General features: G+C 59.8%; 83 protein-coding genes, 4 tRNA genes, 1 rRNA gene and 1 pseudogene (1 of these 89 running past the window's edge). 74 read left to right on the forward strand and 15 right to left on the reverse strand.

The features are described from left to right. Window positions 1–53: 53 nt before the first annotated feature. The 23 genes from rrf to AB8C10_RS01970 all read left to right on the forward strand — a co-directional run bounded on the left by rrf (window position 54) and on the right by AB8C10_RS01970 (window position 26,653). Window positions 54–170: ribosomal RNA gene (gene rrf / locus AB8C10_RS01860) — 5S ribosomal RNA — on the forward strand. A gap of 256 nt (window positions 171–426) precedes the next feature. Next, window positions 427–1,539 carry a hypothetical protein gene (locus AB8C10_RS01865; protein ID WP_368866655.1) on the forward strand — a complete coding sequence of 371 codons (1,113 nt, stop codon included), beginning with the start codon at window positions 427–429 and terminating at the stop codon, window positions 1,537–1,539. A gap of 188 nt (window positions 1,540–1,727) precedes the next feature. Further along, complete coding sequence (locus AB8C10_RS01870; protein WP_049338478.1) at window positions 1,728–2,765, forward strand: HAD-IIA family hydrolase; 1,038 nt, start codon at window positions 1,728–1,730, stop codon at window positions 2,763–2,765. Further along, a complete protein-coding gene (locus tag AB8C10_RS01875) occupies window positions 2,758–2,925 on the forward strand; it encodes a hypothetical protein (RefSeq protein WP_005506658.1) in 168 nt (55 codons plus the stop codon). The genes AB8C10_RS01870 and AB8C10_RS01875 overlap by 8 nt, the downstream gene beginning before the upstream one ends. 90 nt (window positions 2,926–3,015) lie before the next feature. After that, on the forward strand, window positions 3,016–3,744 hold the full coding sequence (locus AB8C10_RS01880; RefSeq protein ID WP_049340817.1) for a TlyA family RNA methyltransferase: 729 nt from the start codon (window positions 3,016–3,018) through the stop codon (window positions 3,742–3,744). Window positions 3,745–3,961: 217 nt separating this feature from the next. Continuing rightward, window positions 3,962–4,285, forward strand: a complete 324-nt coding sequence (merR, locus tag AB8C10_RS01885) for an Hg(II)-responsive transcriptional regulator (protein ID WP_303964325.1) — start codon at window positions 3,962–3,964, stop codon at window positions 4,283–4,285. A 32-nt stretch (window positions 4,286–4,317) separates the two neighbouring features. Then, on the forward strand, window positions 4,318–5,958 hold the full coding sequence (gene merA, locus AB8C10_RS01890; RefSeq protein WP_080977162.1) for a mercury(II) reductase: 1,641 nt from the start codon (window positions 4,318–4,320) through the stop codon (window positions 5,956–5,958). 333 nt (window positions 5,959–6,291) lie between these two features. Continuing rightward, a complete protein-coding gene (locus AB8C10_RS01895; RefSeq protein WP_368866656.1) occupies window positions 6,292–7,287 on the forward strand; it encodes an NAD kinase in 996 nt (331 codons plus the stop codon). A gap of 19 nt (window positions 7,288–7,306) precedes the next feature. Beyond that, complete coding sequence (gene recN, locus AB8C10_RS01900) at window positions 7,307–9,025, forward strand: DNA repair protein RecN (RefSeq protein WP_368866657.1); 1,719 nt, start codon at window positions 7,307–7,309, stop codon at window positions 9,023–9,025. 318 nt (window positions 9,026–9,343) lie between these two features. Beyond that, window positions 9,344–11,038, forward strand: coding sequence for a CTP synthase (locus tag AB8C10_RS01905; RefSeq protein ID WP_368866658.1), 1,695 nt, complete (start codon window positions 9,344–9,346; stop codon window positions 11,036–11,038). A gap of 161 nt (window positions 11,039–11,199) precedes the next feature. Further along, entirely contained in the window at window positions 11,200–11,874 is a 675-nt protein-coding gene (locus AB8C10_RS01910; protein WP_368866659.1) for an NUDIX domain-containing protein, read from the forward strand. Between the two features lie 93 nt (window positions 11,875–11,967). Further along, the gene (locus AB8C10_RS01915; protein ID WP_368866660.1) at window positions 11,968–13,308 is read left to right on the forward strand and encodes a tyrosine recombinase; all 1,341 of its coding nucleotides are present in this window, start codon (window positions 11,968–11,970) and stop codon (window positions 13,306–13,308) included. 94 nt (window positions 13,309–13,402) lie between these two features. Then, window positions 13,403–14,263: a ParA family protein gene (locus AB8C10_RS01920; protein WP_368866661.1), complete on the forward strand. Its 861-nt coding sequence runs from the start codon at window positions 13,403–13,405 to the stop codon at window positions 14,261–14,263. A gap of 191 nt (window positions 14,264–14,454) precedes the next feature. Continuing rightward, window positions 14,455–15,462, forward strand: coding sequence for a ScpA family protein (locus AB8C10_RS01925; protein WP_368866662.1), 1,008 nt, complete (start codon window positions 14,455–14,457; stop codon window positions 15,460–15,462). After that, the gene (scpB, locus tag AB8C10_RS01930) at window positions 15,455–16,492 is read left to right on the forward strand and encodes an SMC-Scp complex subunit ScpB (protein ID WP_368866663.1); all 1,038 of its coding nucleotides are present in this window, start codon (window positions 15,455–15,457) and stop codon (window positions 16,490–16,492) included. Before AB8C10_RS01925 ends, scpB begins: the two co-directional genes overlap by 8 nt. Before the next feature lie 81 nt (window positions 16,493–16,573). Then, window positions 16,574–17,728, forward strand: a complete 1,155-nt coding sequence (locus AB8C10_RS01935) for a pseudouridine synthase (protein ID WP_304192187.1) — start codon at window positions 16,574–16,576, stop codon at window positions 17,726–17,728. Between the two features lie 18 nt (window positions 17,729–17,746). Further along, the gene (locus AB8C10_RS01940) at window positions 17,747–18,916 is read left to right on the forward strand and encodes a prephenate dehydrogenase (protein ID WP_049337512.1); all 1,170 of its coding nucleotides are present in this window, start codon (window positions 17,747–17,749) and stop codon (window positions 18,914–18,916) included. A gap of 54 nt (window positions 18,917–18,970) precedes the next feature. Then, a complete protein-coding gene (gene cmk, locus AB8C10_RS01945; RefSeq protein WP_368866664.1) occupies window positions 18,971–19,663 on the forward strand; it encodes a (d)CMP kinase in 693 nt (230 codons plus the stop codon). 111 nt (window positions 19,664–19,774) lie between these two features. Continuing rightward, window positions 19,775–21,355 (forward strand): ribosome biogenesis GTPase Der, encoded by a 1,581-nt coding sequence (gene der, locus AB8C10_RS01950; RefSeq protein ID WP_049353025.1) that lies wholly within the window; start codon window positions 19,775–19,777, stop codon window positions 21,353–21,355. 240 nt (window positions 21,356–21,595) lie between these two features. Continuing rightward, window positions 21,596–21,669, forward strand: a tRNA-Pro gene (locus AB8C10_RS01955). 593 nt (window positions 21,670–22,262) lie between these two features. Continuing rightward, window positions 22,263–23,900 carry an L-lactate permease gene (locus tag AB8C10_RS01960; RefSeq protein WP_368866665.1) on the forward strand — a complete coding sequence of 546 codons (1,638 nt, stop codon included), beginning with the start codon at window positions 22,263–22,265 and terminating at the stop codon, window positions 23,898–23,900. Between the two features lie 494 nt (window positions 23,901–24,394). After that, window positions 24,395–26,017: an L-lactate permease gene (locus tag AB8C10_RS01965; protein ID WP_368866666.1), complete on the forward strand. Its 1,623-nt coding sequence runs from the start codon at window positions 24,395–24,397 to the stop codon at window positions 26,015–26,017. Between the two features lie 246 nt (window positions 26,018–26,263). Continuing rightward, window positions 26,264–26,653, forward strand: a complete 390-nt coding sequence (locus AB8C10_RS01970; protein ID WP_049337517.1) for a DUF1304 domain-containing protein — start codon at window positions 26,264–26,266, stop codon at window positions 26,651–26,653. 125 nt (window positions 26,654–26,778) lie between these two features. Here AB8C10_RS01970 and AB8C10_RS01975 read toward each other — a convergent pair whose 3' ends face one another. Both AB8C10_RS01975 and AB8C10_RS01980 read right to left on the reverse strand, forming a co-directional pair. Beyond that, window positions 26,779–27,567 (reverse strand): DNA-3-methyladenine glycosylase I, encoded by a 789-nt coding sequence (locus tag AB8C10_RS01975; RefSeq protein ID WP_368866667.1) that lies wholly within the window; start codon window positions 27,565–27,567, stop codon window positions 26,779–26,781. Window positions 27,568–27,781: 214 nt separating this feature from the next. Beyond that, window positions 27,782–28,393, reverse strand: coding sequence for a methylated-DNA--[protein]-cysteine S-methyltransferase (locus AB8C10_RS01980; protein ID WP_368866668.1), 612 nt, complete (start codon window positions 28,391–28,393; stop codon window positions 27,782–27,784). A 336-nt stretch (window positions 28,394–28,729) separates the two neighbouring features. Between AB8C10_RS01980 and AB8C10_RS01985 the strand changes: the two genes are divergently transcribed. Then, window positions 28,730–29,347 (forward strand): hypothetical protein, encoded by a 618-nt coding sequence (locus AB8C10_RS01985; RefSeq protein ID WP_368866669.1) that lies wholly within the window; start codon window positions 28,730–28,732, stop codon window positions 29,345–29,347. A 124-nt stretch (window positions 29,348–29,471) separates the two neighbouring features. Here the strand turns inward: AB8C10_RS01985 and AB8C10_RS01990 are convergent, their stop codons facing one another. Then, window positions 29,472–29,738: an N-acyl-D-glutamate deacylase gene (locus AB8C10_RS01990; RefSeq protein WP_368866670.1), complete on the reverse strand. Its 267-nt coding sequence runs from the start codon at window positions 29,736–29,738 to the stop codon at window positions 29,472–29,474. Window positions 29,739–30,129: 391 nt separating this feature from the next. Between AB8C10_RS01990 and AB8C10_RS01995 the strand changes: the two genes are divergently transcribed. The 7 genes from AB8C10_RS01995 (at window position 30,130) to grpE (ending at window position 40,013) form a co-directional block, all read left to right on the forward strand. Further along, a complete protein-coding gene (locus AB8C10_RS01995; RefSeq protein ID WP_368866671.1) occupies window positions 30,130–32,310 on the forward strand; it encodes a hypothetical protein in 2,181 nt (726 codons plus the stop codon). An 81-nt stretch (window positions 32,311–32,391) separates the two neighbouring features. Then, window positions 32,392–33,015 carry a hypothetical protein gene (locus AB8C10_RS02000; RefSeq protein ID WP_368866672.1) on the forward strand — a complete coding sequence of 208 codons (624 nt, stop codon included), beginning with the start codon at window positions 32,392–32,394 and terminating at the stop codon, window positions 33,013–33,015. An 83-nt stretch (window positions 33,016–33,098) separates the two neighbouring features. After that, complete coding sequence (locus AB8C10_RS02005; protein ID WP_368866673.1) at window positions 33,099–34,661, forward strand: Hsp70 family protein; 1,563 nt, start codon at window positions 33,099–33,101, stop codon at window positions 34,659–34,661. A 150-nt stretch (window positions 34,662–34,811) separates the two neighbouring features. Beyond that, complete coding sequence (locus tag AB8C10_RS02010) at window positions 34,812–36,161, forward strand: J domain-containing protein (protein WP_368866674.1); 1,350 nt, start codon at window positions 34,812–34,814, stop codon at window positions 36,159–36,161. Window positions 36,162–36,289: 128 nt separating this feature from the next. Further along, window positions 36,290–37,840, forward strand: a complete 1,551-nt coding sequence (locus AB8C10_RS02015; RefSeq protein ID WP_298594388.1) for an Hsp70 family protein — start codon at window positions 36,290–36,292, stop codon at window positions 37,838–37,840. Between the two features lie 54 nt (window positions 37,841–37,894). Continuing rightward, on the forward strand, window positions 37,895–39,145 hold the full coding sequence (locus AB8C10_RS02020) for a tetratricopeptide repeat protein (RefSeq protein ID WP_368866675.1): 1,251 nt from the start codon (window positions 37,895–37,897) through the stop codon (window positions 39,143–39,145). Between the two features lie 118 nt (window positions 39,146–39,263). Further along, the gene (gene grpE / locus AB8C10_RS02025; RefSeq protein ID WP_161800496.1) at window positions 39,264–40,013 is read left to right on the forward strand and encodes a nucleotide exchange factor GrpE; all 750 of its coding nucleotides are present in this window, start codon (window positions 39,264–39,266) and stop codon (window positions 40,011–40,013) included. Between the two features lie 422 nt (window positions 40,014–40,435). On the opposite strand, the gene glpK is transcribed toward grpE, so the two are convergent. The 3 genes from glpK to AB8C10_RS02040 form a co-directional block, all read right to left on the reverse strand. Then, window positions 40,436–41,992 (reverse strand): glycerol kinase GlpK, encoded by a 1,557-nt coding sequence (gene glpK / locus AB8C10_RS02030; protein WP_294625295.1) that lies wholly within the window; start codon window positions 41,990–41,992, stop codon window positions 40,436–40,438. Window positions 41,993–42,034: 42 nt separating this feature from the next. Further along, on the reverse strand, window positions 42,035–42,832 hold the full coding sequence (locus AB8C10_RS02035) for an MIP/aquaporin family protein (protein WP_368866676.1): 798 nt from the start codon (window positions 42,830–42,832) through the stop codon (window positions 42,035–42,037). 344 nt (window positions 42,833–43,176) lie between these two features. Continuing rightward, complete coding sequence (locus AB8C10_RS02040) at window positions 43,177–44,922, reverse strand: glycerol-3-phosphate dehydrogenase/oxidase (RefSeq protein WP_368866677.1); 1,746 nt, start codon at window positions 44,920–44,922, stop codon at window positions 43,177–43,179. 123 nt (window positions 44,923–45,045) lie between these two features. Here AB8C10_RS02040 and AB8C10_RS02045 point away from each other — a divergent pair, with 123 nt between their 5' ends. The 3 genes from AB8C10_RS02045 (at window position 45,046) to AB8C10_RS02055 (ending at window position 48,438) form a co-directional block, all read left to right on the forward strand. Continuing rightward, complete coding sequence (locus AB8C10_RS02045) at window positions 45,046–45,993, forward strand: sugar-binding transcriptional regulator (RefSeq protein WP_049359844.1); 948 nt, start codon at window positions 45,046–45,048, stop codon at window positions 45,991–45,993. 252 nt (window positions 45,994–46,245) lie between these two features. After that, window positions 46,246–47,622 (forward strand): 6-pyruvoyl tetrahydrobiopterin synthase, encoded by a 1,377-nt coding sequence (locus AB8C10_RS02050; protein ID WP_368866678.1) that lies wholly within the window; start codon window positions 46,246–46,248, stop codon window positions 47,620–47,622. 12 nt (window positions 47,623–47,634) lie between these two features. Further along, window positions 47,635–48,438 carry a transcriptional initiation protein Tat gene (locus AB8C10_RS02055; protein ID WP_368866679.1) on the forward strand — a complete coding sequence of 268 codons (804 nt, stop codon included), beginning with the start codon at window positions 47,635–47,637 and terminating at the stop codon, window positions 48,436–48,438. A gap of 181 nt (window positions 48,439–48,619) precedes the next feature. On the opposite strand, the gene AB8C10_RS02060 is transcribed toward AB8C10_RS02055, so the two are convergent. Further along, a complete protein-coding gene (locus AB8C10_RS02060) occupies window positions 48,620–49,546 on the reverse strand; it encodes a LysR family transcriptional regulator (protein ID WP_298457352.1) in 927 nt (308 codons plus the stop codon). Between the two features lie 509 nt (window positions 49,547–50,055). Here AB8C10_RS02060 and AB8C10_RS02065 point away from each other — a divergent pair. The 6 genes from AB8C10_RS02065 (at window position 50,056) to AB8C10_RS02090 (ending at window position 59,784) form a co-directional block, all read left to right on the forward strand. Continuing rightward, window positions 50,056–53,547: a bifunctional proline dehydrogenase/L-glutamate gamma-semialdehyde dehydrogenase gene (locus AB8C10_RS02065; RefSeq protein WP_368866680.1), complete on the forward strand. Its 3,492-nt coding sequence runs from the start codon at window positions 50,056–50,058 to the stop codon at window positions 53,545–53,547. Window positions 53,548–53,880: 333 nt separating this feature from the next. Next, entirely contained in the window at window positions 53,881–54,273 is a 393-nt protein-coding gene (gene gcvH, locus AB8C10_RS02070) for a glycine cleavage system protein GcvH (RefSeq protein WP_005506589.1), read from the forward strand. A 596-nt stretch (window positions 54,274–54,869) separates the two neighbouring features. Further along, complete coding sequence (gene ftsR / locus AB8C10_RS02075; RefSeq protein WP_005506588.1) at window positions 54,870–55,643, forward strand: transcriptional regulator FtsR; 774 nt, start codon at window positions 54,870–54,872, stop codon at window positions 55,641–55,643. Window positions 55,644–56,373: 730 nt separating this feature from the next. Then, entirely contained in the window at window positions 56,374–57,021 is a 648-nt protein-coding gene (locus AB8C10_RS02080) for a MerR family transcriptional regulator (protein WP_314604867.1), read from the forward strand. Between the two features lie 191 nt (window positions 57,022–57,212). Further along, complete coding sequence (locus tag AB8C10_RS02085) at window positions 57,213–58,025, forward strand: ParA family protein (protein ID WP_005507726.1); 813 nt, start codon at window positions 57,213–57,215, stop codon at window positions 58,023–58,025. Between the two features lie 301 nt (window positions 58,026–58,326). Further along, a complete protein-coding gene (locus AB8C10_RS02090) occupies window positions 58,327–59,784 on the forward strand; it encodes a mycothione reductase (protein WP_368866681.1) in 1,458 nt (485 codons plus the stop codon). Window positions 59,785–59,924: 140 nt separating this feature from the next. Here AB8C10_RS02090 and AB8C10_RS02095 read toward each other — a convergent pair whose 3' ends face one another. Next, window positions 59,925–62,099 (reverse strand): AMP-binding protein, encoded by a 2,175-nt coding sequence (locus AB8C10_RS02095; protein ID WP_368866682.1) that lies wholly within the window; start codon window positions 62,097–62,099, stop codon window positions 59,925–59,927. Window positions 62,100–62,248: 149 nt separating this feature from the next. Then, window positions 62,249–63,115: an alpha/beta hydrolase gene (locus AB8C10_RS02100; protein ID WP_368866683.1), complete on the reverse strand. Its 867-nt coding sequence runs from the start codon at window positions 63,113–63,115 to the stop codon at window positions 62,249–62,251. Between the two features lie 225 nt (window positions 63,116–63,340). Between AB8C10_RS02100 and AB8C10_RS02105 the strand changes: the two genes are divergently transcribed. Together AB8C10_RS02105 and AB8C10_RS02110 are read left to right on the forward strand one after the other, a co-directional pair. Beyond that, complete coding sequence (locus tag AB8C10_RS02105) at window positions 63,341–64,090, forward strand: lysophospholipid acyltransferase family protein (RefSeq protein WP_368866684.1); 750 nt, start codon at window positions 63,341–63,343, stop codon at window positions 64,088–64,090. Between the two features lie 321 nt (window positions 64,091–64,411). Continuing rightward, on the forward strand, window positions 64,412–65,776 hold the full coding sequence (locus tag AB8C10_RS02110) for a class II 3-deoxy-7-phosphoheptulonate synthase (RefSeq protein WP_294602652.1): 1,365 nt from the start codon (window positions 64,412–64,414) through the stop codon (window positions 65,774–65,776). A 134-nt stretch (window positions 65,777–65,910) separates the two neighbouring features. Here AB8C10_RS02110 and AB8C10_RS02115 read toward each other — a convergent pair whose 3' ends face one another. After that, entirely contained in the window at window positions 65,911–67,623 is a 1,713-nt protein-coding gene (locus AB8C10_RS02115; RefSeq protein ID WP_368866685.1) for a serine/threonine protein kinase, read from the reverse strand. A 247-nt stretch (window positions 67,624–67,870) separates the two neighbouring features. Here AB8C10_RS02115 and AB8C10_RS02120 point away from each other — a divergent pair, with 247 nt between their 5' ends. Then, on the forward strand, window positions 67,871–68,239 hold the full coding sequence (locus AB8C10_RS02120; protein WP_368866686.1) for an Rv2175c family DNA-binding protein: 369 nt from the start codon (window positions 67,871–67,873) through the stop codon (window positions 68,237–68,239). 118 nt (window positions 68,240–68,357) lie between these two features. Here AB8C10_RS02120 and AB8C10_RS02125 read toward each other — a convergent pair whose 3' ends face one another. Beyond that, window positions 68,358–69,590 carry a polyprenyl synthetase family protein gene (locus tag AB8C10_RS02125; RefSeq protein ID WP_368866687.1) on the reverse strand — a complete coding sequence of 411 codons (1,233 nt, stop codon included), beginning with the start codon at window positions 69,588–69,590 and terminating at the stop codon, window positions 68,358–68,360. A gap of 185 nt (window positions 69,591–69,775) precedes the next feature. Between AB8C10_RS02125 and dinB the strand changes: the two genes are divergently transcribed. The 24 genes and pseudogenes from dinB (at window position 69,776) to nrdR (ending at window position 101,916) form a co-directional block, all read left to right on the forward strand. Continuing rightward, window positions 69,776–71,167: a DNA polymerase IV gene (gene dinB, locus AB8C10_RS02130; protein ID WP_368866688.1), complete on the forward strand. Its 1,392-nt coding sequence runs from the start codon at window positions 69,776–69,778 to the stop codon at window positions 71,165–71,167. A gap of 172 nt (window positions 71,168–71,339) precedes the next feature. Next, window positions 71,340–71,741: a DUF3040 domain-containing protein gene (locus tag AB8C10_RS02135; RefSeq protein ID WP_005506566.1), complete on the forward strand. Its 402-nt coding sequence runs from the start codon at window positions 71,340–71,342 to the stop codon at window positions 71,739–71,741. A 545-nt stretch (window positions 71,742–72,286) separates the two neighbouring features. Continuing rightward, a complete protein-coding gene (gene mraZ / locus AB8C10_RS02140; RefSeq protein WP_368866689.1) occupies window positions 72,287–72,718 on the forward strand; it encodes a division/cell wall cluster transcriptional repressor MraZ in 432 nt (143 codons plus the stop codon). A gap of 105 nt (window positions 72,719–72,823) precedes the next feature. After that, the gene (rsmH, locus tag AB8C10_RS02145) at window positions 72,824–73,888 is read left to right on the forward strand and encodes a 16S rRNA (cytosine(1402)-N(4))-methyltransferase RsmH (RefSeq protein ID WP_070600421.1); all 1,065 of its coding nucleotides are present in this window, start codon (window positions 72,824–72,826) and stop codon (window positions 73,886–73,888) included. A 20-nt stretch (window positions 73,889–73,908) separates the two neighbouring features. Beyond that, window positions 73,909–74,898, forward strand: coding sequence for an amino acid ABC transporter ATPase (locus tag AB8C10_RS02150; RefSeq protein ID WP_368866690.1), 990 nt, complete (start codon window positions 73,909–73,911; stop codon window positions 74,896–74,898). A gap of 62 nt (window positions 74,899–74,960) precedes the next feature. After that, complete coding sequence (locus AB8C10_RS02155; RefSeq protein WP_070543344.1) at window positions 74,961–76,826, forward strand: peptidoglycan D,D-transpeptidase FtsI family protein; 1,866 nt, start codon at window positions 74,961–74,963, stop codon at window positions 76,824–76,826. A gap of 168 nt (window positions 76,827–76,994) precedes the next feature. After that, complete coding sequence (locus tag AB8C10_RS02160) at window positions 76,995–78,740, forward strand: Mur ligase family protein (protein ID WP_368866691.1); 1,746 nt, start codon at window positions 76,995–76,997, stop codon at window positions 78,738–78,740. Further along, the gene (locus AB8C10_RS02165) at window positions 78,733–80,352 is read left to right on the forward strand and encodes a UDP-N-acetylmuramoyl-tripeptide--D-alanyl-D-alanine ligase (protein ID WP_368866692.1); all 1,620 of its coding nucleotides are present in this window, start codon (window positions 78,733–78,735) and stop codon (window positions 80,350–80,352) included. Before AB8C10_RS02160 ends, AB8C10_RS02165 begins: the two co-directional genes overlap by 8 nt. 6 nt (window positions 80,353–80,358) lie before the next feature. After that, window positions 80,359–81,564 (forward strand): phospho-N-acetylmuramoyl-pentapeptide-transferase, encoded by a 1,206-nt coding sequence (gene mraY, locus AB8C10_RS02170; RefSeq protein ID WP_005507747.1) that lies wholly within the window; start codon window positions 80,359–80,361, stop codon window positions 81,562–81,564. Beyond that, complete coding sequence (murD, locus tag AB8C10_RS02175; RefSeq protein ID WP_368866693.1) at window positions 81,564–83,150, forward strand: UDP-N-acetylmuramoyl-L-alanine--D-glutamate ligase; 1,587 nt, start codon at window positions 81,564–81,566, stop codon at window positions 83,148–83,150. Before mraY ends, murD begins: the two co-directional genes overlap by 1 nt. A 149-nt stretch (window positions 83,151–83,299) precedes the next feature. Further along, window positions 83,300–85,486 (forward strand): FtsW/RodA/SpoVE family cell cycle protein, encoded by a 2,187-nt coding sequence (locus tag AB8C10_RS02180; protein ID WP_368866694.1) that lies wholly within the window; start codon window positions 83,300–83,302, stop codon window positions 85,484–85,486. 211 nt (window positions 85,487–85,697) lie between these two features. After that, window positions 85,698–86,798: an undecaprenyldiphospho-muramoylpentapeptide beta-N-acetylglucosaminyltransferase gene (gene murG, locus AB8C10_RS02185; protein ID WP_314657988.1), complete on the forward strand. Its 1,101-nt coding sequence runs from the start codon at window positions 85,698–85,700 to the stop codon at window positions 86,796–86,798. Continuing rightward, the gene (murC, locus tag AB8C10_RS02190; protein ID WP_368866695.1) at window positions 86,798–88,297 is read left to right on the forward strand and encodes a UDP-N-acetylmuramate--L-alanine ligase; all 1,500 of its coding nucleotides are present in this window, start codon (window positions 86,798–86,800) and stop codon (window positions 88,295–88,297) included. The genes murG and murC overlap by 1 nt, the downstream gene beginning before the upstream one ends. Before the next feature lie 9 nt (window positions 88,298–88,306). Further along, window positions 88,307–89,899 (forward strand): cell division protein FtsQ/DivIB, encoded by a 1,593-nt coding sequence (locus AB8C10_RS02195; RefSeq protein ID WP_368866696.1) that lies wholly within the window; start codon window positions 88,307–88,309, stop codon window positions 89,897–89,899. 196 nt (window positions 89,900–90,095) lie between these two features. Further along, entirely contained in the window at window positions 90,096–91,277 is a 1,182-nt protein-coding gene (gene ftsZ / locus AB8C10_RS02200; protein ID WP_005506541.1) for a cell division protein FtsZ, read from the forward strand. A gap of 149 nt (window positions 91,278–91,426) precedes the next feature. After that, a complete protein-coding gene (locus tag AB8C10_RS02205; RefSeq protein ID WP_439958517.1) occupies window positions 91,427–92,275 on the forward strand; it encodes a polyphenol oxidase family protein in 849 nt (282 codons plus the stop codon). 51 nt (window positions 92,276–92,326) lie between these two features. Next, the gene (locus AB8C10_RS02210; RefSeq protein ID WP_070667246.1) at window positions 92,327–93,160 is read left to right on the forward strand and encodes a YggS family pyridoxal phosphate-dependent enzyme; all 834 of its coding nucleotides are present in this window, start codon (window positions 92,327–92,329) and stop codon (window positions 93,158–93,160) included. 764 nt (window positions 93,161–93,924) lie between these two features. Then, a pseudogene (locus AB8C10_RS02215) lies at window positions 93,925–94,236 on the forward strand (cell division protein SepF); the annotation flags it as partial. A gap of 10 nt (window positions 94,237–94,246) precedes the next feature. Continuing rightward, entirely contained in the window at window positions 94,247–94,546 is a 300-nt protein-coding gene (locus AB8C10_RS02220) for a YggT family protein (protein ID WP_049326900.1), read from the forward strand. A gap of 503 nt (window positions 94,547–95,049) precedes the next feature. Beyond that, a complete protein-coding gene (locus tag AB8C10_RS02225; protein WP_294602710.1) occupies window positions 95,050–95,589 on the forward strand; it encodes a DivIVA domain-containing protein in 540 nt (179 codons plus the stop codon). Window positions 95,590–95,944: 355 nt separating this feature from the next. Beyond that, window positions 95,945–96,559, forward strand: a complete 615-nt coding sequence (lspA, locus tag AB8C10_RS02230) for a signal peptidase II (protein ID WP_368866698.1) — start codon at window positions 95,945–95,947, stop codon at window positions 96,557–96,559. A gap of 100 nt (window positions 96,560–96,659) precedes the next feature. Continuing rightward, window positions 96,660–97,646 carry an RluA family pseudouridine synthase gene (locus AB8C10_RS02235; protein WP_368866699.1) on the forward strand — a complete coding sequence of 329 codons (987 nt, stop codon included), beginning with the start codon at window positions 96,660–96,662 and terminating at the stop codon, window positions 97,644–97,646. A gap of 86 nt (window positions 97,647–97,732) precedes the next feature. Continuing rightward, on the forward strand, window positions 97,733–101,275 hold the full coding sequence (dnaE, locus tag AB8C10_RS02240; protein WP_368866700.1) for a DNA polymerase III subunit alpha: 3,543 nt from the start codon (window positions 97,733–97,735) through the stop codon (window positions 101,273–101,275). A 185-nt stretch (window positions 101,276–101,460) separates the two neighbouring features. Further along, window positions 101,461–101,916 carry a transcriptional regulator NrdR gene (gene nrdR / locus AB8C10_RS02245; protein ID WP_005506525.1) on the forward strand — a complete coding sequence of 152 codons (456 nt, stop codon included), beginning with the start codon at window positions 101,461–101,463 and terminating at the stop codon, window positions 101,914–101,916. A gap of 187 nt (window positions 101,917–102,103) precedes the next feature. Here nrdR and ppgK read toward each other — a convergent pair whose 3' ends face one another. Then, entirely contained in the window at window positions 102,104–102,955 is an 852-nt protein-coding gene (ppgK, locus tag AB8C10_RS02250; protein WP_294627040.1) for a polyphosphate--glucose phosphotransferase, read from the reverse strand. 134 nt (window positions 102,956–103,089) lie between these two features. Then, entirely contained in the window at window positions 103,090–104,001 is a 912-nt protein-coding gene (gene map, locus AB8C10_RS02255; protein ID WP_368866701.1) for a type I methionyl aminopeptidase, read from the reverse strand. A 259-nt stretch (window positions 104,002–104,260) separates the two neighbouring features. Between map and AB8C10_RS02260 the strand changes: the two genes are divergently transcribed. Continuing rightward, window positions 104,261–104,518 (forward strand): hypothetical protein, encoded by a 258-nt coding sequence (locus AB8C10_RS02260; RefSeq protein WP_368866702.1) that lies wholly within the window; start codon window positions 104,261–104,263, stop codon window positions 104,516–104,518. Between the two features lie 156 nt (window positions 104,519–104,674). Here AB8C10_RS02260 and panB read toward each other — a convergent pair whose 3' ends face one another. After that, complete coding sequence (gene panB, locus AB8C10_RS02265; RefSeq protein WP_368866703.1) at window positions 104,675–105,589, reverse strand: 3-methyl-2-oxobutanoate hydroxymethyltransferase; 915 nt, start codon at window positions 105,587–105,589, stop codon at window positions 104,675–104,677. Window positions 105,590–105,652: 63 nt separating this feature from the next. After that, the gene (locus AB8C10_RS02270; RefSeq protein WP_368866704.1) at window positions 105,653–107,485 is read right to left on the reverse strand and encodes a geranylgeranyl pyrophosphate synthase; all 1,833 of its coding nucleotides are present in this window, start codon (window positions 107,483–107,485) and stop codon (window positions 105,653–105,655) included. Window positions 107,486–107,910: 425 nt separating this feature from the next. Here AB8C10_RS02270 and glnA point away from each other — a divergent pair, with 425 nt between their 5' ends. From glnA to AB8C10_RS02300, 6 genes are all read left to right on the forward strand, one after another. Continuing rightward, window positions 107,911–109,251 carry a type I glutamate--ammonia ligase gene (glnA, locus tag AB8C10_RS02275; protein ID WP_049354867.1) on the forward strand — a complete coding sequence of 447 codons (1,341 nt, stop codon included), beginning with the start codon at window positions 107,911–107,913 and terminating at the stop codon, window positions 109,249–109,251. A 171-nt stretch (window positions 109,252–109,422) separates the two neighbouring features. Continuing rightward, window positions 109,423–112,776, forward strand: a complete 3,354-nt coding sequence (locus AB8C10_RS02280) for a bifunctional [glutamine synthetase] adenylyltransferase/[glutamine synthetase]-adenylyl-L-tyrosine phosphorylase (RefSeq protein WP_368866705.1) — start codon at window positions 109,423–109,425, stop codon at window positions 112,774–112,776. Window positions 112,777–113,140: 364 nt separating this feature from the next. Beyond that, window positions 113,141–113,213, forward strand: a tRNA-Gly gene (locus AB8C10_RS02285). A 47-nt stretch (window positions 113,214–113,260) separates the two neighbouring features. Beyond that, window positions 113,261–113,331: transfer RNA gene (locus AB8C10_RS02290), tRNA-Cys, on the forward strand. Between the two features lie 24 nt (window positions 113,332–113,355). After that, window positions 113,356–113,427, forward strand: a tRNA-Val gene (locus AB8C10_RS02295). A gap of 880 nt (window positions 113,428–114,307) precedes the next feature. Continuing rightward, window positions 114,308–115,343, forward strand: the 5' portion of a protein-coding gene (locus AB8C10_RS02300) for a hypothetical protein (RefSeq protein WP_368866706.1). 332 nt of this gene lie beyond the right edge of the window; 1,036 of the gene's 1,368 nt are visible here — the first part of the coding sequence; the start codon lies at window positions 114,308–114,310; its stop codon lies off the right edge, out of view.

A 115,343-nucleotide genomic window follows, 5' to 3' on the forward strand; every position in this document is an offset into this window, starting at 1 on the left:
GTTTTGTGTGTTTGCGTTCACTGTATGGTTTTTGGATAACAATCCCGTAGGTTTGCGGTGATTATAGCAAGAGGGAAACGCCTGGTTCCATTCCGAACCCAGAAGCTAAGGCTCTTTGTGCCGATGGTACTGCACTTTTGTGGGTGTGGGAGAGTAGGTCATCGCCGCTTTATTATTCAATAGCCCCGGCTTCGCCGGGGCTATTTTTGTTTGGGGAGGCCTAACCGCCTCCCCATTTGTCTTTAACATCCCATCAGTATGGGTGCACGGAAGCTGCTCTCTATACTAGAATGGTATGGCTTATGTTTAGGCATTAGCGGGTGTATCTAAGCACCCCTCATAGAGTTGATGCCTCAGGCAGCGGTTCGCCCGAATCGACTGCATACCCTACCCGCCCACACTGGCGGATACCTCCCAAGGAGATTCATGTCTGAGACCCCCCGTCACGAGTCTAACGGCTCCGGCCCCCGCCAGCACCGCAAGAACAGCGGAGGAAAGGACTTCCGCTCCAAGAAGGGCGGCAAGAACTTTGGCGGCAAGGGCGGTTTCAAGCGTAACGACCGCGGAGGCAAGAAGTTCGACGGTCGTCGCTCCGAATCCCGATCCAAGGCACCTCGCTCCAACGGACCCGAGGCTGAAGCACCCCGCGAAGAAGTACGCAGCATCGGTGGCCGTGCAGGCTACCGCCCCGCAAAGCCCAAGGCTCCGGAAATTGACGACGACATTACCGGTCGCGAGCTGGACGGTGCAACCTTCCGCCAGCTGCGTGCCCTGGAGCCCCGCAACGCTGAAACCGTTGCAAAGCACCTCGCCATGGCCGGTCGTTACCTCGACATCGACCCCGAATTCGCGCTGGAACACGCGGTCGCTGCATCCCGCAGCGCAGGCCGTATTGCGGCAGTACGCGAAGCAGTCGGCGTAGCCGCATACGTGGCAGAAGACTTCGAACTGGCGCTGCGCGAACTGCGCACCCACCGCCGTATCAGTGGCTCCGTAGACCACCTGGCACTGCTGGTGGACTGCGAACGTGCGCTCGGCCGCCTGCCCAAGGCACAGGAAATGATTGCTGAATTCAAGAAGGAAGAGCTGCCCGCCAACGTGCGCGTAGAGCTTGCCATCGTTGAATCCGGTATCCTCAGCGATCAGGGCAAGAAGTCTGAAGCTGTTGTAGCGCTGCAGATTCCTCAGCTGAACCCCAAGCGTGCCTTCGAGTACAGCCCCCGCCTGTTCAGCGCATACTCCGACGCGCTGGCTAACGCAGGCCGTAACCAGGAAGCAGAACGCTGGGCACGCCTCGCCTTCATGGCGGAAGCAGCACTGGGCCAGGGTAACTTCGCAGAACCCGAAATCTTCGATATGTTCGGTGAAGCAGGCCTCTTCGAAAAGGAAGAGAAGCCTGTAGAAATCACTGAGCCTGCAGAAGAGACTGCTGAAGCTTCCGCAGAAGAAGAAGCACCTGAGGCTCAGGAAGAGGTAGCGGAGGAAGAGAAGACCGAAGCACCCGAGGCTGAAGAAGCAGAAGAAACCTCCGCAGAATAAGACTGCAGAGGATCTAAGAATTCTGAATACTTGACCTAAGTGTCAGCGTGAAACCGCTGGACGCCACACCCAAGCAGGGGAGAGCGTCCAGCGGTTTTGCACATAATCGCCCGAAGGCACCAACGCTGGAGTGTCTAACAGGTACGATTAATAGCAACAACCGCCAGAGACCCCGAGAGGAACACTCTATGACCACGAACGCACTCCTATCCCGCTACGATGCCCTCCTCTCCGACCTGGACGGCGTAGTCTACGCGGGTCCCTTCGCCATCGAAGGTGCACCCGAAGCGCTCAACCGTGCCGAAGAAGAACTCAACGTACCGGTCATCTTCGTCACCAACAACGCATCGCGCTCCGTAGAATCCGTAGCAGAGCACCTGCGTGAACTGGGCGTGCACACCCGAGCAGAACGAGTCGTCAGCTCCGCACAGGCAGGCGCCGCACTGCTCGCACAGCACGTACCCGCAGGCTCCAAAGTACTCATCACCGGTACCGAAGCACTCGCCGACTGCGTGCGTGACGCAGGTCTGGAACCCGTACGTACCGAAGCAGAAGGCCCCGTAGCCCTCATCCAGGGCTTCAACCCGAAGATGGGTTGGGAAGACCTCGCAGAAGCCGCCTACACCCTCGCAAACCCCGATGTGCTGTGGATCGCAACCAACACCGACCAGACCATCCCCAAGGAGCGCGGTCAGGCGCCCGGCAACGGAACCCTCGTTGCGGCAGTGGCAACCGCCTCACGCCGCACCCCGCTTGTCGCGGGCAAGCCCGAAGCACCCATCTTCCACACCGCGGCAAAGGCCGTGAACTCCAGCCGCCCCGTCATCGTGGGTGACCGCCTGGACACCGACATCCTCGGCGCGAACAACGCAAAGATGGATGGTGCCCTCGTCCTCACCGGCGTACAGACCTACCAGGACGTCATCGAGGCCGTGCCGAACCAGCGTCCGACCTATATTCTGCGCACCCTCGAGGACTTCTTCGCACCCTACCCCGAAATTGAGGTGCTCTACGAAGGTTACGAAGTCACCGCAACCGGCCCCACCTGGCAGGCACGAGTCCGCGGTGAAAACCTGAGCCTGACCGGCCCCGAGATTGAAGACGCCGAAGCATTTGCGGGCAGCGAGAGCGAAGCCGAAGCATGGCGCGTAGCCTGCGCAGCATGGTGGGCAGCAAACCCCGAACAGGGTGCACGCCCCAACATCCAGGGGATCCCCGGTGCCTAAAGAACCGGAGACTAATAGCACGGCGGAGGAAACCGCTGAGCTTGACGCCGAATTTGAGCGCCAACTCGCGGCGACCCTCGCCATGGACCCCGTAGAGCGCGTCAAGCGCCTCGAAACGATGAGTGAGCAACTGGAGAAGGACCTCGAAAACCTCTCCTAGTTTGCGGCGGTGCCTCCTCAGACCAGCAATGCTCTGAGGAGCACTAGATAACCCGTCACCAGACGACGACAGAAAGAAGACAAGGACACCGTGCGCCTCGATAAATACCTGGTCGAAGCCGGATTCGTGAGCTCCCGAACCCTCGCCGCAAAACTCATCGCGGCAGGAGACGTGCAAGTCAACGGCAAGGTTGCGCGCAAAGCGTCCATGCTCGTGGGCCCGGAGGATACCCTCTACGTGCGCCAGAGCGAGCTGACCGAATACGTCAGCCGCGCAGGCCACAAGCTCGCCGGTGCCCTCGACGCGTTCCCCGAAATCGAGGTAGAAGGCAAGCGTTGCCTGGACGCGGGAGCATCCACCGGGGGCTTTACCGACGTGCTGCTTCGTCGAGGAGCCGCCCACGTAGCCGCCGTTGACGTCGGACACGGGCAGCTCGTGGACACGCTACGCGAAGAACCGCGAGTCGGCGTGTACGAAGGACTCAACGTTCGCTACATGAAGCCCGAAGACATTGGTGGGCAGGTCGAACTGACGGTTTCTGACCTCTCGTTCATCTCGCTGACCCTGGTTATGGAGGCGCTAGCGAACGCCACCGAAACCGGCGGCGACCTGGTGCTCATGGTCAAGCCGCAGTTCGAGGTCGGCAAGCACCGCATCGGACGTGGGGGAGTGGTGCACGAAGAATCCGCCCGCCGTGAAGCAGTAGAAAAAGTTCAGGCATCTGCGGTCAGCCACGGATTGCGTGTGATGGGTATGGAACCCAGCCCGCTCCCCGGACAGGACGGCAACGTAGAGTACTTCCTATGGTGCAAAAAATAAAGGGTCTTCGGAATATATAGTGGAATTACTTTCTTAATAGTTTAAAAACAACTGGTGTTTAAATCGGATTTTCTGGTGGGATGTTAGGATAATCAATAGTATTATATAAAAGTATCAATCACATACGAGTGATACTTTGGGAAAAAAATAAAATAGTCCAATTTACTTGACCGTGTACTATGGTACATGGTTTATAATATTCAGGGGGTGAAATAAGATGATTTATCGCATTAGTGAGTTTGCAGATAAATGTGGAGTTAATAAAGAAACGATCAGATATTACGAGCGAAAAAATTTATTACAAGAACCTCACCGAACGGAAGCTGGTTATCGGATATATTCATATGATGACGTTAAGCGTGTTGGGTTTATTAAACGAATACAGGAACTTGGTTTCTCTTTAAGCGAGATTTATAAATTACTTGGTGTTGTAGATAAAGATGAAGTTCGTTGTCAAGATATGTTCGAATTTGTTTCTAAAAAACAAAAGGAAGTGCAAAAACAAATAGAGGATTTAAAACGAATTGAAACTATGTTATAATAGAAACATTAACAAACGAAAGGAGCTTTTTTATGAATAAATTTAAGGTAAACATTTCAGGAATGACTTGTACGGGTTGTGAAAAACACGTAGAATCAGCACTTGAAAAGATAGGTGCTAAAAATATTGAGTCTAGTTATCGTCGTGGTGAAGCAGTATTTGAACTGCCCGATGATATTGAGGTTGAAAGTGCAATAAAGGCGATTGATGAAGCAAATTACCAAGCCGGAGAAATTGAAGAAGTATCATCACTAGAAAACGTGGCGTTAATTAATGAAGGCAATTATGACCTTCTTATTATTGGTTCTGGTGCTGCTGCCTTTTCTTCGGCAATTAAAGCTATAGAATACGGTGCAAAAGTTGGAATGATTGAGCGTGGAACGGTTGGGGGAACCTGTGTGAATATTGGCTGTGTTCCGTCAAAAACTCTTCTTAGGGCAGGGGAAATCAATCATTTATCAAAAGACAATCCGTTTATAGGTTTACAAACATCCGCTGGAGAAGTGGATTTAGCTAGTTTAATCACGCAAAAGGATAAATTGGTGAGCGAACTTCGGAATCAAAAATATATGGATTTAATTGATGAATATAATTTTGATTTAATTAAAGGTGAAGCAAAATTCGTTGATGCTAGTACGGTTGAGGTCAATGGGACAAAGTTATCTGCAAAACGCTTTTTAATTGCAACAGGTGCATCGCCTTCGTTGCCCCAAATTTCAGGACTTGAAAAAATGGACTATTTAACTAGTACAACACTTCTTGAGTTAAAGAAAATACCAAAACGATTAACTGTAATTGGTTCAGGATACATTGGAATGGAGCTTGGACAACTATTTCATCATTTAGGTTCAGAAATAACGCTTATGCAAAGAAGTGAGCGACTTTTAAAGGAGTATGATCCTGAGATTTCAGAGTCAGTTGAAAAAGCGTTAATTGAACAGGGTATAAACCTTGTCAAAGGGGCAACTTTTGAGCGTGTTGAACAAAGTGGAGAGATAAAAAGGGTTTACGTAACAGTAAATGGCAGTAGAGAAGTCATTGAATCAGATCAGTTACTTGTTGCCACTGGAAGAAAACCAAATACGGATTCTTTAAATTTAAGTGCAGCAGGTGTTGAAACTGGAAAAAATAATGAAATCCTGATCAATGATTTTGGTCAAACAAGTAATGAAAAGATTTATGCAGCAGGAGATGTGACTTTAGGACCACAATTTGTATATGTAGCAGCCTATGAAGGTGGAATTATTACTGATAATGCTATTGGTGGATTAAACAAAAAAATAGATTTATCGGTAGTTCCTGCTGTTACGTTTACGAATCCGACGGTTGCAACGGTTGGTTTAACAGAAGAACAAGCAAAAGAGAAAGGGTATGATGTGAAGACATCTGTATTACCTTTAGATGCTGTTCCAAGAGCAATTGTAAACCGTGAAACAACCGGTGTATTTAAACTAGTAGCAGATGCAGAAACACTAAAAGTATTAGGGGTTCATATTGTATCTGAAAATGCAGGAGATGTCATCTATGCAGCATCATTAGCTGTTAAATTTGGCTTAACGATAGAAGATTTAACAGAAACCCTAGCACCATATTTAACAATGGCTGAAGGGCTAAAATTAGTTGCACTTACGTTCGATAAAGATATTTCGAAATTATCTTGTTGTGCAGGCTAAGGGAACTTTTTTACAACTCCCTATTCAACGGTGTCGAAAGTAAATATAGTGCCGAAAATAAATAGTGCTAAGGCAGTCTGAGAGAAACCGCTCGGTAACGCAGGACGCGTTGAGGGCGGGGCTTTCTCAGGCTGCCGCGCTATTCGCAGGTATTTTTTACAGGTATTTTAGAGATACCCCAGCTGTACGCTATTCGAAATAATTTTCTAAAAATATAGCTCTTTAGAAAATCTTCGAGAACATATTCGGTATGATAGGTGTAGATACACCATCTCAACACCCTAGCATCACCGACCCAACACTGATGCTCAATACTGATGGGAGAGAGTCGTAATGGTAGAACAAGAAAGCCGTGCAACGCAGGAGACAGCTGCTACTGGCGCACGCCATGCTTACGGGGACTCTGCAGAGCAGCATCACCGAAAGATTCTCGTCTTCGCCCACGTGGGACGAAAAGAAGCACGAGATGCCGCCCGCCAGGCGTGCACCCAGCTCTACGAAGCGGGACTTGCGCCCGTCATGACTCGCTCTGATCTGGAGACTCTGAGTGAAAACTGGGACGAGCCCGTCCCCGTGCAGGTCGTGCACGAATCCGTGGCGCTCATCGATATTGAACTCGGTGTGGTGCTTGGTGGTGACGGCTCGATTCTTCGCGCCGCCGAAATGGTGCGCCGAACCAGCGTTCCGCTCATTGGCGTGAACCTCGGACACGTCGGCTTCCTCGCCGAATCCGAAGAGAGCGACCTGACCGAAACCGTTCGTTGCATCGTCAACAACGAATACACCGTTGAAGAACGCATGGCGATTGACGTGGAAGTCTGGAACGACGGCAAGCGCGTGCATAGCGACTGGGCTCTGAATGAAGCAAGCGTTGAAAAGGGTAACCGCGAAAAAATGATTGAAGTCATTATCGAGGTGGACTGCCGCCCGCTCAGCAGCTTCGGCTGCGATGGCGTGGTCATGGGAACCCCTACCGGTTCGACCGCCTACGCTTTCTCCGGTGGCGGCCCGGTCGTCTGGCCCGAAGTTGAAGCAATTCTCATGGTGCCGCTCTCGGCTCACGCGCTCTTCGCGCGCCCGCTGGTAGCAGCGCCGACCTCCACCCTGGCGGTAGAAATGATGCCCGGAAACGGCGCCTCCGGCGTGCTCTGGTGCGATGGTCGCCGAACCGTGGAACTAGACCCCGGCTCCCGTATTGAAGTGCGACGCTCCGAAAAACCGGTGCTGCTCGCCCGTATTCACCCGGCTCCCTTCTCGGAGCGACTGGTGCGTAAATTTGAGCTTCCGATCCGTGGCTGGCGCGGCCCGCAGGATACCGAGAAGCACTAAAGAAAAGGAATGAACGTTCGTGATTGAGGAAATCCATATTCGAGACCTCGGTATCATCACCGATGCGAGGCTCCCCCTCGAACCCGGATTCTCCGTGCTGACCGGTGAGACCGGCGCAGGTAAAACCATGGTCGTCACCGCCCTTGGTATGCTCCTGGGTGCCCGCTCCGACGCCACCAGCGTGCGCAATGGCGCCAAGAGCGCCCTTGCCGAAGCAGTGATTCGCCTGCCCCACGGGCACCGCGCCCTTGAGCTTGCCGAAGAAGCCGGCGGCACCGCCGAAGACATCGACGAACAGACCTCCGAGCTGCTTCTGGCACGCACCGTCAACGCATCGGGACGCTCCCGCGCCCACGTCGGCGGTTGCTCCGCACCCATCGGAACCCTGTCTCAGATTGGCCAGACTCTTGTTGCGGTCCACGGCCAGTCCGATCAGTTGCGCCTCAAATCTGCGGCAGAGCAGCGCCAGTCCCTCGACCTGTACGCCGGCGAAGAGCTCGCCAACCTGCTTGAGAAGTACCGCGAAAACTACGAGCGATACCGCGCCGCCGCCGCAGAGCTGAAGGAAGTGCGCGAAAACTCCCGAGCACGAGCCCTCGAAGCGCAGACCCTGCAGGGCGCCCTCGAAGAAATCAGTGCCGTCAACCCGCAGGCCGGGGAAGAAGAAGAGCTCAAAGCCGAAATGGTGAAGCTCATGAATGTGGAGGCGCTACGCATTGCCTCGGCAACCGCCTCCGCAGCACTGAGCGGTAGCGAATACTCCACCGGCGATGAGCAGAGCGTCATGAGCCTGCTCGATGCAAGCCGCTCCGCGCTACAGGCACAGGCAGATGCTGATGAAGAGCTTGCCTCCCTCGCCGCACGCGTCAATGAGCTGCTGATTCTGACCACCGACATCTCCTCGGATTTATCTTCATACATGGCGTCCCTGGATGTTGAAGGCCCCGAACGCCTGGCGCAGGTGCAGACTCGCCGCGCCCAGCTGGCGACCCTCACCCGCAAGTACGGTGCCGACATTGCCGAGGTCCTCGAATGGGCCGAAGAATCCCGTGCACGCCTCGAGACTCTGGTGGACGACCCGCAGCGACAGGAAACCCTGGAAACCGAGCTGGTGCAGCTACGCAAGGTGCTCGGCGCCCAAGCAGAAGAGCTGACCGCCCTGCGCCGTGCCGCCGCGCAGAAACTGGCGGACGCCGTCAGTGAAGAGCTCACCGCTCTTGCCATGCCGAACGCCTCCCTGGTTGTGGAGGTCGCCGAAGCTGAAAAGTTCTCGGTGCACGGTCGAGACACCGTGACCTTCATGCTGGCACCGCACCGAACCGCCGTACCGCGCCCGCTCGGTAAGGGTGCCTCCGGCGGTGAGCTCTCCCGAGTCATGCTCGCCCTGGAAGTAGTGCTTGCCGAAGTAGACCCGGTCCCGACCTTCATCTTCGACGAGGTGGACTCCGGTGTGGGCGGTAAGGCTGCCATCGAAATCGGCCGCCGCCTCGCTATGCTCGCCCGACACGTGCAGGTTCTGGTGGTCACTCACCTGCCGCAGGTTGCCGCCTTCGCGGATCAGCACATCCTGGTGCTGAAGAATGATGACGCGTCTCTTTCGAAGGTCAAGGTGCTTTCCGAAGAGGAACGCGTGGTGGAGCTGGCGCGAATGCTCTCCGGTCACGACCAATCAGAATCGGCGCGAGAACACGCCCGAGAGCTGCTGGCAGCCGGTAGGGAAGTACCGCAGGGACGCTAAACCTCGGCGAATAGTAGCGATGACCGAAGGTCAGGAAGAGGTACCTTTCGGCGAACAGACCACTAAAGATATTGAGAAACGCGAAAATGCCTCAGAAAGTTATCGGTGCATCCCGCACAGATGACCAACTGGGGCGCATGGAGGACAGAGGATGTGAGATACTCTGTGAATGCTCCTACACGTGCTTCTATACGGCGCGGCGGGAATATTAAAGCCCCGGCTCCGTTTACAGTGGTGATAAGGATAAATAGGGGAGGGTACATTGCCTGAGAGAATCCTCTCGCGGCATAACCCTCTGCTTGGATAGCAGACAAGAAAATGGTAGGCTTGAATTCCGTGGTGAATGAAAAAAATAACGCTCTGAATGCGTCCTCTAACGACAAGGTAACCCGCCAGATTTTCGTGACCGGCGGCGTTGCATCTTCTCTCGGTAAGGGCCTGTCGGCCTCTTCCCTCGGTCAGCTTCTTCGCGCACGTGGCCTCTCCGTGACCATGCAGAAGTTCGACCCCTACCTGAACGTCGACCCCGGTACGATGAACCCCTTCCAGCACGGTGAAGTCTTTGTCACCGACGACGGTGCTGAAACCGACCTCGACATCGGACACTACGAGCGTTTCCTGGACGAGAACCTCGACCAGTCTGCAAACGTGACCACCGGCCAGGTCTACTCCTCCGTCATCGCAAAGGAACGCCGCGGCGAATACCTCGGCGACACCGTCCAGGTTATCCCTCACATTACTGACGAAATCAAGGCCCGCATGCGTCACGCAGCGGAAATTGAAAACGCACCCGACATCATCATCACCGAAATCGGTGGTACCGTCGGCGATATCGAGTCCCTGCCCTTCATGGAAGCAGCACGCCAGGTACGCCGCGATGTCGGTCGCAAGAACGTCTTCTTCCTGCACGTCTCCCTGGTGCCCTTCATCGGCCCCTCCGGCGAGCTCAAGACCAAGCCGACCCAGCACTCCGTCGCAGCACTGCGCGGCCTGGGCATCCAGCCTGACGGTCTGATTCTGCGCTGTGAGCGTGAGGTCCCCGCATCGCACCGCTCCAAGATCGGTAACGCATGCGACGTGGACACCGACGCAGTCATCTCCTGTGCCGACGCACCCAGCATCTACGACATCCCCAAGACCCTGCACAGCCAGAAGCTCGACGACTACATCCTCGACTACTTCGGCATTGAAGCTCCCGCACCGGACTTCACCCAGTGGGACCGCCTGCTCGACGCAGTGCACCGCCCCGCAGCAGAGGTCAACGTTGGCCTGGTCGGTAAGTACATCGACCTGCCCGACGCATACCTGTCCGTCTCCGAGGCTCTGCGCGCCGGCGGCTTCGCAAACAACGTGAAGGTCAACATCAAGTGGGTTGCAGCGGACCTGTGCGCAACCGACGAAGATGCAGACCACCAGCTGCGCAACATGGACGCAATCCTCGTGCCCGGCGGCTTCGGCATCCGCGGCCTGGATGGCAAGATCGGCGCCCTCAAGTACGCACGCGAGCACAAGCTCCCGACCCTGGGCATCTGCCTCGGCCTGCAGTCCATGGTCATCGAGTACGCACGCAACGTACTGGGTCTGACCGAAGCATCCTCCACCGAGTTCGATCCGGAAACCTCCGTACCGGTCATCGCAACCATCGAAGAGCAGAAGCAGTTCGTCGAAGGTGCAGGCGACCTGGGCGGCACCATGCGCCTGGGCCTGTACAAGGCAAACCTCGTTCCCGGCTCTCAGGTTGCTAAGGCGTACGGTGCAACCGAGGTTGCAGAGCGTCACCGCCACCGCTACGAGGTGAACAACGAGTACCGCGAGCAGCTTGAAGAAGCAGGCCTGCGTATCTCCGGTACCTCCCCGGACTCCTCGCTGGTCGAGTACGTGGAACTGCCCGCAGAGGCACACCCCTACTACGTGGCAACTCAGGCACACCCCGAGTACCGCTCGCGTCCGACCCGCCCGCACCCGCTCTTCTCCGGCCTGATTAAGGCTGCTCTGGAGCGCCGCGGCGCCTAACATCCGTGGTACCTAACATCTAGGTACAAACGTTCAGCATCCCGCTCACCCCGCACAGGGGTCAGCGGGATGCTTTCGTTTAAACCCGAACGTGCTTTAAACCGTGCCCGTACCTGACGCGCCAAACGTAGCGGGGCTAAGAAGCCGCCTACAATGAAAGAATGAGCAACAACCAGCAGATTATTGATGCACCCTCCGAACGCACCATCCGCACCCGCACCGTGAAGTACAGCGGCTACGTGATCGAAACGACCGTTGAAGAGTACGAACTCAACAAAAACACCGTGCTGACCCGCGACGTCGTGGAAATGCCCGGCGCCGTCGCCGTGGCGGTCCTCAACGACAACAACGAACTGCTGATGCTCAACCAGTACCGCCACCCGGTGCGCATGAACCTCTGGGAAGTACCCGCCGGGCTGCTCGACATCGACGGTGAAGACCCCCTGGTCGCCGCGCAGCGCGAACTTGCCGAAGAGGCAGACCTGCAGGCAGACACCTGGAACGCTCTGACCGACTACTTCAGCAGCCCCGGCGCAACCAGCGAAGCAGGCCGCGTCTACCTGGCACGCAACCTCTCGGAGCTGCCCGCCGAAGAACGCAGCGAACGCACCGAGGAAGAAGCAGAAATGACCTACCGCTGGGTGCCCCTCGCCGAGGCAGTACAGCTGGTACTGGGCGGAAAGGTTCACAACGCGCTCGCTATCCAGGCGGTACTCGCCACCTACGCGGCTGCGCAGAAGAACTTTGAAGGCCTGCGCCCCGCCGAGGGCGGCTGGGAGTTCCACCCCTACATAGGGCAGCGCCGCGAAAAGCCGGAGAACTTCCGCAACCACTAAGAACCGAACAAGGGGGCGAGGGAGTAGCCCCGCCTACGGCAAACCCAAATATCAAGAGACCCAAATATCAAGAGAACCGGCAGAGGAGACAGCGTGAAGCAGGCAAAAAGCGCGGCGAGCAAGACACCCCGCGGCGCGGGTCTGCTTGGTGTGCCCTCTTCTGCCGGTTCCTCCGTGCTGGGTTCTTCTAACAGGGGTTCTTCTAGCCTGGGTGCTTCCCACCAGGAGGCGCAGACCCCGCTCCAGAGAGCCATTGACCAGTACCTCATCCACCTGCGCGTGGAGCGAGGAAGCAGCGAACACACCATCGCCTCCTACGCGCGTGACCTGCGACGATACAGCGCCTACATGGCGACCCTCGGCGTCATCGACCCCGAACGCATCACCACCGCGCAGGTGCGTTCCTTCTTGCGGGAACTCGCCGCCCCCACCGTGCCCCTTGCCGGATTCGCCGCCGGATTCGAAGCGGGGGAGAAGAACAACCAGAACGCGCAGGAAGCTCGGGAAGCGCAGGAAATACAGGAAGAAGCCGCAGAATCGCTGGCGCTGATAATCGCCTCCGAATCGGGGCGCGGTGCAGGAAACGGGCGTGTTGGAAAAGGGCGTGCCGGGCAGCCGGAGAAAGCCGGGGAGTCGGACAAAGAAACGGCAACCGCTGAAGGCGCACCGAGCCTGCCCCTACCCTTGGGACCGAACTCCATCGCCCGCACCATGGCGGCAGTCCGCGGCGCACACGCCTTCTGGGTCTCCGCACTCATCGTGCCCACCGACCCGGCGGCACCGGTCACCCCGCCCAAGAACGTTAAGCGCCTACCCAAAGCAGTCAGCGTAGAAGACATCCAGCGGCTACTCTCCGTACCCGACCGCGAAACTGCCACCGGGCTACGCAACCGAGCCATACTCGAATTCCTCTACGCCACCGGTGCGCGCGTGAGCGAAATGCTCAACGCCGATATCGACGACGTGCACTTCGAGGGAACCCTCACCGATGAAGACGGCAACCAGATTACTCTGCCCGGCTACGTTCGACTCTTCGGCAAGGGAAATAAAGAACGGCTCGTACCCATCGGTAGCTACGCCCAAAAAGCAATCCAAGACTACCTGGTGCGTGCCCGCCCCTCCTTCGTAGCGCACGGTAAAGGCACCGCCGCGCTCTTCGTCAACGGACGAGGCGGCAGACTCGGACGCCAAGGCGCCTGGCTCATCCTCAAAGAAGCCGCCGAAGCCGCCGGGCTCAGCTCCGACTTCTCTCCGCACTCCATGCGGCATAGCTTCGCAACGCACCTGCTACAGGGCGGCGCCGATATTCGCGTGGTGCAGGAACTGCTCGGGCATGCCTCCATCACCACCACTCAGGTGTACACCAAGGTCACGCCCGAGGGGCTCATGGAGGTGTACCGCATGGCGCATCCGCGTGCTCACGAACGGGGATAAAACCCCGTCAATCCGCGGAACAGCCGCTCTTGAGGTAACCTTATAGACAACGCTTAAACTTTAAAACTTCGAATTCATTGATGAAGGTGAACCATTGACTGAAGCTCAGGCTCAAGAACTCGGCCCCACCGGTCGACCCCTGCGCGTATACCCCGACCCGGCTCCGCTGAGTAGCCACGGTCCCGCCCGCATTATCTCTATGGTGAATCAGAAGGGCGGCGTGGGTAAGACCACCTCCACCATTAACCTGGGCGCGGCACTGGCAGAATGCGGCCGTAAGGTGCTGCTGGTCGACTTCGACCCGCAGGGTGCTCTCTCTGCAGGTTTCGGTGCGAACCCGCACGAACTGGACCTGACCGTCTACAACGTCATGATGGACCGCAAGGTCGACATCAAGGACGTCATCCTGCCCACCGGCGTGGAGAACATCGACCTGCTGCCCGCCAACATTGACCTTTCCGCAGCTGAAGTTCAGCTGGTCAACGAAGTGGCTCGCGAGCAGGTTCTCGCCTCGGCACTGCGCAAGGTCCGCGACGAATACGACGTCATCCTCATCGACTGCCAGCCGTCTCTGGGCCTGCTGACCGTCAACGCGCTGACCGCCTCCGAAGGCGTGATTATTCCGCTGATTTGTGAGTTCTTCGCACTGCGCGCCGTAGCGCTGCTGGTGGACTCCATCGAGAAGGTTCAGGACCGTCTGAACCCCGACCTCGAGATTGTTGGCGTGCTTGCCACCATGTTCGACGCGCGAACCATCCACTCCAAGGAAGTGCTCTCGCGCATCGTGGACGCATTCGGCGACAAGGTCTTCGACACCGTCATCAAGCGCACCGTGAAGTTCCCGGACGCATCGGTGTCCGCTGAGCCGATTCTCAGCTACGCCTCCAGCCACCCCGGCGCGGAAGCATACCGCCAGGTGGCACGCGAACTGATTTACAAGGGCGGCGCACGCTAAAGCCCCCTAACCTATACGCCCTCTGCTGAGGTGACTCTCACCCTTGAGTCGCGCCGGTAGAGGGCGTATAATTGTGTGGATTCTAAAGACCCCGCACACTGCTTACGCCGAAAAAATAGGCGAAGTAGCAGCCGCATCTGAGACGGCACCACAAAAGCCGGGGAGAATAAACCTAAGGAGAATAGGTCTTTATGACCACGAACGTCGCTGCCGTGAGGGTACCGACACCGAACGCAGACACCGCCGCGAACGCCCGGACTGAGGGCCGCGGCCTGCAGAACCCGGAACGCGGTTTCACCCTCACCCTCAGTAATTTTGAGGGTCCCTTTGATCTTCTACTGACCCTGATTTCGCGCCGCAAACTCGACATCACCGAGGTGGCGCTCGCAGAGGTCACCGACGAGTTCCTCGCATACCTGCACGCCCTCTACGCCGAGGGCACTGAACGCGCGCTCGACGAAGCCAGCGAATTTCTGGTCACCGCCGCAACCCTGCTGGAACTCAAGACCGCACGCCTGCTCCCGCAGCATCGTGAACCCCTCGAAGAGGATGTTGCACTGCTAGAAGCGCGCGACCTGCTCTTCGCCCGTCTGTTGCAATACCGTGCCTACCGCGAAGTTGCCGATATTTTTGCCGAACGCTGGGCGCAGGAAGCGCAGCGTTTTCCCCGTGAGGTAGCCCTCGAAGAACGATTCGCTCAGGCGCTACCCGAACTGGTCTTTACCGGAGGCGCCGAAGAGTTCGCCCGCATCGCCGCCGCCGCGCTGAGCCGAACCCCCAAAGAGCCCGAACCGGAACCCGAAGAAATCGTTGAAGAACTCAACGACCACCTGCACGTTCCGCTGACCACCATCGCGGCTGAAGAACACTACATTCTGCACAGCCTGCTCGATACCGCGGCGCGGGAACTGAGCTTCGCCGAATTGGTACAGGGATCAGGCGACCTAGAAATCGCGGTGGTTCGTTTCTTGGCGCTGCTCGAGCTCTACAAAGAAAGCGCCCTGCACGTAGAACAGGACGCGCCGCTCGGAGCCATTCGGGTGCGCGCGAGCGCGAGTGCCGCACAGTTCGTAATCCGCGAAGACACCGCAGATGCCGCAGGCACTCAGGATGCGCACGAAATCGGTGAAGCACCTGAATCACCCGAGGCGAACGAATCTGAAGCTAACACGGAACCGGTAGAGGAGGATTATGAGTAATCACGGCTCACGCTTTGACCGTGAATTCACCCCTGACGACCTTGCCATCGTGAACATGGGCTACTGGGATCCGAACGCAGACGAAGATTCGGAACAGGCTGACTCGGCGCCGGCAGAGGCTGAAATCTCAAAGCCTGCTGAGGCGGACGCTGAGCCGGCTGAGTACGAGGTAGCGGCAGCTCCTCTGGATGAGGTGACCGAAGACGCTGAGGTTACCGAAGATGCGGAGGAGGCTGAAGCCGCTGAAACGGTAGAGGACTCCGATGGTTCCGACATTTCCGACAGCTCTGGGGAATCGCAGGAAACTGCATCCCGCGAGTCGAAGGAATCGGTAACGAAACCGGTAGCGAAATCGGCAAAGATTCCGGCGGGAGGCCCCTCCACCGCACCCAGTGTGGCGGTCGATGCCGAAGCCGAATTCTCCAAGGTCGAGGCAATCCCCGGCGGCGTCAAAAGCGCCATCGAAGCAATCCTAGCCGTTGCCGAAGCGCCCGTGAGCGTGCGTGAACTCTCCGCCGCGCTCATCGTCAGTGAACGAGCTGTTGAGCACTCGCTCGACCAGCTGTACCGCGAGTACAACGGCGAAGAAAGCGGCTACGGAGAAGACGAAAACCGGGTGGCGCCCGAACCGCGCGGATTCCAGCTACGGAACATCGCAGGAGGCTGGAAGCTCTACGCCCGCGACGACTTCGCCCCCTGGGTGGCACGCTTCGTGACCCGCTCCAAGAGCGCGACCCTCAGCAAACCCGCCTACGAGACGCTCGCCGTGATTGCTTACCGGCAGCCGGTTACCAGGGCGAGGGTAGCCTCCATTCGAGGCGTGAACGCGGACGCGGCAATCCGTCAGCTGCTCCAACGGCAGCTGATTCGTGAGGCGGGTCGAGAAGCCGGAAGTGGCGCGACCCTCTACGAAACCACGGAGCTGCTGCTGGCGAAGCTCGGGTTGAACTCCCTGGAGGAGCTACCGGCGCTCGCGCCCTTCCTGCCCGATGACACGGAAGCCGCAGTGCTTGCCGAGGGCAACGACTAAGACAACGAATCAATAAGACGAACGAACGTTCTGGAAAAGCCTGAAACGTTCGCACTATACGACAGAAAAGAGAAGAACACCATGGCATATGGAAACTCCTCCCGCGGCGGCCGCTCTGCATCCGGTCGCCCCCAGAACTCCCGCGGTGGCCGTCCCGGCGCTGCTCGTCCCGGTCAGGGCGGTAAGCCCGGCGCTAAGGGCGCATCCGCACGCGGCGGTCGCCCCGGCGCACCGAAGAGTGGCGCAGGCAAGGGCGGCGCAAAGGGCTTCGGCGAGAAGAAGTTCGGTGACAAGAAGTTTGGGGAGAAGAAGTTCGGCGCAGGCCGCGCAGGTCGAGGCCGCGGCACCGAACTGCCCAAGCGCGAACGCCGCGCACCGGGCCGCCCCTACCGCTCCGGCGAAGCCTTCGCAAACGAGCGCGGCGAATACCGCGTCAGCAACTACGCTGGCCCGCACCGCCCCCGCCGCCCCCGCAACGCCCCGGTAGACCACTACGAGTTCTACGACCACGACGGCGTGCGCCTGCAGAAGCTGCTGGCTCAGGCCGGTGTGGCATCCCGCCGCGTCTGCGAAGAAATGATTACCGAAGGCCGCGTTACCGTCAACGGTGAAGTCGTGACCGAGCTGGGTGTGCGCGTGGACCCCTCCAAGGTAACCGTGCAGGTGGACGGCATGACCGTTCAGACCAACGACAAGCTCGTCTACATGGCATTCAACAAGCCCGCCGGCGTGGTCTCCACCATGGAAGACCCCGAAGGTCGCCCCTGCATCTCCGACTTCCTGCGTTCCTCCATGAGCGAGCGCGTATTCCACGTGGGCCGCCTGGACGTCGAAACCGAAGGTCTGCTGCTGCTGACCAACGACGGCGAACTGGCGAACCGCCTCACCCACCCCTCCTACGAGGTGCCCAAGACCTACCTGGTGCAGGTTCCCGGCCCCATGGAGCCCGGCGTCGGCGCAGCCATGAAGAAGGGTATTCGCCTGGAAGACGGCGTGACCCGCGTGGACGAGTTCAAGCTGGTGGACTCCACCCCCGGCCACGTGCTCGTTGAGGTGACCATCCACTCCGGTAAGAACCGCATTGTGCGCCGCCTCTTCGACGCTGTCGGTTACCCGGTTGAGCGCCTGGTCCGCGTTGAGATGGGCCCGATCCGTATTGGTTCGCAGAAGCAGGGTACCGTCCGTAACCTCTCCAAGGTCGAGATCGGTCACCTGCTCGCTTCGGTGGACATGTAATAACGCTAAGGAGTTGTCATGAGCTCGCCCGCTGAGCTTTCCGCATCTGAGCTGCCCATGGACTCAACGCTGACCGGGCCGGTGCTCATTATCGGCTCGGGTCTGCTGGGTGCCTCTATTGGTTTGGGGTTGCGTGCGGCAGGATGCGAGGACGTGTACGTCCAAGATATTTCACCCACCGCCGAGGCTGTGGCGCAGGATATCGGTGCCGGTACAAGTTTCTCCACTCTGTCGGAGGAGGAGCGCACCGCCTTCGCCCCGCAGCTGGTGGTGGTGGCTGCGCCTCCGGATAGTGCCGGTGCCGTGTGCGCTCGCGCGTTGAACACCTATGCGCCTCGACCGGAGGCGGGCTACCCCGGCGCCGTGGTGACGGATGTTGCCTCGGTGAAGGTGCAGCCGCTGGCTGATGTGCTTGCCTCGGGTGCGGATGCGTCCCGTTACGTGGGTTCGCATCCGATGGCTGGACGTGAGAAGTCTGGCCCGGTGGCTGCTCGCGGTGAGCTGTTCCAGGCGCGTCCGTGGATCATCTGCGAGCACAATTCGGTTCGCCCCGAGTGTGTGCGTCTGGTGCGTTCTGTGGCGGTGGAGCTGGGCGCGATTGTGACTTCTCTGGGCGTTGAGGAGCATGATCAGACGGTTGCCCTGATTTCTCATGTGCCGCAGGCGATGAGCTCGCTGTTGGCTTCGCGTCTGCAGGACACTCCGCTGTATGCGCTGTCCCTGGCGGGTCAGGGTTTGCGCGATACGGTGCGTATCGCGGCTTCAGACCCGACGCTGTGGGTGCAGATTTTTGCGGCGAACGCTGACCCGATTGTGCAGACTCTCTACGGTGTGCGTGATGACCTGAACCGCCTCATCGCGACGCTGGAGAACCCGACGGCTTCCGGCGCTCGCCTGGATTTGGCGCAGCTGATGAGCGAAGGCAACGCGGGCGTGAGCCGTATTCCGGGTAAGCACGGTACTGCCCCCGCCGCGTTCGCGAAGATGACGGTGCTGGTGGACGACACCCCCGGCACGCTGGCTCGTTTGCTTGCCGAAATTGGTGAGCTGGGCGCGAACCTTGAGGATTTGCGTCTGGAGCACTCGACGGGTGCCCCGGTGGGTATGGCTGAAATCTCGGTCAATCCGTCTATTCATGAGGCGCTGGTCCGCGATTTGTCGGCTCGCGGTTGGCGCGTTGTGAAGTAGAGTTAAAGCTGTATTTTCCGGCATAAAGTTTGAGACGAATTTTAAGGAGTGCTGATGCACGAGAACCCTAAACTGACGATTGCTATTGACGGTCCTTCCGGTTCCGGTAAGTCGTCTGTGTCTAAGGAAGTTGCACGCCACTTTGGCCTGGCGTACCTGGACACCGGTGCAATGTACCGTGCCGCAACCTACCGTGTGCTGGAACTTGGCGTTGACCTGAACGACGCTGAGGCGATCGTGAAGGCTGTCGAGGAGATGCCCCTGGTGTTCGGTACGAACATTAAGGAAGAAGAGATTCTGATGGGCTCGACCGATATCCGTGAGGAGATTCGTAGCGAGCGCATTTCTTCGGCGGTGTCTGCTGTGGCTTCGGTTCCGGCGGTTCGTGAGCACCTGATTGGCCTGCAGCGTTGGATGATTAACCACGCTATTAACGGCATGGTCGCTGAGGGCCGCGACATCACTACCGTGGTTGCTCCCGACGCTGATGCGCGCATCCTGCTGACTGCTTCTGAAGAGGTGCGCATGGCGCGCCGCGGCCTGGAGAACGCGGAGAAGTCCGGCGCTTCGGGTGACTTGAGCAAGCAGATCGCTGAGCGTGATGCGAAGGATTCGAAGGTCAATAACTTTATGGAAGCTGCCGAGGGCGTGACCCTGGTGGACAGCTCGGATCTTGATTTTAATGCGACGGTCTCTGCAGTGATTAACGCTGTGAATGACCAGTTGAAGGCGAAGCGCGCGGGCTAGGCCCCGCCGAAACGCTGGGGGAGTGGTGCATCCGCTCCCGATAAGACGTTGAGCCGCGCTCGCGTGCTGACCCTCGGGTTGGGCGTGGGGCGGGTAGAGAAAGGAATGCGCATGGCTGAGGACGCTATCCGCGACGATTACGAAGATAAGTACCTGGGCGGTGGCGAGGACGACGTTATCGAGCGCCTCGCTGAGATTGATGATGAGACCGCTGATCAGCGTGCTCAGGCTCTTCTTGAGGGTCTTGAGGACTACGACCTGGATGAAGAGGACCGCGCCCTGCTGGGTGCTTGGGGCTTCGACATTGAGGATGAGGAAGAGCAGCTCGCTGATCCGGTAGTGGCGATTGTTGGCCGCCCGAACGTGGGTAAGTCGACCATCATTAACCGTATTCTGGGCCGCCGTGAAGCGGTGGTTGAGGATAAGCCGGGTGTGACTCGTGACCGCGTGTCCTATAAGGCTGAGTGGCTGGGTAAGAGCTTCACCCTGGTTGATACCGGTGGTTGGGAGTCTGACGCTCGCGGTATTGACGCTCAGGTTGCTGAGCAGGCTGAGATTGCTGTGGAGCAGGCCGATGTTGTGGTCCTGGTGGTTGACGCTCGCGTGGGTGTGACCGCTTCGGACGAGCAGATCGTGCGTATGCTACGCCGCGTGAAGAAGCCGATCATTCTGATTGCTAACAAGATTGACGACGCTCACCTGGAGCCGGAGATTTATAACCTCTGGTCGCTGGGTATGGGTCAGCCGTTCCCGGTGTCGGGTCTGCACGGTCGTGGCCTGGCGGATGCTCTGGACGAGATCCTTGAGGTCATGCCGGAGCACTCGCAGTTTGCTCAGCCGGAGGCGCTGGGTGGCCCGCGTCGTGTGGCTCTGGTGGGTCGCCCGAACGTGGGTAAGTCGTCGCTGCTGAATAAGCTGGCTGGTTCTGAGCGTGCCGTGGTGAATGACCTGGCTGGTACGACTCGTGACCCGATTGACGAGATTATTGAGCTGGGCGGCTACCCTTGGCGTTTTGTGGATACCGCGGGTATTCGCCGTCGCCAGCACATGGCTAAGGGTGCGGAGTTCTACTCTTCGCTGCGTACTCAGACTGCTCTGGAGCGCTCTGAGGTTGCCGTGGTGCTGTTGGATGTTTCCGAGCCGATCTCTGAGCAGGATGTGCGTATCGTGCAGACCGTGATTGATTCGGGTCGTGCGATGGTCCTGGCATTCAATAAGTGGGATACCCTCGATGAGGACCGCCGCTACATGCTTGAGCGCGAGATTGAGCGCGACCTGGCGCACGTGCAGTGGGCTCCTCGCGTGAACATTTCGGCGAAGACCGGCTGGCACAAGGACAAGCTGGTGCCCGCCCTGGAGCACTCGCTGGAGTCGTGGGATTCGCGTATTCCGACCGGTCGCCTGAACGCGTTCCTGGGCGAGATTGTTGCCGCGCATCCGCACCCGCTGCGTGGTGGTAAGCAGCCGCGTATTCTCTTCGGTACTCAGGTGTCTTCGCGTCCGCCGAAGTTCGTGCTGTTTACTACCGGTTTCTTGGATCCGGGTTACCGTCGCTTCATTATGCGTCGTCTGCGTGAGACTTTTGATTTCACGGGTACTCCGATTGAGATTTCGATGCGTGTGCGTGAGCGCCGCTCCTTGGGTGAGCGTCAGAGCGCGAAGGCTAAGAAGGGTAAGGGCGGCCGCCGCTAGTAGCGGGGTGTCTGCTTGATGCCGTGTTGCTGGGCTGGCCCCTTGCTAGGCTGGCTCTTGTTAGGTTTGGCCCCCGCGCGCTGGATTCTGTACGGAAAATCTGCAAGGAAATCCGTGAGGAAAAGATTTTTAAGATTTTTTCTAAAAATAGGGATTCTGGCTTGCGTGGGGGTTGAAAGCCCGGTATAGTTATTCGAGTGTTCAGGGGAAACCTTGAAAACAATATCGTGAATAACGAATCGGGTTGTGGCGCAGCTTGGTAGCGCACTTGACTGGGGGTCAAGGGGTCGCAGGTTCAAATCCTGTCAACCCGACGGATAAAGCTCCGGAAGGTTTTTCCTTCCGGAGCTTTTTGTATGCCGTTTAGGGGTTCGCGGGGATTGATGGTGCGGGGCTGGGTTGTGTCGGTTTGAATGTTCCCGAGGCGCTGCGTGCTCTGGCAGGGCTTTGGCGGACCCTTGTTCCCTTGTAATAGCGGGGGAGAGAGGCTGGGTAAGCCCTCAACCCGGGGTGGGCTTTAGGTTAGGTTGCAATTATGAGCTTGAATCTAAATGTTGGAATATGCCCGATTTTGTGGGTGTTCGGTGGTACATTGGGTACACAAGGAATTGCGTTTTTGGGATTAGAGATTCATTATCCTGCCCCTGAAATTCCCTTGACAAATCAAGGAATATTTAGGTTTCTGTGACAAAAACGCCGTTTCAACACACTAAATTTCATAACCGCAAAACCAACACGAACCCAAGTGAAGGCATATATCCCCAAGGGATAGCGTCCCTAACGCATCAAACAGCTAGGTGCACGCACCTGCAACACACGGCACACACGCCGCCACAAGCGTCGCTGGGAAGGTTTTACGGCAAACTCGATCCCGCCCCCGTGGGCGTGGAAAGGAACACAATAAACCATGTGGCAGCAAGTCTACGACCCGCTGAACTCGAGCGCACTCTCCGCACTCGTAGCAGCAGTCCCGATTATTTTCTTCCTTCTGGGCCTCACCGTCCTGAAGCTCAGCGGTATTAAATCTGCCGTCATCTCCCTGGCGCTCGCACTCGTGATCGGTTGCGGCATCTTCGGTATGCCCGTCACCGCAGGTGCAGGATCCATCCTCTACGGCTTCCTCTCGGGCATGTGGCCCATCGGCTGGATCGTGCTCATGGCAGTGTGGCTCTACCGCATTTCTGTGCGTTCCGGCGGCTTCGAAATTGTTCGCTCCTCCATCTCCTCCATCTCTACCGACCAGCGCATCCAGATGCTGTTGATCGCATTCTGCTTCGGCGGCTTCCTTGAAGGCGCTGCAGGCTTCGGTATCCCGATTGCTATCTGTGCTGCACTGCTCGTGTCCCTGGGCTTCAACCCGCTCAAGGCCGCAATGTTCGCGCTGATTGCTAACGTGAGCTCCGGTGCATACGGCGCTATCGGCATCCCCGTGACCACCGCGGCAACCCGCGGCGGCGTGGACCTGCATGCACTGTCCATCGAAATGGTCCTGGTTATCCAGATCATGGCGGGCCTGATTCCCCTGGTGCTCGTCGCTATTCAGGACGGTCTGCGCGGTATCCGCGAAGTCGGTCTGGTAGCTCTCATGGTCGGCGTTATCTACTCCGGCGGCCAGTCCGTTCTGCTCGCAGCCCTGGGTAACCCCGAGCTCGTTGACATCATCCCGCCGCTGCTGGCACTGGTCGCTCTGGCGCTGGTCATGCAGAAGTGGCAGCCCAAGCACATCTTCCGCGAGCCCACCGCTCCCTCCCTGGAAGAAGTTCAGGCTCAGCAGAGCGTCAAGCACACCGGTGGCGAAATCCTCAAGGCTTGGAGCCCCTTCGTCTACCTGTCCGTCGTGATTCTGCTCTGGTCCACCGCTCTGAAGCCCGTCTTCGCTGCTAAGGGCGCGCTCGGCTTCACCAACATCTCCTTCCCCCTGCCCTGGCTGCACCAGAGCATCTCGCAGGCGGCACCGATTGTTGCAACCCCCAAGCCTATCGACGTGACCTACACCTGGAACATTGTGGGCGCATCCGGTACCGCAATTCTGGTGGCTACCATCATCACCATCCTGACCTCCTCCATCAGCTGGGGTGAGGCTATCGAGGAGCTCGGCGGCACCTGGAAGCAGCTGCAGACCCCGATCCTCATGATCTGCCTGGTCATGTCCGTTGCTAACGTCATGAACTACGCAGGTATGATTACCTCCATCGCACTGGCTGTTGCCGCTGTGGGCGCAATCTTCCCGCTGCTGTCCCCGATCATCGGTTGGATCGGCGTGTTCGTGACCGGCTCCGTGGTGAATAACAACATCCTCTTCGCTGGCCTGCAGGCTACCACCGCACAGCAGATTGGCGTCAGCCAGACCCTGCTGGTTGCATCTAACACCGCCGGTGGTGTGATGGCGAAGATCGTGTCCCCGCAGTCCATCGCAATTGCAGCTGCTGCTGTGAACAGCGCAGGCGAGGAATCGAAGATTACCTCCATGGCGATCAAGTACAGTGCAGCTCTGCTGGCTATCACCTGTGTTTGGGTTTACGTCCTGTCTCTGGTCGGCCTCTAAACAGCGTGAGAACCCGATGCGTGTAGCTCGCTTTCTTTGAGCGTGAGGTGCCCGCGACACGGTTGAGCGAAAGCCCCTTCTACTTCGGTAGGAGGGGCTTTTGCGTTATCTAGGATTGCTAGGGAGGCGCAGTTGGTGGTTCGAAGGGGAGCGGTGAGGAGCGAATACCAAGGAGTGTAAATATGCACATAAATATCGTTTGTGCACACTTAAGGTTATCCTATCCTGAACTCCACTAGGAGACCTGCTAGCTTAGACAGATAAAGTCATGAGCACCTAGTTAGCGGGAATAATCCCGCTTTCTTTCAGTTAAAACCAGGGAACAACTTCAGCCCCTGAGAACTGATGACCATAACGCTTCACCGATGGGCCACTCCGCCACATAGCGGAGGAACCCATCGGTTTTATGCGGCCTAGCGCTTCCATACAGCACGGGAGCCGTATCGGAAGAAGCGACCGCTAATACACACAGACCGAAAGGAACACCCGCCCCAATGTGGCAGCAAACCTATGACCCGCTGAACTCACCGGTGCTCTCCGCACTGGTTGCCGCAGCGCCCATCGTCCTCTTCCTGCTGGGTCTGACCGTCCTGAAACTCAGCGGCCTCAAATCAGCACTGCTGACCCTCGTCACCACCCTCATCATCGGTTGTGCCATCTTCGGCCTGCCCATCACCGCAGGTGCCGGTTCCATCCTCTCCGGCTTCCTTTCGGGCGCATGGCCCATCGGCTGGATCGTGCTCATGGCTGTGTGGCTCTACCGCATTGCCGTGCGCGCCGGTAACTTCGACATCGTGCGTTCCTCCGTCTCCTCCATCTCGAACGACCAGCGCATCCAGGTGCTGCTGATCGCCTTCTGCTTCGGTGGCTTCATCGAAGGCGCGGCAGGCTTCGGTATCCCGATCGCTATCTCTGCTGCACTGCTGGTATCCCTGGGCTTCAACCCTCTCAAAGCATCCATGCTGGCGCTGGTAGCTAACGCCGCATCCGGCGCATACGGCGCTATCGGTATCCCCGTGACCACCGCAGCTAAGGTTGGCGGCCTGGACACCGCACACCTGTCCGCAGGCATGGTTCCGGTACTGCAGATCTTCGTCGCCTTCGTGCCGCTGCTGATGGTCGCAATCCAGGACGGTATGCGCGGCATCCGCGAAGTCGGTCTCGTAGCGCTTATGACCGGCGTGATCTTCTCCGGCGGTCAGGTGGCCATCCTGATGCTGCTCGGCTCGCCTGAACTAGTCGACATCATCCCGCCGCTACTCTCCCTGGTCGCCCTGGCGCTCGTGATGCAGAAGTGGCAGCCCAAGCACATCTACCGCGAATCCACCGCACCCAGCCTCGAAGAAGCTCAGGCTCAGCAGAGCGTCATGCACACCGGCGCTGAGATCGTTAAGGCGTGGAGCCCCTTCATCTTCCTTTCCGCAACCATCCTGCTCTGGTCCACCGCACTGAAGCCGATCTTCGCAACCAACGGCCTGCTCGGTGCCGCAACCCTGGCGTTCCCCATCCCCGGCATTCACGAAGCCATCACCACCGGTGCCGGCAAGACCGTGACCGCGATGTTCTCCTGGAACACCCTGGGCGCATCCGGCACCGCAATTCTGGTGGCTGCAATCATTACCGTCCTGACCTCGAACATCAGCTGGGGCGAAGCCTTCGAAGAACTCGGCGGCACCTGGAACCAGCTGAAGATGCCGATCCTCATGATCTGCCTGGTCATGTCCGTGGCTAACGTGATGAACTACGCTGGTATGACCACCTCCATTGCGCTCGCGCTCGCGGCAGCAGGCCCGGTCTTCCCGCTGCTGTCCCCGATTATCGGTTGGATTGGCGTGTTCGTGACCGGCTCGGTGACCAACGCTAACGTGCTCTTCGCGGGTCTGCAGTCCACCACCGCAGCCCAGATTGCTGTTGACCCGACCCTGCTCGTTGCCGCAAACACCGCCGGTGGCGTGATGGGTAAGATTGTTTCCCCGCAGTCCATTGCGATTGCGGCGGCGGCTGTGAACAGCGCCGGCGAAGAATCGAAGATCACCTCCATGTCCATCAAGTACAGCGCTATTCTGCTGGGTCTGGTCTGCGTCTGGTCCTTTGCTCTCTCACTCATGATGGGCTAAAGACCGATACCGGGTTCGGCGTAACCCCGCGTAAGAAACCCCTCGATGAGAACCCTGCAATTTTCTCTGCAGACGACGAATCGAGGGGTTTCACGCATATTCAGGGAAATTCCGATAAACCGGGAAGAAGCGTAGAATTACTTCTTGTGCTTGCTCCTGCATGATTCTGAACATCACCACAGGTTGTGCTCCAGAATAAAGAACGGGCAGGTGCCTAATAGAACACCTACTGATTAAGGAGAAATAATGCAGGCACTCGCAACGGTCACCACCGTTTTTGCCTTCGTAGCAATCGCTATTCACGTGTACATCTGGATCATCGAATCCTTCCTCTGGACTAAGCCCAAGGGCCGCGAAACCTTCGGCATGACCGAAGAATTCGCCGAGTCCACCAAGGAGATGGCAGCAAACCAGGGCCTGTACAACCTGATGCTCGCCTGGATTGCCGCAACCGGTCTACTTGCCTTCTGGTTCGGCTCCCCGCAGGTCGGTGTGGCACTCATGTTCGCAGGCCTGGGCTCCATGGCGATTGCAGGTATCTACCTGTTCCTTACCTCCCCGGCAAAGCGCAAGCCCGCGCTAATCCAGCTGACCCCGCCGCTGCTGTCCCTGATTTTCCTCTTTGTGACGATTTAATAGAGCCAGCAACCTAGCTATGCGGAGGGGAGCCTCCGAGTTTTTGGAGCCGCGTGCTGCTTCTCAGGAAGTAGCACGCGGCTTTTTCATGCCCTTGGGTACGCGCACACCCAGCGAGGGGGGGCTTAGGCGAAGAGCCCCGAACAGCCTCGCCGATGCGAACCCACCAGGTGAGCGTCGACCATACCGACCGCGCACATAAGCGCATAGGCGGTCACCGGTCCCAAGAACACACCTCCTAGAGCTTTAAAAGATTTAGAAAGAAGCGCAGACTCGGGCGTATCAGTAGGAATATCCTGCAGGGTATGCGGCGCGATAGTCTCGTGCGACGCGAAGGACCACAGCCACGCCGGTAGCCCGCCCGGTACACGTGTGCCGTCGGATAGGGTGCGCTCGCGCATCCGGTTCAGGTCTTCATTGCTGAGCGTACGAACTCGGCGGCGGCGTGCGGCTGTCGCCTCGGTGCTATCCTCTTTGGCCGGGGTAGAAGAGGGTGCGATAAGGGGAAGGCGAATATCCTCCGTGGAGGCGTTACTCGGCGTGGTGGCTAGCTCGCGCATCCGCAGGGTCAGCCGTGCATTGGAGATGACCGCGCGAATCTTCCTCTCGTTACGGATAATCTCTTCATCCTGAAGGAGGCGTGCAACATCCTGGTCGGTGAACGCAGCCACGCGCTCGGGATCGAAACCTTCGAAAGCGCGACGGAAAGCTTCGCGGCGGGCAAGAATAGTTCGCCAGGAGAGCCCCACCTGAAACGTTTCGAGGCTGAGGGCTTCGAAGAGTCCACGCTCGTCGGTGACGGGCATGCCCCATTCGGCGTCGTAGTAATCGCGCAGAAGCTCATCGGTCACCCACGTGGGGTAGCTCGGGGCGTTTTCGAGGGGGTCGGCGGGAATAGTAGGTTGTGAGGTCACGGTTTCTCCTCTCTGAGAAGTCTGTATCTGATTCGAAGGCTTAGGAATCATGTTCTACTTAAACACTAACCCCAACACGAAGTAATCGCAACTATATTCGATTGCGTGTCGTGTTGCAGGGCAATGAAAACGAAAACAGGTACGAAAAAGGGCGGGATACGCATCCGATGCATACCCCACCCCGTCATGAGCTTCGAAGACTAGCCGGCAGGCGCTAGAAGAGCCGCGCCTCCCGCACCTCTTCCGGCTCCTCCAGATCCAGGAGGAACTGCTTACGCTCAACCCCGCCGGCGTAGCCGGTCAAACTACCATCAGCACCAATAACGCGGTGACACGGAATCATAATAGAAACCTTATTGCGGCCGACCGCCTGCCCCACAGCCTGCGCCGGAGCACCTGGACCAACCGCACGCGAAATCTCGCCGTAAGTCGTGGTGTACCCGGCAGGAACAGTCTTCAGATGCTCCCACACAATCAGCTGAAAATCGGTGCCCTCAGGATCTAGCGGTAACGTAAAAGAAGTGCGCTTGCGCTCAAAATACTCGGAGAGCTCTGCCTCAGCACGGGACAGCAGCTGCGCCGCAGCATACTCACCGGCTGGCTCTTCACCATCTGCAACGCCGTGCTCGCGCAGATAGACGTCAGGATTCTCAATCAGTCCACCAAGCTCATGGGGGAGCGGGAAGTGCGCCTGATCCTCGTACCAGATGCCCACAATCGCATCCGCACGGGCGGCAAGGTAGAGCACGCCGACGGGGCTCGAATAGCGAGTGTACCAGCGCGCGAGCGCTTCCGGCGGCTGCGGCGAATCGGTCGCTTTGGTCATGCTCTTCCTCGTTGGCTCCTGGGTGTGTATTGCAGATGGTATTAGAGGTAAATATCCCTTTCAACCATCATAGGGGAGGGGCGCCTCCGTACCGTACCCGTAGCAAGTTTTGTCTATAACTGACCGCTATATATGAGATGTATGCACCGCCGTTGAAACATCTCAAGACGCCCCGTCAATTTTGCTTGAGCCTCAAGAGCTGGCATTCTGTGAAGTACACACCGATACACCGCAATTCAATACTCCGGCTTCTCCACCCGCAGCGGGTAGGGGATGGCCTGTGTTTCTCGTGCCTCAACGATGGGTTCAACGACGACTGAAATTGCAAGGAGAAACATGGAAGACCTGAAAAATCTCCGCCGGCAACTCAAGGAAAACCCGGAGAGCCGAGAGCTCAATAACCGTTACGTGCAGGGGTGCCTCGACATCGCGAAAGCATATACCGTTACATCCCAGGGGCATATCTTTATTTGCTCGCCCTCAGATTTGGAAGCCGTACGGTACGTCATGGCCAAGATCCCTGATGCTTCGCTTCTAGACGGCAAAACCTTAGAAGAATACAAACGTCTGAAGAGAGCCGTTACTCAAGCTCGCATAAATAGAGGCAGGCCCGGTAGCATGATGGGCATTTACTATGCCATCATCCTTTTTATAGTGATGCCTATAATGGCGGTACCAATCCTTGCGCTGTGGGAGCTCACCGCGGGGAGTACCTCAGACCACACCCGCGACCCGAAAGTCCTCATCTTTCTGATTCCTGTCGCTCTCATTACCGCGGTGCTCCTCTGGGTAGGATGGCTTGTGGGTAGAATCCCCGGCTGGAAATATAACGCTCTTGTAGTTCAAGAGAACGAAAAGGCAGAACTAGCCAGAGCCGAAGCTGCAGCGCATCAAAGCACTGAATCGAACCGTCTAGACATGGTTGTAGGACCGGACTCTGAACCGCGATTTTAATATCCGCGATCTTAAAGTAAATGTGCCGCCTCACTGATACCGGTGAGGCGGCACATTTTGCTGTCTAGGGGATGAGGAGCTCGCTACTTAGCGGCTGCCCTGTCAGAATTGCGCTCCATCAGAATTACGCTCCGTCAGCGTTGCCCTCCGTGTGGTGCAGATGCGGCAGGTGAGTTGAGTGCAGGTCGTGACCGAGCACATCGTGCGCGTCCGGGTCCTCGTTCGGGAGCACGTGCGAGTACTTGGAGTAGTAGCGGTACAGTGCGTAGGCGCCAATCACAGTCAGTACGATAGCAACGCCCAGAGCCCACGGCACAGCGGCGGCAGAATACATGACAGAGAAGAGCACCAACAGCCAGGAGAGAGCAGCTGCAAGAACCGAAATGTTCATAGCAATAATTGCAAGCTTGCGGCGACGGACATCAACCATAATCGGCGCGGGGAAAACCCGCTCCCTCCTTCCAACGGAGCCTCTCTCCGTTCTCACGACCACCGGAAGGTGCCAGATGCATAACCAACCGCCATCTTCGGCGACCAGAATAGAATCAATAAGCCTATATATCTATGATACGGCGCTTGAAGTGGACATCAAAGGCAAACAAACGCTGTTAGATCAACCCCACACAACATATGAATAACTGTCTCAGCAGAGGAGTAGATGACGATACAGGTCACTCGGTGAAGATGACCTGTGGCATGATTAAGACACTGAACACAACCACACCCATACGACATATGATGATGCCAGCGACGGTACCGTCATAATGAGGAGAGCCATCGAGATGACGACTTTCACCGGCGATTGGGGGAGCGCTGAGCGCGTTTCTGCTTACTTCCGTGACCGATACCGTGCCCACGATCAATGCGGAACCCTTGAACTTAACAACCCGCACGCTGCCAAGAACGCTTACGCGGCTCTTTTCCTCGGTCTGAACGACTCAGCGGGGCAACCGACGAACGCCTCTCTCGCCGTGGAGGCGCTACACCTGAGCGCCTCCGAATGCCGAACCGTAGACCTGGGGTTTGATTTCTCGCCCTTCTACTCGGTTCCTCCTTTGAACCCTCCCGTATGCCACCTGGTGATGGGCGCAGACTTTGGCCCCGCCAACCAGAAGTACGCGCTATCCAGCCTGTACGGAACGCCTCGACTGTACCTGGTAACCGGTGATGCGCCGGATAAGAACCCCCAGGGGTTCTACGCCAAGCTGGCCCTTTTCGCTTCGAAACTTCGCTCCGCCGAAACCTGGAACCGTACTAAGGTGTACGTGCTAGCCTCCCACATTATTGGTGTAGCCAATGAGAAGCTGGGCCCCGGCTACGAATCATTCACCACCTATTCTGTGCCCATGAAAGGCGCGCCTGGAACCGCCAAAGGGCAGCGCGAAGAGATTGTTAACCTCAGCCTGCACAGCTCATTCAAGCCCCGCGTCTTCTGGAAGGACCACTCGGCATTTCCCGCCGATGGTCGCGGTAAAACGCCCTGCGTTGAAGGCAACGACCTCATTAACTCCACCCCGGAAATCGGTTCCTCTCTGAAAGCTGAGGAAATCGCCGAGATATTCGGGAACAAGAGCACCCTGAACGTCTACATCTACCGCATTAGCGTTCCTCAGATTTTGGGTATGGGACCCCACGTTTGGGGAGCATCGCACATGCTGTGGATTTTGACGAACCATCTGCGTGAGACGGAGTATTTCCCCTTCGGTGAAGAACTGTTGCAGGACATTCAATCGGTTGAGGCGCTCTACCAAATGACCTACAAGATGTCTGCAGGCGGCCACGCCCTGACCGCCTGGCAGGCGAACCGTATGCAGGCGGCCGAGGAATACCCGCAGATCGAAGAGCTACCGATTGACGTGGACGTTGTCCAAGGAATTATCTGGGATTTTGAGTTGGCCACACGCGTGGCAATCGAGTTCGAGGCATACGGCGAAATAACGTACCGAGCCTCAACCTTCTCGACGGACCCGAACGCCCAATGGTACGAGGTTACCCGTAACCCCAATATTCAGGTGGATATCAAGAACGCGGCTGAATACGAAGCATCCGCTTCCGAGAACATGGAACAGGAGATGAACGCACAGCAGATGGTTCAGGAACTGGCTGAAGGTGCCGAATGCACCGTTGTATTTGGTGTGTACCCCGGTATGGTGGATTACCGTCGCGGCCCGAAGGACAGCCGCTGGACGAACTGCCAGCCTCTGCGTACCGTCGCGCTCATGGCGCCTGAGGAACGCTCCTTCCGCGTTGACCAGATGAATAAGGCACTCTACGAGAGTGACGAAGCTCTGGAAATGCGAATTCGGCATATGCTCCTGCCCGGTGAGGAGGGGGTAACCCCTGACCATCACCTCGTACTCGTTTACGGGCAGGTGCCTGATATCCAGCGGGACGAAGCCCTCAACAGCCTGTTGACGCAACTTAGCGCGTACAACCCGAAGGTCATCATTCTTGAGGCCGGCGCTTTAGACTACGACGAGAGGTACGAGCAGACCCCCTACTCTACCGCGACCTACCGCACCGACGGCAAGCTCTATGAGCAGCCTATCCCTCTCTCGGAGCATTACCGTCGATGCGTGGAATGCGAACCCGGCGCGCCCTACGATGTGTCGTATCCGGCAAAATTCCAGAGTGGCACTTTCGATCATGAGGTCGCTGAGCTGACCGAGAACCTCGCCTTCACCATTCATTACGAATGGGGATTGCCGGTGACGGTACTCCGCGTGGGCTACGCATTGCCCTACCTCTACAAGACGGAAGGCACCATGCTTATTTCTCAGGCAGTTCTTCGCCGCCTGGAAGAGCAGCTACCTACTCCCATCTTCGGCTCTCGTGAACGTGAAGTCATTGACGCAATGGTGCTCGACCAGTACCGAGCATTTGAAGAGAAGATGGAAACCGACCCGGATGGACGTGAAGCGCTGACGAAAGCTCGTCGCGGGGTACTACCCTGGGGCGTGTAACCGTTCGCCAGCCGTAGAGCCCGACACACTAGCCGGGCTCTACGGGAGCCCTTACAGGAAGGCTCGCAGGAAGGAAGAACAATGAACGTTGACAACAAGAAGAAGCAGCCTCGCCGCGGCGTGGGTGCCACGCTGGCCATTACTCTAGCCTGCCTGCTGACCGGATGCGGAAACATCTGGGGGTACACACACCCCGATGGTAGCGGCGGAGGATTCGTGGATAACCTGTTCCGCGGTATCCAGTTCGGCTCCTCGAGCACCCCCAAGAAGGGGAAGGTCCCGGCTGACGCTTACCCCGGAGCGGGGGAGAAACGCATCCCCTCCGGTGCTGTTGAACTGCTTTCTTCCACGACCCGTAACGGGCTGACCGCTCCGATTTTCCGCTCCCCGACGGGCAATATTATTTGCCAGAATATCGACGGAAAATTTGGCTGTGGCATCGTGAACTACTACGACGACAAGCCCTACGGCGTAGCAGCCGATGGCGAGCCCCTCTGGTGGATTGATTTCACCGCGGAAGAGGCACGCCTGACCTCTCATGAAACCCCCGAAACCTTCACCCAGACCGACGCTGTGCTGCTATATAACACCAGCGTGTACAGCGGAAACATCGTCTGCGGCGCGACGGAAAAGGGCGTGACTTGCTGGGACTACACGACCGGTCACGGCGCGTTCATGAATAGGGACTCATACACGACCTTCTAAACCTATACGGAGCCAACTATACGGAGCCTCAGAGATGCGGCGTTCCGTGAAAAACACTAATCGACGAGGGATGGAGAAAAGCGATGGGAATTGCCATCGGAATTGACTTGGGAACCACTAACTCCGCCGCTGCCGTGGTGGATCCCACCGGTGTGCCGCGGATTGTGCGAAACCGCGATGGGGCAAATACGACCCCCTCTGTAGTCCTGCTGCAGGACTACGGTGCCGGTGATGAGCCGCTGGTCGGTACTCAAGCGAAACAGCACGCCAGCCGCGTCGGCTCGGACGTCGCCCAGCACGTTAAGCGGTACATGGGCGAGTCCAGCTGGCGTTTCGACTCGGCTACGGGGTCCAGCTACACCTCGGAGGAAATCTCCGCAATGATTCTGCGTCGTTTGAAAGAAGACGTCGAGATGCAGATGAACGTCCCCGTTACCGACGCGGTAATCACCGTGCCTGCATACTTTGACGATGCACGCCGCCTAGCGACCCGCCACGCCGGTGAAATTGCTGGGCTCAACGTGCTGGGTGTGCTGAACGAACCCACGGCTGCGGCGCTCGCCTATGGTGTATCCACCAGGGGTAACACACACGAGACCGTCCTGGTGTACGACCTGGGCGGCGGCACCTTTGACGTGACCATCCTGAACGTTTCAGGCGGTGATTTCACGGTTCTGGCAACGGATGGTGACCGTCGACTGGGCGGTTACGACTTCGACAGCGAACTGCAGCTCATGATAGATGAACAGGTCCGTTCGCAGGGAGGCCCCAGCTGCCTTGATGACCTGAACACTCTTAACGTGGTGCGTGAGCAGGCAGAACAGGTGAAGAAGACCCTGTCTTCGGCACCGACTGCTACCGTACAAATTGCAGCCGGGAACGCCTCGTACCGCGTCACTATTGAACGAGCTGAGTTTGAACGACGTATTGAGCGTCTTCTGCGCCGTACGCGTGACCTGGTCATCGACACCCTGGAATCAGCGCGTCTGAACTGGTCGGACATCTCCCGTGTGCTCTTGGTGGGTGGGTCTACCCGTGTTCCTGCCGTGCGCGCAATGCTCAAGACCCTGAGCGGGAAAGAGCCTGACACGAGCATCAACCCTGACGAGGCTGTGGCTCTCGGAGCAGCGGTACAGGCGGCACTTCTGGCACCGGAAAGCCAGGAGACCGTCGGATACCTTGGCGGCCGCTCAGCGGTTGAAGGCTACATTGGTGCTCCGGTGCGTGTGCAGGATGTGACGAGTCAGGGACTGGGCGTGCTGGTGCTGGACGAGAACGAGAAGGACGAGATTAACAGCATCATCATTCCCCGTAATACTCCTTTGCCTGCGAACGAGACGACTACCGTAAAGACCGTCTACGACTACCAGAGCGAGGTCAAATTCCGTGTCACTCAGGGCGATGACAGGGACCCGGATTTTGTCACTCTAGTGGGTGAAGCGACCCTTCGCATGCCGCCTTACCCCAAGGGCGCACCGCTATCCATCACCTATAGCTACGATCGCGATCAGATTATTCATGCGGAGGTGAAGGACTTGACCTCCGGAATCCTTCTGGGCACGTTCAGCATCGAGCGAGTGTCGAATCTGAAGGAAGCTCAGGTGGAGGAATCGAAGAAACGAATTGGCGGTATGACCATCATGTAGGTGACGGGTAGCGGTATACCTGTCGGGGCGGAAGAACAGCCCTATAGCTTGAGGCTCGGTACTGGAGCCGGGCCTCAAGCGCCCCTACATAAACCGTCCATAAAACGTCTACGAAGACCGACGAGAAAGCGATGAGGACTAGCTATCGTCATGCAGAATTACTACGAAATCCTGGAGATTGAACCGAACGCAACCGAAGCACAGGTGCGTGAGGCAATCGTTCAGAAGCGTCGTTCTGCCCGGGCACGCGCGAATCACCCGAACGCAGAAAAGCGTCACGAGAGCGAACGACTGATGCAGCTGATTGCTGAGGCAGAGAAGCATCTGCTGGATCAGCAATCTCGTGCGGCCTACGACGCGAATCTTCAGAGCGCCCCGGCAGCTCCTGCCGGCGGAAACGCAAGGGCTGAACAGACTGTGCCTGCTCAACCGCATGAGGATCTGCAGCGGCAGACTCTTGACGCTCAGCAGCAGGCTGAGCAGATGCGGCGTGAGATGGAACGTATGCGTCAGGAGATGCGCCGCAAGGAACAAGAGCACGAGCAGGAGCTAGAGCGTTTGCGTCAGCGTGTGCCTGATGCGCCGGATGCGCCGCGTCCTTCTGAGATGACGCCTCCGACTCAAGCTTTTCCTAACCAGCCTCCGGCTGAGCCTGCCGCGCCTGAGCCTGTTGCCCCTGAGTCTTCTCAGCAGCGTCAGAAGCCTGAAAAGCCTAAGAAGCGTAAGGCATCTCGGAAGAAGGAAAAGCCGAAGAAAGAGGCTCCGGCCCAACGTACCCCCGCCCCGAATGAGCCCTGGAGGACTCCGTACCGTATTCTTCCTCAGCTTGAGCGGCGGGACTCGGACCCCCAGCAGCTGGAATCAGCACAGGCGATTATGCAGCAGGTAGGCGCGGGTCATACTCGTGACGCGATACGTGAAGCGCGTGAAGAGTACAAGTCTGGTCGTCGTGACGCGGCGATTGTTCAGGCGTACGCTTGGGCTCTGCTGTACGACGTCTATCGTTGCACGTACGGCGGTTTTGCCGGGCCCAACCCGTACGCTGCATCGCGCTCGCCGCTGGGCCTGCTGGTGAGTTCCGCCCAGGTTCGTTTAGCCCAGTTGCGTTTGTCCCAGCTGAAGAGGTTGCCTCTGAACGGTTTTGCTGAACTTGAGCAGGCTGTTCAGGAGATTCGTGGAGCTGTAGCTGCCGCCCGACGACGCAGAAGCCGCCTGACCCTCATGGGGGCTATGGTCACGCTTTTCCTTGCGAATTACCTTTTCCTTCCGCAGCTTGTGGAGCTACTTGGTTTGAGCGCAATTCCGGCTGACATCGCGGTATCTGTGTGGATTAAGGATCTTATACAGGTAATCCTGTTCCCGTACGTATTCATGGCGGCGGCCTTCCCCGCCCGATGGGCTGATGACCGGTCCTTCGTGAAGCGTGCGAAGAAGAACTCTCCGTTGGCTCCTCCGGTGCCGTGGTGGTACGGGCTGAAACGAGCCGAACCGCTGACGTAGCCCTGAAATGGTATCGCAACGCCGTAGCGCGGACGCCGGCTATCGAAGACATAACAAGAAACGCTAACTCACATATACATCTGCGGTATTTTGCCGTGGCAAGCATACGACTAGAAAGAGAATGACTTATGGGTATTGCAATTGGTATTGACCTGGGAACCACGAACTCTGCAGTTTCGGTGGTTCGTCCTACGGGTGTGCCCGAGGTGCTTCGCAACAAGGAAGGCGACACCGTCACCCCCTCCGTGGTGCTTTTCCAGTCCTTCGGTGGCGCGGACGAGCCTCTGGTTGGCGAGCAGGCGAAGCGCCAGGCCGCGGCGTTCCCCGAGGACATTGTCCAGTACGTCAAGCGTTTTATTGGCGACCCGACCTGGCGTTTTGACGCTTCTTCGGGTACCCAGTACACCGCTGAGGAAGTTTCTGCAATTATCCTGAAGCGTCTGAAGGAAGACGCTGAGCTTGCCCTGGGCGAAGAGGTAACCGACGCTGTCATCACCGTGCCCGCTTATTTTGATGATGCACGTCGTACCGCTACCGCCCACGCGGGTCAGATTGCTGGCCTGAACGTTTTGCGTGTGCTGAACGAGCCGACCGCTGCAGCCCTGTCGTACGGTGTGGAGGCTGACGCCAACGGCACCGTGCTGGTGTACGACCTGGGTGGTGGCACTTTTGACGTCACTATTTTGAAGATTAGCGGCACCGAATTTGAGGTTCTGGCTACTGACGGCGACCGTAACCTGGGTGGTTTCGATTTCGATAACGCCCTGATGGAATACCTGAATAAGCGTCTGATGGAGCAGGGCGCCCCGGACGCTCTGGAAGACCCGTCCCTCACCGCTGCGTTGCGTGAGAAGGCTGAGTTTGCGAAGAAGGCGCTGTCGACTGTTCCGAAGACGAATGTGCAGTTCTCTGCTGAGGGCCAGCACTACCGTGTGCCGCTGACTCGTGAAGAGTTTGAGGAGTGCACGGTCAGCCTGCTGAACCGTACCCAGGAGGTTCTCGAGGACGTTCTGAGCGCGGCGAAGCTGACCTGGGCTGATATCGATAAGGTGCTGCTGGTGGGCGGCTCGACTCGCATGCCTGCGGTTCGAACCCTGGTGGAGCGCATCTCTGGTAAGACCCCTGAGCTCGATATTAACCCTGATGAGGCGGTCGCTCTCGGCGCTGCAGTTCAGGCAACCCTGTCTGGCGACGTGGAGGTCAGCACGGAGCAGGTTGGCTCCAAGGCAACTGTTGAGGGATTCCTGGGCGGTAGCGTCAAGATTAGCGACGTGACCAGCCAGGCGCTGGGCATTATCCTCTACAACGCTGACGGCTCGACCTTTAACCATGTGGTGATTCCGCGCAACACCAAGGTTCCCTGCACCCACGAACAGAACACCCGAACCCTGCTTGACGGCCAGAATGCCCTGGACATTAAGGTCACTCAGGGTGAGGAACGCGACCCCGAGCTGGTGACCGTTGTTGGTACCGGTGAGCTTTCCCTGCCCGCCTACCCGAAGGGTGCGCCGCTGAAGGTCATCTACGCCTACGACGTGGACCAGACGGTTCGTGTTGAGGTGATTGACCTGACCGCGAATGCTTCTCTCGGCTCTTTCAACATTGAGCGTGTGGCTAACCTGCGACCTGAAGAAGTGCAGGAGGCGCAGCGCAAGATCGGCGGCATGGAGGTGAACTAGCCTCCCGCTACCCATTGCTACCGGTGATGAAACACCGGTGAGATATGAGTATCTATGACTACTGAGAATTTTTACGAGGTTCTCGGCCTTCCACAAAACGCGACGGCTGAGGACGTGGAGAAAGCGTTGCGTGAGCAACGCAAACGGTACCGCCTCCTGACCAGCCACCCTGAACGCGCCAAGGCGCGTGAGGGTGAGGACCGCCTGGAGTTGCTTGACCGGGTTGAGCAGACTCTGCTGAATCCTTCTGCCCGTGCCTCTTATGATGAGTCGCTGAAGCGTCGAGGACCCGCACCCCGACCTTCTGCGGAGTATCGTTCTACGAGCGGAGATTCTAAAGAGGAACGTCTGCGCGCTGACATGCGCTATGCCTGGGAAAACGAGAACTGGAACTCTCTGGTAAAGTTCGCGCAGGCAATGCACAGGATTCGTCCCGACGACGTTGAAGCGTGGGAGAAACTGGCAGCGGCATACCTGTGGGGCGATTGGGACTATAACCGTCGCCGAGATGTCATGCACGCTATCTCGCAGGCACGCCGTTACGGTTCGGAACATGAGGAATTCCTCCTCATGATGGAGCGTAGCCTGGCTCAACGCGACGGAGACTACGAGCGCGTCATGGGGATCAACCGTCAGCTGATGGCTCTGAAACCGGAGAACACCGACTATATCAGCGACTTCATCATCAGTCGTTGGAATGCGGGACAGCACGCTGAAGCTTTGCAGGATGCGGATAACGCACTTGCCGCGTACCCCGATAACCCGCAGATGTTACGTCTGCACGCCATCATCCATATGGAGGAGGCAGACTCCCACGGCGTTATCTACAACGGGGTAACCATCATCAACTCGAAAGAGCAGGTGAAGGCGATTCGTTCGAGCCTGTCAAAGGTCCGGGACGCGTATCTGCTTCCCTACGATTTGCTGCTAAAGTACCGGAACATTGAAGAGAACATGCGTTTTGCCCGCCGCCGTCCCTTTACCTTCGGAAGGCTGGTGCGCTTTGTGGTTACGTTCTTTGCAGGGTCTCTGGTCCTGAGCGTCATCTGGGCGCTCCTGCAGGGGGCGATCCGCTCTTCAAACCAGGCTGCTTACGACACGATCAACGGATACATGACGCTGGTGACGTTCATCCTTCTTCCTCTCTTTGCTTTCTACACAGCCTTCCCGCCCTATTGGAAGACCAACCAGAGGGCTTTAACGGGGCAGGGGTATGACCCCACTCGAGCTGCAACGGGAATTCTGGGCGTCATCCTGATGATTTTCGGTATCTTCATCCGAAGCTTGAGCAGGCTGGGCCGCTAAGGAAAGCCGTCAAAGAACACAGGGGAGAGCGCCTATCTTCCTCATACTCCCGCTCTGTCAGCCGTAGCGGTTTCAGAGCGGGAGCACCCCACAATCATTGATAACTTTGAAAGGAGATGTGACCGTGTCAACGTATGATCCTCAGGACGCTGTCGTCCCTGAGCCTGAACTGTGGCCGGTTGGCGGCGAGGCTAAAGAACAGCCCCCGCACGAGGAAACGCATGAGGGGGTGACAGCCACCGCTAAAGAGGAAACGCCTCAGCCTGCCTCACCTTTTGTGACTGAAGACTTTGAGGTGCGCGTCCTGGAGCAGCTCACCGAGCTCAACCAACGTTTTGCGCAGCGCATCGCCGAGGACGGCGCTAAGAACCAGCTTATTCGTTCTGTACAGGCAAGCCTGCAGGAACGTGACGAACGAGCATCCGGAGAGGCGTACCGTTCCCTCTTCCGCGATGTGCTCAACGCCCTGGACCGTCTGCTGAATCAGGACGCGAGTGCATCGCTGAGCGAGTCTGTTGCCGACGAGATCGTCAGTATTTTTGAGATTCGCGGACTGCAGCGCATCGACGCGGTGGGTAAGTTCGACCCGGCGATCCACGAGGTTTCGGGTGTGGTTCCTTCTGCGCCCGATTACCCTGCCGGTACTGTGGTATCGGTGGAGCGGGAAGGGTATATTCTGGGTGACCGGACTTTGCGTCCCGCTCGTGTGATTGTGGCGAGGGATATGCCGAATCGTCAGCCTGCCGCCTCTACTGGAGCGGCTACTAACCGCCCTCAGGATGCGGCTGAGAGCGGTACCGGAGGTAGCGGCGAGGACGACCGCACCATCCCGCTTCCGACGGTGCCGAACAGCCCCTCCGGTGTGTAGTTTTTGACGCGAGTAAACAGTTTGTGCCTGACCACGAAGGTCAGGCACACACTGTTTAACCCCTTATAAAAGTCCGTCCGCCGCAGTACGTGAAGCACCACGGCGGACGGGAGCGTAAATAAAGTATCAGCGCGAACCGTCGACTCCTGTCAGGACAGCGCATGAATATGTCGCGTACGCGTCCTGTGCGGTACTGACACCTCACGAACAACACCGCGCCAGGTGATCGGCGGAAGATACCGAATTCACAAAAACCAACGGTACCCTAGCACTAATTTTTGTAGAAATTACGCCGCAATAAACGTTGAATTAAGCGTCATAAAACAGCGAAAAGCCCCGGCTGCTTCAACCCCATAGCGGGGGAGAAGCAACCGGGGCTTCGCTAGTACGCGGGCCGTGCCGTTAGGCAACGGGTGCTGCGATTAGGCGGTCGGAACGTCCTCGTCAACCCACTCGAGGGTGCGGGAGACAGCCTTCTTCCACAGGCGGTACTGGCGGTCAACCTCTGCGGGCTCCATGGAGGGCAGCCAGCGCTTGTCCTCAGCCCAGTTGTCCACAACGTCCTGCTTGCCGCTCCAGAAACCAACAGCGATACCTGCAGCGTATGCTGCGCCCAGAGCGGTGGTCTCAACAACCTTCGGGCGGATCACGGGAACGCCGAGGATGTCAGCCTGGAACTGCATGAGGAACTCGTTAGCGGTCATGCCGCCGTCCACGCGCAGTTCGGAGAGCTCAACACCGGAGTCAGCGTTCATTGCGTCGAGAACCTCGCGGGTCTGGAATGCAGTTGCTTCCAGTGCCGCACGCACAATGTGTGCGCGGTTCACGTAGCGGGTCAGACCAACGATCACGCCGCGAGCGTCGGAACGCCAGTGAGGTGCGAACAGGCCGGAGAATGCGGGAACAACGTAGCAGCCGCCGGAGTCCTTGACGGAGGTAGCCAGTTCCTCAGACTCTGCAGCGTGCTCAATCATGCGCAGGTTGTCGCGCAGCCACTGGATCAGGGAGCCGCTCATTGCGACCGAGCCTTCCAGAGCGTAGACGGGTGCTGCATCGCCAATCTTGTATGCGACGGTGGTCAGCAGGCCGTTGTTGGAGAAGACGGGCTCGTTGCCGGTGTTCATGAGCATGAAGTTACCGGTACCGTAGGTGTTCTTCGCCATGCCCTTCTCGAAGCAAGCCTGACCGAAGGTTGCAGCCTGCTGGTCGCCCAGGATACCCGCGATGGGGGTGCCTCTGAGTAGACCGGTCGCGCGGCCGAAGCCGTACACCTCGGAGGAGGACTTGATTTCGGGCAGCATGCTCATGGGGATGCCCATGTCTGCAGCGATCTGCGGATCCCATTCGAGGGTGCGGATGTTCATCAGCAGGGTACGGGATGCGTTGGTTACGTCGGTGACGTGAACGCCGCCGTCAACACCACCGGTCAGGTTCCAGACCAGCCAGGTGTCGGTGTTGCCGAAGAGCAGGTCGCCGCGTTCTGCGCGCTCGCGTGCGCCTTCAACGTTGTCCAGGATCCACTTGATCTTGGGGCCGGAGAAGTAGGTAGAGAGGTTCAGGCCGACGATGTCGTGGTACTTGCCAACGCCCTCTTCGCCTGCGAGCTCTTCAACGATTTCCTGGGTGCGGGTGTCCTGCCAGACGATTGCGTTGTAGACGGGCTCACCGGTGTTCTTGTCCCACACGACGGTGGTTTCACGCTGGTTGGTGATGCCGACTGCAGCGATTTCGTGGTGGTTGACTTCGCCGTTTGCCATAGCCATTGCTACGACCTTACGGACGTTCTGCCAAATCTCGGTTGCGTTGTGCTCGACCCAGCCGGCCTTGGGGAAGATCTGCTCGTGCTCGAGCTGGCCCTGAGCCACGTTCTCGCCCGCCTTGTTGAACAGGATCGCGCGGGAGCTGGTGGTGCCCTGGTCGATGGAGAGGATGTACTTGCGTTCGACGTTGAGGGTTGCGGAGTGCAGAGAAGTCGTCATTGATTTTTCCTTAGAACAAAAGAACGGGGGTATTAGAGAGGTTTAGAGGGGCAGAACTGCCGGAACGATCAGGCCTGCGAGGATAGCGCCGATGATTGGGCCAACAACCGGAACCCATGCGTAAGACCAGTTGGAGCCGGTCTTACCGGGGATGGGCAGGAAGGTGTAGGCGATACGGGGGCCGAGGTCACGTGCGGGGTTGATAGCGCAACCGGTTGCGCCACCGAGGTTCATACTGATGGATACAACGACCAGGGCAACAGCCAGGGGGCCGAGCTCGCTGGGGGTCTTACCGGATGCGATGATCCAGCCAATCAGGACGAAGGTGCCGATAATCTCGGTGAGCAAGTTCCAGCCGTAGGACTTGATGGCGGGGCCGGTTGCGAAGATGCCGAGGCGGTCGCCCGGGTCCTCATCGAAGTGCTTCTTGTAGGTGAGGTACGCTCCGGTTGCGCCGGCCATTGCGCCGAGCATCTGAGCGACGATGTACAGGGCAATGTTGCCGGGGGTTGCGGGAACACCGGTCGCCAGGTCGCGGCCTGCGGTTGCCAGGCCAACGGTCACAGCGGGGTTCATGTGTGCACCGGAATGGAAGGAGAGGTACACGGCGGTGAACACTGCCAGACCCCATCCGAAGGTGATAACACCCCAGCCTGCGTCCTTAGCGTAGGACTTCTTGAGGGTCACTGCGGCACATACGCCGGCACCGAGCAGAATCATGATGAAGGTGCCGAAGAACTCGGAAGCGAAGATTCCGAGGGTGGTGGGGGCGCCGGATGCATCCACGAGAGCGGAAGAGCCGGCTGCAAGTACAGTTCCTGCGGAAGTAAGAAGAGACATTGTTGCTCCTTGAAGACGAAGCGTCTGGAAGGCAAGCGAACCTTTGCTTGCGCATTCCCGTGCATCCTCACCGCACGGGCGGATCGGGGCACAACGCTGTGCTGAAATGTGTAGCGGTTGCTACGAAAATTGTTGGTTGAATGTCTGATTGAGAAGCAGATCGTACCAGTGGGCTAACCCTGTATTTAGCTCGCTGCTTCTTATGCAGGGGATTATCGTAAACGGTTATTTAACCTTCCGTCCACCCCTCACCGAAAAATATGAGTTAGCCCATATCGGTGAGGGGCGAACGGTCGGTTCGTACCAAGTAATCGGTTACGAAAGGTATGCGGAATCTCTAAGGATTAGAGCTTCACACGAGGTGCCACAGGGGTGACAGCCTCAATCTTTGCCGATGCCTCAGCGTCGGTGGAGGTGGACTCTGCCTCGCGCATTGCTGCAACGCGTGCTGCGTAGAGGTCGAGTTCCTCCTTGACCTTCTTGTCGTCCCAGCCGAGCTCGGCACGCATGATGTCGAGAATCTCGTCTGCTGCTGCCAAGCCGCGGTCGCGCTGCTCGAGGTCGAGGCGTACGCGGCGGACCAGAACGTCCTCCAGGTGCAGGGCACCTTCGTAGCGGACAGCGAAGACGACGTCTGCACGCAGGAACTGGGGTGCCTTAGCCAGGGGAGCACCGAGGGAGGGGTCAGCGTCGATGAGAGCGCCGAGGTCCTCAATCTGCGCGCCGTAACGCTCGAGCAGGTGGGTGATACGGTCCTCATCCCAGCCGTAACGCTCTGCGTAGCGTGCACGGTTAGCAGCGATTGCGTGGTAGCCGTCTGCACCGACCAGGCCGATGGTTGCGGTTACGGAGGGGTTCTGCTTAGCCTGCTCGCCCAGCGCGAAGTCGACAGCGTCGGCAGCCATGACACGGTAGGTGGTGAGCTTGCCGCCTGCGATTGCGCTCATGCCGGGTGCAACCTCGGTCACGGTGTGCTCGCGGGAAACCTTGGTGGATGCTGCGCCGTCCTTGACCTTGGGCTGCAGCAGCGGGCGCAGACCGGTGTAGGTGCCGATGATGTCCTCGCGGGTCAGCGGGTTAGCGATCAGCTTGTTGGCCTGCATCAGGACGTAGTCGATGTCCTTGCTGGTTGCGACGGGGCGCTCGCGGTCCTCGGCGTAGGGGGTGTCGGTGGTGCCAATGATCCAGTAACGCTGCCAGGGGATGATGAAGAGAACGGACTTCTCGGTCTTGGTGAAGATACCGCTGGTTGCGTTGATGCGGTCGCGAGGAACCACGATGTGGATACCCTTGGATGCCAGAACCTCCAGGCCACCTTCGGGGTTAGCGAGGGACTCGGACTCTTCGGTCCACACGCCGGTTGCGTTGATGACGTGCTTTGCGCGCACGTTCAGGCGCTCGCCGGTCTCCAGGTCTGCCAGCTCTGCGCCGATGACGCGGCCGGATGCGTCCTTGGTGAAGCCGACAACCTGGGTGCGGGATGCAGCCAGTGCGCCGTAGCCTGCAGCGGTGCGGACGACGTCGATGACGAGGCGTGCGTCGTCAACGCGTGCATCGTAGAACTGGATTGCGCCGCTGAATGCGGAGTCCTTGATGTCGGGGAAGACGGTCTTGGTGCCGGTCTTGGTGAAGTGACGCTGGGAGGGGACGCCCTTGTTGCCGCGGGAACCGAGGAATGCGAGGGTGTCGTACATGCCGATGCCGATTGCGGAGTATGCGCGCTCGATGACGGGCATCTTCAGGGGCCACAGGAAGGGCTGTGCGTGCACCAGGTGGGGTGCGATCTTGTTCAGCAGCAGGCCGCGCTCGGTCAGTGCTTCGGTCACGAGCTTGAAGTCGAGGTTGTAGAGGTAGCGCAGGCCGCCGTGAACGAGCTTGGAGGACCATGCGCTGGTGCCTGCAGCCCAGTCGCCTGCTTCGACGATACCGGTGCGCAGACCGCGGGTTGCTGCGTCGAGGGCAATGCCTGCACCGGTGATGCCGCCGCCGACGACCAAGATGTCGAGTTCTTCGTTGACCATGCTCTTGAGCGCCTTGGCGCGGGACTCGGCGGTCAGCTGAGACTGCTGTGCAATGTGCTGGGAGCTCATGTACTGCTCTTTCCTGTATTGCCGCTTGTGCGGCGTGGGGGTTTCATCTTGCATTTAGTAAAACCCAATGGTGAAATAATAACCAAGCAGTATGAACGGATTTTCACTGGGGGTCTGTGGCAGATGAACGAACGCGCTAACCACACTTATGAGGCGGCGCAGCTGTACTACATCCACAACATGACGATGGACGCTATCGCGGCTCGTCTGGGGGTTTCTCGAGCCACTGTGTCGCGTCTGCTTAAAAGTGCTCGTGAGAGCGGCATGGTGCAGATCCGTCTAGATGATTCCTTCCGTGCCCGCAGCGAGCTTGAGCGCCGCATCGGTGAGCGCTATAAGGTGCGCGTTACTCTCGTGAATGTCCGTTCGGACGCCACCCCCATCGCCCGCATGAGCCAGGTATCCCGTACTGCGGCGGCTCTACTTGATTCCCTGATTGATAATGGAACGAGCCTGGGTGTGGCGTGGGGTTCAACGATGACCGAGATTTCTCGTCATCTGCCGCGCCGCCCTCTAAAGGGCGTGACTGTCGTGCAGATGAATGGTGCCGGTAACGCGCACCATTCGGGCATTCCGTACCTGGGTTCCCTGCTGGGGCAGTTGGTGAATGCCTATGATGCGCAGACTATCCATTTTCCGGTTCCCGCGTTCTTTGACTATGCGGACACGAAGACCGCCATGTGGCGTGAGCGTAGCGTGCAGAAGAATCTGCATGCCCAGCAGAATGTTGACCTCGCTATTTTTGGCGTGGGTGCTTTTGGTGGACCTATTCCTTCTCACGTGTATTCGGGTGGCTATTTTGAGGTGCAGGAGCAGCGTCAGTTGCGTGAGCTGGGCGTTGTGGGGGATATGTGCACGATTCTTCTGCGTGAGGACGGCTCGTGGGCTGATCTTGAGTTGAATAAGCGTGCGTCCGGTCCGACTCCGAAGGAGCTTGCCCGCATTCCGCGCCGTATTTGCGTTGCGTCCGGTACTCACCGTGTGCGTGCTTTGCGCGGCGCGTTGCGTACGGGCGCAATTACTGACTTGGTTCTTGATGATGCCCTGGCAAAGGCGCTCATGGAGAAATAGCTAAAAATAATCGCCGCGGGTATGAGAGTCCGTGGTGATGGGGTAAAGGGGCGCCTTGAATCTGAAAGGTAGTGCTTGAGAGCTTTCCAGGTGAAGATCTCAAGCGTCGCCTGAACAATGTTTCAAGGTGTCCTTTAGTGTCGTCAAAAACTGCTTTCTGACCCTACAATGTGAAACGTTTGCGCATGTGAAAGCGCATATTTGTGCACTCCATTGAAGGTGTGCGCCACTCACCGTTAGAAAGAACCAACCATGACCCCCACCTATAACGCCCAGGCGAATCCGCACCTGGGCGCACCCGGCATTACCACCATGCACGGTGATGCCCAGTCTTCCGACGCTACTCCTCTTGCCGGCCCCGGCGCCGGTGACTGGAAGATTACCGGCACGAAGCTCGGCGGCGCCTGCCCGACGATTCTCGCCGGACGCGACGGCTTCATTCAGGTGCTCTGCACCCAGGTCTTCGCCCACGGCGAGTTCATCACCCCGAAGCTCTCTATCCTTGACCCGCATACCGGCCGCGAGCTCTCCCACTTGGACATCCCTAAGGGTGCACTTCTCGGCGGTGTGTACGCCTACCTTGACGCGCAGGATCGCATGGTTCTAGTGGATGGCTCCCAGTGCCTGCTGCGCCTTTCTCATTCCAACGACGGACGCAGCATCCGGGTTGATGAGCGCATTGATCTGAGCCGTATGCTCGCCCAGAGCGCCAACGACGCTGTGGTTGGTCTGGTGCCCGACTGGGCCGGTCGCATTTGGGTTGCGACGAAGAATGGCTACATTGCCGTGATTGATTCTGCCCGCGGCACGATTCGCTCGATGCGCTTGAATAAGGCGTCGATTGCTGGTGAGCGTATCGATAACTCGATTTCGGCGTGCCCGCAGGGCGTGAGCGTGGTGACCTCCCACGCGATTTATATGCTGAACGCTACGGCAACCGGTGCGCCCACCCTCAAGTGGTGGCATGCGTACGACCGCGGTAGCGCCCGTAAGCCGGGCAAGCTCGCGTGGGGTTCTGGCGCCTCCCCGACCTTCTTTGGCCCGAACGGCTCCGATTACGTGATGCTGACCGATAACTCTGATATTCAGGAGTCGGTCATTGTGTACCGCACCGATAACGGTGCGAAGGTCGGTAGCGCTGGCCTGTTTACTGCCGGTACCTCTGGCACTGAGAATTCCATGATCGGTGTGGGTAACACGATGGTCGGTGCAAGCACCTACGGCTACCCCTACCCGAAGTACCCTGAGGGCGCCGGCCCGTCGGTTCCTGCGAATGCGCTTTTTGCCCCCGGTATGGAGCGTTGGGATATTACCAACCGTGGTCTGCGTAAGATTTGGGACCGTAAGGACGTTTACTCTTCGGCTGTTCCTCGCTATTCCACGGCTGACGGGCTGATTTACACCTGTGAGCGTCGCCGTGGTCCTGCTGGTTTGGCGAATGGTGCCTACGCGTGGGCCGTCGCGATTGATATGGAGACCGGTAAGACGATGCACGAGCAGCGTCTACCTCAGCACGTGAGCCTGCTACTTGGCGGCGGTGACACCCTGCAGATGGTGGGCACCATTGACCGTTACGGCACCTGGTGGCAGGGCACGATTAGCGGCGTGTACCGTATCGCGAAGGCATAAGGGGAGTAGAAAATGACTAAGAATAATCTGATGAATGCTTCTCGCCGTACCGCGTTGAAGGTTGCGGGTGCTTCGGCTGCCCTGGTGGCTGGCGGCGTGAGTGCTGCGGAGGCGGCGACCCGTTCGGGTGGTAGGCGCGGCGTGCACGGTACCCCGGTGACTCAGCGTCCTGTCGGTCAGCGCGGCGGGCATCGTGGCGGTCAACGTGGTCAGCACGGTGGGGCGGCGAGCTCTGCGCTGGTGCAGGTGCCGACGCGTTATAACGAGTCGTGCATCCGTTTGGAGTTGAAGGCGGCTTCCGGTGTACAGGCTGTGTCTTTGCAGAGCCAGCCGGCGCGTACTGTTGCTTTCAAGAATCTGCCGACTCGCCTGAGCATTATTAATGAGGGTAATTCGACTCTGCCGGTGGGTACTCGCCTGATGGTGCGTGCTCGCGCGCAGGATCCAAAGACTGGTTTGTTGCTGAATCCCGCGGTGACTCTTCGCGTGACCTCTGGTCAGGCGGTGTTGCCTTCGGGTGGTATGGGTGCTTCGGCTCTGGTGGCTCCGGTGGATGCGCTGAATCTTGATGCGGTGCGCCGTAGTGAGCAGACCGGTCAGGCTGGTTCCGGCAGTGAGAATGTTCTGGAGCTGCGTACCGCTATTCCTCGCGGTCACCGTCTAGACGTTCAGTTGAATTATCAGGTGGCTTCGGGCGTTGCCGGTTCTGCGTTGAAGCAGGTTCATGTGAGCGCCGTGCTGGATATGGCGGCGGCTGGTTTGTCGTCGTCGTTCTATGAGGTGCAGAGCCCGGCCGTGGTGGCTTCGCTGAACTAGCAGTTGAGCTGGATTCTGTAAAGAATGGGAACGGCGGGGGAGTAGCTCCGCTATCCGTACTTTTATACCTCTATATATAGGCGCCTGTTCAAAAGGCACAGTGAAAGGTCGGGGTCGTTCGTGGGAACGGCCCCGACCTTTGTGTTATCTGGTGTGCCGGGTTGAGCGGCGGCTGAGTTTTTTATGCGGTTTCGGTCTTTTCGTGCTCGCCGAATGCCACCTTGACCGCGTGGTGCAGGGCTTCGCGCACCATGGCGATGGCGGGGTTGGCGGCGGATTCGCGGCGTACCGCGGTGAAGATTTTGCGGGAGGGTTTGCCGGGCAGCTCCACGATGCGTAGCCCCTCGGTGGTGGAGAGGGAGGAGAGGATGAACCCGGGCACGATGGTGACGGCGAATCCGGCCTTGACGAGGTTGGAGTTCGTGATCATGTCGTTGGCGCTGTAGCGGATGACCGGTTCGAACCCGGCGGTGCGGCACTGGTTGAGCGCCCAGCTGCGGGAGGTGTTCTGTTCCATTTCGAGGACCCAGGGGAGTGCGTGCGCCTCTTCAATGGAGGTGATGGTGGAGGTGCTAGGCACGATGAGGCTGAGCGGGTCTTCGGTGAGTAGTTCGGAGTGCAGCTCGGGGTATTCGGGGATGTGGTGGTGCGGGTAGGCTTCGGAGAGCACCATGTCGTATTCGCGGCTTCGGGTCAGGGAGGTGCCGGTTTCGGGGTCGATTTGCAGTACCTGCAGGGTGAGCGAGGGGGCGTGCTCGGCGAGGTAGCTGAGGGTTTCCGGTAGCAACGCGAAGGCGGCGGACTGGAAGATGGCGAGGCGCACCATGCCGGCGGGTTCGCCGGTGAGGTTGGCGACGGAGGTTTGCATGCGGTCGAGTTCGCGCAGGATGCTACGGGCGCTGTCGACGATGATGAGTCCGGCGCTGGTGAGCTGTACGCGCCTGCCGATGCGCTGCAACAGCGGGGTGCCGGTTTCTTTTTCGAGGGTGGCAATCTGCTGGGAGACGGCGGAAGGGGTGAGGCTGAGCGCTTCTGCGGCGGCGATGATGGTGCCGCGTTCTTGAATTTCGAGGAGCATTTGCATGCGTCGGATGTCGTAGATTGACACGTTTTTCTCCCTGGTGCGCCCGGTTGTTCTGCAGATTGTGCCTCTGAGCTCTTCCGTGGTGCGTCTCTCATTGTGGACTCTTGTCTATGGTACCGCGTGGGCTTTGTTGCGGCTCTTTTTGAGACGATGGGGGCCCTGAAAACGCATGTTGGCTTGTGTGACGGGTATTTTGCGTGGGTGTGATGATTCTCAGGGTCGAAGATGCTTTTGGGAATGGTTTTGAAGTGTTCGATTGTTACGAGATGGGTTCGGTATTTGCGTTCTGAAAGTGCTAGCCTGAGAGAGATGGATAGCGGTGTTGCTATGGTCTTCGTTTCTTCTCTTTGGGCTCGGTGTTCGGAGGGTTGCCGGGCGGGAACCACGCTACATAATCATTTAGAAAAACTAAATGGATTTTGGAAAAAACATTCAGTTTTTCTAATGAGGTATTTATTACCCTTTTGTGGTGAAATAGAGACATCGCCAAACGTGGTGTGCACCGCACACAGTGAGATAGTTAGGAGTCAAGGATGACCCATCCTTTCGCATCTGAGCACTACCAGAAGATGGCTCTGGAAGCTCGTCAGCTTGTTCGTCAGTGGGTAAACGAGTCCCAGTCGATCAAGCCCACCTTCGCGGCTGAGCAGCTCGCCGGTGTTCTGAAGGACCCCAATGGTCTTCCCTTCACCGTCGGCTTTGTTGATGGCGTTATTCGCCCCGAAGACGACAACGTCTCCGGCCGCAACCTTTCCCGTATTTCCGGCCTGGCACCTTCCTTCCTGCCCTGGTACATGAAGTCCGCTGTTGGCTTCGGTGGCAAGCTGGCTGGCAAGGTCGCATGGCCTACCGTTCCCGTTGCACGCCGCGTGCTGCGCGAGATGGTCGGTCACCTGATTGTCGACGCTTCCGAGGAGAAGCTGGGCGACGCAATTGCAGAGCTGACCAAGACCGGTAACCGCCTGAACGTCAACCTGCTCGGTGAGGCAGTTCTGGGTGACAAGGAAGCAGAGCACCGCCTGGCTGAGACCAAGCGTCTGCTGGCACGTGACGACGTTGATTACGTCTCCATTAAGGTGTCCGCTGTTTCCGGCCCCCACCAGCACTGGGCATTCGACGAGGTCGTTGAGACCGCTGTTCGTCGCCTGACCCCGCTGTACGAGCTGGCTGCTTCTTCCTCCCCCAAGAAGTTCATCAACCTGGACATGGAGGAGTACAAGGATCTGGACCTCACCATTGAGGTGTTCACCAAGATTCTGGACCAGCCGCACCTGAAGGACCTGGAAGCCGGTATCGTGCTCCAGGCATACCTGCCCGACACCCTGGCTGCAATGCAGCGCCTGCAGGCATGGGCTGCTAAGCGTGTTGAGGCTGGCGGCGCTGGCGTCAAGGTCCGCCTGGTGAAGGGTGCAAACCTTTCCATGGAGATCGTGGAAGCTGTTATGCACGGCTGGCCGCTGACCACCTGGGACACCAAGCAGGCTGCTGACACCAACTACAAGCGCGTTCTGGACTACGCACTGCGCCCCGAGCACGTGAAGAACATCCGCCTCGGTATCGCAGGCCACAACCTCTTCGACGTTGCTTTCGCACTGCTGCTGTCCGAGGACCGCGGCGTGAAGGATCGCGTCGAGTTCGAGATGCTGATTGGTATGGCTGAGCAGCAGGCTGAGATTATCCGCCGCCGCGTTGGCCACCTGCTGCTGTACGTGCCCGTCGTGAACCCCAAGGAATTCGACGTTGCTATCGCATACCTGATCCGTCGTCTCGAGGAGAACGCTTCCTCCGAGAACTTCATGTCCGGTATCTTCGACCTGGCAACCGACGAGTCCATCTTCAAGCGCGAAGAGGACCGCTTCATGCGTGCACTGAACTCCGTCACCGACGAGGTTCCCGCATCCAAGCGCACCCAGAACCGTCTGACCGAGAACGAGGACAACGTCTTCGTACCGGCTGGCCGCTTCGAGAACACCCCCGACACCGACCCCGCACTGGCAGGTAACCGCGAGTGGGGCCGCGCAATCCTCGAGCGCTCCAAGACCACCAAGCTGGGCATCGAAACCCTCAAGGCTAACGAACTGACCAGCGAAGCTGACGCAGAGAAGCTGATCAAGGAAACCGAAGAGGCTGGCAAGGCATGGGGTAAGCTCTCCGGCCACGAGCGTGCAGAGATTCTGCGCAAGGTCGGTAAGGCTATCGCACTGCGCCGCGGCGACCTGCTTGAGGTTATGGCAGCTGAGGCTGGCAAGACCCTGGAGCAGGGCGACACCGAGGTCTCCGAGGCAATCGACTTCGCATACTACTACGCAATGCTGGCTGAGGACCTCGAGAAGATCGACGGCGCAAAGCCCAAGTCCGTTGACCTGACCCTGGTTGTTCCCCCGTGGAACTTCCCGACCGCTATCCCCGCCGGTGGTGTTCTGGCTGGTCTGGCTGCAGGTTCTGCTGTCATCTTCAAGCCCGCAACCATTACCGCTCGCACCGGTGCACTGATCGCAGAGATCATGTGGGATGCAGGCGTTCCCAAGGAAGTTCTGAAGCTCGTCAAGGTTGTTGACCGCGCTGCAGGTAAGCTGCTCATCTCGCACCCCGAAGTTGACCGCCTGATCCTGACCGGTGGTTACGAGACCGCTGAGCTCTTCCGCTCCTGGCGTGATGACCTGCCCCTGTTCGGTGAGACCTCGGGTAAGAACTCCATCATCGTCACCCCGAACGCTGACATCGACCTCGCCGTCAAGGACGTCGTCTACTCGGCATTCGGCCACGCAGGTCAGAAGTGCTCCGCTGGTTCGACCGTCATCCTGGTTGGCTCCGTGGCACAGTCCGAGCGTTTCCGCCGCCAGCTGATTGACTCCGTCAGCTCCCTGCACGTGGCACACCCGCAGGACATCGAGTCCCAGATGGGCCCCGTTGTTCAGAAGCCGGAAGAGAAGCTGCTGCGTGGTCTGACCACCCTCGGCCCGGGCGAGCGTTGGCTCATCCAGCCCAAGGAACTGGACGAGACTGGCCGTCTGTGGAGCCCCGGTGTTCGCGAAGGCGTCAAGCCCGGTTCCGAGTACCACATGACCGAGTACTTCGGCCCCATCCTGGGTATCATGACCGCTGACACCCTGGAAGAGGCAATCGAGCTGCAGAACGCACCCGACTACGGTCTGACCGCAGGCCTGCACTCGCTGGATGCTGACGAGCTCGAGCTGTGGCTCTCCAAGGTCCAGGCAGGTAACCTGTACGTCAACCGTGCAATTACCGGTGCAATCGTTCAGCGTCAGCCCTTCGGTGGTTGGAAGAAGTCCACCGTGGGTTCCGGTACCAAGGCTGGTGGCCCCAGCTACCTGATCGCTCTGTCCGATTGGGAGCCCGCACAGGCAACCGCGACCGCAACCACCCAGTCGGTGACCGTCCGCGAGACCCTGGCTACCATCGAGAACTCCGAGCTGGGCAAGCGCGATGACTTCGCATTCATCAAGCGCGGCGTCTCCTCTGACGCACACGCTTGGGACACCGAGTTCGGCTTCGGCCACGATCCCTCGAAGCTGGGCGTCGAGCGCAACATCCTGCGCTACGTACCCACCCAGGTTCTGGTTCGTGCAGACGAGTCCGCATCGCCCGCAGAGACCCTGCGCGTTGTGCTCGCCGGTCTGGCAGCTAACGCACCGGTTGCTCTGTCCGTCGGTAAGGACCTGCCGGTCGACGTCCGCGGCGTCCTGGAGAACAAGGGTGTCAAGTACGAGGTCAAGTCGGACGCTCAGTTCCGCGAGTACCTGGCTTCGAACGCTAAGACCCCGGTTCGCGCACTGGCTGGTACCCCGCTGGAAGGCACCCGTATCCGCTACATCGGTAACGATGTGAAGTCCATCTACTCGGCACTGGGTGGTCGCCCGGATGTTGCAGTGTACTTCGCACCGGTCACCGAGGCTGGCCGTATCGAGATGCTGCCCTTCCTCCGCGAGCAGGCTGTTTCGATTACCGCACACCGTTTCGGTAACCCGAACCGCTTCTCCGAGCGCGTCATTTCTTCCCGCTAAGGCGCTGTGAGAGTTTAGCTCTCTAGCCTAAGGCTCAGGGCCCTGCACCTTCATGGTGTGGGGCCCTGAGCCTTTTGGTGTGTCTGATGGCTCCCTGCTGGAGGTGAGTAATAGGGGTGCTTCTAGGGCCTTGGGAAGGGGCGCTTGTTGAGCGGTTAGATAGGATAAGGAAAATATAGTGTCATAGAAGTGGTACGGGGGTGTTTGGACGTGCCCCGCGTTACTTCTTATGTGATAATTGGTGTAGGACGTTCCGTCATCCCACATACGGAACGACACCGTGCGCGGGACGGTCCGCGCTACGCAAGAACACACTGAAAGGACACCGCTGCTATGAGCAACGTTCCCGCAGAACTCTCGTACACTTCTGAGCACGAGTGGGTTTCCGCTCTCACCGCCGAGGGCACCGTACGTGTTGGTATTACTGACCACGCTCAGGATGCACTGGGTGACGTCGTCTACGTCGACCTTCCCTCTGTTGGCGATTCTGTAGCTGCTGAGGATAGCTTCGGTGAGATTGAGTCCACCAAGTCTGTCTCCGATCTCTTTGCTCCCGTCGCTGGCGAGATTGTCGCAGTGAACGAGGGCCTGGAGGATGACCCCGCACTGGTCAACTCCGATCCCTACGGCGAGGGCTGGATCATTGAGATTCGCCCCGAGAACGCTGATGACCTGGCAAACCTGCTGGATGCAGAGGCATACAAGGCTGAGCTGGACAAGCTCTAAGTCGATAGACTCTAAGACCTTCTATAGGCCTCGGATAAGAGGTATGTAGTGGTGAGACGGCGAGACCGATTGGTCTCGCCGTTTTTCTTTTAAAATGCACATAAACGCAAATAGTTGGGCGTATTTAAGGTTCGTCTTGAAGGTGTAGGAATTCACTAAAAGGGCTTGAAGGATGACTAAACCCCTAGTGGGAGCCTCTTTCAAGTTAAATGTGATGAAAACTTCAACTATCGCGAGAAGATAAAATTTTCCTCGTAAAGCAGTCCAATATGAGATGCATGTGTTCGAAGTATTGGAATTTTGCTAAAATTGGTACTGTCTCTACTGGATAGTGTTTGAATGTGTGGCTATTTTTGGGTTCAAAAAGCCCCTAAAAAGGGCGAACTAAATAGCAAAATGCCTTGTGAGGCTATAAGATTGTCTCGAAGGTTTGCGGTTTATCATTTCGTGATAAACAACTAAACTTATCTATCACACTCTCAACACTAAGCAAAGATGTTCGGCACGAAGCGAGACCCCCGACCGGGGGAACGAGCCACTCACTCAAACTTCGGCTCGTATCGACATCGGCTGAACAAAGTACCCGAAAGACATAGATGACCTCACGCATCGATGAAAACCTCACTAACGCTGAGGTTCAACTAGAGGACGTGGAGAACGGCGACTCTGACCGTAACCCGCGTGACGTTAAGAGTCGGACCATCGGTCAGGTTCTTAGTCAGCTTGACCTGGAGTTCCCCGGAATTAGCGCATCCAAGATTCGTTTCCTGGAGGAGCGCGGTCTGGTGCACCCCAGCCGTACCGAAACCGGTTACCGCAAGTACTCCCAGACTGACATTGAGCGCCTGCGCTATATCCTCACTATGCAGCGCGACCACTACATGCCGCTCAAGGTAATCCGTCAGCATCTGGAGGACCTGGAAGCCGGACGCGTACTGAACTCCATGCCCACCACCGTAAGTGAAGACGTCCTGGATACCGTCCTCGGACCGGACGAGCAGGAAGGCCGAACCTACAGCCTCCGCGAGCTGGCAGAATACGCTAACACCACTCCCGAACTGATTCGCGAGCTGATTGACTTTGGATTGCTCGAAGACGGCTCGGATGTGGAGTACACCGATTACGACGTGCTGATCGCCCGCGTGAGCGCAGAGCTGACCCAGCACGGCATTCAGCCCCGTCACCTGCGCGCATTCAAGTCTGCGGCAGACCGCGAAATCTCCCTCGTGGAAATTGCGGTAGCTCCGCTGGCTTCGCGCCGCGACGCAGCCTCCCAGGCTCAGGCACAGGAACGAGCTGACAAGATTCGCAAGTTGTGCCTGCAGTTGCACGCAACTCTCGTCGAATCGGCAATGCCTACCTACGAGTAGGCAGTGAAGGGGCAGACGACCGGACTGTCTACCCTTCAAACCCCATGCGGTTCCACCGCACCCCAAACGGGGATTTCCCTCGGGAAACACCACTGACCACGGTGATTCCCTCTATAGTCCCTACCTGCACCAACGGGTAGCGGCCTCTAGACTTGGACGAAGCCGACGCTGGCACGCTCGGAATTTCTACCCCTTCGTCCAACACGAAGAGCTTTCTCACCAGGGGGCTCCCGGCCTGCCAAGGCTATTCACTCAACTCAGCGGTAAATGCGTACGGACTACCAGCCCGTACGCATTTACTTTTTAAACTCCCCCCTGTATAAACTCCCCTGTGGGATGGGCATCCCGAAGAGCGAAGGGAACAGTGGGGGAGGAGTGCCCCTATAGGGTGTTAATGAGGCAAGGACGAATCTGAAAAGATCATTCGCTTCGGTGGGTTCAATTTTAAGTAGAGCCCTCTATCAGTTAAAATAGATTGAACAACCGCGCCTATCGCGCATCGGTCGCGCTATCGAGTCGTGTTCTACGAACCGAATAGTCGAGCCAATGTGTAGTATTGAAAACCGCGTAGCCAACCTCACAGGGGGAAGTTACGCGAATCATAGATGCAGATTCTAAGGTGTAACCCTAGAATCTCACCCCGAAAATCGGGGCTGCACCGGAACGAAGTCGACCGCATTTGATAGGGCGCGGTGAATCGCATTAAACGGGTTAATGAAAAGGAGGGACCGTGCTAGAGCAGCAGGTAGCCGAAAATGCAGGCGAGGCCGCAAGCACTCATGAGGCACCCCAGGGCTTCGACCAGCCCCTGGATGGCTTCGACACCCTCTTCCCCGTAGCACCGCCTCCGCGCGGTGAACAGGGCGTACTCTTCACCGACCCTGTCTCTGTCGTCGAGGAAAACCTCGGATACCGCGGTGCTGTCGCCTGCAAGGCAGCCGGCATCACCTACCGCCAGCTCGACTACTGGGCACGCACCGATCTGGTCGTACCCACCGTGCGTGGTGCCTCCGGATCCGGTACCCAGCGCCTCTACAGCTTCCGCGACGTGCTCGTGCTCAAGATTGTGAAGCGACTGCTTGACACCGGCGTGTCCCTGCAGCAGATTCGCACCTCCATCGAGCACCTGCGTACCCGCGGCATTGACGACCTCGCGAACATTACCCTCATGAGTGACGGCACCACCGTCTACGAATGCACCTCCCCGAGCGAGGTTATCGACCTTGTACAGGCCGGTCAGGGCGTCTTCGGTATCGCTATCGGTCGCGTCTGGCGCGAAATCGAAATGAACCTCAACGGTCAGCCCGGCGAAGAAATGCACGAAAACTTCGAAGGCGACGAACTCGCCGCCCGCCGTGCCCGCCGCGCACAGGCATAAAACACAAAACGTGAATCAGCCCGCGCTCACTACCTATCGGGTAGCGAGCGCGGGCTGAAGCTTTAAATGCGAGGGAATATTCAATGCTCACTTGAGAAAAAACTCAAGATACACCCCTGTCAGAGCCAGAAGAAAAGCGAAGATTCGCTAAAATAAAGGGGCATTACACCTCACTCATAAAAGGGACCTGCATGCCCCGCATCGTCAGTATCAGCAGCCTCAAGGGTGGCGTTGGCAAAACGTCCATCACTTTGGGGCTCGCCTCCGCGGCATTACACAGCGGACTCTCCACACTTGTTATTGACCTCGACCCCCACGGCGACGCCAGCACCGGCCTGGCAGTGGATGAAACCATCCCCGACGTCGCCTCCCTGATTGCCAGCTCCAATGAACGCGCCTTCGCGGAGGAAGCCGGTAGCTCCTCCTGGAACGCGCTCGTCGGCAAACCCACCCTGCTGACCAATAACCCCGTGACCACCGGTAGCGTGAAGGTGGCGCGAGGCTCGGCGCGCTCCACCCTCGTGGACCGGCAGGAAGCCGCGCCGTTCATCCGCCGATTCAAGCGCATGGTGGAGGCGGCAGCGGACGCCTACGACGTGATTCTGATTGACTGCCCGCCGTTCCTCGGAACCCTGTCTTCGATGGGCTGGGCGGTGAGTGAGCGTATCCTCTCGGTAGCAGAGCCCTCCCTCTTCTCCGTGGCGGGCACCGAACGAACCCTGCGTGCCATCGTGCGCTTTCAGCAGGAAAGCGGCATCAGCATTGACGGTGCGGGAGTAGTTATCAACAAGATGCGCCCCAACGACAGCGAACACCGCTACCGACGCGACGAAATGCGCTCCCTCTTCGGCGAGCTCGTGGCAGATCCTGTGCTCGCTGAAAGCCCCGTGCTGCAACGCGCCCAGGGTGCGGCGTACCCGATTCATTTTTGGCCCGACGAAGAGTCGGTTGATCCCGCCATTGACTTCACCCGCCTACTGGCGGGGCTCATGGCAGACCTCTAAACGCAGACATCTACGCGTCACTAATCCGCGGGCTCACATAGTTTCAACGCTTGAGGTCTCAACGCTTGAGTGCGTCTTCTCAAAGAACCTCTGTATTTTCAGCGCTGTGTTCTCAGCCCTGTGTTCTCAGTGCTGTGTTCTTTGGGACGGCGCACTTTCGTATATCCGTCAACATTGACACCAGATAGTGGGAATAGCCGGTAGCCTCCACGCGTTATAGTGGCAGTAACAGAAATAACCCCGCCATCGAGGGGCACGCTGGGAACGAGCCCAGCCTCAACACCAACAACGAGAGGACCACATGAGCATCGAGAACGTAGAACGCATTGACGGCGTAGCACAATACGACCTCATCGTCATCGGCTCCGGATCCGGCAACACCCTCATCGGCCCCGAATGGGATGACAAGAAGGTCGCCCTCATCGACGGCGGTATCTTCGGTGGCACCTGCCTGAACGTTGGCTGCATCCCCACCAAGATGTACGTCTACCCGGCGACTATCGCGCAGAAGACCCGCGAGGTCAAGCACCTGGGCGTCGACGCACACGTAGACGCCGTGCACTGGGCACAGATTCGTGACCGCATCTTTGCCTCTCGCATTGACCAGATTGTTGAAGGCGGCCGCGAATGGCGTGCCGGCCTGCCCAACGTCGACTTCTACGACCAGTACGCACGCTTTGTAGGCTCCCACACCGTCGAGCTGACCGACGGCACCCGCCTGCAGGGCCGCCAGATTGTCATTGCGGCAGGTTCGCGCGCCGTGCTGCCTCCCGTGCCCGGTATCGACTCCTCCAAGGTCTACACCAACGACAACGTCATGCGCCTGGACGAACTGCCCGCCCGCATGGTCGTCATCGGCGGCGGTGTGATTGCGGCAGAATTCTCCCACGTTTTCTCCGCATTCGGCACCGAAGTAACCCAGCTGAACCGCTCCTCCCGCCTGTTGCGCGGCGTGGACGAAGAGGTCGTGGCACGCTTCGAAGAAGCCGCAAGCAAGCAGTGGAACATCGTCAAGGATGCGTCCCTCTCCGAAATCCGTGAGAACGCCGACGGCAGCGTAACCGTCGTAGCGAAGCGCACCACCGAGAACGGTGAAGAACTGCTCGAAATCCCGGCAGACGCTGTGCTCGTAGCAACCGGTCGCCGCCCCAACACCGACACCCTCAACGCGAAGAACTACTTCGACGTGCAGGACGGCGGTCAGCTCAGCGTCGATAAGTACCAGCGCGTGCTCTACAACGGTGCACCCGTACCCGGCGTCTACGCCCTCGGGGACGTGTCCAGCAGCTACCAGCTCAAGCACGTGGCAAACCACGAGGCCCGCGTGGTGCAGCACAACCTCAGCCACCCCGAGGACCTGCGCGCCAGCGACCACCGCTACGTACCCGGCGCGGTCTTCAGCAACCCGCAAATCGCCGTGGTCGGCATGACTGAAGAGCAGGCGCGCCAGGCCGCTGAGCGTGAAGGCTTTGAGATTACCGTCAAGGCACAGAACTTTGGCGACACCGCCTACGGCTGGGCAATGGAAGACAAGATCGGCCTGTGCAAGCTGATTGCCCGCAAGGACAACGGCGAGCTGCTCGGTGCGCACCTGGTCGGTGAAGAATCCTCCGTGCTCATCCAGCCGCTACTGCAGGCAATGAGCTTCGGCATGGATGCGCGCACCCTCGCACGCGGCCAGTACTGGATCCACCCGGCACTGACCGAAATCATTGAGAACGCGCTGCTCGGCCTGGAATTCGACGAGCCCGCAAACTAAGGATCCGCCAGCTAACGACGGCTAGATAACGCTCGGAAGCCGAGGCATCTAGCGAACAAACAGAGAGGAGGGGGTCGTACCTAAGCGGTACGACCTCCTCCTCTCGTGTATGGCCTCTCGTTAATGGTGGCCAGAGCCGGTTATGCCTTGTCGGTGTCAGACTTCTGAGGGCTCTGCTCTGTAGCAGCCTTCTTCTCAGCCTGTGCGGGCTTCTCGGCGGGAGCCGCTGCGGAAGAAACCTCAGCGGAGGAGTCCTCAGCCTTTTCTTCCTCGGCCTTCTCTTCATGAGGCTTCTGCATCATTTCGGCGGTTTGCTCACGCAGCTCCTCAAACTTCTCAGCCGCCTGCTCACGCAGCTCGGCAAGACGCTCTGCCTGGTGGTCAGCATACTCGTGCAGACGCTCGGCCGCCTGCTCACGCAGCTCAGCGAACTTCTCAGACTGCTCCGCAGCGTACTCCTGCAAGCGAGCCAAAGAATCCGAGGTGCTATCGGAAACCTTGCCGTACATCTCATCCACGTAGGAGGAGAAGTCCTGCAGAATCTTCGCGCGGCGCAACTTCTGCGAAGGAGTCAGGTAGCCATCTTCCTCGGTCAGGTCACGGTTCATGATGCGGAACTCGCGAATACCCTCGGCGCGGGAAACCAGCTGGTTCGCCTCATCCACGAGCTTCTGAATTGCGGCACGAACCGCCGGGTGAACGGCAGCCTCCGGAATGGAGAGCGAACGCGGCAGACCCAGGTGCTCGAGCTGCTCGGGCAGGGTATCCGGATCCAGGGTCACGAGGGCCGCGATGAAGGGCTTCTCATCCCCCACCAGCATGGCCTGGGAGACCAGGGGAGAGGTGCGCAGATGGTTCTCCGCAATGCCCGGAATGACGTTCTTGCCGCCGGCGGTGACGATGATTTCCTTCTTGCGTCCCACAATCTTCAGGTAGCCGCGCTCATCGAAATGAGCCAGGTCACCGGTACGGAACCAGCCGTCCTCAGTGAACGCCTGAGCGTCCTCTTCGGGGTTCTTGTAGTAGCTGCTAATCACGCCCACGCCACGAACCAGAAGCTCGCCGTCCTCAGCAATATAGCCTTCGGAACCGGGGATGAGCGGGCCAATCATGCCAATCTGGTACGGGTTGATGCGGCCAGCCGCAATCGGGGCGCAGGTCTCGGTCAGGCCGTAACCCTCAACCACCTGCACACCCACCGCGTGGAAGAAGTGCGCCAGGCGCTCGCCGAGGGGACCGCCGCCGGAGACCGCGTAACGTAGCTCGCCGCCCAGAGCCGCACGCAGCTTCGAGTAGACCAGCTTGTCGTACAGAGCGTACTGCGCCGCCAGCTTCAGCGGGACACGGCCCTCAACCTTCGCCTGTGACCAGCGCACCGCAATATCGGTGGAACGCTCAAAGAGCGACTTATTGAACTTGCCACCCTTAGCCGCCTTCGCCATGGCACCCTCGTACACCTTCTCGAAGACTCGGGGGACCACCAGCAGCATGGTCGGCTTGAAGCTATCAAGATCGGCCGCGAGGTTCTTAATGTTCGGGGAGTGGCCGATAACCACACCGGCGTCCAGGGCCAGCACCTGAATCAGGCGTGCCAGAACGTGCGCCAACGGCAAGAAGAGGATCGACGAGTTGCGGGGGTTCGCAATCTCGCTTTCCACGAAGCGCGTGTTGGCGCTCAGGTTCAGGAAATTGCCGTGGGTGAGCGGGCAACCCTTGGGGCGGCCGGTCGTGCCGGAGGTGTACACAATGGTCGCGATGTCATCGCAGGTGGCGCGGGTGCGTGCCTGCTCAAGCTGTTCGTCGCTGACCTCGGAAGCACGGGCGCTCAGCTCATCCAGGTCGCCGTTCTCGATGACCCAGCGGTGCTTCAGCTGCATGGGCTCTTCGGTGGACGCGGAAAGCTCCTCGGCCTCGGCAATGCGTGCCAGAAGCTTCTCATCCTCAACGAAGATGGCGGTAGCCTCCGAATGGGCGAGCGCCCACGCCGCCTGTGCGGGTGCGTTGGTCTCGTACACAGGCACAGAGATGGCGCCCGCGTACCAAATCGCGAAGTCAATGACGGTCCACTCGAAGCGGGTGCGGCTCATAATGCCCACACGGTCACCCGGGCGGATACCCGCGGCAATCATGCCCTTCGCCAGGTCGGTCACCATCTGGTGGAACTGCTGGGCACGAACCGGCTGCCAGTTACCCGGAGACATCTGACGGCGGTACAGCAATGGGTTAGAGCTATCGGCTCGGTGGCGCTCAACAATGCTCGTCAGATTCAGCGAGGGGTCGACGAGAACCTCAGCGGGAGCGGAGAAGACTTTCATAATGCGCCTTTCGAATCAGGGCGTAAGCTCGGGCGGTCCGGTGCCGCGGGCTGTCCTCGATTTCTCGAGGTGCCGTGATGGCTTTCTGAGTGTTCTGCGCACCGCGGCGGGTGATGCATGCGCCGGCTGGTGCGTGGAACCTTCAGAATTTAGTGGTTTAGGGAAGTGACAAAAGCTTGAACGGTGGAGAGAAGATACTCGGCGTCGTAGTCGAGCGTTGCCACATGGTAGCTGCGGGTCAGCCACCTAAATTCTACAGGAACTGAACAATGTTCGAGAAAATATTTATGGGAGCTATCCGACACAGTATGATCGCCCAATGAACGCGCATACAGAACCGGCGACTTCAACTGCGGAATCAACGCACGCGTCTCAGCACCCAAAAGATGCAGCTGATGCACCGCCGCCGTCGGAACGATAGAATACGCGCCCTCGCTCACACCAGGAACCGCAATATCGGAGCCAATCGCCTTGAGCATCGGCAGAACCTTAGAGACCTTGCCCGCATGGCGCATCATCGGGTTCACATCCACCATGTAGGGGTTAATCAGCACCGTACCCGCCACCGGCAGACGCGCTGACAGGTGAGTTGCCACCGTGCCACCCATCGACATGCCAATGACCACCACACGCAGACCCTGATCGGTCAGGCGGCGGTACCCCTGCTCGGCAGAATCCAGCCACTGCTGGTACGTGCTATCACGCAAATCCTGCCAGCGAGTGCCGTGACCGGTCAGCAACGGCATCTCTACCGCATAACCAAGCTTCATGAAACGCTGAGCCAACGGGCGCATGCTGTGCGGCGAACCCGTAAAACCGTGCACCAGCAAAATACCCACAGAATGCTGCGCCGAATCAGGGGTAAAAGAAACGGGGGAGTGATCGAACGTCTCCTGCTCCTCCCCGAGGTGACGCGCCAGGGAGTCCTTAACATTTTGGGTCGCAAGAAGCCTGCGCTCGCGAGCCTTGCGGCGCATCCGCTTGAGCGGCTCCAACGAGTTATCAAAAATGCTCATGGTCCTCCTTCGCCAACCTGCGCGAATATGAACGCAGGTGCAGGCTCTATAGCGTACCCCGGTGGGGCGCCGCAGATACAGCACCGATGCCGGTATATCGCCTCCAGCGCACCCGATACACCGGTGCGCAGAAAAATCGTTCTCTTTTCTTTAATTATCGCGCGTTCCCTTGCGCCTCTCCAGACACGCTAGAATTGAGCCGGGAACATTCAGAGAGGAGACCCCATGCCTAACACCGCCCTCTATTCAACGCTCAAGATTCTTGGCTCCCCCCTGCTGCAGGGACTGTACCACCATGACGTGGTGGGCCTTGAGAATCTGCCCGAGGGTCCCTACATTGTCGCCAGCAACCACCTGGCGTTCTGCGACTCCATTTTTATTCCTCTCGCCATGCCTCGCACCGTGAACTTCCTCGCCAAGAGCGACTACTTCACCACCCCCGGCGTGAAGGGCCGTGCCATGGCGGCGTTCTTCCGCGGCGTCGGTCAGCTGCCCATGGACCGCTCCGGTGGCCAGAAGAGCCAGGAATCCCTCAACGCTGGCGCGCAGGTCCTCAAGGACGGCGGCGTTATTGGCATCTACCCCGAGGGTACCCGCAGCCCCGACGGACGCGGCTACCGCCCCAAGGTCGGTGTCGCCCGCCTCGCCCTGGAAACCGGCGCGCCCGTGGTACCCGTTGGCCAGATCGGCACCGACCTGATTCAGCCCTCCGGCTCTAACCGTATCCGCCTGCGCCACGACGGTAAGCCCATTCAGGTGCGCACCATCATCGGCAAGCCTCTCACCTTCGAGGAGTACACCGACGGCTCAGATCTGAGCCACCGCGTTCAGCGTGAAATCGCCGACCGTATCGGCTCCGAAATTCGCGCCCTGAGCGGTCAGGAATACGTGGACGTGTACGCCGACCGCGTCAAGAAGCTCATGGCTGATAAGAACATGAGCGCTGACGAAGCTGTCGCGCACCTGCAGCACTAAACCTGCAGCACTAAACATTGAGACAGCACCCCAAACGGGTGCGCACATACGCCAGAGGGCGGGATGCGGTAGACGCCGCATCCCGCCCTTTCGTATGCCCTTCTGCAACGGCGCTCATCAACCCGCTTATCGCCGATACCGGGTGGCGCCATCTAAACATATGAGATGTACCTGACTGCGGGGTTAGGTGTTGAAGCAAGCAAGAGTACAATTAGTCTATTCATCCCTGAGAACCACGTGCACGCACGCCGAACACGGCGCATCGGGCACCGAACCAGGGTCGAATCAGAAAACGCACAAGACCATCCCGATGGAGTGAAGATGAGCAACCAAAACCTCAGCACCTCGCAGGCCCCCGACCACGGCCTGGACACCTGGCGCGAGCTGCACATTGACCAGCAGCCCACCTGGAGCGAGCACGAAGATTTTGAAAGCACCATCGCCGAACTGAACTCGGTACCGCCGCTCGTCTTCGCCGGTGAGGTCGATGCCATGCGTCAGGCACTTGGCGAGGTTGCTGAAGGCCGCGCATTCCTCCTGCAGGGCGGCGACTGCGCAGAAACCTTCGCGGGCGCAACCGCCGACAAGATTTCCGGCCGCGTCAAGACCATCCTGCAGATGTCCGCAGTGCTCACCTACGGTGCGTCCATGCCCGTGGTGAAGATGGGCCGCATGGCGGGCCAGTTCTCCAAGCCGCGTTCGGCAGACATGGAAACCCGCGGCGATGTCACCCTGCCCTCCTTCCGCGGTGAGACCGTCAACGGCTTCGACTTCACCCCCGAAGCACGCGTACACGACCCCAAGCGCATGCTGCGCGGCTACCACACCAGCGCCTCCACCCTGAACCTGGTGCGCGCATTCACCAAGGGCGGCTTCGCAGACCTGCGCGCCGTGCACCAGTGGAACCGCGGCTTCACCTCCAACCCCGCGCACGAGCGTTACGAGAAGACCGCTAACGAAATCGGTCGCGCCCTCAAGTTCATGGAAGCCTGCGGCGTGAACTTCGAAGCTCTCAAGACTACCGACTTGTACGTCGGCCACGAGGCACTGGTTCTGGACTACGAGCGTGCTCTGACCCGCATCGACTCCCGTACTCAGCTGCCCTACGACACCTCCGCACACTTCCTGTGGATTGGCGAGCGCACCCGCGGTGTCGACGATGCACACGTGGACTTCCTCTCCAAGGTCCGCAACCCCATCGGCGTGAAGCTGGGCCCGACCACCACCGCAGAGGACGCACTCGCACTGATCGACAAGCTCGACCCGAACCGCGAGCCCGGCCGCCTGACCTTCATCACCCGCATGGGCGCGAAGAACATTCGCGAGAAGCTGCCCTCGATCGTTGAGGGCGTGCAGGCTGAAGGCGCGAAGGTTGTTTGGGTAACCGACCCGATGCACGGCAACACCATCTCCGTGCCCTCCGGCTACAAGACCCGCCGCTTCGACGACGTGCTCGACGAGGTTCGCGGCTTCTTCGAGGTGCACGAGGCTCTGGGTTCGTTCCCCGGCGGTATCCACGTGGAAATGACCGGCGACGACGTGACCGAGTGCCTGGGTGGCTCCGACGCCATCGACGAGGCAGCACTGGCTGACCGCTACGAGTCCCTGTGCGACCCGCGCCTGAACCACTCGCAGTCCCTGGAAATCGCGTTCCTGGTCTCCGAGTACCTCAAGAACCGCGCATAAAACGCTCACGCTTTTCACCGCGATAGTTGGCGGAGAGTAGCAGACGCGACAATGCCCGGGTCTTCACTCACACTGAGTGAAGACCCGGGCAATTGCTTTTAACCTGCGCGCGGTATGTAGCGCGAAGACAAAGTTTAGAAGGTCAGGAACGCCTCAATATTGCGCCACCACTGCGACTGCACGAGCGAGGTCGCAAGCCACCAGCCGGTGAAGCTCGACCCCATACCCAGCAGAATGAGCGCCAGAGCCCAGCCGCCCACCGCCATACCAGAGGGCGGAGTCCTAAACTGCTTAGCGGGCAGGCGAGGATCCTTCTGCGAAGACTGCTCGGATTCCTGTGAAGAAACGGTCTCCTCATCCGGTGAAGCCTCAGCGGCGCTCGCCGACCCCTTAGACTTCGGGCGGCGCGCACCCGAGGGGTTCAAGGAACGCTCCGCGTGAATCGGGGCGTACTCGCCGTTAGCCGAGATGAACTCCTGCTCCGTCTGCGGACCAATGCCGACGGACTGAGTCAGCGGGCCCTTCGCCGCGGAGGCACGGCGGCCCATAAACGACCCTATGCCGCGCTTACCGGACTTGCCCTTTGCACCATCGTGCTCCTGGTCACCGTCAGATTCGACACCGTCAGATTCGTCATCATCGGAGGCGGAACTCACCAGAGGCGGAATGCCCTGGCGGTTCAGCACGGAGTCCTCAGCATCCACGTCGGCAAGGTGCACGCCCTGACCCGCCGTCGAGGCATCGTACACGAGGCTGTCGGGGGAGTAGACATCGTAGGCGAGCAGATCGCGGGCATCGCTAAAAGCACTAATCGGGGTGTTACGCACCATCTGCGCGGCACCGCTACGCTCCGCAATATCGGCAACAGCCTCCCATAGAGGAAGCTCCGGCTCCGGGCACGAGGGGGCACGCCAAGCACGCTCAGACTCACCCAACGACTCAGAAATCTCCAGCAGGGCCGTAAACAGCTCGGTCGCATCCTCCGGGCGGGCGTGAGGCTGCTTGCGGGTACACCACGAAATCAGCCCCGCAATATCGCGGTCCGCACCCGGCGCGACATCGGTCAGCGCGGGCATCTCAATGTTGGCGTTGTGATAGAGCACTTGCTGGTCATTCTCCAGACCCACAAAGGGCAGACGACCTGAAAGCATGCGGTACATCATCACGCCGAGCGCAAAAATATCAGCCTGCGCGCCGACCTTCACCTTCGGATCCAGAACCTCCGGCGCCACGTAGGCGGGGGTGCCCATGGGGGCGCCCGCATCCACCTGATCGTCACGGCGGGAAAGACCAAAGTCCGTGAGCTTCACCTGGCCGTTAGCGTCGAGAAGAATATTGCCCGGCTTGATATCGCCGTGCAGGTAGCGGTTCGCGTGAACCTCGGAGAGCGCCTCCACCACCGGAATGAGGATGTCCAGCGCCTCACCCAGCGAAAGCGCGTTACGCACACGCAACAGCTGGCTCAGGGTACAACCGTGCACGTACTCGAGCACGATATACATGACCATCTGACCCGAAAAATACTCGGTACCCGAAGAAATCACGCCCACCGTATGCCCGCCGCCGCCCACCTGGCGCATCGAACGCTCTTCACGGTGGAACTTCTGGCGGTTTGCCGCATCCTCAGCGAGGGCGGGGGAGAGGACCTTGAGCGCGACCGGGTTATTCGACCACAGGTCCAGCGCGTAATACACCTCGCTCATGCCGCCGCGGCCAATGAGCGAACCCACCTGGTAGTGCCCCTCAATAATGGCGCCACTGAGCCACTGCGAAGAACCAATAGCGGTATCCGGGGCAGCGGGACGAGTGGCGGGAGGAACAGAAGTATTAGAAGAACGGGGGGTCACGGGAGAAATCCGGCGTGGGCTGGGAGTATTCATACGTCTCAACATTTTAGCCCGCCCACCTGGGCAGACGCGATGCCAAAGAGCACCGAGCAGGTGAACACTCAGCGAACTCTTAAGAAGCGCTGCGGTTCCGACCCCAACGCATGAACAGCGGGCAGCACGCAAGAACGAAAGAATCCGGGAGGGGCGCCGAACTTGCGGCGGGTCAAAAGTGGTAAATACGTGCCAGCTCTGGCACTCTTAAAAGGTGACTAACGAAAATATTGTTCAGACCTTCGCCCTCGTTGGCGATTGGGTAACTATCCCCGAAATTGCGCAGGCCCTCGACCTGAAGGTGACCCGCGTTCACAACCTGATTTCTGACGGTACGCTCATCGCTCTGCGCGACCCGGAAACCAACGTGCGCAAGGTTCCCGCGCTGTTCCTGAACGGCTCGCGCGTGCTCGAATCCCTCAAGGGCACCCTCGTGGTCCTGAAGGATTCCGGCTTCAGCGATGAAGAAGCCATCGTGTGGCTGTACACCAACGACGAATCCCTGCCCGGCCGCCCGATCGACGCACTGATCGACGGTCGCAAGACTGAGATTCGTCGCCGCGCGCAGGCACTGGCTTGGTAATACCGGCTTGGTAATACTAGCCCGGTAATACCGGCTCGGTACTATAACTCAAGAGTTGAGGCGGCATACTTCGGTATGCCGCCTCAACTTATTTAACGTTTATAACTGTGCTGAACCTCTAGGCCTTGCGCCGCAGTGCACGACCTACAATATCGGTCAGAGCCGCATGCACCAGCTCGTCCAGGTTCATCGCCTCCAGCGTCTCAAACACCGCCTGAGACTTCTGCTCAATCAGCTGCTCGTGCTTGGCGAAAGCACCCGAAGAAATCATCAACTCACGGATGCGCTCCACCTGCTCATCGCTCAGGTCAGGGTTGCCCAGGCTATCGTGCAGGAGCGCTGCCTCGCCCTCAGAAATAGCGGCGGAGGTGAGCGCCACCAGCACGGTACGCTTACCCTCGCGCAGGTCATCGCCGGCAGGCTTGCCGGTCACCTCGGGCTGACCGAACACACCCAGCTCGTCATCGCGCAGCTGGAATCCCTCACCGAGCGGCAGGCCGAAGGCACGGTAGCTAGCCAGCACCGGGTGCTGCTCGCTCACTGCACCGGTGCTGTTCTCCAGTGCGGCAGCTTGCAAAGCCAGAGCGCCACCAATCGTGAAGGGGTGCTCGCAGGAGTACTTGGCGGACTTGAAGCGAATCACGTTTAGGGCACGCTGCAGAGCCGCCTGGGCGTCCTCGGTTTCGAGAACCTCGGAGTAGACGTCCAGGTACTGACCCGCCAGAACCTCGGTGCGCATCCGGTCAAAAATGGTGCGCGCCGGAGCGCCATAGATTGCGCCCTCACCCAGGGACGCGAAAACCTCGGCAGACCACGCCAGGGTCAGATCGCCGGCAAGAATACCGCCGGTCAGACCGTAGTTGAAAGCATCACCGCGCCAACCATTCTGCTCGTGCGCCGCCTCGAAACGCTTGTGCACGGAGGGAGCGCCGCGGCGGGTATCGGAGCGGTCGATAATGTCGTCGTGAATCAGTGCGGAGGTCTGGAACAGCTCCACCGCCATGCCGGCCTTCACAATAGACCAGGATGCGCGGTTCTCGGTTACGGGTGCGCCGCCGGCACCTCGCCAACCCCAGTAGCTCAACAGGGCACGCAGGCGCTTGCCGCCGGTGGAGAGGGACTCAATAGCCTCCAGCAGGGGTAGAGTCTCAGATGAAATGCCCTCGAGCAGCTCACGCTGGCGGGTAAAAAACTCAGCCATGAGAGTGTCAAAAGCGTGCAGGTAGGCTCGCTGCTCTTCAGCAATACGCTCAGCGAGGTGCGCAGAAGTCGCCGGGATATTCGGTGCCGCTACGGTGAGGCTCTCGGTCGCCTGGGGAGTGGGTGCTCCGGAAGGAGAAGGGGGAGTCATACTATCCTCGCTGATGGTCGCTATGTACGGTCCTGATGCCGTGCGGTGTGCACTTCTTCTAGCTTAGTGGAGAAAAGCCCAAGAGAACGCATTTGCGAACACGTTTACGATATATTGCCCCTATTGTTCGTAGAAATGTGCTATATTTTCGGTAGGCGGGCGTAGAAGCTATGAGAGGAGGCGACATGGGGCAGACGCGAACCGGCAAGAACAGCGGCGCAAGGAGGGGCCGCGTCATTATGCACCTGGACATGGACGCCTTCTTCGTCAACGTCGAACTCCTCGAAAACCCCGCTCTGCGCGGTGAGCCCATTATCGTGGCGCCCCTGGGTCCCCGCTCGGTCGTATGCTCCGCCTCTTACGAGGCGCGCGCCCACGGAGTGCGCTCCGGCATGCCGCTCAGTGGCGCCCGGAACCTCAGCCCCAACGCCACCGTCCTGCCGCTGCGCGGCGACTACCGCCACTACTCCCGCGCCGTCATGGCAATCCTTCACGACCTGAGCCCCTACGTTGAGCAGGTCAGCGTGGATGAAGCCTTCGTAGACCTCACCGGCGCCTACCTGCACGGCCAAGACCCCGTCGCCCTGGCGCAGCGCGCTCGCGACCGCATCGCGCAGGAGCTCTCCCTGCCCTCCTCCGCGGGGGTGGCACCCAATAAACTACTCGCCAAAATGGCGTCCACCGGTAGTAAACCGAATGGGCTGTGGGTCATTCCACCCGAACGCGTTCAAGAATTTCTTGACCCGAGAAAAGTCTCCGACCTGTGGGGAGTGGGCGCCAAAAGTACCGAGCAGCTCTCCCGATACGGTATTCACACCATCGCCCAGATGAGGTCCATGAGCCTGGATTGGCTCAAAGAACGCTTCGGCACCGCCCAGGGTGAGCACCTCTGGGCCATGGCACGCGGCATTGACGAACGCCCCGTGATCACCGAGCGCGAAGAGAAAAGCATGGGTGGCGAGCACACCTTCGAGACGGATACGACCGATGCCCAGGAGGTGAGCGCTGCTATTCGGGAGCTGAGTCTCAAGCTGGGAAAGCGCCTGCGATCCGCGGGGAAACTCGCCGGAGGGCTCACCCTCAAAATCCGCTACAGCACCTTCGAAACGCACACCCGCGCTATCCCACTAAACGTGCCCGTGGACTCCGGCATACAGATCGCCTCCCTGGCGTTGGAAGCCCTGCGAGCAGATGAAATTCTGGTGGGTCAGGAGGCGCCACGCGCCCTGCGACTCATCGGAGTGCGCGCTGAAAAGCTCGCCCGCGCAGAAGACGGGGTACAACAAACTCTCTTCGACTCCATCGAGAGCGGGGCAAACTCACGGTCCGCACAAACTGCCTCCTCGCAAAACGCCTCCGCACAACGAGGCGGCGGGGGAGCGGGCAATAGCCCGGAGAACGGTGCCCGCTCGAGACCTGGTGCCCGCCTCGTGAAGAGCGGCAGATGGTCCGAGGTTGAGCACGTCATGGACGCGATTCACCGCAAATACTCGCAGGAAAGCCTCAAACCCGCTTCCGGAGTTACCGCACCCGAGAAGAGCATTGATGAAAAGAGCATTGACGAAAAGAGGTCATAAAGAGCTTCTGCCCGAAAAAAGCATGCGCCAACCCCACTCCGCGCGGTACGATGGGAAGCATACGACCGGAAATATACGACGGGAAGAGGCGCGCCCAGCGCCAGCTGATGCACTAGCTAACCCGGCTGATACCGACGTCATCTTGAGTAGCGACACCTCAAAGGAGAAAACGATGGCACTGTCCGAGCGTGAACAGAAGGTTCTGGACCAGCTCGAAGAACTCATGAGCAATGAGGACCCGCACTTTGCCTCCTCCATGTCTTCGACCGGTAACACCGCGCCGGTTTTCAGCGCTCGCCACCTGGCTCTCGGTATTCTCTTCGTCCTCATTGGCCTGGGCATCATTATTGGTGCGGTCGCGTCCAATATGATTTGGCTGGGTGTATTCGGCTTCCTCTTCGCGGCAGGTGGCGTGTACTTCGCAACCACCAGCAAGAAGACCCCCGTGGATTCCTTCCTGGGTGGTAAGGCAGAGGGTGCAGCGCGTGTGCGTCAGCGTGAGCAGAAGGAGCGTTCCTCCTTCATGAACCGTCTGGAGGACCGCTGGGACGAGCGCAATAACGGTCAGTTCTAATACTGCTTTGTTGCAATAGTTTTCTCGCGGCTGAGCATCCGTGCTCTCTAGGGTCTTAAGACTTCAACAAGACTTCACAAGCGGAAGGTAAGAATTCTCTTGCCTTCCGCTTTTTCTATGCCCGAACTAGTGATAGACGGGTGCTTTAGAGGTTGGTGGACTGAGCTGCTGATTGCCGCGATCGACCTCGCCATTGAGTCTGTAGCCATTGAGTCTGTAGTTGAGCCAGTGCGTGGCAAGCATGATGAGGGTACAGCGCTGAGCGCCTGCACGCTCGAAGCTGTGCAGAAGCTGTGCGCCAGCGTTAAAAATGCAGAAGAGAGCATAAAAACACTAAAAGATACTCTGCCGGGTGGGGTAGGTGGTGGAAAGTGGGGTAAAGTGGAGAGGAAAGCTGAAAGTCAGTCCTATCGCCGTGCCCTCAAGCAAACGACGAAGGTGCGGGGCTCGGCACATCCGCCCCCACCCGCACCTCCAAGGACCGTGGAGCAACCCCGCTCCCGCAGACTTTCAGTACAACGGCACACATCGGGGAGGTGAAGTGAATGTTCTTAGGTACCTACTCACCACGAATGGATGCCAAAGGACGCATCATCCTTCCCGCAAAATTCCGTGAGGAACTCTCTGCAGGCCTCGTTCTGACCCGCGGTCAAGAACGATGCCTGTACGTTTTCCCCGCCGCAGAATTTGAACGCATCCACGAGCGGATGCGCACCGCGCCCCTGCCCGGACGAGCCGCCCGAGACTTCCTGCGAGTCTTCCTCTCAGGAGCCTCAGACGAACTGCCTGACAAGCAGGGACGCATCACCATCCCGCCGATACTGCGCGAATACGCAGGGCTGAGCGACAACCTCGTCGTCATCGGATCCGGAACCCGCGCAGAAATCTGGGATGCAGCCGCTTGGGAGGAATACCTTGCCCGCACCGAAGCTGAATTCGCTGCCCTCGACGAGGACCCGTTCAGCCCGCTGCTCTAGTCGGCATCCCCGCCGGCGTGACGGCTACCGCCCGGCTTCTCTCTATCACCACCGCACTACTCTTCCGTAAGCCACCCCGCAGGACAAACTCTCACAGGAGCACCCATGAGCGTAGACCACGCCCCCGAAACCGGTACGACCGCATCCGGCTCTGCCGCTAAGGTGACCGGCGCATCCATTGAGAACCTCTCCCAGCGTGAAGCCAGCGAACGTCACGTGCCCGTGATGCTGGACCGCTGCATTAACCTGCTGGCACCCGGTATTGAACGCGCCGTTGAGGAGCGCGGCACCGCCTACGTTATTGACGGTACCCTCGGCATGGGCGGTCACTCCGAGGCGCTGCTTGAACGCTTCGAAAACCTTGTACTCATCGGCATTGACCGCGACCTGCAGGCGCACGCCATCGCCGGTGAGCGTCTGGCACGCTTCGGTGACCGCTTCGTACCCGTCCACGCCGTCTACGACGAAATTGACCGCGCCATGGAAACCGCCGGCGTGCAGGGAATTGATGGCATCCTGATGGACCTGGGCGTCTCCTCCATGCAGCTGGACGAACGCACCCGCGGCTTCGCCTACTCCTACGATGCGCCCCTAGACATGCGCATGAACTCCGAAGACGAGCTCACCGCCCGCATCGTCGTCAACGAATACAGCGAAGACCAGCTGCGCCGCATTATCCGCAACTGGGGCGAAGAGAAGTTCGCGTCGCGTATTGCCCGCGCCATCTGCACCGCCCGCGCCAACGCACCCCTGGAAACTACCGGTGAGCTCGTGCGCATTATCCAGAAGGCTGTGCCAGTCGCCGCGCAGCGTACCGGCGGCCACCCCGCCAAGCGTACCTTCCAGGCGTTGCGTATCGAAGTGAACCACGAACTGGAAGCCCTCGAACGCGCCGTACCGGCAGCCCTGGAGGCGCTCAACCTCGGCGGCCGATTCGTCGCCATGAGCTACCACAGCCTCGAAGACAAAATCGTCAAGAGGGCACTGACCGCAGAGGCAACCTCCAAGGCACCCAAGGGCTTCCCGGTAGAGCTTGAAGAGCACAAGCCCACCGTCAAAATCATTACCCGCGGCGCCGAACCGCCTACCGACGAGGAAATCGAACAGAACTCTCGCGCCGCCAGTGCCAAGCTGCGCGCCGCCGAGAAGATCCGCATCCCCGCCAAGTAGAAGACAGAAAGCGAAGAAGAGTGAGCACCCAGCACGCATCCCCGCGCCCCACCCGCACCCAGGGCGCCCCGCGGAGTCGACGCGCCGGTTCCTCGCGCCCTGCCGCCGGTACCCCCGGCGCCGTTGGCTCTACCCGTGCATCCTCTACTGGCGCATCGACCGGGGCGAGCCGCGCCTCCACCCGAGCTCACTCCGGTCGTACCCGCACCGCGCGTCTGGAGCCGGTCACCGCAACCCAGCCGGTGGTTCGTCCCGCCAGCACCGCGGCTTCACACGGTGGTAAGCGCACCTCGACGAATGCGAGCCGCGTGCCCTCGAGCGTTCGTGCGGCAGCCCGTACCGAGGAGACCCGCGAGGAGAAGCCGAAGTCGCGTCACCCACTGTCGACGGTGCGTCGTCGAGCCCGTAAGCTCAGCCCGCCGACCATGCTCGCTGTTTTTGCGGCAATCCCGCTGACCCTGGTCTTTATTCTGCTGCTCAATGTGCTGATTGTGACCCGCCAGTACGACATGGTGGATTTGCGCGCGCAAGAACAGCGCCTCGTGCAGGAGAACCAGGCGCTGCAGCAGGAGATTGGTTTCAAGGAAGCCCCGCAGGATTTGGCGATACGCGCCAGTACCCTGGGCATGTTTGTGAGCTCTTCGCAGGCGACCCTGAACCTGCAGACTTCCACGATTGAGGGCACCCCCGCCCCGGCTGCAAGCCCCACCGGTATTGAAGGATCCAAGCAGGAGAACCTGATTTCGCCGCCGGCAGCGGGTTCGGAAGAAAGCTACGCCAAGGGCATTGTGGATGCTGACAAGTCTGTTCAGCAGCGACACAGCCAGGCGAGCGCTACGGCAAAGGCATCTGCAAGCGCCTCGGCAAGCCCCGCGCAGCAGGCTAACCCCGCTCAGCAGGCCAACCCCGCACCGGCGAATAGCGCCCCTGCTAGCCCGGCTGCTTCCGCCGCACCGAGCGCCGCTCAGCAGCCCGCAGCTAGCCCCGCGGCAAGCCAGCCCGCACGATAAACAACACTGACCACAGGATGCGTAGCATCACCGATAGACTAGACCAGCGAAAGGACCACCGCATGAGCTCCGACGCGCGTAAGAACGCGAACGAATCGGCATCCGGTCAGCCGGACCTGACCCGCCGTGGCTTTGTCGCCGGCGCCGCTGCCACCTGTGCTCTGGGCGTCATTGGTGCGAATCTGTTTATCCGCCAGGGCTTTGATCCCGGTGCGGTGGCGAATGCGTCCCGTCAGAAGCGTTTGCGCTCCCAGGTGCTGCCTGCTGTGCGCGGCCAGATTCTGGATATCAACGGCAATGTCATGGCGCGTACTGTGCAGCGCTATAACCTGACCGCTGATCAGAGTGCCGTGGCGACCTTCAAGCGTTACAACGAGGACCGCACCCAGAAGATTGAGGTCACCCCCAACCAGCTGGTGTACGAGATGGTCGATATTCTCAAGACCGTTGACCCGGGCATTACCGACGAGTTCATCAAGTCCAAGCTGGACGGCACCTCAAAGTACTCGGTGATCAAAGCAAATATCACCCCGGAAATTTTCAATAAGATTGATGCCCTGGGTGCGCCCTTCATCTACGGTGAGGCGTTCTCTCAGCGCCTGTACCCCAACGGTAGTGTGGGCGGTTCCGTGGTCGGTAAGTACAACATTGTTGAAGAGGCAGACGGCAACGGTACGGGCGGTACGGTGTCCCGTAACTACTCCGTGGGCATTGAGCGTGTCTTTGAGAAGGAGCTTGCCGGTACCCCCGGTGAGCGCACCTACGAGATTAGCGCTGATGGCGTGCGTATCCCCGTAGCGAAGGAAGAGCAGCGCCTGGCGGTGGACGGTAAGAATATTCGCCTAACCATTAACCGTGATGTGCAGTATTTTGCGCAGCAGGTGGTGCGTGCCCGCGCCGAGGAGCTGAAAGCTGAATGGTGTACCGCCATTGTTATGGATGTGCGTGACGGCTCCATTTTGGCTCTTGCTGATTCCTCCACGATGGACCCGGGCGCGGCAACCATTGAGGACGCGGCGGACATGACCCCGCGCGCTATTTCGCAGAGCGTGGAGCCCGGTTCGACCGAGAAGATGCTAACTGCTTCGGCGCTGATTGAGCAGGGCCTGACCACCCCGACGAGCGTGTATGACGTGCCCGCGACCCTCACGATTGACGGCCAGACTTTCAAGGATGCGTTTGAGCACGGGGCGCAGCGGCGTACTTTCTCGGGCATTATTCATGACTCGATGAACACCGGTACGGTGCTGGTCGGTCAGAAGCTCAGCAAGGAAGAGCGCTACAACTGGTTGAAGAAGTACGGCGTCGGCGAGTTTACCGGCATTGAGCTGACCGGTGAGGAGCAGGGTATAATCGCTGATTGGCGTGATTGGGATGGCCGTCAGCAGTACACTGTGCTGTTCGGTCAGGGTGTTGCGCAGACTCCTTTGCAGACCGCCATGATTTTCCAGGCGCTGGGCAATAAGGGCGTTCGTCTGAAGCCGCGCATTGTGGACGCGATCATTGACGCCGACGGTACCGAACATAAGCGTGCCGTAGAGCCTGGCGAACGCATGGTCAGCGAGGAGACTGCCGCTTCCTGCCTGACTCTCATGGAGAATGTGGTGGAGCAAGGCCACGCCCGTCCGGCGAAGGTGACCGGCTACCGCGTGGGCGGTAAGACCGGTACTGCGGAAACTCCGAGTGAGAAGGGCGGCTACGACGGCAACACGACGTCCTTTATTGGTGTGGCGCCGATTGAGAACCCGCAGTTCTTGGTGGCGGTGACCATGCAGCGTCCTGAGGGTAGCGTGGGTGCGAACGGTACGACGGCTGAGTTCTCCAAGATTATGGAGAAGACCCTGCACACCTATAATGTGCCGCGTTCTACCGGTGAACCGGAGTTGATTCCGCTTTTTGCTGAGGATAGCCCCAATAAGACGAGCTAAAGGTGAGCGGGGGAGAGGCGCCCGGTAGCTGATTCGTGATGAAGAAGCCCCGGTACTGAACACCTGTCGAACCCTAAAGCCCGTAGAATATTGAATGACCCTGTGTGCCTTGAGCGCATTGACCATACAGAGCTCACCGCTTCGGACAGCGGAGAGGAAAGAAGGACGATGGATACCGCATCTCACGCACCCGGCCAGAACCTGCTGGGCGGCGACGCTCAGACTCTGCGCCCGAATGCTGTGCGCCCGGTGAGTTTGGCGCACCTTCGCGAACATCTGCAGGGATTGGGTGCTCAGGTGAGTGCCCAGCCGGCTAGTGGCGTTCAGGGTTCTGAATCCGGTGATTCTGTTGAGGTCACAGGTATCAGCATGGACTCCCGAGGTGTTCGCCCGCAGGACCTGTACGTGGCTCTGCCCGGTGCGAAGGTGCACGGTGCGCAGTTTGCTGATGCTGCGTTGAAGCTGGGTGCTTCCGCTATTTTGACGGATGCTGCCGGTGCGCAACTGCTGGGTGAGGCGCCGGTGCCTGTCCTGGTGACTGAGAACCTGCGCGAGTACGTTGGTCCGTTGGCTGCGCTGATTTATGGTTCGGCGTCGTTCCCCGCTACCCACCGTTACGCGGTGACCGGTACGAATGGTAAGACCACTTCCACGTACATGCTGGAGTCGGTGTTCCGCACCGGCCTGGGTGTGAAGACCGGTCTGATTGGCACGATTCAGATTCTGGTTGATGGCGTGTCTGTTCCTTCGAAGATGACCACCCCGGAATCTCCCCACGTGCATTCGCTGCTGACGATCATGGGCCAGCAGCAGGTGCGTTGCGCGGCGATGGAGGTGTCCTCGCACGCGATTGATTACCACCGTGTGGACGGCGTGAAGTATGCGGTTGCTGGCTTCACGAACCTGACCCAGGATCACCTGGATCTGCACGGCACCATGGAGCACTACTTCGACTCGAAGGCTCAGCTGTTCACCCCCGAACGCGCAGAGCTTGCGGTGATTACTGCTGATGATGAGTGGGGCGAGAAGATGTTCGCCGCCGCTTGCGAGCAGATGGGTGCTGAGCAGGTTCACCGTCTGGTGACTGCCCGCGGTGCCGGTCTGGATGAGGTGCCCGCAGAGTTCGGTCCCCGCGACTGGGCTGTGGTGAAGGTCCAGCGTGAGGGCCTGGGCCACCGCTTCCACGTGGCGAATGGCGCCGGTGAGAGCGTTGAATGCTACACCGGTCTGCCCGCTGACTTTAACGTTTCGAATGCTGCGCTGGCGGCTCTCATGGCGTACCTGGACACTGACTCCGCTGAGCGTGAGCGTCTGCTGCCCGAGCTGGCGTCCGGTTCGGCTCTGACTCCGGTGGTTCCGGGCCGTATGCAGCTGATTTCTTTGGCTCCGCACGCGATTGTGGACTTTGCGCACAACCCGGACGGCCTGACCCGCGCCCTGGAAGCGATGGATCGCCCCGGCGACGGTAAGGTCATGATTGTGTTTGGTGCGACCGGTGAGCGTGACCAGCTGAAGCGCCCGATTATGGGTGCGATTGCTGCGCAGAATGCCGACATTGTCATCGTGACTGATGACGACCCGCACGGTGAGGACCCGGCTCCGATTCGTGCCGCCGTTGAGGAGGGCGCGCAGAAGGCTGAGAACCGCCGTGCCACCCAGATTCTGAATATTTCTCCGCGTGCGGCTGCTATTGATGCGGCGATTGCCCTGGCGGGCGAGCACGACGCCATCCTGATTGCTGGCCGCGGTCACGAGACCGAGCAGGATGTTGCCGGCGTGGACATCGCCCTGGACGACCGCGTTGAAACCGCCCGTGCCCTGCGTGCGCACGGTTTCGAGATTCTGCCTGACTACCAGCGCATGCTCGATGAAAGTGACTCTAAGACCGCTGAAGGTATGGTGAAGAATGATTAAGCTCAGCGCCGCCCAGATTATTGAGGCAACCGGCGGCACCGCTATCGGCCTGGAGGGCCGTGAGGAGCAGGTGTACGCAGACTTCGCCACCACCGACTCCCGTGAGGTGCAGACCGGTACCCTGTTCGTGGCGAAGCCCGGCGCGGTCACTGACGGCCACAGGTTCATCCCCATGGCGTTTGAGAGGGGCGCGACCCTGGCGCTGGTCGAGCGTGAAGTACTCGACGAGCAGGGCGTGCCCTATCCGAGCATCCAAGTGCCCGATGTGGTGCTGGCGATGGGCGATTTGGCACGCTATTCCATTGAGCAGATGCGCGCTCAGGGTGAGCTGACCGTTATCGGTATTACCGGTTCAGCCGGTAAGACCACCACCAAGGACCTTCTTGCCGCCATTTTCACCCCGGAGGGCCCGACCGTTGCCCCGGTTGGCTCCTACAACAGTGAAGTGGGCGTGCCCCTGACCGTTTTCCGTGCGGATGAGTCTACCCGCTACCTGGTCATTGAGATGGGTGCCGACCACGTGGGCAACATCGAGTACCTGGCGAATATTGCGCATCCCGATCACGGTGCAATCTTGAAGGTTGGTACCGCGCATGCTGGCGAGTTCGGCGGCGTGGATAATATTGAGCGCACCAAGGGCGAGCTGGCTGAGGGTGTTCAGCCGACCGGTTCCCTGGCGCTGAACGCTGACGATGAGCGCGTGCTGCGCATGGCGTCGCGTTCGGTTGCCCCCATTACTTACTTCGGCGTGGGTGAGAAGACCGGCGCGAACGGCCAGCCCTACGAACGCTACGTGGCGGCGCTGAACCTGCGCACCACCGACGCAGGCTGCCCCGAGTTCACTCTGCGCCTGCCCGACGGTAGCGAGTACGAGATTTCCTCGCAGCTGATTGGTGAGCACCACGTGCACAACCTGCTGGCTGCGGCGACTGTCGCCTACAACAGCGGTATTTCCGGTGAGAAGATTGCGCGCGCGCTCAATAAGGCAGCGGCAGCTTCGAAGTGGCGTATGGCGCGCACCGACCGCGCTGATGGCGTGACCGTCATTAACGACGCCTACAACGCGAACCCCGAGTCGATGGCGGCTGCACTGCGCACTCTGGCGCAGCTGGGCCGCACCGTTGACCCTGCGACTGGTCAGCCGCACCGCACCTGGGCTGTTCTGGGCGCCATGCTGGAGCTCGGTGACGCCTCCGTGGAGGAGCACGACCGCATCGGACGCCTCGTGGTGCGCATGAACATTTCCAAGCTGATTGCTGTGGGCGACGAGACGAAGCCCATCTACAATGCGGCTCACCTGGAAGGCTCCTGGGGTAACGAGGCGACCTGGGTGAAGACCCCGGAAGAGGCAGAGCAGATTCTGCGCGCCGAGGTTCGCCCCGGTGACATTGTGCTTTTCAAGTCCTCGAACGGCGCGAAGCTGGGCATTCTGGGTGACCAGGTTGCTTTCGCCGAGTACACCTTCGGTGCTGAGGAAGAGCAGGCACCGACCTGGCTTTCTGCCGGTGACTTTGTTGAAACCACCGATTTGAGCGACCACCTTGCCGCTCACCTGGACGGCACCGCTAACGGCGACCGTACTTCGACCGAACAGACCACGAACGAAGGGTAGCGCTTTATGATTACCGTGCTGATTGCTGGAATCTTCGGATTCCTCATCTCCCTCACCGCGCTGCCGGTGTTCATCAAGAAGATGAAGTCTCTGAAGCTTGGCCAGCTCATCCGTGAGGAAGGCCCGGCAGCCCACCAGCATAAGGCGGGCACCCCCACCATGGCGGGTCTGATTTTCATCCCCGCGGCGATTCTCGCCTACTTCTTGACCCTGGCGGTGAGCGCGCTGCTCTTCGGTACCGCGCCGGTACCGACCGCTACCGCGTGGCTGACCATCGCCTTCACCCTGGGCATGCTCGGTGTGGGCGCGGCGGACGACATCATGAAGTTCCGCAATAAGGGCAACGAGGGCCTGACCGAGAAGCAGAAGACCATTGGTCTTCTGGGCGTGACCCTGCCCTTTGCGTACCTGGCGTTCCAGTTCCCGAATGAGTCGGGTGCTCGTCCGGCGTCGACCGCCATCTCTTTCGTACGTGACCTGCCCATTGACCTGTTCGCGGCGGGCGCGGTCTTCGGCTCCATCCTGCTGGTTGGTTGGATTACCCTCATCTCCCTGTCCGGTACGAACGCGGTGAACTTCACCGATGGTCTGGATGGCCTGGCTGGCGGCATCATGATGACCATCTTCTCCGGCTACCTGACCATCAGCATCTGGCAGTACGTACACGCCTGCTCCGCTGGCGCTGGCACCGCCTGCTACGATGTGCGCGACCCCGGTTCACTGGCGCTGATTGCCGCATCCCTGGTGGGTTCGCTGGCTGGCTTCCTCTGGTGGAACGTGTCGAAGGCACAGATCTTCATGGGCGACTCCGGTTCCCTGGCGCTCGGTGGCGCAATGGTTGCTTTCGCGCTGTTCACCCGCACCGAGCTGCTTCTGCTGGTCATCGCTCTGATTCCCGTGCTGGAAGTGTTCTCTGTGATTGTGCAGAAGTTCGTGTTCAAGACCAGCCGTAAGCGTTCGGTCGCAGCGGGGGAGAAGCCCCTGCACGCGCACCGTTACTTCCGTATGACCCCCTTCCACCACCACATGGAGAAGGTCGGCGTCAACGGCAAATACTCAATTGATAAGCGAGGCATTGCCCCCGGTACCGTCAGCAGCGGCGAAGTGAACTCCGTGTTCCGCCTCTGGGTTGTTAACGCCCTCTGCGTGCTCGTTGCCCTGGCGCTGTTCTTCGGTGACTGGTTCTCGCAGACTTCTGGAGTGATTCACTAATGTCAACTAATGAACAGCCGGATACAGCTCGCATTGAAGCGAACGCCGCCGCTATTGCGGTGAACCCGGTGTATGAGAACGAGCGCCTCGCGGAGCTGACTCACTGGGGTGCGCCCTGGGCTAACCTGCGCGTGGTCGTGGTGGGCATGGGTACCAGCGGCGACGCTGTGACCGATGTGCTCGCCCAGCTGGGTGCGAAGATCGTTGTCATCGACGGGGCTGATACCCCGGAGAAGCGTGAACGCATCGACCTGTACGCTAACGCCTACGGCAACGTTGAGGGCCTGTTCGGTCCCGAGCACATGCGCGCACTGCCCCCGGTGGACGGTCAGGAACCCGAGCTTGTGGTGACCTCCCCGGGCGTGCGTCCCGACCACCCGGTCATGCTGGACGCGTATGAGCGTCGCATCCAGATTTGGGGCGATGTGGAGCTGGCGTGGCGCCTGAATGAGCGCAACGACCGCCCGACTCCCAAGTGGCTGTGCCTGACCGGTACGAACGGTAAGACCACCACCGTGGGCATGGTCGATTCCATCCTGAAGGCTGCCGGTAAGAAGTCTATTCAGGTGGGTAACGTGGGCATGCCCATCGTGTACGCCATTGCAGACGATGAGCCCTATGAATTCTTCGCGGTGGAGCTGTCCAGCTTCCAGCTGCACTGGACCTACTCGATGTCCCCGTACGCTTCGGTGGTTCTGAACATCGCTGAGGATCACGTGGACTGGCACGGCTCCTTCGACGGCTACAAGGCTGATAAGGCTCGCGTGTACGAACACACTCAGGTCGCCTGCATCTTCAACACCGACCACGTAGACACCCTGCGCATGGTTGAGAACGCGGACGTTATTGAGGGCGCTCGCGCGATTGGCTTCAGCTCCACTGAGATGCCCTCCGTGTCGATGCTCGGCCTGGCTGAGGACATCATGGTGGACCGTGCCTTCCTGAAGAACCGTTACAACGAGGCGTATGAGCTGGCGGTTCTGGAGGATCTCGCTCCGGCACCCGGTAAGATGCCCGCAAAGCACACCGTGGAGAATGCCCTGGCGGCTGCGGCGCTGTGCCGTGCGGCTGATATTGACCCGAAGGCTGTGGGCGCTGGCCTGCGTTCCTTCAAGACCGGTGCGCACCGCAATCAGCTGGTGGGCTACGCGAACGACATCATGTGGGTGAACGATTCGAAGGCTACGAATCCTCACGCCGCGAATGCTTCGATGAGCGGTTACCCCTCGCTGGTGTGGATTGCTGGTGGCCTGTCGAAGGGCGTTGAGTACGATGAGCTGATTGCTGCTCACGCTCAGCGTCTGAAGGCTGTGCTGATTATCGGTACCGATACTGCGGCGTTGAAGTCGGCGTTGGCTAACCACGCTCCGCAGGTTCCGACCTACAATATGACCGCCGCTGTGGCTGATTCTTCGGATGGTGTTGCCGTGATGAACGCGGCTGTTGCGAAGGCTGCTGAGCTAGCGCATCCGGGGGATACCGTGCTGATGGCTCCCGCGTCTGCGTCGATGGACCAGTTCAAGAATTATGCGGTGCGCGGTGATGCGTTTGCGAACGCTGTCGCCGCCCAGCTGGCAGACTCTTAGGACGTTGCCTACAGAGGGTGCTTCGGGTGACCGGGGTGCTTTCTGCGGGTTCTTCTCGGGGGTGGGATGGTAATGGTGTCCCACCCCTGAACCTTTTTCGTGTATTCGCCACGACGGATTCGTGGCAGTTGAGGCCTATAGGAGGGCATGTGAGTACCAGCGCATCTTCGGAGCGTTCGGCTTCTTCGGCGCGTTCGACTACGAGTGGCCGTTGGGCGTCTTCGCGAGCCGGTTTGGAGGATTTCTCTGCGCCGTTCCGTGCTCGTGCCGGTAGGCTGTACCGTCGTGGTTTGAAGGCTGACCTGTGGGATGTACCTGTGATGCTGCTGGTGACGACCCTTGGTCTGGCTATTTTTGGCTGCATCATGGTGCTGTCGGCTTCGAGCGTCACGATGATTTCGCAGGGCCAGTCGCCGTTCTCGCAGGTTTCTTTCCAGATCATGTTCTTGGTCATGGGCGTTCTCGCAATGGCGGGTATTACGCGTATCCCGGTGGGGTGGTACCACAAGGAGTTTGTGGTGAACGCGATGCTCATTGCCGCTTTGGTCATGCAGCTTGCTGTGGTGGTTGTCGGCGTTGAGGTGAACGGTAACCGTAACTGGTTGAAGCTCGGCCCAGTACAGATTCAGCCGTCGGAGTTTTCGAAGCTGGCGATTATTATGTGGCTGGCGTGGGTGTACAGCCGCCACGGCGATATTTCTCGCAGTATTTGGCGTACGCTGTTCCCTTCGATTTATGGTGTGGGCGCCCTGGTTCTGCTGATTATGCTCGGCGGTGACATGGGTACCGCCATGGTGTATGGCTTCATCTTTGTGGGCATGATGTGGCTGGCGGGTGCTTCTCGTAGCTCGTTGCTGAGGATTGGCGGCGCGTTTGCGGTGTTGGCGCTGGTGGGTGTGCTCAGTAGCGCGAACCGTGTGGCTCGTATTTTCGGTATTTGGGGTTCGTGTACGAACGCTAACTGTGACCAGGCGAATTCTGGTGAGGTGGCGTTGGCGACCGGTGGTTTCCTGGGTGTTGGTCTGGGTCAGTCGCGTCAGAAGTACAACTACCTGGCTGAGGCTCATAACGACTACATTTTCGCCATTATTGGTGAGGAGCTGGGTCTGCTGGGTACGCTGGCGGTTCTGCTGCTGTACGTGGGTCTGGTGTATTGCGCGGTCCGGATTATGCTGCGCACTACTGATCCGCTGGTGCGTTTGGCGACGGGCGGCATCATGATTTGGCTGACCTCTCAGGCGATTATCAATATGGGCATGGTGTCCCGTCTTTTGCCGGTGATTGGTGTGCCTCTGCCGTTTGTTTCGTACGGTGGTTCGTCGCTGTTGTCGTCGTTGTTTGCGGCGGGTTTGTTGTTGGCGTTTGCGCGGCAGACTCCGTTGCGTGGCGCGACGGCACCGTCGAATATTGAGAATCAGAGCGCGCGTGAGGTTCGTCGTGCGAATGCTGATTGGAAGCGTCGTATTCCGTTGCAGGATGTACTGGATCAGGAGGAAGCGGCTCGTGCGGCTGCCGGTGGCCACCTGTTGAAGGAACATAATCCTTTGAAGATTGTTTTTGGCCCGGAGAGCGCATTGCACCGCTGGTTGGGTTTTGCCCCGGATCAGCAGCGTGAGCTGGCTCGTATGGCTCGTGAACAGCAGAAGGAGCAGGAACGCCAGGCTCGGGAGCAGGAGCGTCAGGAACAGGAGCAGGCTCGCCGTGAGGCGGCTCAGGCTCGTGAAGAGGCTCGTCGTGCTCGCGAGGAGGCGCGTCTGGCTCGTGAAGAAACTGCCCGCGTGAAGGCGGCTCAGGACAAGGTAGCTCAGGATAAGGCAGCTCAGGATAAGGCAGCTCAGCAGAAGAGTGCTCCGAAGAGGTCGGCTCAGAAGCCTGTATCTTCGGCTGATGCTCCCGCGAAGAAGCCTGCTTCGAAGCAGGCACCCGCTCAGGCTCGTGCTTCTCAGTCGCGTACCGGTCAGGGTAAGCCCGCTCAGGCTCGCCCCGCCCAGAAGGCACCTGCCCAGAAGCCCGCGGCTCCGAAGCAACCCGCGCAGAAGCGCGCCGCGCAGCCGCGTAATGCTCAGCAGCCTGCTGCTCAGAAGCGAGCAACCCAACCTCGTACCGCGCAGCACCGTCCGTCGGGTTCGTTGCCTGCGGGCTTGCAGCCGTTGCATCCGGAGGACCGTCAGCGTCGCGCCCAGCGACAGGGTGCTCAGCGTCAGGCAACGCCGCGACAGAGTGCTCAGGTAAAGGGTGCTCAGGCAAAGGCCGCGCAGAAGAACGGCGCTCAGCAGCGTCCGGCTCAGGGCGCGGCTCGGAACTCAGCTCAGCGGGGCACCCGTAAGCAGGGCTAAACCCAGCGGAACCCACCCTGTGTAGCCGGCATCGTGAGAGCTGGCGTTCGGGGGAGCGGGGCTGTGGGTTGCGCTTCCGCCGGTGATGAATATGCGCTGAATAAGAGATAACGCCCTCGCCGTTGAGTCATAGCTCAATGGCGGGGGCGCTCTATTGAACAGGTGCGATAGCGTAAAATGATGCTGTACCGATGTATTGGGAGAGAGACCTATGACGAAGAAGGCACCCTCTATAGTCTTCGCCGGTGGTGGCACCGCCGGTCACATTAATCCGATGCTTGCGATTGCCCGCGCCGTTCGCGACCTTGAACCGAACGCCAAGATTCTGATGCTGGGCACCGCCGACAAGATGGAAGCCGACCTGGTTCCGGCGGCCGGCTTCGATATTGAGTTTATTCCTCGCGCGGCGTTCCCTCGTAGCATTAACCGTGCCGCTTTTGCTTTCCCCGCTAAGTTCTTTGGTGGCCTGTCGAAGACCCGCCGCATCCTCAAGGAAGCAGATGCAGATGTGGTTGTTGGCGTGGGCGGCTACGTGTGCCCGCCGGCGTATCTGTCGGCGTTGAGCGCTAAGATTCCCGTGGTGATTCATGAGGCGAATGCGAAGCCCGGTTTGGCGAACCGCCTGGGTGGTTCGTTCGCGAAGTTCACCGGTGTGGCGTTCCCTAATACTCCGTTCCCGCGCGCAACCCTGGTGGGCATGCCCATGAAGGACGAGATTGCCTACCTGAACCGCGACGCGCACCGTTCGAAGGCTCGCCGTAACCTGGGCTTGGACCCGCAGAAGCCGACCGTGATTGTGACCGGCGGTTCGCTGGGTGCGTTGAGCCTGAATAATGCGGTGGCGGCGTGCCGTGACCACTTTGCGGAGTGGGATTTCCAGATTCTGCACATTACCGGTAAGGGTAAGGCTGTTCTGGATGAGAACGGTGAGCTGTTGAGCGCCCCGAATTACCGTCAGATTGAGTTCAGCAATGGCATGCAGGATGTGTATGCTGCCGCTGATCTTCTGCTGGTGCGTTCGGGCGCGGCGACCGTGAGTGAGGTTGCTGCGGTGGGTGTTCCCGCGATTTTTGTGCCGCTTCCCATTGGTAACGGTGAGCAGGCTCTGAATGCTCGTTCTCTGGTGGAGGCGTCTGCGGCTCTGCTGGTGAAGGATGCAGAAGTCACCGGTGAGTGGTTTGCCCGTGAGATTCCGGCTCTTATGGCGAACCCGGAGGAGCTGGAGCGCATGGGCGCTGCGGCGTATGAACTTGGTATCCGTGACGCGGCGCGCGTTATGGCTGAAGCAGTATTGAAGGCAGCTGAGAAGTAATGACTGAATTGATGAATCTTGAGATGGTGTTGCCGGCACCGCTGAACCCGCCGTTCCCTGAGCGTGCGAAGATGAGCGAGTTGGGCCGTGTACACTTCATCGGTATTGGTGGCGCGGGTATGAGCGCTATTGCCGCTCTGATGCTGCAGGCTGGTGTGACGGTGAGCGGTTCGGATCGTGCCGAGTCGGCTACTGTTGAGTCTTTGCGTGCTGCGGGTGCTCGTGTGGGTGTTCCTCAGCAGGCTGAGAACATTGTGGACGTTGATACCGTGGTGATTTCTACTGCGATTCGTGAGGATAACCCGGAGCTTGTTGCCGCTCGTGCGCAGGGTCTGCCTGTACTGCATCGTTCTGAGGCGCTTGCCGCTGTGATGGGTGAGTCTCAGGTGGTTGCTGTTGCCGGTACTCACGGTAAGAGCACGACTAGCTCCATGATTTCTGTGATGTTTGATCAGCTGGGTGCTGACCCGTCGTTTGCGGTGGGCACCGTGATTGCTGGTCGCGGCACGAACGCTCACCTGGGCGCTCAGGGTCCGGAGTCGATTTTTGTGGCTGAGGCTGATGAGTCGGACGGCTCGTTTGTTCGTTACCGCCCGGCGATTGCTGTGGTGACGAACGTTGAGCCGGACCACCTGGATTTCTATGAGACGGATGAGCGTGTCTTTGAGGCGTTCAACCGTTTTGTGGGTTCGCTGGCTCCTAACGGCGTTGTGGTGACCTGCGCTGATGATGCGGGCGCGGCTACTCTTGCGGCTCGTTCTCGTGCGGCGGGTGTGCCTGTGGTGACTTACGGTGAGTCTGCGGATGCTGACCTGCGCATTAGCGAGATTACCAGCGCTGGTTCTTCCTCGTCGTCGCACCTGTCCTGGTCTTTTGAGTGCCGTGGCGTGCGTTATGAGGGTGAGCAGGATATCGCTCTGAAGGTGCCCGGTATTCACAACCAGCTGAATGCTTCTGCGGCTTTTGCTTCGGCGTTGATTTCTGGTTACGAGGCTGCCGATATTGCTCCCGCTCTGGCTGAGTTTGTGGGTGCTGACCGCCGCTTCACCCTGCGCGGTGAGGTTGCCGGCGTGAAGGTCTTTGATGATTATGCGCATCACCCGACCGAGGTGTTCCGTGCCTTGGAGACCGGTCGTACCGTGGCTGATGGCCACAACCTGTACGTGATTTTCCAGCCTCACCTGTTCTCGCGTACTCGCGAGTTCGCGAAGGAGTTCGCGCAGGCTCTGTCGATGGCTGACCGCGCTCATGTGCTGGATATTTACCCGGCTCGTGAGCTGCCGATTGAGGGCGTGACCAGTGAGCTGATTACCGGTGCTGGTTTCTCTGAGGTTCGTTACGCTACCGCTGAGGGCGCTATTGAGGACATCGTGGCGTGCGCTCAGAGCGGCGATATTGTGATGACCGTTGGCGCCGGTGACGTGACCGCTTTGGGTGCTCGTCTGCTGGAGTCCCTGCAGATTCGTCACGGTGGCGAGTCGAAGAAGTCGGAGGCTTAGGCTGTGCCGATGAGTTCTGGTCTCTCTTCGGAGGGGCATTCCTCCTCGCGCGTGCCGAAGGCCCCGCGTTCGCGTGCTCGTTTGCGTGCCCAGCAGGTAGCTGAGAATGCGCAGGTTGAGGCTAAGCATGCCGAATCCGCGCAGGCTGAGTCTGCTCAGTCTCAGGTGGCAAAGACGACCAAGGCTGCGGAGGCTACGAAGTCTGCGGAGGCGGTGAAGCCCGCCAAGGCGACCGCTTCCGAGGGCTCGGCCCAGGCAGCCGCTACTCAGTCTTCGAGCCCTGTTCGCCATGCGCCGCGTAAGCCGGTGGTGCATAAGTCGCACGCCCAGAACGGTGCTGATTCTTCTACTCAGAAGAGCGCTGCGGCGGTGCATTCTTCGGCGCAGTCTCTGAAGGATTCGGTGCGTTCGGCGCTGATGACCGGTCGCACCGTGTCTGAGGTTGAGCATGCCCCTGAGCTGTTTGATGTTGAGGCGTTTGAGGATTATTCGTCGAAGACTTCATCCGCCAAGGGTGCCTCTGCTCAGGCTGCATCCGTGCAGGCTGAGAAGAGCGCCGGCAAGGACAGCGATAAGGGCTCTGACAAGAAGCCTGGCTCCTCCAAGGCCTCTGCTGAGTCTCGCGAAGAGTCTGCCGCCCAGAAGTCTGAGGAAAACGCCGACAAGAGCACTGATAAGGCGGGGGAGAATACAGCTGAAGAGCCTCGCCCCACGAGCCGTTTCGGTCGTTGGCGTGCCGAGCGTGAGCAGCAGCGTGCCGCGGAGATTGAGAAGGAGCGCGAGCGTGCGAGCCGCCAGGCTCAGCGTGAGCGTCTGCGTCAGGATCCGGGCCTGGACGGTCTGCGTGCTGAGGAACGCCCCCGTAAGGAGCGTGCGCCTCTGACCCGTGCCCGCAAGCTGCTGTACACTGCTTCGGCGCTGGCTATTATTGCGGTGCTGTACGTGGTGCTGGTCTTCTTCTCGCCCCTGTTGGCGACTCAGAAGATTACGGTGCGCGGCGCATCCCTGCTGGAGACCACTCAGGTGGAGCAGAAGCTGGAGCCCCTGCGCGGTGTTCCGCTCACTCGCATCGACGAGAAGAAGGTGCGTGAGCTGATCGGGCAGGATAACGTGATTCGTAGCGTGCAGGTGGAGAGCCGCCCACCGCATGAGCTGGTGGTGACTCTGAAGGAGCGTACCGCGGTTGCGGTTGTGAAGCAGGGCGATACGTACCATACTGTTGATAGTGATGGTGTGAGCCTGCTGGAGTCGGCAACTCAGCCCGATACCTCGGTGCCGCTGGTGCGTTTCAGCGGTGATGACCCGCAGACTTCGGCTGAATTCCACACCATTTCTACGGCGCTTTCGGCGATGCCCTCTGAACTTCTAGCTCAGGTTAAGGAAGCCAGCGCTACCTCAACCTCAAGTATCACTCTAACTTTGAGGGATAATACTACGGTGCAGTGGGGAACCGCTGAAGAGAGCGAGTTGAAGGCTAAGGTTCTTCTCTCCCTGCGCCAGGCTATTGCCAAGCGTGCCCAGGAGGAGAAATCTTCCGAAGCACAGACGCAGAAGGTGACCGTCTACGATGTGTCTGCCCCGCGCGTACCGGTGACCCGCTAGGGGAACCATTCAGGCGCTTTATCCTCCCTTTTTGTGTGAAATCCGCAAAAAGAGGGGGTAATTGCGCTGTGTGACTAGGAACCAACAAAAACAGTTTGGTATCCTAGCAGATAAAGTCATTCTTTAGAGGAAACCTTCAGGCTTAGATTAAGCTGCGGGTCTTCCGAAGCTGGAACACGGAACAATCGAGGAATACATGGACGCTGGAACTCCCCAGAACTACTTGGCAGTCATCAAGGTCGTTGGTATCGGCGGCGGTGGCGTCAACGCAGTCAACCGCATGATTGAGGTTGGTCTGCGCGGCGTTGAGTTCATTGCTATCAACACTGACGCTCAGGCTCTGCTGATGTCCGATGCAGACGTTAAGCTGGACGTTGGTCGTGAGCTGACCCGCGGTCTTGGCGCGGGCGCAAACCCCGAGGTTGGCCGTCAGGCAGCCGAGGATCACGCGCAGGAAATTGAGGAAGTCCTCAAGGGCGCAGACATGGTCTTTGTGACCGCAGGTGAGGGCGGTGGCACCGGTACCGGTGGCGCGCCCGTCGTGGCACGTATTGCCCGCTCCCTCGGCGCCCTGACCATTGGTGTGGTGACCCGCCCCTTCACCTTCGAGGGTCGTCGCCGCTCCAACCAGGCTGAGACCGGTATCGCTGCTCTGCGCGATGAGGTTGATACCCTGATCGTTATTCCGAACGACCGACTGCTGTCGATTTCGGATCGCAACGTCTCCATGCTGGACGCATTCAAGTCCGCTGACCAGGTTCTGCTCTCCGGTGTGCAGGGCATTACCGACCTGATCACCACCCCCGGCCTGATCAACCTTGACTTCGCTGACGTTAAGTCCGTCATGCAGGGTGCAGGTTCGGCTCTGATGGGTATCGGCTCGGCATCCGGTGAGGACCGCGCAGTGAAGGCAGCTGAGCTGGCTATCGCTTCGCCGCTGCTGGAAGCATCCATCGACGGTGCACACGGCGTTCTGCTGTCCATTCAGGGTGGCTCCGACCTGGGTCTGTTCGAGATCAACGAGGCTGCACGCCTGGTTCAGGAAGTGGCTCACCCCGACGCAAACATCATCTTCGGTGCTGTTATTGACGACGCACTGGGCGATGAGGCTCGCGTGACCGTGATTGCTGCTGGCTTCGACGCAGTGAACCCGGAGACCAACTCCAACGCTTCCACTGCTGCGGCTACTCAGGCTCAGCGCACCCAGGCATCCTTCGGCGGTTCCACCGCTCCGGCTGCTAACGGCTACGGCTACAACGCACCCGCTGCTGCTCCGGCTTCCACCGGCGCTGCTGGCTTCGACGTTGACCTTCCCCCGGTTGTGGAGGAAGCTCCGGCTCGCCGCGACACCCTGGATGTCCCTGACTTCCTGAAGTAGTCTGCCCGGCTGTGAACGCCTAGGCGTTGCACGGCTGAGAGTCTTATGAAGCTATAGGGGAGCTGAGAAACACGCACATTGTGCTGTTCTCGGCTCCCCTTTGCTATACCCGCCGTTATACCTGCTGACACCTGATGAAGGAATAGATGATGAGCGACGCTCCCAAAACTCCGCTACTTGCTGCTGCCGATACCCGCACCTTGGGCCCCTGGCGTGTGCGGGTGGGTTTCACCTCCCGCGCGGCGGGCAACCTGGGCTTGCACGTGGACGATGAGCTCGGCGGCGGTATGGACGCCTCCCTGGTGCGCACCCTCAACCACCGTGCCGCCCTGGAGGAGGCGCTGGGTACCGAGCCGTTCTTCTACCTGAACCAGGTGCACGGCGTGCAGATTGCCTACCCGGAAGACTACGCGGTGGAATCCTACGCACCCGGTGCCCCGCAGGAGCGTACGGTTGAGCGTGCCCGCGCGGTGCTGGAGAATTCCCCGGTCGCCGATGCGGCGATTAGCAGTGAGGGCGTGCCCTTGGCGATTATGGTGGCGGACTGCATTCCCGTGGTGCTGGTGGGTGAGCGGGTCGCGAACTGGCAACCGATCCTGGCGGTGGCTCATGCTGGCCGCCGCGGCCTGCTTGACGGCGTGCTTCAGCAGACCGTGCAACGGATGCGTCAGCTCGGTGCGGAGAAAATTACCGCCTGGCTGGGTCCGAGCATTTGCGGTAGCTGCTACGAGGTGCCCGAGGCGATGCGCACCGAATCCACCGAGCTGATTCCGCAGGTGCATTCGGTGACCAGCCAGCAGACTCCCGGTCTTGATCTGCCCGCCGGCGCCCGCGCCGTGCTGGAGGAGGCGGGCGTGCGGGTGAGCATGGACTGTGCGCAGTGCACGTTTGAGGAGCCCGAGGTGTATTCGCATCGCGGGTTCACGAACCGCGGTGAGAAGCCGGGCCGTATTGCGGGTCTGGTGTGGATTGAGAAGGTGGCAGAGCCTGCCGCCTAGAGCTGCTAAAGATAGGGCCGCTAAAGAGATAGAGCCGCTGAAGGAGAGAAGATGTCTGAAATGAACGTAGAAGAGAACCTGCACTACACTCCCGAACGTGCCGAGCAGCTGCTGCAGAACTACCGCCGCGTGCTTGAGCGTATCCGCGCCGCGGAGCAGGACCACAGCGCCGTGCGTACCGAGGCGAGCGCCCCGGTGCAGCTGGTGACGGTCACGAAGTTCTTCCCCGCCTCCGACGCGGCGGCACTGCTGGATGGGGGAGTGACCCTCTTCGGTGAGAACCGCGACCAGGAAGCGAGCGCGAAGGCTCGCGAGCTCGCCGCATACTGCGCCCAGCGTGAGGTGCAGCCCCCGCACTGGGCGTTTATTGGCCAGTTGCAGACGAACAAGGCGAAGTCTGTGGTCAAGTACGCCTCCAGCGTGCATTCGGTGGACCGCCCCTCCCTGGCGGATGCGCTGGCGAAGGCGTACGCAAACCAGCTCTCCCGCTTTGAGGCGGGGGAGGCGCCCGCACCCGCGGCGGCGGAGCATGGTGCGCTGACCTGCCTGGTGCAGGTGTCCCTGGCGGAGGTCGCGACCGCTGGCCACGCTGCCGAGGGCGCACGCGGTGGTACGAGCGCCTCCGAGCTGCTGGAGCTGGTGGAGCGCATCGAGAATCACGAGCATCTGCGCTGCGGCGGTGTGATGGCGGTGGCGCCGCTGGGCATGAACCCGGATGCGGCGTTCGAGAAGCTTTACGGTTTGGCGTCGCTGGTGCGTGAGCAGGTGCCGCACGCGACCGAGATTTCCGCCGGCATGAGCGGGGATTTGGAGGCGGCGGTGCGTTGGGGTTCGACCTGCGTGCGCGTGGGTAGCGACATCATGGGTAAGCGTCCGGCGCTCTAGGCCCTTTAGCCGTTAGTCTTTTCAGCTGATGGGTCTGCTGGCGGCGGCATAATCATCGGTGCCCTGACCGCCCGCGCGGGGTGGGCGCTGGTAATATATACATGCCGGTGCATGACGTACCGTCACGCGCACACCTTCTGACGAAGCACCACGGCAGACCCTGTACACCACAAGCAAAGAACAGCGAGAGAATCATGGCGAAGCAAAGCCGTCTGGCGGGTTTCCTCGGCCTGGAACGATACCAGGACGCCGAGGCGACGCCGGAAGAATCCCCGCAGGCTGTGCAGGCTGACACCCGCAAGGAGGCGAACGCCTCCGCAGGGCAGGCTGCTACAGCGCAGAAGACCGATAGCGCCAACAGGCTCTCAGCACTGCCCGGCTCGGCACAGTACAGCGATGCCGAGTCGCAGAGCGAAACCTACCATCTGCAGGACGAACCCGCCTATACTGAACAGGAAGAGTACCTGCAGGCTGATAGCTACGATGACGGTACAGAAACCGAGTATCTGGACGCAGAAGAACCTGCCGACGGACGAGCAGCCGTAGATGCAGCGGCACACGCCACCGCTCATACACCTGAAACCACAGCTGATCTGGCGGAAACCGAACAGACTTGGGACGATGCCAGCGCAGACAATTGGGAGGACACCCCGGTGCCGAATACCGAATACACCGAGCAGTACGCCGATACGTACTCCAACGACGGCTACTACGAACAGGGCTACGAGCCCGAAGAAACCAACGGATACACCTACGGTTACGAGGAAGAAGAGGACGAATTGCGTCGCATCACCACTATCCACCCCCGCTCCTACAATGACGCAAAGATCATTGGTGAGGCATTCCGCGAGAACATTCCCGTGATTATGAACGTGGAAGAAATGCCTGACGCAGACGCAAAGCGCCTGGTGGACTTCGCATCCGGTCTGGCATTCGCACTGGAGGGCCGCATTGAGCGCGTCACCGCTAAGGTGTTCCTGCTGACCCCCTCCAACCTGGAGGTTCTGGGTGTGGCTAACTCTGAGGTTCCCGCCGGCTTTGAGACCGACGGCGAATTCCCCTTCGACCAGGGCTAAGGACTGATAGATGGGTTATATTTTCGCCCTCATTACGATCGTTGTCTACGTTCTCTACATTGCGATGCTACTGCGCATGCTCTTTGACTGGGTGCGCATGTTCGCACCGGAGTGGCGACCCAAGGGCATTGTGTTGCTCTTCGCCAGCGGCGTGTACGCGGTGACTGACTGGCCGATGAACCAGTTGCGCCGCCTGATCCCGCCGGTTCGTGTGGGTAACGTTGCATTGGACACCGGCTTCCTGATTCTGATTGTTCTGTTGTCTTTGCTGCTGAGCATCATGATGCGGATGACCGCGGCCTTCTCGTAAGCGCCTGCCCGCTAAGAGACGACAGCTGACGAGCACAAACGATAGACCCCCGCCTGCCTGACCCGTTCACGGGTTGAGTGCAGAGCGGGGGTTTTCTGTGCTTAGGTTTTGGGCTTGGGTTCTGCGCCTGTGTTCTGTGCCTGGGTTCTACCTGGATTCTGTGCCTGGGCTCTGCCAGGGGAGCGTCACAATGCCTTCTCGAAAACCTTCTCAAAATGCACCGCAGGGCAGAAAACATAAGGGGGATAGCAGGGACTAGGGCGGATACGTCACGTGGTGAATCCCACCCTTGCGCAGAGCGAATATTTTACGATTCAACCGACGTATAACCGGGCACAGAAACCAAAGAATAGTAGAATTGGTGCCAACGACTGCATCGCGGCATAACCATGCCCTGAATCATCGGGACCCTAAAATATTGGGGCCACGCCCTATCTGGCTGGTGAATCCGCGGCACTCAACATCACCACCAAACCCCGTAGGGATACCCAGAGGAGAAGCCCATGGCAATCACCCCCGAAGACCTGATCACTAAGAGCTTCAAGATTGTAACCGAAGAGTCCGGTTACGACCGCAACGAGGTCGACGACTTCCTGGACGAGCTCGTTGTCGAACTGCGCGCACTCTACTCCGATCGTGATGCCCTGGAGCGTCAGGTTGAGCAGCTCTCCGCAAATGCTCCCGATTCCCCCGCAGCGGCTGTGGCACCCGCACAGTCCTCGGCTGCATCGGCTGCACCTCAGGACGCGGCGGCACTGCTCGCTATGGCACAGAAGGTTCACGACGACTACGTGGCACAGGGCGAGAAGGCTAAGGCTGAACTGATTGAAGAGGCAGAGAGGAAGGCAGACGCTATGGTGAGCGAAGCTCAGCAGCAGCGCGAAGAGGTTCTCTCTCGCCTCACCGACGAGAAGGAAGAGCTGGAGATCGCTGTTGAGGCTCTGCGCGGCTTCGAGAGCCGTTACCGCTCCAAGCTGCTGCAGCACCTGGATGCACAGGTTCAGGAGCTGAAGAACCTCAAGTCTATCGAGGCTTCTGCATAAAGCAGTTCGCTTGAATAAGCTCACGACGCTTTGAGGCGTATGCCGCCCGGATTCTTTCTCTTCCGCCGCTATTCACCGGGGAAGATGGAGAGAACCGGGCGGTATTCTCATACCCGCCCGGCACGGTGCAATAACCCAGCGTGAGAAGCGGGGGAGAGTACCCGCCACATCACCGCCGGATACTCGATGGTCTACCCCGATTTGCTAAGCTAGAGGGGCACTATCGAACGCGAGCGCACTCCGCCTCCGTAACAGGGGCCTCCGTACCATGGGGCCTCCGCGCCGTAGGGCCGCCGCACCGTAGGCGCAATAACCGGCACAGACCGCAGCAACCGGCACAGACTAGAGGAGAGCTATGACCAACACCCCCAAGACTGCTGAATCCTCAGTCGCACAGGTAGCCGATAACGCCGCCGAAGAAGCTACTGGTCGCCGCGTGCGCATCCTTTCGGCTCGCTCCGCAGGGATCCTCGCGCTCGTGCTCGCCGCCGTCGTATTCGCTATCGACCAGGGCACCAAATACCTGGTCGTTACCCAGATGCAGTTGGGGGAGCGCATCACCGTCATCGACGGGTTGCTGTGGTGGTACTCGATTCGTAACTCCGGTGCCGCATTCAGCATGGGTGAGAACGTCACCTGGATCTTCACGCTCGTCATGATTGCCGCCGCAGCCGTGGTGCTCTACCTGTTGCGCCGCACCCGCGCCCTGTCCTGGACCCTCGCGCTGGGCGGTCTGCTCGGCGGTATCTGCGGCAACCTCTTCGACCGCCTCTTCCGTGAGCCCGGCTTCGGCTCCGGCCACGTGGTCGACTTTATTTCCGTGCCGAACTTCGCAATTTTCAATATTGCAGACTCCGCAATCTGCGTGTGCATGGCATTCATCGTGCTACTGAACTTCAAGGGCCTGAACCTCAACGGAACCCGTGTGCAGGCTGAGGATAAGAGCACCGACGAAAAGAGCTCCGAGTAGCGCCCCGCCCCGGCTATGTTGCCGATACACGTGGCTACAGACGCGCTTACAGACGTTTTCACACAGACACCCCAGATAACACCACCCGAAGGAGAGCCGCATGAGCGAAACCACCAACGCCGCAGAAGATACGGCACGCATCCGCGCCGAATTCACCGTTGAAGGCGCGCTTGCCGGTATGCGCCTGGACGCCGCGCTCGCCGGCGCACTCGACGCGCCCCGAACCCGCACCTCCGGGTGGATTCGTGACGGCCACGTGACCGTCACCAACAACGGCAAGGCCGTGAAGATCGGCAAGTCCTACAAGCTTTCCGCGGGCGATGAGGTCGTCGTGGACGCACCCGCACCGCGCGATTTGGCGGACATTCGCCCCGAAAAGGTGGACGGCTTCCGCATCGTGCACCTGGACGACGATATCGTCGTGGTGGACAAGCCCGCAGGCGTGGCGGCGCACCCCTCGCCCGGCTGGCACGGCCCCACCGTCATCTCCGCGCTCATGGGCGAGGGCATTTCGGTTGCTACCTCCGGCGCGGCAGAGCGCCAGGGCATTGTGCACCGCCTGGACGTAGGCACCAGCGGCCTGATGGTCGTAGCCCGCAGCGAACGCGCCTACACCGAACTCAAGCGAGCCTTCAAGGAACGCACCGTGGACAAGGTCTACCACACGCTCGTGCAGGGTCTGCCCGACCCGCTGCGCGGCACTATCGACGCGCCCATCGGCCGCCACCCCGGCAACGAGTGGAAGTTCGCCGTGGTCGAGGACGGCCGTAACTCCATCACCCACTACGATGTGCTCGAAGCCTTCGGCCCCGCATCCCTGGTGGAGGTGCACCTGGAAACCGGTCGCACCCACCAGATTCGTGTGCACTTCTCCGCGCTGCGCCACCCCTGCTGCGGTGACCTGACCTACGGCGCCGATCCGCGCTTTAGCGCCGAACTGGGTCTGACCCGTCAGTGGCTGCACGCGCACCGTCTGGGCTTCGACCACCCCGGCACCGGCGAGCGCGTGACCTTCACCAGCGAGTACCCGCTCGACCTGTCCTACGCGCTGACCGCTCTGCGCGAGGGCAAGGTTCAGCTCGGCTAGCTATAGCCGCCCGCGGGCTAATACCCCGCCGCACACAGCTTCACATTCACCGCCCATCCTCCAGCCCACACCTCCAGGAGATATCCGTGGCAACCAAAGAATTTACGCACCTGCACGTGCACACCGAGTACTCCATGCTTGACGGTGCCGCGCGCCTGGGTGACCTGTTCACCCACGCTAAAGAACTCGGCATGAAGTCCATGGCGACCAGTGACCACGGCTTCCTCTTTGGTGCCTTCGACTTCTGGCGCCAGGCTAAAGCACACGACATCAAGCCCATCATTGGTGTGGAGGCGTACTTGACCCCCGGCACGCACCGCACCGACCGTTCGCGTGTGCGCTGGGGTGACGGCTCCCGCGACGACGTGTCCGGCGGTGGCGCGTACACCCACATGACCATGTGGGCTGAAACTACCGAGGGCATGCACAACCTGTTCCGTGCCTCCTCGATTGCGTCGCTGGAAGGTCAGCTGTACAAGCCGCGTATGGACCGTGAGGTGCTGCAGACCTACTCGAAGGGTCTGATTGCGACCACCGGCTGCCCCTCCGGTGAGGTTCAGACGCGCCTGCGCCTGGGACAGTTTGACGAGGCGGTCCAGGCGGCGAGCGAATTCCGCGATATTTTCGGCAAGGACAACTTCTACTGCGAGGTCATGGACCACGGCCTGGACATTGAACGCAATGTTCAGGAGGATTTGCACCGTCTCGCCAAGAAGCTGAACCTGCCCTTCGTCGCCACCAACGACCTGCACTACACCCGCCAGGAAGACCACACCGCCCACGCGGCGCTGCTGTGCGTGCAGTCCGGCTCGACCCTCACCGACCCCAAGCGCTTCAAGTTCGACGCGGATAACTTCTACCTGCGCTCGGCAGAAGAAATGTACGCCCTGTTTGGCGACATTCCCGGCGCGTGCGAGAACACCCTCGAAATCGCTGAACGTTGCAACGTGGAGTTCAACACCAAGGCGAACTACATGCCGAACTTCCCCGTGCCCGAGGGCGAAAACGAGGAATCCTGGTTCGTGAAGGAGGTCGAGAAGGGACTGCACTACCGCTTCCCGGACGGCGTGCCCGACAAGGTGCGTAAGCAGGCTGAGTACGAGGTGGGGGTTATTACCTCCATGGGTTTCCCCGGCTACTTCCTCGTGGTCGCCGACTTTATTAACTGGGCTAAGCGCAACGGTATTCGCGTGGGTCCGGGCCGTGGTTCCGGTGCAGGTTCCATGGTCGCGTACGCGATGCGTATTACCGACCTGAACCCGCTCGACCACGACCTGATCTTTGAGCGATTCCTCAACCCCGACCGCGTCTCCATGCCCGACTTCGATGTGGACTTTGACGATCGTCGCCGCGGCGAAGTCATCGACTACGTGACCGAAAAGTACGGTGAAGAGAAGGTCGCACAGATTGTCACCTTCGGCACCATTAAGGCGAAGCAGGCGCTCAAGGACGCCTCCCGCGTGATGGATCAGCCGTACTCGGTCGGCGAGCGCCTCACCAAGGCGATGCCGCCGGACGTCATGGGTAAGAACATCGCCCTGGCGAACGTGTACAACGAAGAGGATAAGCGTTACGCCGAGGCGGCAGATTTGCGCGCCCTCATTGAGGACCCGGTCGATAAGATTTACGGCCAGGTGTTCGAAACCGCGAAGGGCCTGGAGGGTCTGAAGCGTCAGTGGGGTGTGCACGCCGCGGGCGTGATCATGTCCAGCAAGAATCTGGTGGATGTGATTCCCGTGATGCGCCGCGAGGCTGACGGCCAGGTCATTACCCAGTTCGATTACCCCACCTGTGAGGGCCTGGGCCTGATCAAGATGGACTTCTTGGGTCTGCGTAACCTCACCATCATCTCCGATGCGGTGGAGAACATTAAGGTCAACCGAGGCATCGACCTGGACCTGGAATCCCTGTCTTTGGACGATCCGGAATCGTACCGTCTGCTGGCGCGCGGTGACACCCTCGGCGTGTTCCAGCTCGATGGCGGCCCGATGCGCTCGCTGCTCAAGCTCATGGAGCCCGAGGAGTTCGAGCACATTTCGGCAGTGTTGGCGCTGTACCGTCCGGGCCCGATGGGCGCGAACTCGCACACCAACTACGCTCTGCGTAAGAACGGTAAGCAGGAGATCGAGCCGATTCACCCCGAGCTGGAAGAGCCGCTGAAGGACATCCTGGACACCACCTACGGCCTGATTGTGTATCAGGAGCAGGTTATGGCGATTGCTCAGAAGGTCGCGAACTACACTCTGGGTGAGGCAGACCTGCTGCGCCGTGCGATGGGTAAGAAGAAGAAGGCGGAGCTGGATAAGCAGTACGCTACCTTCCACGACGGCATGATTTCTAACGGCTACTCTGAGGGCGCTATTAAGGCGCTCTGGGATATTCTGCTGCCGTTCTCTGACTACGCGTTCAACAAGGCGCACACGGCTGCGTACGGTCTGGTGTCGTACTGGACGGCGTACCTGAAGGCGCATTACCCGCAGGAGTACATGGCTGCGCTGCTGACCAGCGTGGGCGATAACAAGGACAAGCTCGCGCTGTACCTGAATGAGTGCCGCGCCATGGGCATTACCGTGCTCGCACCGGACGTGAACGAGTCCACCCTGACCTTCGCCCCCGTCGGTGACGATATCCGCTTCGGTATGGGCGCGATTCGTAACGTGGGCGCGAACGTGGTCGAGGGTATGATTGCCGCCCGCGAGGAGAAGGGCCGTTACGAGTCCTTCAACGACTTCCTGAAGAAGGTGCCGCTGCAGGTGTGCAATAAGCGCACCATCGAGTCGCTCATTAAGGCGGGCGCTTTCGACGATCTGGGTCATACGCGCCGTTCCCTGTCCCTCATTCACGAGGCGGCAGTGGACGCTGCCGTGGCGGTCAAGCGTAAGGAGGCGGCGGGCCAGTTCGACCTCTTCGGCTCCCTCGGCATGGACGACGCCCTCGGCGACGAACTGACCGTGACCATCCCGGACGTGCCCGATTGGGACCGCCGCGAGAAGCTGAACTTTGAGCGTGACATGCTGGGCCTGTACGTTTCGGACCACCCGCTGCGCGGTCTGGAACGTGCGCTCTCGGACGCCGCAACCCACTCGGTGCACGACATCATCGGTGAAGACTCGCACGTGCGCGACGGCGAAACCGTCACCATCGCGGGTATGCTCACCGGCGTTTCGCGCCGTATCGCCAAGTCCAGCGGCAACCAGTACGCCTCCGTGGAGCTGGAAGACCCCTCGGGTGCAACCATCACGGTCATGTTCTTCTCCCGCGCCTACGAGACGATGGGCGCCGCCCTGGCGGACGACCTCATCTGCTCGATTCGTGGCCGCGTGCAGCGCCGCGACGACGGCAGCGTGAACATGAGCGCCCAGGAACTGCAGATTCTGGAAATCAGCGATGACGGCCGCGCCGCACCCATCACCATCGTGGTACCCGAGTACCTGGTGACCGAGGCGAACCTGAAGGAGCTGAAGGAGACCCTGCGCGACCACAAGGGCACCGCGGATGTGCGCATGCTCATCCGCACCCGCGATAAGGAGCAGCTGGTGCTGCTGGACCCGAGTGTGCGCGTGGAACCGAACCCGAGCCTCTTCGGTGAAATCAAGACGATTTTCGGTCCGAGCTGCATTCGACGCTAACAACGCACGCTAACAATGCACCCCCATGAGGGGAATGACAGGGTGGATTCTGCATAGCAGAGTCCACCCTGAGCGTATATTCACTCACAACATACGGTGTACCCGCTGTATATCACGGTAGAATAGGTATAAATATTCTTGAGCGCTGTATACGCGGGCGCTAGCGCCCAGCCAAGGAGAAACGAATGTACTGCCCCTATTGCAAGCACACCGACTCGCGCGTGGTGGATTCCCGCACCACCGATGACGGCGCCGCAATTCGCCGCCGCCGCCAGTGCACCTCCTGCGCTCGCCGTTTCACGACCGTTGAAACCACCACCATTTCGGTGATTAAGCGTTCCGGTGTGACCGAGCCCTTCGACCGTTCGAAGATTGCCGCCGGCGTGCGTAAGGCATGCCAGGGCCGCCCCGTGGGTGAGGACGATTTGGCGAAGCTCGCCCAGGAAGTTGAAGAGCTGATTCGTGCCCGCGGTCTGGCGGAGATTAACGCGCACGAGGTGGGTCTGACCATCCTGGAGCCGCTGTCGAAGCTGGATGCGGTCGCCTACCTGCGTTTTGCGAGCGTGTACCAGGCGTTTGAGAACCTTGAAGACTTTGAGGAGGCGATTGCGCGTCTGCGTGAGGACCGCATCGCCCAGTAAATGGCTAGTACAGTAACTAGCTAGCCCAGTAGCTAATGAGCTCAGCCGCCGCTACATGCGCGGCGGCATACAGAAAGGGGCTGTTCCCGAGATAACCATCTCAGGAACAGCCCCTTTAGCTGTATCTACGCTTTACGCTTCGCCGCGGCGCTGACGCGGCCGCGGGTCAAGCGGGTTCAGGAAAACCTTACGCTTCGCCGCGGCGCTGACGTTCCGGCAGCATGCCGCCAGCCCACAGTGCCGCACCCACGATACCCGCGTTGTTACGCAGGGCAGCCATGACCATGGGGGTACGAATCTGATCCTCAAAGTAGGGCATGAACTTCTCGGGGTTCTTGGAGATGCCGCCGCCAATGATGAACAGGTCGGGGGAGAAGAGCATCTGGACGTGCTCGAAGTAGCGGTACAGGCGCTTGCCGTACTTCTTCCAGGACAGCTCGTGTACCTCGCGGGCACGAGCGGAAGCCTGAGACTCGGCGTTGTGGCCGTCAATCTCCAGGTGGCCCAGCTCGGTGTTCGGGATCAGCACACCGTCGTTGATGAGGGCGGAGCCAATGCCGGTGCCCAGGGTGATGACAGCAATCAGACCGTCACGGTTACGGCCCTGACCGTAGGTTGCCTCAGCCAGACCGGCTGCGTCAGCGTCGTTGAGGCCGTAGACGGTGCGGCCGCCCAGAGCCTCGCTCATGACCTGCTCCAGGTCGGTGTTAATCCAGGAGTCGTCCACGTTCGCTGCGGAGAAGACCATGCCGTTCTTCACCACTGCGGGGAAGTCAATGCCGACAGCCGACTCGGGGTCCGGCGCCAGGTCGCGGCCCTGCAGCTCATCAACTACGCGGCGTACAACCTCAGCCACAGCGGCGGGGGTTGCGGGCTTGGGGGTATCGATGCGGAAGCGGTCGGACACGAGGTTGCCGGTGCGCAGGTCGACGATGCCGCCCTTAATGCCGGTGCCTCCAATGTCCACACCAATCTGCAGGTCCTTGGGGGTGGGGGCAGGCAGCTCGTTGATGACGCCGGGTTCTGCGTAATCGCTCATGGTTTTCTCTCTCTTTCACCCCGCCTACTGCCGTATAACCGGGGAGCGGGCGGGCTTGTCAGTGGGTGAATTGATATAAAAAGTGAGGTGCTGGGCTTGAACCTGTACAAGCAGGAAACCCAGAGGGCTGCGGATTAGGGCAGGGTGAGGATGTCCGCGCCGTCAGCGGTCACCACGAGGGTGTGCTCGAACTGTGCGGTGCGCTTGCGGTCGCGGGTGACCACGGTCCAGTCGTCATCCCACAGATCCCATTCGATGGTGCCGAGGGTCAGCATGGGCTCGATGGTGAAAATCATGCCCTCGCGAATCTCGGTGTCGTAGGCGGGTGCCGCATCGTAGTGGGGGATGATGAGGCCCGAGTGGAACTCACGACCCACGCCGTGGCCGGTGTAGTCGCGGACCACACCGTAGCCGAAGCGTGCCGCATACTTCTCAATGACGCGACCAATCACGTTGATCTGGCGGCCCGGCTTCACAGCCTTAATCGCGCGGTTGAGGGACTCCTCGGTGCGCTCAACCAGCAGGCGGGACTCTTCGTCCACGTTGCCGATGAGCAGGGTCTTGTTGGTGTCGCCGTGCATGCCGTCAAGGTATGCGGTGACGTCCAGGTTGAGGATGTCGCCGTCCTCCAGCACGGTGGTGTCCGGAATACCGTGGCAGATGACCTCGTTCAGGGAGGTGCACACGGACTTGGGATAGCCGCGGTAATCCACGGTGGAGGGGTACGCGCCGTGGTCGCAAATGTATTCGTGGACCAGCACGTCAATCTCGCCGGTGGTGGTGCCGGGCACACAAATCTTGGATGCTTCAACGATGGCGCCTGCCGCAATCTTGCCGGCTGCGCGAACTCGCTCAACTTCCTCGGGGGTGTACATGTTCGAGTCGTTACCCTCGTTGGCGGTGGGCTTACCCACGTACTCCGGGCGAACAATGTGCGAGGGGACCGGGCGCATGGGGCTGACGCGTCCGGGGGTCAGGCAACCGACGGGTGCGCGACCGGGCTCTGCGGGAAGATTATGCGAAGTATTCGTTTTGGTTGAAGACATAGTTTCATCTTACCGGGCGTGGGCGGTTTGTGTCCCTTGCGCAGGCGCTAAAAAGCGGCGGATACACAAGCCGTACCTTTTTCCCAGATTGTGAATAAAATTCCATACACCCTAGCGGCAAAACCGCGCGGCGGGAAGCGGAGGAGAAGACATGAGAAAAGGGGAGGAACACCGCGAGAAGCTTCGCCCGCCTCATTGCCACGAACCTGGGCGCGTGAGAAGCTAGAAACACCAACCCCTCACCGTCGAAGGAGAACCCATGAGTGAGAAGAAAAGCCACCTGAGCGAAGCCATCGAATCGGCGGTCGAAAAGACCCTGAACGCCGCAGCTGACGCAACCAGCCCGCACGCTGACGAATACTGGTACAACCTCGCCACCGGTGAGGTTGAGCGAGGCCAGCAGAGCGCCGTCACCTCCCTGTGGGGCCCCTTCAAGACCTACGAGGAGGCGGCACACGCCATGGAACGCGCTCGCGAACGCAACGACGCCTGGGAGAAGGACGGCGGCTGGCTCTAAAGACCCAGCATCCTCAGCCTTGCCCAACGCCCTCAGCCACGCTCAAGGCGCACACCGCTCGATAGGCATGCAACCTGAGACGCGAAGACCCCCGAACCCGGAACACCGGATACGGGGGTCTTCGCTTTGTCTAAAGCTACCGTCTAAACCTAAAGCCTATTCAAAGGTGTGCTCAGCCGCCGGGAACTCGCCCGAACGAACCTGCTCACGGTAGGCGCGCGCGGCGTCCTCCATGACCTGACCGACCTGCGCGAACTGCTTCACGAAGCGCGGCACGCGGCCGGAACGAACACCCATCATGTCCTGCCAGACCAGCACCTGACCGGTCGTCACATTCGAAGCACCAATACCGATAGTCGGCACAGTACCCACCGCCTCATCCACACGGCGTGCGGTCTCGGTAGTTACCATCTCCATGAGCACGCAGAACGCACCAGCCTCAGCCAGAGCCACCGCATCCTCACGAACACGCTCGGCAGCCTCGCCACGACCCTGCACACGGAAACCACCCAGGGCATGCTCCGACTGCGGGGTGAAACCAACATGCGCCACCACCGGAATACCGGTACGCACCAGGGCACGAACCCACTCGGTCATCGACGCATCTGCCTCAATCTTGACCGCGTGCGCGCCGCCCTCCTTCATCAGGTGAACAGCGCTCGCAACCGCCTGCTGCGGCGACTGCTCATAGGAGCCAAACGGCAGGTCAGCAACCACCATGGCGCGGGACGCACCGCGAGAAACCGCCGCCACCATCGGAATCATCTCATCCAGGGTAATGGTCAGGGTCGACTCGTAACCGAGTACCACGTTCGCCGCTGAATCGCCCACCAGCAGCATGTCGATGCCCGCGCGATCAAAAATCTGCGCGGTCAGAGCGTCATAGCAGGTCAGCATGGAGAACTTCTGCCCGGTCGCCTTAGCCTGCGCCAGGTGAACGGTACGCACCTTCTTGACGGTATCCAGGTCAAAAGGCTTCGAAGCAGAAGCAGGCGCGGGAGCAGCCGCGGAGGTAGCGGCAGGCTGCGCCGCGTAGGGCGAAGAGATCTCGGAAGAACGCTCAGTAGTCATGCTGACTATTCTAACCCTGCACGGCTCCAACGTGGCGTACCGCTCACCACGGGGGAACTACACCTAGTTCCAGATGAGGTTAATGTAGTAGGTCGGGAACGACGCAGCAGCGTTCTTATTCATCATCTCCGGAATGGCGAGGGACGCATCCTCAAACTCACGCGGCAAATCGCGCTGAATGAGTGCCTGCTGCACCAGGGCATCCCAGTAGACCTGGGTGACCGAGTAGGTGCAGACTTCCTTCACGACGTCCTCCGCGTAGGACTCCCACGCCTTACGCGCCGCATCATCAGAGCCGAAGAAACCCTCATAACCCTGAGACAGGCCCGTATCGCAGGCGCTCACCGCGTTCTTCGAGTACTGCAACCAGTAGCTGCGGCTCAACTCATCCGAAGTGTTGAACGTGAACGCCTCATAGTCTGCCTTCAGCAGGGCGTAGGACGCCTGGATGGAACCGGCAAGCGGGGCGTGCGAGGAGAAAACAATGACGTCCAGAAGAGCGGCAATGTACTCCATCTGCGCCTTCTCGTACGCAATGCCGGAGGGCTGAGCCGTGCCCGAATGCATCTGCACCAGCCCCTCCACCGCGTTGATGAAACGCTCAACGTCGGCGGTTGCCTTCACCATCAGATTCAGCAGACGCTGAACGCGCTGATAATCTTCAGAAATCTGCGAGAACAGACCGTAGGACAGGATGCCGCGCTCCGAAGCTGCCGCCGCCAGAACCTGGCTCGTCAGACGCTGGCTTTCCGCTTCAGCCTTTGCCACGCTCAGCAGTAGGGCACCGCAATACGCCAGGGCACGGCGGTCCACCAGCTGAGGCTGCTGCTGATGTAGCGGCAGCAGACGCTCATGAATCTGACGGAAAATTGCGCTCTGTGCCAGAGTCTTCTTGCCCAGCTCCTCAGTCTTCAGAAGCACCGTATCCGCCGAGAAATCACGCGGAACAAAACGGCGCGCATCGTCAGCGGTAAACGGCGAATAGGGGCGACCCATCAGCGGCTGCAACAGCGCCATCGTGGTAAACAGCGAAAAACGAGCCGACACCGGGTACAGCGAATCCGGGTAGTTCGGCGCATCCACCGCATTCACGCGCTCCGTGCACAGCGTCAGCCAGGTCTGCTCCACCGCCCGATCAGACCTAACGCCAAGACCCATACCCAGGATGCCCTCGCCGAACGCCTCCGAAGGGAGCTTGCCGGGGTTCATCTGACGCACCTGCATCTGCGCCAACGCCAGCTCCACCGTATAGTTCGCGCGGCGCTTCTTGCCCGCCTCATCAAGGTGCTGGAACGGACGCATACCCGCGATCTTCTGAGCGCGCACCTGCGTATGCAACTCCTTGCTCATCGCGAACTGCTGCGGGTTACGCTGCATCATCTTCGACACCTCGTACGCGCTCTTACGGTTCAGCTTCTCACGGCGCTGAGCGCCCTCAGCCGACAGTGCATCATACTTGCCGCGGGTTGCGTGCACATACCAGGCACGAATCAGCTGAAGCGGCAGGAAGAAGAACGCGAACTTCCACGACCACGTAAACAGAAGAATCGGAATGACCGCAATAGAGCCCACACGACCCGTATAACCGAGCCAAATAAGCTCCACAAACGCACCCACCAGCGCAAAGAGCGCCACGGTGCGAGTCCTAAACGCCACGCGGGAGGGGCGGTCCAGCAGGTAAGTCGTGCCGCCAGACTTGTTGTTCCTCATGACCAGCGGGCCAAACGCCGCAATCGCCATAATGCACGCCAGATAAACAACGCAGAAAACAACCGGTGCCGCAATGAGTAGCAGCCACTCTAAACCGGTGGGGTCGGCAGCCACGATGCTGGTCGCCAACGGAAGCTGCGCCAGCGGAAGCTGTACGGTCGAGGGAAGAAGAATGGAATGTAGCATACCCCCATTATCGCAAGGCGGCCCCGAACACGCCCCGCGAGCCGTCATCTGCTAGGTATCTGGGCGCATCCTACACTCACACAGCGGAAAAGCGGGGGAGAGGTCACCCCCCCTCCGGTACCGCCCAGAACCTGAGCTACCGAGGTGCAAGAGCGAGAATTTACACAAACGAAACCTTCCACCCGCCCGACGCACAGCAGAACCCGATAGGCTAGATAACAACAGGACACACGCCGGGGCAAGGAGGCGCCAGCACCGCTGGTACGCCGCCCGCCGGAACGACGGTGAAAACCGCTGAAAGTTCAGCGGAACCCACCGGGTCGCTCCCGCACTATATATCCTCGTCGCGGCACACAATTCAGCGCGCCTCCGCCGCCCGCAGACGGGTACCACGCGGATGCACGCCCGCACCGAGAGGGCAACTTATGGACCGCCAACAGGAATTCGTACTGCGCACCATCGAAGAGCGCGACATCCGCTTCATCCGCCTCTGGTTCACCGACGTGGTCGGCACCCTCAAATCCGTTGCGCTCGCACCGGCTGAAGTAGAAAGCGCCTTCGATGAGGGCCTAGGCTTTGACGGCTCCTCGATTGAGGGTTTCTCCCGCATCTACGAATCCGACATGTTGCTGCAGCCGGACCCCTCCACATTCCAGATCCTGCCCTGGCGTGGCGAGGAAGACTACACCTCCCGCATGTTCTGTGACGTGCTCACCCCCGACGGCGAGATTAGCGCCTCTGACACCCGCGGCGTGCTCAAGCGCGTGCTCAACAAGGCCGCGGAGATGGGCTTCACCTGCTACACCTCGCCTGAAATTGAGTTCTACCTGCTCGAATCCTCCAAGCTCGGCGCCGACGGATTCCCCGTGCCCGTGGACCACGAATCCTACTTCGACCACACCCCCGGCGGCATCGTGCAGGACTTCCGCCGCAAGGCAGTGACCATGCTCGAAGAGGTCGGCATCTCGGTCGAATTCAGCCACCACGAAACCGGCCCCGGCCAGAACGAAATCGACCTGCGCCACGCCGACGCCCTGCAGACCGCGGACAACGTCATGACCTTCCGCACCGTCATCAAGGAAGTCGCCTACTCGCTCGGCATGTACGCAACCTTCATGCCCAAGCCCTTCACCAAGTACGCCGGTAGCGGCATGCACACCCACTTCTCCCTCTTCGAAGGCGACACCAACGCATTCTTCGAAGCCGGCGCCGAATACCAGCTGTCCAAGACCGCACGTCACTTCATCGCCGGTGTGCTCAAGCACGCCCCCGAATTCACCTCGGTCACCAACCAGTTCATCAACTCCTACAAGCGCCTCTGGGGCGGCGGCGAAGCACCCTCCTACGTCTCCTGGGGCCACAACAACCGCTCCGCCCTCGTGCGTGTGCCCCTGTACAAGCCGAACAAGATGCAGTCTGCCCGCATCGAGTACCGTGGCCTGGACTCGGCATCGAACCCGTACCTCGCCTACGCGGTGATTCTCGCCGCCGGCCTGAAGGGCATCGAGAACGAGTACCCGCTCATGCCCGCCGTGACCGAGGACCTCGCCGCCATGACCAACGCCGAACGCCGCGCGATGGGCTACAACCCGCTGCCCGCGTCCCTGCGTGAAGCTATTAACATCACCGAGGAATCCGAGTTCATGGCGGAGGTTCTGGGCGAGCAGGTCTTCGAGCAGTTCCTGCGCAATAAGCGCGCCGACTGGGACCAGTACCAGGCTCAGGTGACCCCCTACGAGCTTAAGCACAACCTCGGAATCCTCTAACGGCTGGATCCTCTCACCTCCTCATAGGATGAGTGAGCGCTGACAGCCTCAGGGCGGTATCCGCTACCGGTAACACGCCGGCGGGTACCGCCCACAGGTGTATCAGCATCGCTTTTTATCCCGCCGAAATTTATACTCTCTACCCACGGTTCTACCCACAGTTCTCACGCTATGACTGACAGCTCTCACTACCCGGCCACCGGGCTCATCCGCATTGTTGACCCCGCCAAAGAACCCAAGCCGCTGACCGACATCGCCCCCGATGCGCTCGACGACGAACAGCGCGCCGAAGCCGAACGCAAAGCACAGCTGCGCCTGCACACCCGCATGATTGCCACCGGCTTCCACGACCCGTCCAAGGCAGAACGCTGGCTCAACGCACCCGAACTGAAGCACGTCTCGCAGGATGCGCTCTTTGCCGGGCTGCGCCTCGCACCCTCACCGGATATTGCCCTGCCCGCCCTCGTGCGTCTCATCGAGAAGCACCCGGCGGTCGCCGAACGCGCCAACCGCGGCGACAAAGAATTCGGCATGTACCGACTGCTCGGCGCATCCCAGGCGATTGGCGATTTTCTCTACCGCCGCCCCGAGCACATTGACCCGCTCTTCGACACGCAGGTGTACCCGGCTGAGAGCGCGCTGATTCGCTCCCAGCACCCGGCGTCAATCCTGCCGGAAACCGACGGGGAATTCCTGACCCCCATCGCACCGCTGGACACCCCCTACCGCCGCGATATCCTCACCGCCCTCGGCGCCGACCCCCACGCAGAGCGTCCGCGCGCTGCCGCCGAGCAGACCGGCAAAGACGGCTACGTGACCCTGCGCGTCGCCTACCGCGCCGCCCTGGCGCGCATCGCCCTGCTCGACGTGTGCTGTGAAGACCCGGTCGAAATGATGCCCACCATCGGTCGTCACCTCGCCGATTTGGCTGCCGCCGCGCTGGAGGGCGCGCTCGCCATTGCGCGCACCGAAGTGGCGGAGGGGCTGGGCCCCGGACTGGCGGCTCCTCGCCGAGGCGAAGCCGTAGACGCCCTGGACTTGGCAATTATCGGCATGGGCAAGTGCGGTGCTCGCGAGCTGAACTATATCTCTGACGTTGACGTGGTGTACGTGGTTGCGCCCGTAGAACCCGCCGCCGCTGGCGCCGCGCCTCATGCCGGGGCAGAGGGGGAGAGCGCCCCGCTCAAGCTCACCGAGAACGAATGTTCCACCATCGGCACGGAGCTCGTGCACGCCCTCACCCGCGCCATCATGGGCCCCGCACCCGAACCCGCCCTCTGGGAGGTCGACGCGAACCTGCGCCCCGAAGGTAAGGACGGCCCGCTCGTTCGCACCGTCGAATCCTACGTTCAGTACTACAAGCGCTGGGCGGAAAACTGGGAGTTCCAGGCGCTGCTCAAGGCGCGCCCCATCTCCGGTTCGGCGCAGCTGGGCGCCCGCTACGCCCGCGCCATTGACCCCTTCGTGTGGGAGTCCGCCGCCCGCGAATCCTTCGTGGAATCCGTGCAGGCGATGCGCGCCCGCGTGACCGACAACATTCCCTCGCACCAGGTGGACCGCCAGATTAAGCTGGGCCCGGGCGGCCTGCGCGATATTGAGTTCACCGTGCAGCTACTGCAGCTCGTGCACGGTCGAACCGACCTCGCCGTGCGCACCAAGTCCACCGTGGACTCGCTCGCGGCGCTGACCGCCGTCAGCTACATTAGCCGCACCGACGCCGAAGCGTTCAGCCGCGACTACAAGAAGCTGCGCGTGCTCGAGCACCGCATCCAGCTGCAGCAGCTGCGCCGCACCCACCTGATGCCCGAGAAGGATGCCGAACAGCGCGCCCTCGCCCGCTCGATCCTGTCCCCGGAACGCAACGGCACGCTCTCCGCCGAGCAGATGCTCAAGGCATGGCAGAAAATTAAACGGAACGTCCGTTCACTGCACGAGCGAATCTTCTTCCGCCCGCTGCTCGCCGCCGTCTCCACGCTCAGCCGCGACGAAGTGGTGCTCAGCGAACAGGCAGCACAGGACCGCCTCGCCGCCCTCGGCTACCGCGACCCGCGCGGCGCCATGCGCCACATCAAGGCACTCACCACGGGACTTTCCCGCAGTGCAGACATTCAGCGGCACCTCATGCCCGTGCTGCTGGGCTGGTTCGCCCGCGGCGTGGACGCAGACGCCGGACTGCTCGGCTTCCGCATCGTTTCCGAGTCGCTCGGTAGCACCAGCTGGTACCTGCGCATGCTCCGCGACTCGCCCGCAGCCGCCGAGCGCCTGAGCCAGCTACTCTCCAGCTCGCGCCCCATGACCGACCTGCTTGAGGATGCCTCTGCCTCCATCGCCTGGCTGGACAAGGTCGCCGACCTCAAACCGCTGGGGGAGGAAGCACTCGCCTCAGAGATTTCCTCCCTGCTGGCACGCCACGCTGATGCGGCTGAGGCGATGCGCGCCGTGCGCTACCTGCGCCGCCGCGAAACCCTGCGCACCGCCATGGGCTGGACCCTGGGCATCGTCGACATTGAAGACACCTGCGCCGGTCTTGCCGCCATTGACGAGTGCACAATCGGTGCGGCGCTGCAGATTGCCCTGCGTGAACTCCAAGCGGCACCGGAAGGCGCCGAGGGTACGGAAGCTGAGGAGGCAACGGGGGAGAAGCTGCTCACCCGCATCGCCATCATCGGCATGGGCCGCCTGGGCGGGGCCGAGAACGGCTTCGGCTCCGACGCGGACGTCATGTTCGTCCACGAACCCCTCGAAGGGGTCGACGAGGACGCCGCGCAGGAACAGGCCGCGCGCATCGTGAACCGCACCCTCGCCCTGCTCAAGCAGCCCGTCAAGCCCCCGATTCGCGCCGAACGTCCCCTCGAAGTGGACGCCGACCTGCGCCCCGAAGGCAAGCAGGGCGCCATCGTGCGATCGCTGGACTCCTACCGCTCCTACTACGAACGCTGGGCCGAAACCTGGGAGTTCCAGGCGCTCACCCGCGCCCGGCCCATCGGCGGCGACCCCCAGCTCGGCGAGGCCTTCGTGGGGCTCATCGACCCGTACCGCTACCCGGCAACCTTCACGCCCGAGCAGGTGCAGCAGATTCGTCGCATGAAGGCGCGTGTTGAAAATGAACGCATGCCTCACGGTGCCGACCGCACCCGCCAGCTCAAGCTCGGCCGCGGCGGCCTCTCCGACGTGGAATGGCTGGTCCAGCTCGTACAGCTGCGCCACGCACACGCCGTGCCGGGGCTGCGCACCACCTCCACGCTGAAGGCGTTGAATGCGGCGGTCGAAGCGGGCCTGATTGACGCTGCGGATGCGGAAATCCTCAGCGGTGCCTGGCTGCTCGCCACCAAGATCCGCGGCGGCAACGTGCTACGCGGCGTGCGCCAATCCGACACCCTGCCCTCGGGTCGTGCCGACCTGGAGGCCATCGCCCGCTGGTGCGGATACCCCGCCGGCAGCGCACGCGCCCTCGAAGAGGACTACCTGCGCCAAACCCGCAACGCCCGCAAGGTTTACGAGCGACTCTTCTTCGAAGAACTCTAAAAAATTCGCAGGCGCGGATTTCATAGGGGAGGGGCGGGGAACCAATTGTGGCTCCCCGCCCCTCTTTCTGCGTTTTTCTGTGTTCTCTGAAATTTTCCTGCGGACTTTACTCTCCCAACTCTTGCGGCAACCAGAACAGTATTCGCCTAAAAACCCGAAAATGTGACCGGTACCATGAAAATAAATTTTGCCAACATGTCCCAAAAAAGAGACAAAATACCCCGTTCTGCCCCGGAAACACGCGGAACACCGGGTGTCTAACAAAGGATTTGGCAAACACTTAAAAACCCCGTATAGTATTTACCTGTCAGCACGACGGAGCGAAAAACTCCATCGGAATGATTCAAATTGAATACGCTGATATGCGGTTGTAGCTCAGTTGGTAGAGCACCACCTTGCCAAGGTGGATGTCGCGAGTTCAAGTCTCGTCAACCGCTCGTAAGGACTCCAAGAGTTCGAACGCGTTCCCTTGTGGAGCGTATGCGGTGAGGTGGTCGAGTGGTTAGGCAGCGGCCTGCAAAGCCGTGTACGCGGGTTCGAATCCCGTCCTCACCTCGCAACAAAACAACTGTTTTGTGAGCGCGATTGGCGCAGCGGTAGCGCGCTTCCCTGACACGGAAGAGGTCACTGGTTCGATCCCAGTATCGCGCACAAATGAAGCCCTGATTCTTCGGAATCAGGGCTTTTGTATTTAACTTTTTGGTTTTGGTTTAGGAGGGAATGGTGCTCCTCTGCTGACTTGTGTTTCTTCTGGAGACGGTGCTCCGTATATTTCCTCCGCGCCGTCGCAGGGGACCCGCCCTCGCTTCGCTTCGGGCACCCTGAGGGCGCTTCCGGAAAATACGCACGCACCGCGCTCCGCACCCTGATGTCACTGCGGAGGACACCACCCCTCCGCCTCGTAGGTGAACACTCAGCCCTGGTTTAGTAAGCGCGGGACTTGGGGGCGCGATACAGGCATAACGAACTTAAGGGGGAGGGGCTGTCGCCTTCTAAACCTTTTGCTGGCTCCGCCAAGCCTGATTGGTGACGCACGCACCGCTCCGTATCTCCGATGTCATGGCGGAGGACACCCCTCCCGCTCCCTGCGTAAAACACTCAGCTCCAGTTCCGTAAGTGCGGGGCTTGTGTGCGCGATACCGGCATAACGAACTGGAGGGGGAGGGGGGCTGTCGCCTTCTCAATCTTTCGCCGGCTTCGCCGGATAGATGAGCTGAAATTTTAGCCTAGTGCCGCACCTTCCGGAAGCGACATCAGGGTGCCCGCCCGGGCGCTCTCCGCAACGAAGCAAGGAAGAGCGGAGCGTCCGGGCGTGGCGGGTTCCCCTGCAGGAGCGCAGGAAGGGAGCAGCGCGAGGCGGCCAAGAGCTCCCATACCGTGCTCAAGCCAGGGATTTATGTTAAAGCTGAGGTTCAGGGTATTCTTTTCCTCGGCGCTGATTTTCTTTCCACAGCAAGCAAATTGAGGCTTGTTTGGAGCCAAATAAAGTCGCGCCACAAACACATCACCCCACCTGAATAAAGGGCATACCATGTCTTCATCCCTGACCCGCCGCAAGCTCGTCGCTGGTGCAGCCTGGGCGGCACCCGTCGTCGCAGCCTCCGCAACCATCCCCTCCTACGCGGCATCCGTCGCCGCAACCAACGACTGCATCCTGGCAGCCAACCCGGCGTACAACATCTCCGGTACCGACGAAGGCGCCAAGACCGTGCAGAGCTTCGCCGTGCCCAACAACGTCTACAAGCTCCGCTTCGAGCTGGTCGGCGGCGCGGGTGGCACCAACAACCGCATGACCCAGGCGGGCTCCGGCGCGAAGGTCACCGGCATCATCCCCGTAACCCCCGGCTCCACCGTGCAGATCATCGCCGCGGCAGGCGGTATTGGCGACGGTTCGCTCACCCCCACCGCCGGCGGTGAAGGCTACGGCAACGGCGGCTCCGTACCCGCCTACACCATCCCCGCCAACGTCACTGCGCAGGTCGACGCAAAGTACGCTGACCCGGCAAACTCCAAGAGCCAGGTCTACGCCGCATCCGGAGGCGGCTCCTCCGCACTGCTCATCGACGGCACCGTGGTTGCTGTCGCAGGCGGCGGCGGTGGCGCGGGCATGACCAGCTCCGGCGTGTCCTACGCAGACCCCTGGTACTCCAACCTTGACGGCCAGATCGACGCCGGCGTGGCGGCACTCGGCTCGGACGCATCCCCGCAGTTCGATGCGGCGGGTAGCGCCTCCGCAGCGGCAGGCTCCAACGGCACCCCCGGCTACGAAGTCTACAACGCTGAACGCTCCAAGGTCCTGACTTATAACTCCGGTTTCGGTGGCGCAGCGGGCGTTGGCGGTGCAGGCGGCGCGGCAGGCACCCTGCCGGCAAACGGCCCCATCATCGGCTTTGAAACCACCAACAACCAGGTGCTATTCAGCCAGTTTGTTGCCGGTAACGCGGGCACGAGCGGCTTCGCGGGCAACGGCGGCGACGGCGCGGGCGCATACTCCTACCAGCTGGATGAGAACCCCGCCAGCGTGCACGAGAAGGGCACCTACGAGGACCGCAGCTGGGACCTGGACA

The organism is Rothia mucilaginosa (assembly GCF_964210535.1).
Taxonomy (GTDB): Bacteria; Actinomycetota; Actinomycetes; order Actinomycetales; family Micrococcaceae; genus Rothia; species Rothia mucilaginosa_F.

Excerpts from the sequence above, each read along its gene's own strand:
- AB8C10_RS02000 (WP_368866672.1), top strand. The coding sequence starts at position 32,392 with ATGAACGTTGACAACAAGAAGAAGCAGCCTCGCCGCGGCGTGGGTGCC.
- AB8C10_RS01985 (WP_368866669.1), top strand. The coding sequence starts at position 28,730 with ATGGAAGACCTGAAAAATCTCCGCCGGCAACTCAAGGAAAACCCGGAG.
- AB8C10_RS02020 (WP_368866675.1), top strand. The coding sequence starts at position 37,895 with ATGACTACTGAGAATTTTTACGAGGTTCTCGGCCTTCCACAAAACGCG.
- AB8C10_RS02055 (WP_368866679.1), top strand. The coding sequence starts at position 47,635 with ATGACTAAGAATAATCTGATGAATGCTTCTCGCCGTACCGCGTTGAAG.
- nrdR (WP_005506525.1), top strand. The coding sequence starts at position 101,461 with ATGTACTGCCCCTATTGCAAGCACACCGACTCGCGCGTGGTGGATTCC.
- murG (WP_314657988.1), top strand. The coding sequence starts at position 85,698 with ATGACGAAGAAGGCACCCTCTATAGTCTTCGCCGGTGGTGGCACCGCC.
- AB8C10_RS02105 (WP_368866684.1), top strand. The coding sequence starts at position 63,341 with ATGCCTAACACCGCCCTCTATTCAACGCTCAAGATTCTTGGCTCCCCC.
- AB8C10_RS02100 (WP_368866683.1), bottom strand. The coding sequence starts at position 63,115 with ATGAGCATTTTTGATAACTCGTTGGAGCCGCTCAAGCGGATGCGCCGC.
- AB8C10_RS01990 (WP_368866670.1), bottom strand. The coding sequence starts at position 29,738 with ATGAACATTTCGGTTCTTGCAGCTGCTCTCTCCTGGCTGTTGGTGCTC.
- AB8C10_RS01905 (WP_368866658.1), top strand. The coding sequence starts at position 9,344 with ATGGTAGGCTTGAATTCCGTGGTGAATGAAAAAAATAACGCTCTGAAT.
- AB8C10_RS01970 (WP_049337517.1), top strand. The coding sequence starts at position 26,264 with ATGCAGGCACTCGCAACGGTCACCACCGTTTTTGCCTTCGTAGCAATC.
- AB8C10_RS02135 (WP_005506566.1), top strand. The coding sequence starts at position 71,340 with ATGGCACTGTCCGAGCGTGAACAGAAGGTTCTGGACCAGCTCGAAGAA.
- AB8C10_RS02235 (WP_368866699.1), top strand. The coding sequence starts at position 96,660 with ATGAGCGAAACCACCAACGCCGCAGAAGATACGGCACGCATCCGCGCC.
- AB8C10_RS02260 (WP_368866702.1), top strand. The coding sequence starts at position 104,261 with ATGAGTGAGAAGAAAAGCCACCTGAGCGAAGCCATCGAATCGGCGGTC.
- AB8C10_RS02195 (WP_368866696.1), top strand. The coding sequence starts at position 88,307 with ATGAGTTCTGGTCTCTCTTCGGAGGGGCATTCCTCCTCGCGCGTGCCG.
- AB8C10_RS02015 (WP_298594388.1), top strand. The coding sequence starts at position 36,290 with ATGGGTATTGCAATTGGTATTGACCTGGGAACCACGAACTCTGCAGTT.
- AB8C10_RS02090 (WP_368866681.1), top strand. The coding sequence starts at position 58,327 with ATGAGCATCGAGAACGTAGAACGCATTGACGGCGTAGCACAATACGAC.
- cmk (WP_368866664.1), top strand. The coding sequence starts at position 18,971 with ATGCACGAGAACCCTAAACTGACGATTGCTATTGACGGTCCTTCCGGT.
- AB8C10_RS02225 (WP_294602710.1), top strand. The coding sequence starts at position 95,050 with ATGGCAATCACCCCCGAAGACCTGATCACTAAGAGCTTCAAGATTGTA.
- AB8C10_RS02125 (WP_368866687.1), bottom strand. The coding sequence starts at position 69,590 with ATGACTCCCCCTTCTCCTTCCGGAGCACCCACTCCCCAGGCGACCGAG.
- AB8C10_RS01895 (WP_368866656.1), top strand. The coding sequence starts at position 6,292 with ATGGTAGAACAAGAAAGCCGTGCAACGCAGGAGACAGCTGCTACTGGC.
- AB8C10_RS01935 (WP_304192187.1), top strand. The coding sequence starts at position 16,574 with ATGGCATATGGAAACTCCTCCCGCGGCGGCCGCTCTGCATCCGGTCGC.
- AB8C10_RS02005 (WP_368866673.1), top strand. The coding sequence starts at position 33,099 with ATGGGAATTGCCATCGGAATTGACTTGGGAACCACTAACTCCGCCGCT.
- AB8C10_RS02205 (WP_439958517.1), top strand. The coding sequence starts at position 91,427 with ATGAGCGACGCTCCCAAAACTCCGCTACTTGCTGCTGCCGATACCCGC.
- mraZ (WP_368866689.1), top strand. The coding sequence starts at position 72,287 with ATGTTCTTAGGTACCTACTCACCACGAATGGATGCCAAAGGACGCATC.
- AB8C10_RS02040 (WP_368866677.1), bottom strand. The coding sequence starts at position 44,922 with ATGAGCTCCCAGCACATTGCACAGCAGTCTCAGCTGACCGCCGAGTCC.
- AB8C10_RS01960 (WP_368866665.1), top strand. The coding sequence starts at position 22,263 with ATGTGGCAGCAAGTCTACGACCCGCTGAACTCGAGCGCACTCTCCGCA.
- AB8C10_RS01940 (WP_049337512.1), top strand. The coding sequence starts at position 17,747 with ATGAGCTCGCCCGCTGAGCTTTCCGCATCTGAGCTGCCCATGGACTCA.
- AB8C10_RS02035 (WP_368866676.1), bottom strand. The coding sequence starts at position 42,832 with ATGTCTCTTCTTACTTCCGCAGGAACTGTACTTGCAGCCGGCTCTTCC.
- glnA (WP_049354867.1), top strand. The coding sequence starts at position 107,911 with ATGGACCGCCAACAGGAATTCGTACTGCGCACCATCGAAGAGCGCGAC.
- AB8C10_RS02160 (WP_368866691.1), top strand. The coding sequence starts at position 76,995 with ATGGATACCGCATCTCACGCACCCGGCCAGAACCTGCTGGGCGGCGAC.
- AB8C10_RS02155 (WP_070543344.1), top strand. The coding sequence starts at position 74,961 with ATGAGCTCCGACGCGCGTAAGAACGCGAACGAATCGGCATCCGGTCAG.
- AB8C10_RS01995 (WP_368866671.1), top strand. The coding sequence starts at position 30,130 with ATGACGACTTTCACCGGCGATTGGGGGAGCGCTGAGCGCGTTTCTGCT.
- AB8C10_RS01980 (WP_368866668.1), bottom strand. The coding sequence starts at position 28,393 with ATGACCAAAGCGACCGATTCGCCGCAGCCGCCGGAAGCGCTCGCGCGC.
- murD (WP_368866693.1), top strand. The coding sequence starts at position 81,564 with ATGTCAACTAATGAACAGCCGGATACAGCTCGCATTGAAGCGAACGCC.
- glpK (WP_294625295.1), bottom strand. The coding sequence starts at position 41,992 with ATGACGACTTCTCTGCACTCCGCAACCCTCAACGTCGAACGCAAGTAC.
- AB8C10_RS02210 (WP_070667246.1), top strand. The coding sequence starts at position 92,327 with ATGTCTGAAATGAACGTAGAAGAGAACCTGCACTACACTCCCGAACGT.
- rsmH (WP_070600421.1), top strand. The coding sequence starts at position 72,824 with ATGAGCGTAGACCACGCCCCCGAAACCGGTACGACCGCATCCGGCTCT.
- AB8C10_RS02165 (WP_368866692.1), top strand. The coding sequence starts at position 78,733 with ATGATTAAGCTCAGCGCCGCCCAGATTATTGAGGCAACCGGCGGCACC.
- der (WP_049353025.1), top strand. The coding sequence starts at position 19,775 with ATGGCTGAGGACGCTATCCGCGACGATTACGAAGATAAGTACCTGGGC.
- merA (WP_080977162.1), top strand. The coding sequence starts at position 4,318 with ATGAATAAATTTAAGGTAAACATTTCAGGAATGACTTGTACGGGTTGT.
- AB8C10_RS02220 (WP_049326900.1), top strand. The coding sequence starts at position 94,247 with ATGGGTTATATTTTCGCCCTCATTACGATCGTTGTCTACGTTCTCTAC.
- AB8C10_RS02050 (WP_368866678.1), top strand. The coding sequence starts at position 46,246 with ATGACCCCCACCTATAACGCCCAGGCGAATCCGCACCTGGGCGCACCC.
- AB8C10_RS01870 (WP_049338478.1), top strand. The coding sequence starts at position 1,728 with ATGACCACGAACGCACTCCTATCCCGCTACGATGCCCTCCTCTCCGAC.
- AB8C10_RS01865 (WP_368866655.1), top strand. The coding sequence starts at position 427 with ATGTCTGAGACCCCCCGTCACGAGTCTAACGGCTCCGGCCCCCGCCAG.
- AB8C10_RS02065 (WP_368866680.1), top strand. The coding sequence starts at position 50,056 with ATGACCCATCCTTTCGCATCTGAGCACTACCAGAAGATGGCTCTGGAA.
- dinB (WP_368866688.1), top strand. The coding sequence starts at position 69,776 with ATGGGGCAGACGCGAACCGGCAAGAACAGCGGCGCAAGGAGGGGCCGC.
- panB (WP_368866703.1), bottom strand. The coding sequence starts at position 105,589 with ATGACTACTGAGCGTTCTTCCGAGATCTCTTCGCCCTACGCGGCGCAG.
- ftsZ (WP_005506541.1), top strand. The coding sequence starts at position 90,096 with ATGGACGCTGGAACTCCCCAGAACTACTTGGCAGTCATCAAGGTCGTT.
- lspA (WP_368866698.1), top strand. The coding sequence starts at position 95,945 with ATGACCAACACCCCCAAGACTGCTGAATCCTCAGTCGCACAGGTAGCC.
- AB8C10_RS02280 (WP_368866705.1), top strand. The coding sequence starts at position 109,423 with ATGACTGACAGCTCTCACTACCCGGCCACCGGGCTCATCCGCATTGTT.
- AB8C10_RS02270 (WP_368866704.1), bottom strand. The coding sequence starts at position 107,485 with ATGCTACATTCCATTCTTCTTCCCTCGACCGTACAGCTTCCGCTGGCG.
- AB8C10_RS01925 (WP_368866662.1), top strand. The coding sequence starts at position 14,455 with ATGACCACGAACGTCGCTGCCGTGAGGGTACCGACACCGAACGCAGAC.
- scpB (WP_368866663.1), top strand. The coding sequence starts at position 15,455 with ATGAGTAATCACGGCTCACGCTTTGACCGTGAATTCACCCCTGACGAC.
- AB8C10_RS02010 (WP_368866674.1), top strand. The coding sequence starts at position 34,812 with ATGCAGAATTACTACGAAATCCTGGAGATTGAACCGAACGCAACCGAA.
- AB8C10_RS02095 (WP_368866682.1), bottom strand. The coding sequence starts at position 62,099 with ATGAAAGTCTTCTCCGCTCCCGCTGAGGTTCTCGTCGACCCCTCGCTG.
- AB8C10_RS02045 (WP_049359844.1), top strand. The coding sequence starts at position 45,046 with ATGAACGAACGCGCTAACCACACTTATGAGGCGGCGCAGCTGTACTAC.
- mraY (WP_005507747.1), top strand. The coding sequence starts at position 80,359 with ATGATTACCGTGCTGATTGCTGGAATCTTCGGATTCCTCATCTCCCTC.
- murC (WP_368866695.1), top strand. The coding sequence starts at position 86,798 with ATGACTGAATTGATGAATCTTGAGATGGTGTTGCCGGCACCGCTGAAC.
- map (WP_368866701.1), bottom strand. The coding sequence starts at position 104,001 with ATGTCTTCAACCAAAACGAATACTTCGCATAATCTTCCCGCAGAGCCC.
- AB8C10_RS01965 (WP_368866666.1), top strand. The coding sequence starts at position 24,395 with ATGTGGCAGCAAACCTATGACCCGCTGAACTCACCGGTGCTCTCCGCA.
- gcvH (WP_005506589.1), top strand. The coding sequence starts at position 53,881 with ATGAGCAACGTTCCCGCAGAACTCTCGTACACTTCTGAGCACGAGTGG.
- AB8C10_RS02110 (WP_294602652.1), top strand. The coding sequence starts at position 64,412 with ATGAGCAACCAAAACCTCAGCACCTCGCAGGCCCCCGACCACGGCCTG.
- AB8C10_RS01910 (WP_368866659.1), top strand. The coding sequence starts at position 11,200 with ATGAGCAACAACCAGCAGATTATTGATGCACCCTCCGAACGCACCATC.
- ftsR (WP_005506588.1), top strand. The coding sequence starts at position 54,870 with ATGACCTCACGCATCGATGAAAACCTCACTAACGCTGAGGTTCAACTA.
- ppgK (WP_294627040.1), bottom strand. The coding sequence starts at position 102,955 with ATGAGCGATTACGCAGAACCCGGCGTCATCAACGAGCTGCCTGCCCCC.
- AB8C10_RS02085 (WP_005507726.1), top strand. The coding sequence starts at position 57,213 with ATGCCCCGCATCGTCAGTATCAGCAGCCTCAAGGGTGGCGTTGGCAAA.
- merR (WP_303964325.1), top strand. The coding sequence starts at position 3,962 with ATGATTTATCGCATTAGTGAGTTTGCAGATAAATGTGGAGTTAATAAA.